Source organism: Streptomyces sp. NPDC016459, from assembly GCF_040632845.1.
Lineage (GTDB): Bacteria > Actinomycetota > Actinomycetes > Streptomycetales > Streptomycetaceae > Streptomyces.
Genome location: NZ_JBEYCR010000004.1, coordinates 170,523 through 285,865, shown reverse-complemented (window position 1 = coordinate 285,865; position 115,343 = coordinate 170,523). Strand labels below are relative to the sequence as shown.

The 115,343-nt window shown below is 70.2% G+C and carries 93 protein-coding genes, 2 tRNA genes, 1 pseudogene and 1 riboswitch (2 of these 97 cut by a window edge); of the genes and pseudogenes, 46 read left to right on the top strand and 50 right to left on the bottom strand.

Annotation, left to right across the window (positions count from 1 at the left end; all coding sequences use genetic code 11):
• From ABZ567_RS13730 to pknB, 5 genes are all read left to right on the top strand, one after another.
• Nucleotides 1–392: the 3' portion of an FHA domain-containing protein gene (locus ABZ567_RS13730; RefSeq protein WP_360788277.1), read on the top strand. It extends 130 nt beyond the left edge of the window; only the last 392 of its 522 coding nucleotides appear in the window; the start codon falls outside the window, past its left edge; it ends in the stop codon at nucleotides 390–392.
• Nucleotides 393–571: 179 nt separating this feature from the next.
• Nucleotides 572–2,065 carry a Stp1/IreP family PP2C-type Ser/Thr phosphatase gene (locus ABZ567_RS13725; RefSeq protein ID WP_360788275.1) on the top strand — a complete coding sequence of 498 codons (1,494 nt, stop codon included), beginning with the start codon at nucleotides 572–574 and terminating at the stop codon, nucleotides 2,063–2,065.
• Between the two features lie 26 nt (nucleotides 2,066–2,091).
• Entirely contained in the window at nucleotides 2,092–3,531 is a 1,440-nt protein-coding gene (locus tag ABZ567_RS13720) for an FtsW/RodA/SpoVE family cell cycle protein (RefSeq protein WP_360788272.1), read from the top strand.
• On the top strand, nucleotides 3,528–4,994 hold the full coding sequence (locus ABZ567_RS13715; protein ID WP_360788269.1) for a penicillin-binding transpeptidase domain-containing protein: 1,467 nt from the start codon (nucleotides 3,528–3,530) through the stop codon (nucleotides 4,992–4,994). The genes ABZ567_RS13720 and ABZ567_RS13715 overlap by 4 nt, the downstream gene beginning before the upstream one ends.
• Before the next feature lie 155 nt (nucleotides 4,995–5,149).
• A complete protein-coding gene (pknB, locus tag ABZ567_RS13710; RefSeq protein WP_360788266.1) occupies nucleotides 5,150–7,183 on the top strand; it encodes a Stk1 family PASTA domain-containing Ser/Thr kinase in 2,034 nt (677 codons plus the stop codon).
• 118 nt (nucleotides 7,184–7,301) lie between these two features.
• On the opposite strand, the gene ABZ567_RS13705 is transcribed toward pknB, so the two are convergent.
• From ABZ567_RS13705 to ABZ567_RS13685, 5 genes are all read right to left on the bottom strand, one after another.
• Nucleotides 7,302–7,976 (bottom strand): class E sortase, encoded by a 675-nt coding sequence (locus ABZ567_RS13705; protein ID WP_360788263.1) that lies wholly within the window; start codon nucleotides 7,974–7,976, stop codon nucleotides 7,302–7,304.
• A 37-nt stretch (nucleotides 7,977–8,013) separates the two neighbouring features.
• Nucleotides 8,014–9,231, bottom strand: coding sequence for a class E sortase (locus ABZ567_RS13700; protein WP_360788260.1), 1,218 nt, complete (start codon nucleotides 9,229–9,231; stop codon nucleotides 8,014–8,016).
• Nucleotides 9,228–9,866: an aminodeoxychorismate/anthranilate synthase component II gene (locus tag ABZ567_RS13695; RefSeq protein WP_360788257.1), complete on the bottom strand. Its 639-nt coding sequence runs from the start codon at nucleotides 9,864–9,866 to the stop codon at nucleotides 9,228–9,230. Before ABZ567_RS13695 ends, ABZ567_RS13700 begins: the two co-directional genes overlap by 4 nt.
• Nucleotides 9,863–10,024, bottom strand: a complete 162-nt coding sequence (locus tag ABZ567_RS13690) for a hypothetical protein (RefSeq protein WP_024760376.1) — start codon at nucleotides 10,022–10,024, stop codon at nucleotides 9,863–9,865. The genes ABZ567_RS13695 and ABZ567_RS13690 overlap by 4 nt, the downstream gene beginning before the upstream one ends.
• A gap of 166 nt (nucleotides 10,025–10,190) precedes the next feature.
• A complete protein-coding gene (locus ABZ567_RS13685; protein WP_360788253.1) occupies nucleotides 10,191–10,958 on the bottom strand; it encodes a DUF881 domain-containing protein in 768 nt (255 codons plus the stop codon).
• Between the two features lie 140 nt (nucleotides 10,959–11,098).
• Here ABZ567_RS13685 and crgA point away from each other — a divergent pair, with 140 nt between their 5' ends.
• Nucleotides 11,099–11,353 (top strand): cell division protein CrgA, encoded by a 255-nt coding sequence (crgA, locus tag ABZ567_RS13680; protein WP_360788250.1) that lies wholly within the window; start codon nucleotides 11,099–11,101, stop codon nucleotides 11,351–11,353.
• Nucleotides 11,354–11,657: 304 nt separating this feature from the next.
• Here crgA and ABZ567_RS13675 read toward each other — a convergent pair whose 3' ends face one another.
• Together ABZ567_RS13675 and ABZ567_RS13670 are read right to left on the bottom strand one after the other, a co-directional pair.
• A complete protein-coding gene (locus tag ABZ567_RS13675; RefSeq protein ID WP_360788247.1) occupies nucleotides 11,658–12,542 on the bottom strand; it encodes a rhomboid family intramembrane serine protease in 885 nt (294 codons plus the stop codon).
• Between the two features lie 22 nt (nucleotides 12,543–12,564).
• The gene (locus tag ABZ567_RS13670) at nucleotides 12,565–13,092 is read right to left on the bottom strand and encodes a peptidylprolyl isomerase (RefSeq protein ID WP_360788244.1); all 528 of its coding nucleotides are present in this window, start codon (nucleotides 13,090–13,092) and stop codon (nucleotides 12,565–12,567) included.
• Nucleotides 13,093–13,254: 162 nt separating this feature from the next.
• Here ABZ567_RS13670 and ABZ567_RS13665 point away from each other — a divergent pair, with 162 nt between their 5' ends.
• The gene (locus tag ABZ567_RS13665) at nucleotides 13,255–13,965 is read left to right on the top strand and encodes a DUF5324 family protein (RefSeq protein WP_360788241.1); all 711 of its coding nucleotides are present in this window, start codon (nucleotides 13,255–13,257) and stop codon (nucleotides 13,963–13,965) included.
• A gap of 208 nt (nucleotides 13,966–14,173) precedes the next feature.
• Here ABZ567_RS13665 and ABZ567_RS13660 read toward each other — a convergent pair whose 3' ends face one another.
• Both ABZ567_RS13660 and ABZ567_RS13655 read right to left on the bottom strand, forming a co-directional pair.
• Nucleotides 14,174–14,554, bottom strand: a complete 381-nt coding sequence (locus ABZ567_RS13660) for a DUF6344 domain-containing protein (RefSeq protein WP_360788238.1) — start codon at nucleotides 14,552–14,554, stop codon at nucleotides 14,174–14,176.
• A 339-nt stretch (nucleotides 14,555–14,893) separates the two neighbouring features.
• Nucleotides 14,894–14,966 (bottom strand) — tRNA-Ala (locus tag ABZ567_RS13655).
• A 129-nt stretch (nucleotides 14,967–15,095) separates the two neighbouring features.
• Between ABZ567_RS13655 and ABZ567_RS13650 the strand changes: the two genes are divergently transcribed.
• Both ABZ567_RS13650 and ABZ567_RS13645 read left to right on the top strand, forming a co-directional pair.
• The gene (locus ABZ567_RS13650) at nucleotides 15,096–15,644 is read left to right on the top strand and encodes a DNA-binding protein (protein ID WP_360788235.1); all 549 of its coding nucleotides are present in this window, start codon (nucleotides 15,096–15,098) and stop codon (nucleotides 15,642–15,644) included.
• A gap of 60 nt (nucleotides 15,645–15,704) precedes the next feature.
• On the top strand, nucleotides 15,705–17,102 hold the full coding sequence (locus ABZ567_RS13645) for a protein kinase (protein ID WP_360788232.1): 1,398 nt from the start codon (nucleotides 15,705–15,707) through the stop codon (nucleotides 17,100–17,102).
• Nucleotides 17,103–17,211: 109 nt separating this feature from the next.
• Here ABZ567_RS13645 and ABZ567_RS13640 read toward each other — a convergent pair whose 3' ends face one another.
• The 11 genes from ABZ567_RS13640 to dnaA all read right to left on the bottom strand — a co-directional run bounded on the left by ABZ567_RS13640 (nucleotide 17,212) and on the right by dnaA (nucleotide 31,449).
• A complete protein-coding gene (locus ABZ567_RS13640) occupies nucleotides 17,212–18,567 on the bottom strand; it encodes a hypothetical protein (RefSeq protein WP_360788229.1) in 1,356 nt (451 codons plus the stop codon).
• 104 nt (nucleotides 18,568–18,671) lie between these two features.
• Nucleotides 18,672–18,806, bottom strand: a complete 135-nt coding sequence (locus tag ABZ567_RS13635; RefSeq protein WP_003958712.1) for a DLW-39 family protein — start codon at nucleotides 18,804–18,806, stop codon at nucleotides 18,672–18,674.
• Between the two features lie 190 nt (nucleotides 18,807–18,996).
• A tRNA-Ile gene (locus ABZ567_RS13630) sits at nucleotides 18,997–19,070 on the bottom strand.
• A gap of 98 nt (nucleotides 19,071–19,168) precedes the next feature.
• A complete protein-coding gene (locus ABZ567_RS13625) occupies nucleotides 19,169–19,729 on the bottom strand; it encodes a DUF3566 domain-containing protein (RefSeq protein ID WP_360788226.1) in 561 nt (186 codons plus the stop codon).
• A gap of 106 nt (nucleotides 19,730–19,835) precedes the next feature.
• Complete coding sequence (gyrA, locus tag ABZ567_RS13620) at nucleotides 19,836–22,463, bottom strand: DNA gyrase subunit A (RefSeq protein ID WP_360788223.1); 2,628 nt, start codon at nucleotides 22,461–22,463, stop codon at nucleotides 19,836–19,838.
• A gap of 41 nt (nucleotides 22,464–22,504) precedes the next feature.
• Nucleotides 22,505–24,532 (bottom strand): DNA topoisomerase (ATP-hydrolyzing) subunit B, encoded by a 2,028-nt coding sequence (gyrB, locus tag ABZ567_RS13615; protein WP_360788220.1) that lies wholly within the window; start codon nucleotides 24,530–24,532, stop codon nucleotides 22,505–22,507.
• Between the two features lie 425 nt (nucleotides 24,533–24,957).
• Nucleotides 24,958–25,527: a DciA family protein gene (locus tag ABZ567_RS13610; protein ID WP_360788217.1), complete on the bottom strand. Its 570-nt coding sequence runs from the start codon at nucleotides 25,525–25,527 to the stop codon at nucleotides 24,958–24,960.
• The gene (gene recF / locus ABZ567_RS13605; protein WP_360788214.1) at nucleotides 25,524–26,645 is read right to left on the bottom strand and encodes a DNA replication/repair protein RecF; all 1,122 of its coding nucleotides are present in this window, start codon (nucleotides 26,643–26,645) and stop codon (nucleotides 25,524–25,526) included. The genes ABZ567_RS13610 and recF overlap by 4 nt, the downstream gene beginning before the upstream one ends.
• A gap of 60 nt (nucleotides 26,646–26,705) precedes the next feature.
• Nucleotides 26,706–27,584: a phosphogluconate dehydrogenase (NAD(+)-dependent, decarboxylating) gene (gene gnd, locus ABZ567_RS13600; RefSeq protein ID WP_360788211.1), complete on the bottom strand. Its 879-nt coding sequence runs from the start codon at nucleotides 27,582–27,584 to the stop codon at nucleotides 26,706–26,708.
• Nucleotides 27,585–27,692: 108 nt separating this feature from the next.
• On the bottom strand, nucleotides 27,693–28,823 hold the full coding sequence (dnaN, locus tag ABZ567_RS13595; RefSeq protein WP_360788208.1) for a DNA polymerase III subunit beta: 1,131 nt from the start codon (nucleotides 28,821–28,823) through the stop codon (nucleotides 27,693–27,695).
• Between the two features lie 871 nt (nucleotides 28,824–29,694).
• Nucleotides 29,695–31,449 carry a chromosomal replication initiator protein DnaA gene (gene dnaA / locus ABZ567_RS13590; RefSeq protein WP_360788206.1) on the bottom strand — a complete coding sequence of 585 codons (1,755 nt, stop codon included), beginning with the start codon at nucleotides 31,447–31,449 and terminating at the stop codon, nucleotides 29,695–29,697.
• A 397-nt stretch (nucleotides 31,450–31,846) separates the two neighbouring features.
• On the opposite strand from dnaA, the gene rpmH reads away from it, so the two are divergent.
• The 9 genes from rpmH to ABZ567_RS13545 all read left to right on the top strand — a co-directional run bounded on the left by rpmH (nucleotide 31,847) and on the right by ABZ567_RS13545 (nucleotide 38,592).
• Nucleotides 31,847–31,984 (top strand): 50S ribosomal protein L34, encoded by a 138-nt coding sequence (rpmH, locus tag ABZ567_RS13585; protein WP_060891143.1) that lies wholly within the window; start codon nucleotides 31,847–31,849, stop codon nucleotides 31,982–31,984.
• 21 nt (nucleotides 31,985–32,005) lie between these two features.
• Entirely contained in the window at nucleotides 32,006–32,377 is a 372-nt protein-coding gene (gene rnpA / locus ABZ567_RS13580) for a ribonuclease P protein component (protein WP_360788201.1), read from the top strand.
• A complete protein-coding gene (gene yidD, locus ABZ567_RS13575) occupies nucleotides 32,374–32,700 on the top strand; it encodes a membrane protein insertion efficiency factor YidD (RefSeq protein ID WP_015034858.1) in 327 nt (108 codons plus the stop codon). The genes rnpA and yidD overlap by 4 nt, the downstream gene beginning before the upstream one ends.
• 3 nt (nucleotides 32,701–32,703) lie before the next feature.
• Nucleotides 32,704–34,023, top strand: coding sequence for a membrane protein insertase YidC (yidC, locus tag ABZ567_RS13570; RefSeq protein ID WP_360788198.1), 1,320 nt, complete (start codon nucleotides 32,704–32,706; stop codon nucleotides 34,021–34,023).
• A 29-nt stretch (nucleotides 34,024–34,052) separates the two neighbouring features.
• Entirely contained in the window at nucleotides 34,053–34,565 is a 513-nt protein-coding gene (locus tag ABZ567_RS13565; RefSeq protein ID WP_360788195.1) for a R3H domain-containing nucleic acid-binding protein, read from the top strand.
• Nucleotides 34,566–34,682: 117 nt separating this feature from the next.
• Nucleotides 34,683–35,399 (top strand): 16S rRNA (guanine(527)-N(7))-methyltransferase RsmG, encoded by a 717-nt coding sequence (rsmG, locus tag ABZ567_RS13560; RefSeq protein WP_360788193.1) that lies wholly within the window; start codon nucleotides 34,683–34,685, stop codon nucleotides 35,397–35,399.
• A gap of 238 nt (nucleotides 35,400–35,637) precedes the next feature.
• Nucleotides 35,638–36,714, top strand: coding sequence for a ParA family protein (locus ABZ567_RS13555; protein ID WP_360788190.1), 1,077 nt, complete (start codon nucleotides 35,638–35,640; stop codon nucleotides 36,712–36,714).
• The gene (locus tag ABZ567_RS13550; protein WP_360788188.1) at nucleotides 36,711–37,811 is read left to right on the top strand and encodes a ParB/RepB/Spo0J family partition protein; all 1,101 of its coding nucleotides are present in this window, start codon (nucleotides 36,711–36,713) and stop codon (nucleotides 37,809–37,811) included. Before ABZ567_RS13555 ends, ABZ567_RS13550 begins: the two co-directional genes overlap by 4 nt.
• 163 nt (nucleotides 37,812–37,974) lie before the next feature.
• Nucleotides 37,975–38,592 (top strand): GNAT family N-acetyltransferase, encoded by a 618-nt coding sequence (locus ABZ567_RS13545; RefSeq protein ID WP_360788185.1) that lies wholly within the window; start codon nucleotides 37,975–37,977, stop codon nucleotides 38,590–38,592.
• A 98-nt stretch (nucleotides 38,593–38,690) separates the two neighbouring features.
• Here ABZ567_RS13545 and trxA read toward each other — a convergent pair whose 3' ends face one another.
• From trxA to ABZ567_RS13510, 7 genes are all read right to left on the bottom strand, one after another.
• Entirely contained in the window at nucleotides 38,691–39,020 is a 330-nt protein-coding gene (gene trxA, locus ABZ567_RS13540) for a thioredoxin (RefSeq protein ID WP_360788182.1), read from the bottom strand.
• A 44-nt stretch (nucleotides 39,021–39,064) separates the two neighbouring features.
• Nucleotides 39,065–40,030, bottom strand: a complete 966-nt coding sequence (trxB, locus tag ABZ567_RS13535; protein ID WP_360788179.1) for a thioredoxin-disulfide reductase — start codon at nucleotides 40,028–40,030, stop codon at nucleotides 39,065–39,067.
• Between the two features lie 138 nt (nucleotides 40,031–40,168).
• Nucleotides 40,169–41,104 carry a hypothetical protein gene (locus ABZ567_RS13530; protein ID WP_360788176.1) on the bottom strand — a complete coding sequence of 312 codons (936 nt, stop codon included), beginning with the start codon at nucleotides 41,102–41,104 and terminating at the stop codon, nucleotides 40,169–40,171.
• A complete protein-coding gene (sigM, locus tag ABZ567_RS13525) occupies nucleotides 41,101–41,805 on the bottom strand; it encodes an RNA polymerase sigma factor SigM (RefSeq protein ID WP_360788173.1) in 705 nt (234 codons plus the stop codon). The genes ABZ567_RS13530 and sigM overlap by 4 nt, the downstream gene beginning before the upstream one ends.
• Nucleotides 41,806–41,830: 25 nt before the next feature.
• The gene (locus ABZ567_RS13520; RefSeq protein WP_360788170.1) at nucleotides 41,831–43,516 is read right to left on the bottom strand and encodes a protein kinase family protein; all 1,686 of its coding nucleotides are present in this window, start codon (nucleotides 43,514–43,516) and stop codon (nucleotides 41,831–41,833) included.
• A 118-nt stretch (nucleotides 43,517–43,634) separates the two neighbouring features.
• Nucleotides 43,635–45,884, bottom strand: coding sequence for a murein biosynthesis integral membrane protein MurJ (gene murJ / locus ABZ567_RS13515; protein WP_360788167.1), 2,250 nt, complete (start codon nucleotides 45,882–45,884; stop codon nucleotides 43,635–43,637).
• A gap of 45 nt (nucleotides 45,885–45,929) precedes the next feature.
• The gene (locus ABZ567_RS13510; RefSeq protein WP_360788164.1) at nucleotides 45,930–48,305 is read right to left on the bottom strand and encodes a DUF6049 family protein; all 2,376 of its coding nucleotides are present in this window, start codon (nucleotides 48,303–48,305) and stop codon (nucleotides 45,930–45,932) included.
• A 235-nt stretch (nucleotides 48,306–48,540) separates the two neighbouring features.
• On the opposite strand from ABZ567_RS13510, the gene ABZ567_RS13505 reads away from it, so the two are divergent.
• The gene (locus tag ABZ567_RS13505) at nucleotides 48,541–50,007 is read left to right on the top strand and encodes a CCA tRNA nucleotidyltransferase (RefSeq protein WP_360788161.1); all 1,467 of its coding nucleotides are present in this window, start codon (nucleotides 48,541–48,543) and stop codon (nucleotides 50,005–50,007) included.
• 87 nt (nucleotides 50,008–50,094) lie between these two features.
• Here ABZ567_RS13505 and ABZ567_RS13500 read toward each other — a convergent pair whose 3' ends face one another.
• The 3 genes from ABZ567_RS13500 to ABZ567_RS13490 form a co-directional block, all read right to left on the bottom strand.
• Nucleotides 50,095–51,354 carry an MFS transporter gene (locus ABZ567_RS13500; protein WP_360788158.1) on the bottom strand — a complete coding sequence of 420 codons (1,260 nt, stop codon included), beginning with the start codon at nucleotides 51,352–51,354 and terminating at the stop codon, nucleotides 50,095–50,097.
• Between the two features lie 76 nt (nucleotides 51,355–51,430).
• Nucleotides 51,431–52,513 (bottom strand): inositol-3-phosphate synthase, encoded by a 1,083-nt coding sequence (locus ABZ567_RS13495; protein ID WP_360788155.1) that lies wholly within the window; start codon nucleotides 52,511–52,513, stop codon nucleotides 51,431–51,433.
• A gap of 49 nt (nucleotides 52,514–52,562) precedes the next feature.
• Entirely contained in the window at nucleotides 52,563–53,243 is a 681-nt protein-coding gene (locus tag ABZ567_RS13490; protein ID WP_360788152.1) for a helix-turn-helix transcriptional regulator, read from the bottom strand.
• 372 nt (nucleotides 53,244–53,615) lie between these two features.
• Between ABZ567_RS13490 and ABZ567_RS13485 the strand changes: the two genes are divergently transcribed.
• Nucleotides 53,616–56,378 (top strand): transglycosylase domain-containing protein, encoded by a 2,763-nt coding sequence (locus ABZ567_RS13485; RefSeq protein WP_360788149.1) that lies wholly within the window; start codon nucleotides 53,616–53,618, stop codon nucleotides 56,376–56,378.
• A gap of 115 nt (nucleotides 56,379–56,493) precedes the next feature.
• The gene (locus ABZ567_RS13480) at nucleotides 56,494–58,008 is read left to right on the top strand and encodes a glycosyltransferase 87 family protein (RefSeq protein ID WP_360788146.1); all 1,515 of its coding nucleotides are present in this window, start codon (nucleotides 56,494–56,496) and stop codon (nucleotides 58,006–58,008) included.
• Nucleotides 58,009–58,024: 16 nt separating this feature from the next.
• On the opposite strand, the gene ABZ567_RS13475 is transcribed toward ABZ567_RS13480, so the two are convergent.
• From ABZ567_RS13475 to ABZ567_RS13465, 3 genes are all read right to left on the bottom strand, one after another.
• A complete protein-coding gene (locus ABZ567_RS13475) occupies nucleotides 58,025–59,056 on the bottom strand; it encodes an alanine racemase (protein WP_360788143.1) in 1,032 nt (343 codons plus the stop codon).
• Nucleotides 59,057–59,138: 82 nt separating this feature from the next.
• Complete coding sequence (locus ABZ567_RS13470) at nucleotides 59,139–60,257, bottom strand: peptidoglycan bridge formation glycyltransferase FemA/FemB family protein (RefSeq protein ID WP_360788140.1); 1,119 nt, start codon at nucleotides 60,255–60,257, stop codon at nucleotides 59,139–59,141.
• A gap of 114 nt (nucleotides 60,258–60,371) precedes the next feature.
• Nucleotides 60,372–60,686, bottom strand: coding sequence for a hypothetical protein (locus ABZ567_RS13465; RefSeq protein WP_360788138.1), 315 nt, complete (start codon nucleotides 60,684–60,686; stop codon nucleotides 60,372–60,374).
• 282 nt (nucleotides 60,687–60,968) lie between these two features.
• Between ABZ567_RS13465 and rpsF the strand changes: the two genes are divergently transcribed.
• The 4 genes from rpsF to rplI all read left to right on the top strand — a co-directional run bounded on the left by rpsF (nucleotide 60,969) and on the right by rplI (nucleotide 62,685).
• Nucleotides 60,969–61,259 carry a 30S ribosomal protein S6 gene (rpsF, locus tag ABZ567_RS13460; protein ID WP_015034882.1) on the top strand — a complete coding sequence of 97 codons (291 nt, stop codon included), beginning with the start codon at nucleotides 60,969–60,971 and terminating at the stop codon, nucleotides 61,257–61,259.
• A 74-nt stretch (nucleotides 61,260–61,333) separates the two neighbouring features.
• Nucleotides 61,334–61,927, top strand: a complete 594-nt coding sequence (locus tag ABZ567_RS13455; protein ID WP_360788135.1) for a single-stranded DNA-binding protein — start codon at nucleotides 61,334–61,336, stop codon at nucleotides 61,925–61,927.
• A 56-nt stretch (nucleotides 61,928–61,983) separates the two neighbouring features.
• Nucleotides 61,984–62,220, top strand: a complete 237-nt coding sequence (gene rpsR / locus ABZ567_RS13450; RefSeq protein ID WP_005315025.1) for a 30S ribosomal protein S18 — start codon at nucleotides 61,984–61,986, stop codon at nucleotides 62,218–62,220.
• Nucleotides 62,221–62,238: 18 nt separating this feature from the next.
• On the top strand, nucleotides 62,239–62,685 hold the full coding sequence (gene rplI, locus ABZ567_RS13445) for a 50S ribosomal protein L9 (RefSeq protein WP_073811712.1): 447 nt from the start codon (nucleotides 62,239–62,241) through the stop codon (nucleotides 62,683–62,685).
• 142 nt (nucleotides 62,686–62,827) lie between these two features.
• Here the strand turns inward: rplI and ABZ567_RS13440 are convergent, their stop codons facing one another.
• Nucleotides 62,828–64,165: an MATE family efflux transporter gene (locus ABZ567_RS13440; protein ID WP_360788132.1), complete on the bottom strand. Its 1,338-nt coding sequence runs from the start codon at nucleotides 64,163–64,165 to the stop codon at nucleotides 62,828–62,830.
• 424 nt (nucleotides 64,166–64,589) lie between these two features.
• Here ABZ567_RS13440 and dnaB point away from each other — a divergent pair, with 424 nt between their 5' ends.
• Both dnaB and ABZ567_RS13430 read left to right on the top strand, forming a co-directional pair.
• Nucleotides 64,590–66,071 (top strand): replicative DNA helicase, encoded by a 1,482-nt coding sequence (gene dnaB / locus ABZ567_RS13435; RefSeq protein WP_360788129.1) that lies wholly within the window; start codon nucleotides 64,590–64,592, stop codon nucleotides 66,069–66,071.
• Between the two features lie 62 nt (nucleotides 66,072–66,133).
• Nucleotides 66,134–67,516 carry a serine hydrolase domain-containing protein gene (locus ABZ567_RS13430; RefSeq protein WP_360788127.1) on the top strand — a complete coding sequence of 461 codons (1,383 nt, stop codon included), beginning with the start codon at nucleotides 66,134–66,136 and terminating at the stop codon, nucleotides 67,514–67,516.
• Nucleotides 67,517–67,585: 69 nt separating this feature from the next.
• Here the strand turns inward: ABZ567_RS13430 and ABZ567_RS13425 are convergent, their stop codons facing one another.
• The 3 genes from ABZ567_RS13425 to ABZ567_RS13415 all read right to left on the bottom strand — a co-directional run bounded on the left by ABZ567_RS13425 (nucleotide 67,586) and on the right by ABZ567_RS13415 (nucleotide 69,549).
• Nucleotides 67,586–68,038, bottom strand: a complete 453-nt coding sequence (locus tag ABZ567_RS13425; protein ID WP_360788124.1) for a GNAT family N-acetyltransferase — start codon at nucleotides 68,036–68,038, stop codon at nucleotides 67,586–67,588.
• A 68-nt stretch (nucleotides 68,039–68,106) separates the two neighbouring features.
• Nucleotides 68,107–68,565 (bottom strand): MarR family transcriptional regulator, encoded by a 459-nt coding sequence (locus ABZ567_RS13420; RefSeq protein WP_360788121.1) that lies wholly within the window; start codon nucleotides 68,563–68,565, stop codon nucleotides 68,107–68,109.
• 120 nt (nucleotides 68,566–68,685) lie between these two features.
• Nucleotides 68,686–69,549, bottom strand: coding sequence for a GNAT family N-acetyltransferase (locus ABZ567_RS13415; protein ID WP_360788119.1), 864 nt, complete (start codon nucleotides 69,547–69,549; stop codon nucleotides 68,686–68,688).
• Between the two features lie 100 nt (nucleotides 69,550–69,649).
• On the opposite strand from ABZ567_RS13415, the gene ABZ567_RS13410 reads away from it, so the two are divergent.
• Entirely contained in the window at nucleotides 69,650–70,303 is a 654-nt protein-coding gene (locus ABZ567_RS13410; RefSeq protein ID WP_360788817.1) for an HAD-IB family phosphatase, read from the top strand.
• 108 nt (nucleotides 70,304–70,411) lie between these two features.
• Complete coding sequence (locus ABZ567_RS13405; protein ID WP_360788814.1) at nucleotides 70,412–71,644, top strand: globin domain-containing protein; 1,233 nt, start codon at nucleotides 70,412–70,414, stop codon at nucleotides 71,642–71,644.
• Here the strand turns inward: ABZ567_RS13405 and ABZ567_RS13400 are convergent.
• The 5 genes and pseudogenes from ABZ567_RS13400 to ABZ567_RS13380 form a co-directional block, all read right to left on the bottom strand.
• Entirely contained in the window at nucleotides 71,587–72,066 is a 480-nt protein-coding gene (locus ABZ567_RS13400; protein ID WP_360788116.1) for an NUDIX hydrolase, read from the bottom strand. The genes ABZ567_RS13405 and ABZ567_RS13400 overlap by 58 nt on opposite strands.
• Before the next feature lie 35 nt (nucleotides 72,067–72,101).
• Complete coding sequence (locus ABZ567_RS13395) at nucleotides 72,102–72,998, bottom strand: LysR family transcriptional regulator (protein ID WP_360788114.1); 897 nt, start codon at nucleotides 72,996–72,998, stop codon at nucleotides 72,102–72,104.
• 234 nt (nucleotides 72,999–73,232) lie between these two features.
• Entirely contained in the window at nucleotides 73,233–74,372 is a 1,140-nt protein-coding gene (locus tag ABZ567_RS13390; protein WP_360788111.1) for a cystathionine gamma-lyase, read from the bottom strand.
• Nucleotides 74,369–74,467: pseudogene (locus tag ABZ567_RS13385) on the bottom strand (low molecular weight phosphotyrosine protein phosphatase); the annotation flags it as partial. The gene ABZ567_RS13390 and the pseudogene ABZ567_RS13385, both read right to left, overlap by 4 nt.
• Before the next feature lie 36 nt (nucleotides 74,468–74,503).
• Nucleotides 74,504–74,881: a phage holin family protein gene (locus ABZ567_RS13380; protein ID WP_360788108.1), complete on the bottom strand. Its 378-nt coding sequence runs from the start codon at nucleotides 74,879–74,881 to the stop codon at nucleotides 74,504–74,506.
• A gap of 51 nt (nucleotides 74,882–74,932) precedes the next feature.
• On the opposite strand from ABZ567_RS13380, the gene ABZ567_RS13375 reads away from it, so the two are divergent.
• From ABZ567_RS13375 to ABZ567_RS13360, 4 genes are all read left to right on the top strand, one after another.
• Nucleotides 74,933–75,250: a cupin domain-containing protein gene (locus ABZ567_RS13375; protein WP_360788105.1), complete on the top strand. Its 318-nt coding sequence runs from the start codon at nucleotides 74,933–74,935 to the stop codon at nucleotides 75,248–75,250.
• A 142-nt stretch (nucleotides 75,251–75,392) separates the two neighbouring features.
• The gene (locus ABZ567_RS13370) at nucleotides 75,393–75,611 is read left to right on the top strand and encodes a DUF5326 family protein (protein ID WP_360788102.1); all 219 of its coding nucleotides are present in this window, start codon (nucleotides 75,393–75,395) and stop codon (nucleotides 75,609–75,611) included.
• Between the two features lie 237 nt (nucleotides 75,612–75,848).
• On the top strand, nucleotides 75,849–76,619 hold the full coding sequence (locus tag ABZ567_RS13365) for a helix-turn-helix domain-containing protein (RefSeq protein WP_360788099.1): 771 nt from the start codon (nucleotides 75,849–75,851) through the stop codon (nucleotides 76,617–76,619).
• A 137-nt stretch (nucleotides 76,620–76,756) separates the two neighbouring features.
• Entirely contained in the window at nucleotides 76,757–77,200 is a 444-nt protein-coding gene (locus ABZ567_RS13360) for an SsgA family sporulation/cell division regulator (protein ID WP_360788096.1), read from the top strand.
• Nucleotides 77,201–77,299: 99 nt separating this feature from the next.
• Here the strand turns inward: ABZ567_RS13360 and ABZ567_RS13355 are convergent, their stop codons facing one another.
• The gene (locus ABZ567_RS13355) at nucleotides 77,300–78,658 is read right to left on the bottom strand and encodes a YibE/F family protein (RefSeq protein WP_360788093.1); all 1,359 of its coding nucleotides are present in this window, start codon (nucleotides 78,656–78,658) and stop codon (nucleotides 77,300–77,302) included.
• Between the two features lie 71 nt (nucleotides 78,659–78,729).
• Nucleotides 78,730–78,864: riboswitch (TPP riboswitch) on the top strand.
• Between ABZ567_RS13355 and thiC the strand changes: the two genes are divergently transcribed.
• Nucleotides 78,858–80,645 carry a phosphomethylpyrimidine synthase ThiC gene (gene thiC / locus ABZ567_RS13350; RefSeq protein WP_360788090.1) on the top strand — a complete coding sequence of 596 codons (1,788 nt, stop codon included), beginning with the start codon at nucleotides 78,858–78,860 and terminating at the stop codon, nucleotides 80,643–80,645. Its footprint overlaps the riboswitch before it by 7 nt.
• 94 nt (nucleotides 80,646–80,739) lie before the next feature.
• On the opposite strand, the gene ABZ567_RS13345 is transcribed toward thiC, so the two are convergent.
• From ABZ567_RS13345 to ABZ567_RS13335, 3 genes are all read right to left on the bottom strand, one after another.
• Nucleotides 80,740–81,396, bottom strand: a complete 657-nt coding sequence (locus ABZ567_RS13345; RefSeq protein WP_360788087.1) for a hypothetical protein — start codon at nucleotides 81,394–81,396, stop codon at nucleotides 80,740–80,742.
• Nucleotides 81,397–81,562: 166 nt separating this feature from the next.
• Nucleotides 81,563–83,011 (bottom strand): metallophosphoesterase, encoded by a 1,449-nt coding sequence (locus tag ABZ567_RS13340; RefSeq protein ID WP_360788811.1) that lies wholly within the window; start codon nucleotides 83,009–83,011, stop codon nucleotides 81,563–81,565.
• Nucleotides 83,012–83,260: 249 nt separating this feature from the next.
• On the bottom strand, nucleotides 83,261–84,367 hold the full coding sequence (locus ABZ567_RS13335; protein ID WP_360788084.1) for a LacI family DNA-binding transcriptional regulator: 1,107 nt from the start codon (nucleotides 84,365–84,367) through the stop codon (nucleotides 83,261–83,263).
• 392 nt (nucleotides 84,368–84,759) lie between these two features.
• Between ABZ567_RS13335 and hisC the strand changes: the two genes are divergently transcribed.
• The 5 genes from hisC to ABZ567_RS13310 all read left to right on the top strand — a co-directional run bounded on the left by hisC (nucleotide 84,760) and on the right by ABZ567_RS13310 (nucleotide 94,022).
• Nucleotides 84,760–85,854, top strand: coding sequence for a histidinol-phosphate transaminase (hisC, locus tag ABZ567_RS13330; protein WP_360788081.1), 1,095 nt, complete (start codon nucleotides 84,760–84,762; stop codon nucleotides 85,852–85,854).
• Nucleotides 85,855–86,066: 212 nt separating this feature from the next.
• The gene (locus ABZ567_RS13325; RefSeq protein ID WP_360788078.1) at nucleotides 86,067–87,575 is read left to right on the top strand and encodes a cytochrome ubiquinol oxidase subunit I; all 1,509 of its coding nucleotides are present in this window, start codon (nucleotides 86,067–86,069) and stop codon (nucleotides 87,573–87,575) included.
• Between the two features lie 18 nt (nucleotides 87,576–87,593).
• Nucleotides 87,594–88,598, top strand: coding sequence for a cytochrome d ubiquinol oxidase subunit II (gene cydB / locus ABZ567_RS13320; RefSeq protein WP_360788075.1), 1,005 nt, complete (start codon nucleotides 87,594–87,596; stop codon nucleotides 88,596–88,598).
• A gap of 77 nt (nucleotides 88,599–88,675) precedes the next feature.
• On the top strand, nucleotides 88,676–92,290 hold the full coding sequence (gene cydD / locus ABZ567_RS13315; RefSeq protein WP_360788072.1) for a thiol reductant ABC exporter subunit CydD: 3,615 nt from the start codon (nucleotides 88,676–88,678) through the stop codon (nucleotides 92,288–92,290).
• Between the two features lie 19 nt (nucleotides 92,291–92,309).
• Complete coding sequence (locus ABZ567_RS13310; RefSeq protein WP_360788068.1) at nucleotides 92,310–94,022, top strand: GAF domain-containing protein; 1,713 nt, start codon at nucleotides 92,310–92,312, stop codon at nucleotides 94,020–94,022.
• Between the two features lie 55 nt (nucleotides 94,023–94,077).
• Here the strand turns inward: ABZ567_RS13310 and ABZ567_RS13305 are convergent, their stop codons facing one another.
• Nucleotides 94,078–94,941 (bottom strand): Cof-type HAD-IIB family hydrolase, encoded by an 864-nt coding sequence (locus ABZ567_RS13305; protein ID WP_360788065.1) that lies wholly within the window; start codon nucleotides 94,939–94,941, stop codon nucleotides 94,078–94,080.
• A gap of 328 nt (nucleotides 94,942–95,269) precedes the next feature.
• Between ABZ567_RS13305 and ABZ567_RS13300 the strand changes: the two genes are divergently transcribed.
• The gene (locus tag ABZ567_RS13300) at nucleotides 95,270–95,800 is read left to right on the top strand and encodes a DUF6083 domain-containing protein (protein WP_360788062.1); all 531 of its coding nucleotides are present in this window, start codon (nucleotides 95,270–95,272) and stop codon (nucleotides 95,798–95,800) included.
• A gap of 105 nt (nucleotides 95,801–95,905) precedes the next feature.
• Here ABZ567_RS13300 and ABZ567_RS13295 read toward each other — a convergent pair whose 3' ends face one another.
• The gene (locus ABZ567_RS13295; RefSeq protein WP_360788059.1) at nucleotides 95,906–96,052 is read right to left on the bottom strand and encodes a hypothetical protein; all 147 of its coding nucleotides are present in this window, start codon (nucleotides 96,050–96,052) and stop codon (nucleotides 95,906–95,908) included.
• A 131-nt stretch (nucleotides 96,053–96,183) separates the two neighbouring features.
• Complete coding sequence (locus tag ABZ567_RS13290) at nucleotides 96,184–96,465, bottom strand: hypothetical protein (protein ID WP_360788056.1); 282 nt, start codon at nucleotides 96,463–96,465, stop codon at nucleotides 96,184–96,186.
• 199 nt (nucleotides 96,466–96,664) lie between these two features.
• On the opposite strand from ABZ567_RS13290, the gene ABZ567_RS13285 reads away from it, so the two are divergent.
• From ABZ567_RS13285 to ABZ567_RS13275, 3 genes are all read left to right on the top strand, one after another.
• Nucleotides 96,665–97,660: a helix-turn-helix domain-containing protein gene (locus ABZ567_RS13285; RefSeq protein WP_360788053.1), complete on the top strand. Its 996-nt coding sequence runs from the start codon at nucleotides 96,665–96,667 to the stop codon at nucleotides 97,658–97,660.
• Nucleotides 97,661–97,962: 302 nt separating this feature from the next.
• Nucleotides 97,963–98,691 carry a helix-turn-helix transcriptional regulator gene (locus ABZ567_RS13280; RefSeq protein ID WP_360788050.1) on the top strand — a complete coding sequence of 243 codons (729 nt, stop codon included), beginning with the start codon at nucleotides 97,963–97,965 and terminating at the stop codon, nucleotides 98,689–98,691.
• The gene (locus ABZ567_RS13275; protein WP_360788047.1) at nucleotides 98,688–98,900 is read left to right on the top strand and encodes an MbtH family protein; all 213 of its coding nucleotides are present in this window, start codon (nucleotides 98,688–98,690) and stop codon (nucleotides 98,898–98,900) included. Before ABZ567_RS13280 ends, ABZ567_RS13275 begins: the two co-directional genes overlap by 4 nt.
• On the opposite strand, the gene ABZ567_RS13270 is transcribed toward ABZ567_RS13275, so the two are convergent.
• Nucleotides 98,860–99,633 carry a 4'-phosphopantetheinyl transferase superfamily protein gene (locus tag ABZ567_RS13270; RefSeq protein ID WP_360788044.1) on the bottom strand — a complete coding sequence of 258 codons (774 nt, stop codon included), beginning with the start codon at nucleotides 99,631–99,633 and terminating at the stop codon, nucleotides 98,860–98,862. The two genes, ABZ567_RS13275 and ABZ567_RS13270, sit on opposite strands and share 41 nt — an antisense overlap.
• Before the next feature lie 328 nt (nucleotides 99,634–99,961).
• Between ABZ567_RS13270 and ABZ567_RS13265 the strand changes: the two genes are divergently transcribed.
• From ABZ567_RS13265 to ABZ567_RS13255, 3 genes are all read left to right on the top strand, one after another.
• The gene (locus ABZ567_RS13265; protein WP_360788041.1) at nucleotides 99,962–100,783 is read left to right on the top strand and encodes a TauD/TfdA family dioxygenase; all 822 of its coding nucleotides are present in this window, start codon (nucleotides 99,962–99,964) and stop codon (nucleotides 100,781–100,783) included.
• Nucleotides 100,784–100,858: 75 nt separating this feature from the next.
• Nucleotides 100,859–102,226, top strand: a complete 1,368-nt coding sequence (gene glyA / locus ABZ567_RS13260; RefSeq protein ID WP_360788038.1) for a serine hydroxymethyltransferase — start codon at nucleotides 100,859–100,861, stop codon at nucleotides 102,224–102,226.
• 108 nt (nucleotides 102,227–102,334) lie between these two features.
• Nucleotides 102,335–115,343, top strand: the 5' portion of a protein-coding gene (locus tag ABZ567_RS13255; RefSeq protein WP_360788035.1) for an amino acid adenylation domain-containing protein. The gene runs 1,901 nt beyond the window's last position; 13,009 of the gene's 14,910 nt are visible here — the first part of the coding sequence; it begins with the start codon at nucleotides 102,335–102,337; its stop codon lies beyond the right edge, outside the window.

The window sequence follows — 115,343 nt, the reverse complement described above, 5'->3', positions numbered from 1 at the left end:
GCCAGGAGGCGCGACCCCAGCAGCAGGCGCGGCAGGCCGCCGCGCCTCCGCAGCAGCGCGGCCAGCAGAGCACGGGCGGTGGGCGGCAGCGCCGCGGCGCCCCGACCAAACTGGTCGTCTCCGAGGGCACCCTCACCGGCACGACCGTCGCCCTCCAGGGCCAGACGATCACGCTGGGCAGGGCGCACGATTCGACGATCGTGCTGGACGACGACTACGCGTCCAGCAGGCACGCCAGGATCTACCCGGACCGGGACGGCCAGTGGATCGTCGAGGATCTCGGGTCCACCAACGGCACGTATCTCGACCGGACCCGCCTCACCACCGCCACACCGATTCCGCTGGGCGCGCCGATCCGCATCGGCAAGACCGTCATCGAGCTGCGGAAGTAGTGCGACATCATGAATAGGCGCGAGCGGAGCGAGCGAGACGGGACGGTCCCCGCCACAGGCCGTGCCGCGCTCCCGACCGGAGCGAGCGAGGCGACCGGCGTGACCGGAGCGACCGGAGGGTGGGCAGTGTGGGTCGAGACCGGCTGTACCCCGATGCAGCGGCGACAGGGCAGGTGCACATGAGTCTGTCCCTGCGATTCGCCGCGGGCTCGCACAAGGGCATGATCCGCGAGGGCAACGAGGACTCGGGCTACGCCGGTCCCCGGCTGCTCGCCATCGCCGACGGCATGGGCGGACAGGCGGCCGGCGAGGTCGCCTCCTCGGAGGTGATCTCCACCCTCGTCACGCTCGACGACGACGTCCCTGGCTCCGACATCCTCACCTCGCTCGGTACGGCGGTGCAGCGCGCCAACGACCAGCTCAGGATGATGGTCGAGGAGGACCCGCAGCTGGAGGGCATGGGCACCACGCTCACCGCCCTCCTGTGGACCGGCCAGCGGCTCGGTCTCGTGCACGTCGGTGACTCGCGCGCCTATCTGCTCCGCGACGGCGTCCTCACCCAGATCACCCAGGACCACACCTGGGTCCAGCGGCTCGTCGACGAGGGCCGGATCACCGAGGAAGAAGCCACCACCCACCCGCAGCGCTCGCTCCTCATGCGTGCGCTCGGCAGCGGCGACCACGTCGAACCCGATCTCTCCATCCGTGAGGTCCGGGCCGGCGACCGCTATCTGATCTGCTCCGACGGCCTGTCCGGCGTGGTCTCGCACCAGACGCTCGAGGACACCCTCGCCAGCTACCAGGGCCCGCAGGAGACCGTGCAGGAGCTGATCCAGCTCGCCCTGCGCGGCGGCGGCCCCGACAACATCACAGTGATCGTCGCCGACGTCCTCGACGTCGACGGCGGCGACACCCTCGCCGGTCACCTCAGCGACACCCCGGTCATCGTGGGCGCGGTCGCCGAGAACCAGGCCGCCCAGCTGAACGACGGCGGGGCGATGCAGACCCCGGCCGGCCGCGCCTCCGGTCTCGGCCGCACCACCGCGCACCAGCAGCCGCCCGCCGGCGGCTTCGGACCTCCCGGCAGCGGCGACGACCACGGCTACGGAGGCATGCCCCCGCAGGGCTCCTTCGAGTCGTACACGGACGACGACTTCGTGAAGCCGCGCACCGGCCGCAAGTGGCTCAAGCGATCCTTCCTCCTCGTCCTCGCCCTGGCGGTCGTCGGCGGCGGGCTCTACGGCGGCTGGCGCTGGACGCAGACGCAGTACTTCGTCGGCTCCAAGGACCAGCACGTCGCGCTGTACCAGGGCATCAGCCAGGACCTGGCCTGGGTCTCGCTCTCGAAGGTCGAGAAGGACCACCCCGAGATCGAACTCAAGTACCTTCCCGCCTACCAGCGGAAGCAGGTCGAGGACACCATCGCGGGCGGCAGCCTCGGCAAGGCCCGGACGAAGATCGCCGAGCTGGCGGCGCAGGCCACGGCCTGCAAGAAGTCCGAGCAGCGCCGCGAGGCCGCCGAGAAGGCCGCCGACCAGGCGAGCAAGCCGCCGACCGAGAAGCCCGGCGACGCCGCCACCCCTGACCCCAAGCCCACCACAGCCGCTCCGTCCCCGGGTCCCACCCTCACCGCGGAGGAGCAGAAGCTGGCCTCGAACTGCGGCAAGCAGTAAGCACCCGTAGGGGGCCTTTCACCACCATGAGCGTTGTCACCAACACGACCACCATCGGCGCGATCGAGGCGCCGAGCCGCCGCAACACCGAGCTGGCGCTGCTCGCCTTCGCCGTCGTCATCCCGGTGTTCGCGTACCTCAACGTGGGCCTGGCCATCGACGGCAAGGTCCCTGCCGGCATGCTCGGGTACGGGCTCGGGCTCGCACTGCTCGCGGGCGTCGCCCACCTCGTGGTGCGCAAGTGGGCCCCGTACTCGGACCCGCTGCTGCTGCCCCTCGCCACCCTGCTGAACGGCATGGGCCTGGTGCTGATCTGGCGGCTGGACCAGTCGCCGCGGCTGATCGCGACGTCGATGGCCCGGTTCAAGAGCTTCAGCCCCGACGCACCGAGCCAGATGATGTACTCGGCGATCGGCATCGCCATGTTCGTGGGTGTCCTGCTGCTGCTGAAGGACCACCGCGTCCTCCAGCGCTACACGTACATCTCCATGGTGGTGTCCCTCATCCTGCTGCTCCTGCCGCTGGTCCCCGGCCTGGGCGCGGATGTCTTCGGCGCCAAGATCTGGATCCGTATCGGCGGCTTCTCGATCCAGCCCGGTGAGTTCGCCAAACTGGTCCTGGCGGTGTTCTTCTCCGGCTACCTGATGGTCAAGCGGGACGCCCTGGCCCTGGCCAGCCGCCGCTTCATGGGGCTCTACCTGCCCCGCGGCCGCGACCTCGGACCGATCCTGATGATCTGGGCGGTCAGCCTCCTCATCCTGGTCTTCGAGAACGACCTCGGTACCTCTCTGCTGTTCTTCGGCATGTTCGTGATCATGCTGTACGTGGCGACCGAGCGGACGAGCTGGATCGTCATGGGTCTGCTGATGGCCGCCGGCGGCGCCGTGGTGGTCAGCTCCTTCGCCAGCCACGTCCAGTCCCGTGTGGCGGCCTGGCTCGACCCCTTCGAGTGCCTGAAGACGGCCACCGACCCGAACATGCTCAATGCCTGTGACCAGATGACCCAGGTGCTGATGTCCTTCGGCTCGGGCGGAATCCTCGGCACCGGCCTCGGCCAGGGCAACTCCGATCTCATCAGCTTCGCCGCCAACTCCGACTTCATCTTCGCCACCGTCGGCGAGGAACTCGGGCTGACCGGTGTGATGGTCTTCCTGCTCCTCTACGGGCTGATCATCGAGCGCGGTGTCCGCACCGCCCTCGCCGCCCGTGACCCCTTCGGCAAGCTGCTCGCGATGGGCCTCTCCGGCGCCTTCGCGCTTCAGATCTTCGTCGTCGCCGGCGGCGTGATGGGCCTCATCCCGCTGACCGGTATGACGATGCCGTTCCTCGCGTACGGCGGATCCTCCGTGATCGCCAACTGGGCTCTGATCGGCATCCTCATCAGGATCAGCGACACCGCGCGCCGTCCGGCGCCCGCGCCCGCCCCGAACCCCGACGCCGAGATGACCCAGGTGGTCCGTCCGTGAACAAGCCGCTGCGCCGGGTCGCGATCTTCTGCGGCCTGCTCATCCTCGCCCTGCTCGTGCGCGACAACTGGCTCCAGTACGTCCGTGCCGACGAGCTCAACACCCACCCCAAGAACACTCGTGTCCGTATCGAGCGGTACGCGAACGAGCGCGGCAACATCATCGTCGACGCCAAGCCGATCACCGGCTCCGTCGACTCCCAGGACCCGTACTACAAGTACAAGCGCACCTACGTCGACGGCCCCATGTGGGCCCCGGTCACCGGCTATGCCTCGCAGGCCTACGACGCCAACCAGATCGAGAAGATCGAGGACGGCATCCTCACCGGCAACGACGACCGGCTGTTCTTCGACCGCACGCTCGCCATGTTCACCGGCGAGAAGAAGAAGGGCGGCGACGTCGTCACCACCCTCAGCGGTGCCGCCCAGAAGGCCGCCTTCGAGGGCCTCGGGAGCAAGACCGGCGCCGTCGTCGCCATCGAGCCGAAGACCGGCAAGATCCTGGCGATGGCGTCCACACCCTCCTACGACCCCGCCTCCTTCGCCGGCTACTCCTCCAAGGACGAGAAGGCCTGGGTGGCGCTGGAGAAGAACAAGAACAAGCCGAAGCTCAACCGGGCGATCCGCGAGATCTACCCGCCCGGTTCCGTCTTCAAGGTCGTCACCGCCGCCGCGGCGCTGGAGAACGGCAAGGTCACCGACATCAACGCGGCGACCGACACCCCCGACGGCTGGAAGATCCCGCTCTCCACCAAGGAGATGGTCAACCACGCCAAGGGCTGTGCCAACGCCAGCCTGAAGCGTGCCCTGGAAATCTCCTGCAACTCGGTCTTCGCGAAGCTCGGCGACGACGTCGGCCGGGACAAGATGGTCGAGATGGCCGAGAAGTTCGGATTCAACGCCGAGCAGTTCACCCCGGTCCGCTCCTCCGCCTCCGTCTACGACAAGAAGGCCGACCGCGGCGGCAACGCGCTCTCCTCCATCGGTCAGTTCAACACCGCGACGACCCCGCTCCAGATGGCGATGGTCACGGCGGCGATCGCCAACGACGGCAAGCTGATGAAGCCGTACATGATCGACCAGCTGCGCGCTCCGAACCTCGACATCCTCAAGCAGAACGAGCCGGAGGAGATGAGCCAGCCGGTCTCGCCGCAGAACGCCCAGCTGCTCCAGCAGATGATGGAGAGCGTCGTCACCGACGGCACCGGCGGCAAGGCCGACCTGAACATGGCCGGTGTGAAGGTCGGCGGCAAGACGGGTACGGCCCAGCACGGCGACAAGAACGCCAAGCGTCCGTACGCCTGGTTCATCTCGTACGCGAAGACCGCCGAGGGCTCCCCGGTCGCGGTCGCCGTCATCGTCGAGGACTCCGCGGGCACCGACCGCGAGGACATCAGCGGTGGCGGTCTGGCCGCCCCCATCGCGAAGGCCGTCATGAAGGCGGTCGTGAAGAGCCGCGGCTGACGTCTCGGCCCCGTACGTGCCAGGTACCGGTCAGGTATCAGCTACCGGCCCCGGGCGGAAGGTCTCCGCGGGGCCGGTAGCGTATGCGCGAACAGCACACACCGCCGGACCACCCATGGGTGCGGTCGGGACAGACGGAGAGGGCTGGATTAGCTATGGAAGAGCCGCGTCGCCTCGGCGGCCGGTACGAGCTGGGCTCGGTGCTCGGCCGTGGTGGCATGGCCGAGGTGTACATCGCCCAGGACACCCGGCTCGGCCGCACCGTCGCTGTGAAGACGCTGCGCGCCGACCTGGCCCGCGACCCGTCCTTCCAGGCCCGGTTCCGCCGTGAGGCACAGTCCGCCGCCTCGCTGAACCACCCGGCGATCGTCGCGGTCTACGACACCGGCGAGGACTACGTCGACGGGGTCTCCATCCCGTACATCGTGATGGAGTACGTCGACGGATCGACCCTGCGTGAGCTGCTGCACTCCGGACGCAAGCTTCTGCCCGAGCGCACCCTCGAGATGACGGTCGGCATCCTCCAGGCGCTGGAGTACTCGCACCGCGCCGGGATCGTGCACCGTGACATCAAGCCGGCGAACGTCATGCTGACGCGCACCGGCCAGGTCAAGGTCATGGACTTCGGCATCGCGCGCGCCATGGGCGACGCGGGCATGACGATGACGCAGACCGCCGCGGTGATCGGCACGGCCCAGTACCTCTCCCCGGAGCAGGCCAAGGGCGAGCAGGTCGACGCCCGCTCCGACCTGTACTCCGCGGGCTGCCTCCTCTACGAGCTCCTCACCGTACGGCCTCCCTTCATCGGTGACTCCCCGGTCGCCGTCGCGTACCAGCACGTCCGCGAGGAGCCGCAGGCGCCGAGCAACTTCGACGCCGAGATCACGCCCGAGATGGACGCCATCGTCCTCAAGGCCCTGGTCAAGGACCCCGACTACCGCTACCAGTCCGCCGACGAGATGCGCGCGGACATCGAGGCCTGCCTCGACGGGCAGCCGGTCGCGGCCGCCGCGGCGATGGGCATGGGGATGGGCATGGGCGCCCCCTCGTACGGCGGGGGCTACGGCTACCCGCCGGAGGACCAGCCGACCACGGCGCTGCGCCAGGCGGATCCGGCCGGCCAGACCTCGATGATGCCCCCGGTCAACGCGGACGACGGCGGCTACGGCTACGACGACCGCCCGGACCGCAGACGCGGCAGCCAGAAGAAGTCGAACACCTCGACGATCCTGCTGGTCCTCGCGGGCATCCTGGTGCTCGTCGGCGCGATCTTCATCGGTGTCTCGCTGCTCGACAAGGAGGACGGCCCCCGCCAGGTCACCGTTCCGCAGCTGGTCGGTCAGACCGTGCAGGCGGCGACGGGTCTCGCGGCCAACGCCGGGGTGAAGATGCAACAGGCGGGCACCGAGCGCTGCGACCAGCCCAAGGACTCCATCTGCCGCCAGACCCCGGTGGCGGACGGCTCCACGCAGATGGAGACCGACGGCACGATCCAGGTGTACGTCTCCGAGGGCGCCCCCCTCATCGAGGTCCCGGACGTGGTCGAGCAGTCGCAGGAGCGCGCCGAGCAGACCCTGAAGGACAAGGGTTTCAAGGTCAAGGTCGAGCAGGAGGAGTCCGACGAGGACCCCGGCACGGTCATTCGCACGAACCCGCAGAACGGCACCAAGGCGGAGACGAACTCCGAGGTGACGATCACCGTCGCCAAGCAGAAGCTGAAGACCGTTCCCCCGGTCGTCGGCAACCAGTTCCCCCAGGCCGAGCAGCAGTTGAAGGCGCTCGGGTTCGTCGTGGTCACCGAGTACGTGGACTCCGAGAAGCCCAAGGACGAGGTCCTCGAGCAGACCCCGAACGGCAACGCGTCCGCGGCGGAGGGCGCCGAGGTCAAGCTGCGTATCTCCAAGGGCCCGCAGCAGCCGGCCCAGGTCCAGATCCCGGCCGACATCGCCACCAAGCCGTTCAAGGACGTCAAGGCGCAGCTGGAGGGCCTGGGCCTGGTGGTCCAGCAGCAGGGCTCCGACAAGGAGGACGCCATGGTGGTCGGTTCGAACCCGCAGGCGGGCTCGATGGTCAACGCCGGCGAGACGGTCACCCTCTACACGGTCGGCGGCGGGGGCGACCCGGGCGGAAACGGCAACAACGGGGACAACGGCGGGGACAACGACGGCGGCGGCGGCCTCTTCGGCTGAGCCGCACGACCTAGCCCCGCACGCCTGAGCCCCGCACGACGGAGCACGCGTACCGACGCGGGGAGAGCCCCGGCATCCAGAGGATGCCGGGGCTCTCCCCGTATCGCCTCGCCTCAGTTCAGTTCAGCTCCGCCGGCGGCGTCCGGTCGCGGTCGACCTTCTCCGTACGCTCCAGCTCACCCCAGACGATGTACCGGTAGTCGGAGGTGTACATGGGGGTGCAGGTGGTCAGGGTGATGAAGCGGCCGGGCTTGGTCCTGCCGGATTCCCTCGGCACGGGCTGGAGGACGTCCACGTTGTACTTCGTGGTCTCCGGCAGGGACTTGTAGACCTTGTAGACGTACCAGGTGTCCTTCGACTCGAAGACGATCGTGTCCCCGGTCTTCAACTTGTGGATGTTGTGGAACTTGGCCCCGTGCCCGTCCCGGTGGGCGGCGAGCGTGAAGTTGCCCTGCTTGTCCTGCGGGAGCGCGGACTTGATCGGGTCGGTGTAGTAACCGGCGACACCGTTGTTGAGGATGTCGCTTCCGGTGCCCCGCTTGACCAGGATCTCGTCGTCGCCCATGGCCGGGACGTGCAGGAAGCCGATGCCGTCCCTCGTGTCGAGCGCCCCCGGGCCGCCGGCCCAGCGGTCACGGACCTGGGCGCCGTCCTGGTCGGCGGCGCGGTCGGCGAGGACGTTGGTCCACCACAGGGAGTAGACGACGAAGAGGCCGAGCACCACGCCCGCCGTGATGAGGAGTTCACCGAAGAGGCTGATGATCCCGGCGATCCGATTACGCACGCGTGCCACTAGGTCGTCCCGTCGTCCCGTCCGGAGGTGTGGGGGCTCAGCCTACGAGCGCTTCGGGCTTTCCCTTGCTGCGCGGTCGTTCCTCGACCAGCTTGCCCCACACGATCATCCGGTACGTGCTGGTGAACTCGGGCGTGCAGGTGGTCAGCGTGATGTACCGGCCGGGCTCGGTGAAGCCCGAGCCCTTCGGCACCGGGTCGATCACGGCGACGTTCGAGGGCGCGGTCTGCGGCAGGATGCTCGCCATCTCGTAGGTGTAGTAGGCGTCCTGGGTCTCGACGACGATCGGGTCCCCGGGGTTGAGCCGGTTGACGTACCGGAACGGTTCGCCGTGTGTGTTGCGGTGGCCGGCGACCGCGAAGTTGCCCTGCTTGTCGGACGGCATGGCCGTCTTGAGCGTGCCCTCGGCGTAGTGGCCGACCATGCCCTTGTCGAGGACCTTGGTCTTGTCGATGCCCTCGGCGACGGGGACGACGACATCGAGCTTGGGGATGTACATGATGGCGAAGCCCTCGCCCGGCTCGAAGGCCTCCGGCTTGCTCTCGCCCTTGGCCCAGGTGTCCTCGATCTGCTCCTTGGCCTGGTCGGTCTCCTGTCCCGCCAGGACGTTCGTCCACCAGAGCTGGTAGGTGACGAAGAGCAGCATCACGACGCCGAAGGTGATGAAGAGCTCCCCGACGGCCCGGCTCGCGATGACGCCGAAGCTGTCCTTGGCGGCGCGGGCGGCGCGCCGGGCCTCGACGCGGGAGAGCGGGGCCGGAGGCCGGGCGGCGGGGGAGGTGCCCGGCGGGCCACCACGCCCCTTGCCCCGGCCACCGCCCTTGGCGGCGCGGCGGCGTTCGGCCCGGCCGGGGCCGGGAAGGGGCTCCACGGCCCGTAGGGGCCTCGTCTCGTCGGGAGAGGCCTGCGGGGGCCTCTCCACCTCCTGCGGCTCGTACGGGGCCACGTAGGGGTCCGCCTGCCCGTAAGGCGTGGCGGCCCGCCCGTGGGCCGGTTCCTCCCCGTAAGGGGCGGGATCCTGTCCGTACGGGGCTGCGGGCTGCCCGTACGCGACGGTGGGCTGTCCGTACGCCGGGTCCTGCCCGTACGGGGCGGGGTCCTGCCCGTACACCTCGGTGCCCTGCGCGTACGCCGGGTCCTGCCCGTATGGGGCGGCTTCCCCGAACGGCGGCGGCGACGGGATCCCGTACGGGTCCGCAGGTATCGGCTCGGGTCCCGGCTCGTCCTGCCGGGGCCATGGGGAGCCCGCCGTCACGCGACGGCCTTGCCCACCACCGGCGCGAGCCCCGCCGACCGTCCGACCGCCCCCTTGTCGCCGCACTGCTCCAGCCAGTTGGCGAGCATCAGGTGGCCGTGCTCGGTGAGGACCGACTCGGGGTGGAACTGGACGCCCTCGACGGGCAGGTCGCGGTGGCGCAGGCCCATGATGATGCCGTCCTCGGTCCGCGCGGTGACCTCGAGCTCGGCCGGCAGGGCGGTGGGCTCGGCGGCCAGCGAGTGGTAGCGGGTCGCGGTGAACGGCGAGGGCAGACCGGCGAAGACGCCCCGGCCCTCGTGTGTGACGGGGGAGGTCTTGCCGTGCAGCAGCTCGGGGGCGCGGTTGACGACGCCGCCGTACGCCACGGCCATCGACTGCATGCCGAGGCAGACGCCGAAGACGGGCACGCCGGTGGCCGCGCAGTGGCGGACCATCTCGATGCAAACCCCGGCCTCCTCGGGCGTGCCCGGCCCGGGGGAGAGCAGGACGCCGTCGAAGCCGTCCTGGGCGTGGCTCAGCTCGACCTCGTCGTTGCGGAGGACTTCGCACTCGGCGCCGAGCTGGTAGAGGTACTGAACGAGATTGAAGACGAAGCTGTCGTAGTTGTCGACGACGAGAATTCGCGCGCTCACTGGCCGTCCACCGTCACATCGTTGAACGGAAGCAGAGGCTCCGCCCAGGGGAACACGTACTGGAAGAGGGCGTAGACGACCGCGAGGACCAGCACGATCGAGATCAGCGCCCGCACCCACGCGTTGCCCGGCAGATGCCGCCAGATCCAGCCGTACATGACGTCGACCGCCCCTTCCGTTCGTTACGGGGACCAGAGTACGGGGCGAGGGGCCCGCGGGGGGTCAGCCGGCCAAAGCCTGTGGACGACCGTCGGCGACCGGCCGGGTGGCGTCGAGGCGCGCCCGGACACGAGTCGCAGCCCTCCCCGAGCCGCCCTCCCGCTGTCAGCTCACCGGCTTCGCGTGGTGGAGGTCGACTGTGCCCGAGTAGCCGGGAAGGGTCACCGCCCTGTGGTCGTCGACTTTCCAGCCGAGCCCGTACGCCTTCACGTACAGCTGGTAGTTCTGGATAGCCGGGGACCCGGCGAGCGCCCTGCTCAGCTTTCCCCGGTCACCGACGGCCGTGATCTTGTACGGGGGCGAGTAGACGCGGCCCTGGAGGATCAGGGTGTTGCCGACGCAGCGCACGGCGCTGGTGGAGATCAGCCGCTGGTCCATGACCCGGATGCCTTCGGCGCCTCCCTGCCACAGGGCGTTGACGACGGCTTGGAGGTCCTGCTGGTGGATGACGAGGTCGTTGGCCTGCGGCTCGGGGTAGCCGGGGGCGGCCTGGGCGTTCGGCGGGGCGTCGTCGAGGGTGACGGTGAGTCCTGAGCCGGAGACCTCGGTGGTGCCCGCCGACGCCTCCAGCGCGTCGAGTCGCTCGTCCTCCTCACGGGTGGATCCGTCGTCGCGGGCTGCGAGAGAATCGACCTGGGAGCGGAGGGCGGCGGTGGACTCGTCGAGGCCGGCGTTCTTGTGGCTGCGCTCCTCGATCAGGTCGGACAGCCGCAGAAGGGAGGCGTCCGTGCGGATGTTGGTGCCCTTGGCGGTGTTGAAGCTCGTGACGAAGATCAGTCCGGCGAGGGCGAAAACGGCGAGGGTGAGCACCCGGACGGGGCGCCACCTCGCGGTGCGGCCCGCACGTTCGGGAGTGCCGGCGGAATTGCTCAACGTACCCTGATCCCCTTCGGTGCCGCGGAACCACTACGCTAACGGACGCCCGGGGGACGCAGTCGTCCTCCTTCGTCACATCCCGGCGCCAGCCACAGTTCCCTGCGCGGTCACGCAGCGCATCGACAGGAGAGTCCCTCGTGCCGAAGTCACGGATCCGCAAGAAGGCCGACTTCACGCCTCCGCCCGCCAAGCAGGCCACCAGTATCAAGCTGACCAACCGCAGCTGGGTGGCGCCTGTGATGCTGGCACTGTTCGCCATCGGTCTGGTGTGGATCGTGGTCTTCTACGTCACCGACGGCTCGATGCCGCTCGAGTCGATCCGGAACTGGAACATCGTGGTGGGCTTCGGCTTCATCGCGGCCGGCTTCGGTGTCTCCACGCAGTGGAAGTAGCGGGGCCCATGCCTGGGCGGAGGGCGCTCGTCAAGCTCTGCCCTGAACTTATCCACAGCGTTGTGCACAGCACTGGATAACTTACGAAGATCTGTGGATAACTCGCACGAGGTTGACGCCGGTATGATCGGAATCACCCTCGCGAAAGCCTGGAGCGCCCCTCGCCTCCCTGGAGAAACACCAGGTCAGAGGCGAGGGGTGCGGCCTTTCCCCACACAGTGCCCAGGAGTGGCCACGGACTGTGGATAACTCTGGGGAAAGCTCTCAGAAGCTCACCTCAGTGCTCGTCCACAGCTCTGTTCGCTCAGGTGAGCGCGGTCGAGCGGGCGAGCACGATCCCCAGGTCGATCAGGAGCACCAGTCCGCAGGCGCCGTACTGCACCAGGTCCCGACGGACCCGAGGCGCGTGCACGAGTGCGTACGTCACCAGGGCTCCCGCGACCAGACCACCGACGTGGGCCTCCCAGGAGATCCCCGGACGGGTGAACGTCATGAGCAGCGACAGGGCCACGAAGAGGACCACCGGCCTCATGTCGTGACGGCGCCGACGGGCCAGCACCACCCAGGCGCCGATCAGTCCGTAGACCACGCCGGAGGCGCCGAGCGACGGCTGGTTCGGTTCCGCGACGAGATAGGCGAGCGCGGAGCCGGAGAGACCGGAGAGCAGACACAGGGCCGCGTACCGGATCCGGCCCAGCTCGGGTTCGACGATCCCGCCGATCACCCACAGGCCCAGCACGTTGAAGAGGATGTGCCAGACCTCCTGGTGGAGGACGGTCGAGGTCAGCAGCCGGTAGTACTCGCCGTCCGCGACCCCGACGACCTCGCCGAGCCCCGGGCTGAAGGCGTAGCCGATGAGCACGAGCTCGTCGACGAGCCGGTCGCCGAAGACCAGGACCGCGAGGTAGACCGCGAGGTTGATCCCGATGAGGACCTTGGTGACGAGACGGTCGTCGGCCGCCACCTTGCCGCCCGCGAGCGTCCTCGGCTGGTTGGCGTCGGCGGCGTGTCCGGTCCCCGAGCCGTCACGTACGCAGTCGGGGCACTGGAAACCGACGGAGGCGGAGACCATGCACCGGGTGCAGATCGGCTTGTCGCAACGGGTGCAGCGGATGCCGGTCTCGGCCTCCGGGTGGCGGTAGCAGCGCGGCGGGCCGGCGGGCGGGTCCGTGGAAGGTCGCGGGTCCATGGAGGTTGCGTCCCTTCCCTTCTCAGCGCTTCTCGATCACCACGGACTCGATGACCACATCCTGAAGCGGTCGCTCGGTGTGCGGATCGGTCGCGGTGGTCGCGATCGCGTCCACGACCTTCCTGCTCTCCTTGTCCACTACCTCGCCGAAGATCGTGTGCTTGCGGTTCAGCCAGGTCGCGGGGGCGACGGTGACGAAGAACTGCGAGCCGTTGGTGCCCGGCCCGGCGTTGGCCATGGCCAGCAGATAGGGGCGGTCGAAGAGGAGCTCCGGATGGAACTCGTCGGCGAAGGCGTAGCCCGGGTCGCCGGTGCCGTCCCCGAGCGGGTCGCCGCCCTGGATCATGAAGTCCTTGATGACCCGGTGGAAGACCGTGCCGTCGTAGAGCGGGTCCGAGGAGACCGTGCCTGTCGCGGGGTGCGTCCACTCGCGCTCGCCCGAGGCGAGTTCGACGAAGTTCCGGACCGTCTTGGGGGCGTGGAACGGCATCAGCCGCACCTCGATGTCACCCAGGCTGGTCTTGAGGATCGCGTACAGCTGCTCGGCCACGGTCGCCTTCCGTCCACGTCGTGTCACGTCTGTTCTTGGCGCCTTCGATCCTCGCATGCCCCCGTATGCGCGCCCCACATGCCGGACCTGGCCCCGACGGGCATGATTCGAAAAAGGATGGAAAGGCGAATTACGACATCGCCACCGAGGAGGAGGAATCCTGTGACCCGCATGGACAGCGTGCGCGCCGCGACAGGTTCGGCGAAGGAGAGCGTCGTGCACGCCGCGGAAGTGGTGGCGCCGTACGCCGACACGGCGAGGGACCAGGCCGCGCACTACGCGCACGAGGCGCGCGTGCTGCTCGCGCCGAAGGTCTCGAAGGCCGCTCGAAAGGCCCGAGCGCAGGCCCGTGCGCAGTACGACTCGTACGTCGCACCGCATGTCCCGCCGCAGGTCGACGCGGCCGCACATCGTGCGGCGGTCAAGACCCGCAGGGCCGCCCGCCAGGCGGCCGACTACACCGTTCCGCGCGTCGAGTACGCGGTCGCCGCGACCGGTCCCGTCATCGAGGAGGCCGGGTCACGTTCCACTGCTGCCTGGGCCGCGCTGCGTGGCCAGGTGACGCCGAGGGAAATCCAGAAGATCGTGAGGAAGCACGAGCGCCGGGCCAGGGCCGGTCGCCTCGCCAAGGGCCTGGTGGTCCTGGGCGTTGTCGCCGGCGGCGCGTACGCCGCCTGGAAGTGGTGGGACAAGCAGGCCAATCCCGACTGGCTGGTCGAACCGCCCGCTCCCACCGAGGTGGACGAGGACGCCGTACTGGCGTCGGTCGACGGCAGTGAGGCTTCCCTCGACCCGGAGGTGGAGGCCAAGGAGACCGAAGCGGAAGCCGCGGCCGCGGCCGAGAAGGCCGCCGAAAGGGACAAGCACAGCTGATCTGACCGGGGTCCTGCCGAGTCCAGCTGAGGTCTGGCGGGTCTGCCGGGGTCCAGCTGAGGTCCGGCGGGTCCTGCTCAGTCCTGCTGGGGTGGCGGGGTTGCTGCAGGGTCCTGCCGAAGTCTGGTGGTGTGCAGCTGAGTCCTGTGGGACAACGCCGGTTCCTGCGAGGATGTGCGGGGAGTACGGGTGATCGTCTCCCCGCGCCCTACACCGCAGAGGTGAGCGCCGGCTCCGTCAGCGCGGCCGGCTCGTCGCGCTCGGCCGGGGTGGTCGAGGAACGGTGCCGCGAGGACGGAGACGATCCGTGCGCCTCGGCGGCGATGCGCTGCTTGATGGTGGGCGGCAGGGAGCGGTCCCCGGCGACCGGCCGGCGGTGGGCGCGTGGTGCGGGTACGGACGCGAGCGCGGCTCGCTCCCGGGCGACGGGCACGGTGGCGGAGGAAGCGGGGGCGGCCGGCTCCTCGGGCTGCTGGACGGCGGGCTGCTGCGCCGCGGCGGCGGTGCCCGCCAGGCCGACGGAGGCGAGCAGGGCGAAGAGGACGGAGATGAAGGCGGTCCAGAACTGCTTGACCTTGGCGGTGGCCATGACCCCTCACTTTCGTGACGTTCCCGGATGGTTCATTTCGGTTTGCGCGCTTTACGTACTTTCCTCATGATGTGGATGCGCTTCCGAATTCCGTGGAACGTCGCCGCCGTCGCGCAGTTCTTCCGATGAACACCACCCGTCCGGACCAGTACGGGGCCTCTGAGCTGCTCGTGCTTGAGCGGATCCACCGCATGCGCCGGTGCGCACCCGCTACCGGTGAGCGGGCAGAAGCGGAGCGCTGAGCAGAGCGTCCGGGAGACCTGGCGACCTGGCGGGACCACCACGCACGACAGCCCCCCGTTCCCACGTTCCCGTGGGTCAGGAGGGCTGTGCGAGGAGTGGAGCCTAGGGGAGTCGAACCCCTGACATCTGCCATGCAAAGACAGCGCTCTACCAACTGAGCTAAGGCCCCGGAACGAGAACAGCGTACCGGGTCATCCCCCATGTCCTGCAAAAAGATGGGGACTCCCGGTCCGCGACCACTCTCCGTAAGATGCTGCCCGAGGTTCGCAGTGGCGAACCGCAGGGATGGGGAGACGTAATGGACGCAGCGCAGCAGGAAGCCACGGCCAGAGCCAGAGAGCTTCAGCGCAGTTGGTACGGAGAGCCGTTGGGGGCGCTCTTCCGTCGGCTGATCGACGATCTCGGGCTCAACCAGGCCAGGCTGGCGGCCGTGCTCGGGCTCTCCGCGCCCATGCTGTCCCAGCTGATGAGCGGCCAGCGCGCGAAGATCGGCAACCCGGCCGTCGTCCAGCGTGTCCAGGCCCTCCAGGAACTCGCCGTGCAGGTCGCCGACGGCAGTGTCAGCGCCGCCGAGGCCACCGACCGGATGGACGAGGTCAAGAAGTCGCAGGGCGGCTCCGTCCTCACCAGCACGGGCCAGCCCAGCACCGGCCCCGGCGCTCCGACCGTGCGCCGGGTGGTCCGCGAGATCCAGTCCCTTCTGCGCTCCGTAGCGGCGGCGGGCGACATCATCGACGCCGCGGACTCCCTCGCCCCCGCCCACCCGGAACTGGCAGAGTTCCTCCGGGTGTACGGGGCCGGGCGCACCGCGGACGCGGTCGCCCACTACGAGTCGCACCAGAACTGACGCGGGCGGCAGCCGGCCGGCATCGCCGAGAGACGACCAACGGGGAGCGGACGCAGCACGATGGGTGAGGTCTTCGCTGGCCGGTATGAGCTGGTCGACCCGATCGGGCGGGGCGGGGCGGGCGCGGTGTGGCGTGCCTGGGACCACCGTCGCCGCCGGTATGTGGCGGCCAAGGTGCTTCTGCAGAGCGACGCGCACACCTTGCTCCGCTTCGTCCGCGAGCAGGCGCTGCGGATCGATCATCCGCACGTCCTCGCTCCGGCCAGCTGGGCCGCCGACGACGACAAGGTCCTGTTCACCATGGACCTGGTCGCCGGCGGCTCCCTGGCCCACGTCATCGGCGACTACGGCCCGCTCCCGCCCCGGTTCGTCTGCATCCTGCTCGACCAGCTGCTCTCCGGCCTGGCCACGGTGCACGCCGAGGGGGTCGTCCACCGGGACATCAAGCCCGCCAACATCCTGATGGACGTCACCGGCACCGGTCGGCCCCATCTGCGACTCTCCGACTTCGGCATCTCCATGCGCAAGGGCGAGCCGCGCCTCACCGAGACCGACTACGTCGTGGGCACGCCCGGATACTTCGCCCCCGAGCAGCTCCTCGGCGCCGAGCCGGACTTCACCGCGGACCTCTTCGCCGTCGGCCTGGTCGCCCTCTATCTGCTCCAGGGCCGCAGGCCGGACTCGCAGGCTCTGGTCGCGCACTTCCTCACGCACGGCACTCCCAGCGCCCCCCAGGGCATCCCGGAGCCCCTGTGGCAGGTGCTCGCCGGGCTGCTCCAGCCCGATCCGCAGGTCCGCTTCCGGACGGCCACGGGGGCGCGCAAGGCGCTGTCCGCCGCCGTCGAGATGCTTCCCGAGCCGCCCACGGACGAGCAGCCGGTCGAGATCTTCGACCAGCTCGGCCCCCTGCCGTCCGGCTTCGGCCCTCAGGGGCCCACGAGCCCCGAAGGTCGCACCGGGCCCAAGGCCGCCGTCGGCGCCCCCGTCACACCCCCGCGGGCCGCCGAGGACGCCTCCGCCGCCCCCGAGGCCGTACAGGCGCTGGTTCCCACCCCCGTACCGCCCCAGCAGCAGCCCCCACAGCCGCAGTACCAGCCCCCACACCTCGTCGCACCTCACCCCGCCGCGCCCCCCGCGACCGCGCCGCTGCCCGGTCCCTCCGAGACGGGCAGCTTCCACCTGACCCCGCCGGTCGTCCATCCGGCCCCCTCCTTCGCACAGGCCCCCCTGGCCGCGGCGCCGTACGGACCGGCCCCTACTCATCCATACACCGCTCGCCCCGATCAGGTTCCCGGGCAGCACCTGGCACCGGCGTACACCGCACCCGCCCCGGGCGCGGGGCACGCCTCCCCCGCGCCCGTACGACGACCGGGACCGCCCCTGAAGGTGGCGATCCCGGTCCTCCTGCTCGCGCTCGCGTGCTTCGCGGTCGGCTTCTGGGCACTCGCCCAGACCTGAGCCCTCACCCAGACCTGGGCCGTCTCCATACCCGCGCCCTCACCCAGGCCCTGGGCCGTCCCCCAACCCGAGCCCTCGTCCAGACCTGAGCCACCCCCGCGCCCGAGCCCTACGCGGCCCGCCGTCGCGCCAGCACGGTCCACGCGCCGAGGCCGAGCAGCAGCACCGTCCCGCTGCCGATGCCGGCCGCCGCGACGACGCGCATCGAGCCGTCCCGCTCCGCCGCCCGCGCCCCGCCGATGCCGTTCGCGGCGGCCTCCCTGTCGTCGGCGGTCACCGTGAACGGTCCGGGGTCACCGTCGTACCCCGGTCCGGGCTTCGCACTGCCCCGCAGGGAGACCCGCAGCGTCAGCGGCACCGGTCCGGACCCGTACTCCTCCGCGATCTCCGGGCTGAGCGTGGCCGACAGGTAGTACCAGCCGGCGAACCGCATGCCGCTGGTCGCGTCCTGGTACGAGACGCGGTTCTCGTGGGCCACCGGCCGCAGCGCGTCGAGCGCCAGGGTCGAGGGCTTCCCGACGTAGCTCGCGGTGTTCTCGTCGACGTGCCCGAGCGCAGGGTTCTCCAGGGAGAGGACGAGGGCGTTGCCGATGTACTCGTCGCCTGCGGCGCTGCTGCCGAGTTCGGCGCTGACGAAGAGCTGCTGCCCCCAGTCGACGGGGACCCGGTAGAAGAGCGTCTGCCCCGGCCGGATGTCGGACCGCCACTCGCCCTGCTCCAGCGACGTGGCGTCGTGGACGCCCGCGCCGCCCTGGCGCTTCCTCGGACCACCCGCGGGGGGCGCGGGGGTGCCGGAGGCCCAGACCTCGGGAAGCTCCGTCGGCCCGGCCTTCCTGAGGGGTGGCTCGGCGGCGTACCTGATCTCGAGTTCCCAGTCGTCCGGGCTCGAGGTCGGCTTGGACTCCCGCTCGACCAGCACGTAGTAGGCGCCCGGTCGCCGGCAGATGGAGCTGTCCGCGTCGACGATCCGTCGGGCGTACGCGGCGAGGGGGCGGGGGTACTCGGCCGACGAGAAGTCGACCTGCTGGTAGCCGCAGTCGATGCCGGAGCTGTCCTGCATGCTGATCTTGACGCCGTCCCCGTGGTCGACCTTGCCGCCGGGCGTCGGGACGGCGACCACGGACACGTACGCGTTCCGCCTGTCGTCGAGGTCGACCCGGTAGTAGACCTTGCCGTTCTTCCTGAGCGTGTCGCGGTAGGTCTGCCCGGTCCGCAGCTGCGCCGCGTCCGCGCTCGAAGCCGCTCCCTCGACCTGCTGGGCCGTGCTGTTGAACGTGTACGGCGGAAGCCCGCCCCCGACGCCGCCGGCGCCCTCGGCCTCAACCGCCTGGCCGGGCAGCGCCGTAGCACCCCGACCGGGCGTCGCCGCGAACGCCTGACCGGGGAGCGCCGCCACCGCGCCGATCGCCGCGACCGCCGTGATCAGAACCCCCGCCCTCCGGCCGATGCCGACCCGCGTCCTCACCCGCTTCTCCTCTTCACTCAAGCAAGTCGCCGCTTCGCTCAGGCAAAGCGAAGCCCCGGCCCGCTCACGCGCGGCCGGGGCTTCACCCACAGACGGTCTTCGTCTCACACACCCGAACCTGCGGGCACGGAGTCGGTCGCCTCCGTCCACAGGTCCTGCTCGGCGCGATCCGCCTGGATCTGGCGGTACACGAGGAGCCCGCCGATGGCGGCCAGTGCGACCAGGAGCAGCTTCTTCACCGCGCGACCTCGTCTTTCGTTGACGTAGGAGACTTCTGACGCCCACTCTACACATCGACCGATACCAATCGGTGATCTGTACGAGCTTCAGATCCTCCCGCGTTCAAACCCCTCCCGCGTTCAAACCCTCCCCGCCCCCCGGAAAACAGATCGACCCGGACGGAGGAACCGTCCGGGTCGATCGATGCTGTGGGGCTAACAGGATTTGAACCTGTGGCCTCATCCTTATCAGGGATGCGCTCTAACCAACTGAGCTATAGCCCCGCCGCGCTGTGCGGTGTGTGTCCCGCGCGCTGACTCCTGAAGATTAGCGCACGTGGGGGCCAGTCCCAAAATCCGTTGTCGGACCGGCCCCGCGCGTCCTACTCGTCCTCGGCGAGCGTCAGCTCGACACCGCCCACGAAGCCGGCCGACAGGTTGTAGATGAACGCGCCCAGGGTCGCCAGGGCGGTCATCAGGACCACGTCGATCACGGCGATCACCGAGGTGAACATCAGCACCCGCGGCAGCGACAGGAACGACTGCAGGTCGAAACCGTTGGACTCGTTCGAGCCCGTGGCCTCGCTGATCGTGCCGCCGACCGTGGAGAAGACGCCCATGGCGTCCATGACCATCCACAGCACGGCCGCCGCGACGACCGTGCAGATGCCCAGTGCGATGGAGAGCAGGAAGCTCACCTTCATCACCGACCACGGATCGGCCTTGGCCACCCGCAGCCGTGCCTTGCGCGTCCGGGGCGTCGTGCGCGCACCCGTCCGCGGTCGGCGCACGGCCGCGGTACCCGCCTGGCCGCCCGGCGCCGGAGCACCGTACGCCTGCGGCGGGTGGTACGGCCCGCCCGGCTGCTGCGCTCCCGCGCGCTCGCCGGGCAGCGGCCCGTTGTAGGTCTCGTACGAGGGCTGCTGCCCCCGATTGTCCGTCACCGCAACCCCCTGGGAGTCCGTGGCGGAGCCACGGGCGCCGTTCGCTCCAGCACTGGCAGAAGCTCCGGCGGCCGCCGATCCGGCGCCCGTGGCTCCACTCACGCTCTTACTCCTCGTGCTCCCCGGCCGAGGGCTCCGTGCCCTCGGCTGCTGCCTCGGTCTCGACCACCGCGGCCTCGGACGCCTCCACGGCGCCCTCGGCGTCGATGGCGTCGTCCACGTCCTCGACGTCCTCGTCGCTGCCGGCCTCGGCGTTCCGTGCGATGCCGACGACGGCATCGCGCTTGCCCAGGTTGATCAGCTGGACGCCCATCGTGTCACGGCCGGTCTCCCTGACTTCGTTGACTCGCGTACGAATCACACCGCCGGACAGCGTGATGGCGAGGATCTCGTCCGTCTCCTCGACCACCAGCGCGCCCACGAGCGAGCCGCGGTCCTCCACGATCTTGGCGGCCTTGATACCGAGGCCGCCACGGCCCTGGACGCGGTACTCGTCGACGGGGGTGCGCTTCGCGTACCCGCCGTCGGTCGCGGTGAAGACGAACGTACCGGGCCGGACGACATTCATCGAGAGCAGCTCGTCGTCCGCGCGGAAACTCATCCCCTTGACGCCCGAAGTGGCGCGTCCCATCGGACGCAGCGCGTCGTCCGTGGCGGTGAAGCGGATCGACTGCGCCTTCTTGCTGATGAGCAGCAGATCGTCCTCGGCCGAGACCAGCTCGGCCCCGATCAGCTCGTCGTCGCTGCCGTCCGCCGTCTCCCGGAGGTTGATCGCGATGACACCGCCGGCGCGCGGCGAGTCGTAGTCCTTCAGGGCGGTCTTCTTGACCAGACCGCCCTTGGTGGCGAGCACCAGGTACGGCGTGGCCTCGTAGTCGCGGATCGCCAGGATCTGGGCGATCTGCTCGTCCGGCTGGAAGGCGAGCAGGTTGGCCACGTGCTGGCCGCGCGCGTCCCGGCCGGCGTCGGGCAGTTCGTACGCCTTGGCCCGGTAGACCCGGCCCTTGTTGGTGAAGAAAAGCAGCCAGTGGTGGGTCGTGGAGACGAAGAAGTGGTCGACGATGTCGTCCTGCTTCAGCTTCGTGCCGCGCACGCCCTTGCCGCCGCGCTTCTGCGAGCGGTAGTCCTCGGTCTTCGTCCGCTTCACGTAGCCACCGCGCGAGATGGTGACGACGATGTCCTCCTCGGCGATCAGGTCCTCGATGGACATGTCACCGTCGAAGGGCACGAGCTTGGAGCGCCGGTCGTCGCCGAACTTCTCGACGAGCGCGGCGAGCTCCTCGCTGACGATCGAACGCTGACGCTCCGGCGAGGCCAGGATCGCGTTGTACTCGTTGATCTTCGCCTGGAGTTCGTCGTGCTCGGCGACGATCTTCTGGCGCTCCAGGGCGGCGAGCCGGCGGAGCTGCATCTCCAGGATCGCGTTGGCCTGGATCTCGTCGATCTGGAGGAGGTCCATCAGGCCCCCGCGCGCGACCTCGACGGTGTCACTGCGCCGGATGAGCGCGATGACCTCGTCGATCGCGTCGAGCGCCTTGAGCAGACCGCGCAGGATGTGGGCGCGCTCCTCGGCCTTGCGCAGCCGGAACTTCGTCCGGCGGACGATGACCTCGATCTGGTGCGTCACCCAGTGGCGGATGAACGCGTCGAGCGAGAGGGTGCGCGGCACGCCGTCGACGAGCGCCAGCATGTTCGCGCCGAAGTTCGTCTGGAGGTCGGTGTGCTTGTACAGGTTGTTGAGGACGACCTTGGCGACGGCGTCGCGCTTGAGCACGATGACCAGGCGCTGGCCGGTCCGGGACGAGGTCTCGTCGCGGACGTCGGCGATGCCGCCGATCTTGCCGTCCTTCACCAGGTCGGCGATCTTCTGCGCGAGGTTGTCCGGGTTGGTCTGGTACGGCAGCTCCGTGACCACCAGGCACTGGCGGTTCTGGATCTCCTCGACCTCGACGACCGCGCGCATCGTGATCGAGCCACGGCCGGTGCGGTACGCCTCCTCGATGCCCTTGCGGCCGACGACGAGCGCGCCGGTGGGGAAGTCCGGGCCCTTGATCCGCTCGATCAGGGCGTCGAGGAGCTCCTCGTGGGTGGCATCGGGGTGCTCGAGCGCCCACTGGGCGCCGGCCGCGACCTCGCGCAGGTTGTGCGGCGGGATGTTGGTGGCCATGCCGACCGCGATGCCGGCACTGCCGTTGATCAGCAGGTTCGGGAAGCGGGCCGGCAGGACCGTCGGCTCCTGGTTGCGGCCGTCGTAGTTGTCCTGGAAGTCGACGGTCTCCTCGTCGATGTCCCGGAGCATCTCCATCGACAGCGTCATGAGCTTGCACTCGGTGTACCGCATGGCGGCGGCCGGGTCGTTGCCCGGGGAACCGAAGTTGCCGTTGGAGTCGACGAGCGGCATCCGCATCGACCAGGGCTGGGCGAGGCGGACGAGCGCGTCGTAGATCGAGGAGTCGCCGTGCGGGTGGTACGTACCCATGACGTCGCCGACGACGCGGGCGCACTTGTAGAAGCCCTTCTCGGGCCGGTAGCCGCCGTCGTACATCGCGTACAGCACACGACGGTGGACGGGCTTGAGGCCGTCCCGGACGTCGGGCAGCGCGCGGGACACGATGACGGACATCGCGTAGTCGAGGTACGAGCGCTGCATCTCGGTCTCGAGCCCGACGGGCTCGATCCGCAGCACGGGCTCCTGCTCTTCGGTGGTGCCGGTCGGCGTGGTTTCGTCGGCCATTGCTGGTCGTCAGTCCTTTCGTACGGTCAGCTGAGACCGACTCAGATGTCGAGGAAGCGAACGTCCTTGGCGTTGCGCTGGATGAACGAGCGGCGTGCCTCGACGTCCTCGCCCATCAGCACCGAGAACAGGTCGTCGGCCTGCGCGGCGTCGTCCAGGGTGACCTGGCCGAGCACGCGGTGGTCGACGTCCATGGTGGTGATGCGCAGCTCCTCGGCGTTCATCTCGCCGAGACCCTTGAAGCGCTGGATCGAGTCTTCCCTGATCCGCTTGCCGCTCCGCTTGCCGAGCTCGACGAGCGCGTCCCGCTCGCGGTCCGAGTACGCGTACTCGAAGTCGTCCCGGCCCCACTTGATCTTGTAGAGCGGCGGGCGGGAGAGGTAGACGTGACCGGCCTCGACCAGCGGCCGCATGAAGCGGAAGAGGAAGGTCAGCAGGAGGGTGTTGATGTGCTGGCCGTCGACGTCGGCGTCCGCCATCAGGATGATCTTGTGATAGCGGAGCTTCTCGATGTCGAAGTCCTCGTGGACCCCGGTGCCGAAGGCCGAGATCAACGCCTGGACCTCGGTGTTCTGCAGGATCTTGTCGATCCTGGCCTTCTCGACGTTCAGGATCTTGCCGCGGATCGGCAGGATGGCCTGGTACATCGGGTTCCGGCCGGACTTGGCCGAACCGCCGGCGGAGTCACCCTCGACGATGAAGATCTCGCACTTGGCCGGGTCGTTCGACTGGCAGTCGGAGAGCTTGCCCGGCAGCGACGCCGACTCCAGGAGACCCTTACGACGGGTCAGGTCGCGCGCCTTGCGGGCGGCCACGCGCGCGGTGGCGGCCTGGATGGACTTGCGGACGATGTCCGCGGCCTCGACGGGATTGCGGTCCAGCCAGTCGTTGAGGTGCTCGTAGACGGCCTTCTGGACGAAGGTCTTCGCCTCCGTGTTGCCCAGCTTGGTCTTGGTCTGGCCCTCGAACTGCGGCTCGCTCAGCTTGACCGAGATGATCGCGGTCAGACCCTCGCGGATGTCGTCGCCCGTGAGGTTGTCGTCCTTCTCACGGAGGTGCTTCTTGTCACGCGCGTACTTGTTGATCAGCGAGGTCAGCGCCGCACGGAAGCCCTCCTCGTGCGTGCCGCCCTCGTGGGTGTGGATGATGTTGGCGAAGGAGTACACGCCCTCGGTGTAGCCGCTGTTCCACTGCATCGCGACCTCGAGGGACAGGGCCTTGTCCTTGTCCTCCGCCTCCAGGTCGATCACGGTGGGGTGGATCAGCTCGCCCTTGCGCGAGTTGAGGTACTTCACGAAGTCGACGATGCCGCCCTCGTAGTGGTACTTCACCGTGCGCGCGGTGGGCTCGGCGGCCTCCGCCTCGGGGTCGTCCGCACCGACCGTGGCCTTCGCCGACTCGCGCTCGTCCGTGAGCGTCAGGGTGAGGCCCTTGTTGAGGAAGGCCATCTCCTGGAAGCGGCGCGCGAGCGTCTCGAAGGAGTACTCGGTGGTCTCGAAGATGTCCGGGTCGGCCCAGAAGGTGACCGACGTGCCGGTCTCCTCGGTCGCCTCGTGCTGGACCAGCGGGGCCGTCGGGACGCCCATCTTGTAGTCCTGCGTCCAGCGGTGGCCGTCCGTCCTGATCTCGACGGAGACCTTGGTGGACAGGGCGTTCACGACCGACACACCGACACCGTGCAGACCGCCGGAGACGGCGTAGCCGCCGCCGCCGAACTTGCCGCCCGCGTGCAGCACGGTCAGCACGACCTCGACGGCCGGCTTGCCCTCGGAGGCCACGATGCCCACCGGGATGCCACGACCGTTGTCGATGACGCGGACGCCGCCGTCGGGCAGGATCGTCACGTCGATGGTGTCGGCGTGGCCGGCCAGGGCTTCGTCGACCGAGTTGTCGACGACCTCCTGCACCATGTGGTGCAGACCGCGCTCGCCGGTCGAGCCGATGTACATGCCAGGGCGCTTACGCACGGCATCCAGGCCTTCGAGAACCTGGATGTTGTTGGCGGTGTACTGGTTGTTCTCGTTGGGGTTGCCGGAATCGGCCACGAAGCGCCCTTTCTGGCACAGCACAGGCCGTTCTCCGGGCATACGGGAGCGGCTGCGTCGTTCGACATGTTCCGCAGGGTGGCGGGATTGTCTTCCAGTCTACCGGTAGCGCTGACACTCATGGGGGTTTGCCGGTCCCTGAGTCCGCATGTGCCGCCCTGAGCGGGAGCGAGACGACTCCCCATATCCGGACAGGGGCTCCAGAGCCCTCTGACGGCCACCCAGCGCTTCTGGCTGTGACGGCGAGTGTCACCCGCTGAGAGCATCGGACCGGCCGCGGGGCGGGCGCCTTGCGGCGGGCGTCGCGGGCGTCCGCGCCGCCTCGTTGCGGGCACCCGCACCACCGCGTTGTGGGCATACGTTCCGGGGCGGAACAGGTGGGCACGACGCCCCACGCGCGGCGGCCTTCCACACCTGGACCCGCGCCTGGAGGACCCGCGCGCCCGCTGCTACCCGTACGTGTCCCCGGGCCCCACCGACCCCGGCGCCCTGAGCGGCCCGTACCCCCGCCGCGGCGCCCCCGGCCCCAGCACCTTGATCACCCGCACCGTCCCATGACCGAGGTCCTCGTTGAGACGGGCCACGAGCCGGGGCGCCAGCAGCCGCAGCTGCGTCGCCCAGGCCGTCGAGTCGCACTGCACGGTGAGCACACGCGCGTCCGGCTCGTCGTCGAACTTCAGCGGTACGCAGTGCTTCGCCAGGTCCTCGCCGACGATCTGCGGCCAGCGGCCCATCACCCCGCCGACGGCCGCCGGCGTCTCCCACCCGCGTTCGGTGATCAGCCGGTTGATCGCCGCACCGAGCGCCATGGGGTCGCGCCCGTCGGCGCGCGCGCCGGAGCGCAGTCCGCCTCCGCGTCGGGCCTGCTTCTTCTGCTGGGCGGCCGCGCCCTTGGCCTTCGCCTGCTCCTTGGCCGCGCGCAGCGCGACCCGGGCGAGGTCGACGCCCGAGGCTTCGGGCACCGAAGGCGTCGTCGGCAAAGGTGTGTCCACAGGCTGTGGACGGTTTTCGTCGCTCATACCCGTTCCACCGTCCCGCCGCCCACCTCGTACCGGGTCCCCGCCAGGACCGCCGGCACGTCGTCGTCCACCGCCGCCGTCACGAGCACCTGCTCGCCGCCCGCCACCAGCTCCGCGAGCCGCTCGCGGCGCCGCGCGTCCAGCTCGGCGAAGACGTCGTCGAGGACGAGGACCGGCTCGTTGCCCTCGGACCGCAGCAGGTCGTACGAGGCGAGCCGCAGCGCCAGCGCGTACGACCAGGACTCGCCATGACTGGCGTATCCCTTCGCCGGCAACTCGCCGAGCTTGAGCAGCAGCTCGTCCCGGTGCGGCCCGACCAGCGTGACGCCCCGCTCGATCTCCTGCTTGCGTACCTCGGCGAGCGCGGCGATCAGCTGTTCGTACAGCTCCTCGCGGGTGTGCCCGGTGCCGGGCGCGGAGGGTCGGTACTCCAGCAGAATCGGTCCGCCGGCGGGCGCCAGCTGGTCGTACGCCTTGTCCGCGAGCGGCTGCAGTACGGCGATCAGATCCAGCCGCTGGGCGAGCAGCTCGGCTCCGACCCGCGCCAGGTGCTGGTCCCAGACGTCCAGGGTGGAGAGGTCCATGCCGCGGCCGCCGTGCCGTCGGGCCATCGCGGCGGACTTCAGGAGCGTGTTGCGCTGCTTGAGCACGCGGTCGTAGTCGGAGCGCACGCCGGCCATGCGCGGCGTGCGCGCCGTGATCAGCTCGTCGAGGAAGCGCCGGCGCTCGCCGGGGTCGCCCTTCACCAGGGCGAGGTCCTCGGGCGCGAACAGCACGGTCCGTACGATGCCGAGCACGTCACGCGGTCTGACCTGCGAGGACCTGTTGATACGGGCACGGTTGGCCCGACCGGGGTTGAGTTCGAGTTCGATCAGCTGGGAGCGCTCGCCCTGGGTGACGGCGGCTCGGATGACCGCACGCTCCGCCCCCATCCGGACGAGCGGGGCGTCGGAGGCGACGCGGTGGCTGGAGAGGGTCGCGAGATAACCGACGGCCTCGACCAGATTGGTCTTGCCCTGGCCGTTGGCACCCACGAAAGCGGTGACGCCCGGGTCGAGCGGGACCTCGACCCGGGCGTAGGAGCGGAAGTCGGCCAGCGACAGATGCGTGACGTGCATGGTTGGGCGCCGACCTTCTTCCCCCGGCGGCTGTGCACCGCGGGGCGCACAGCCTGTGGATTACTTCTTGGACTCGACCGCGTGGCCGCCGAACTGGTTGCGCAGCGCGGCGATCATCTTCATCTGCGGGGAGTCGTCCTGCCGCGAGGCGAACCGCGCGAAGAGCGACGCGGTGATCGCCGGCAGCGGTACGGCGTTGTCGATGGCGGCCTCGACGGTCCACCGGCCCTCGCCGGAGTCCTGGGCGAAGCCGCGCAGCTGCTCCAGGTGCTCGTCCTCGTCCAGGGCGTTCACCGCGAGGTCGAGCAGCCAGGAACGGATGACCGTGCCCTCCTGCCAGGAGCGGAAGACCTCACGCACGTCGGTGACGGAGTCGACCTTCTCCAGGAGCTCCCAGCCCTCGGCGTAAGCCTGCATCATCGCGTACTCGATGCCGTTGTGGACCATCTTCGCGAAGTGGCCGGCGCCGACCTTGCCCGCGTGGACCGAGCCGAACTCGCCCTCGGGCTTGAGCGCGTCGAAGATCGGCTGGACCCTCGCCACGTTCTCGGCGTCGCCGCCGTACATCAGCGCGTAGCCGTTCTCCAGGCCCCAGACGCCGCCGGAGACACCGCAGTCGACGAAGCCGATGCCCTTGGCCGCCAGCTCCCCGGCGTGCTTCTCGTCGTCCGTCCAGCGCGAGTTCCCGCCGTCCACGACGATGTCGCCGGGAGAGAGCAGGGCGGCCAGCTCGTCGATGGTGGACTGGGTCGCGGCACCGGCCGGAACCATGACCCACACGACGCGGGGCCCCTTGAGCTTGCCCACAAGCTCTTCGAGGCTGTGGACATCGGCGAGGTCCGGGTTGCGGTCGTATCCGATGACGGTGTGGCCTGCGCGGCGGATGCGCTCACGCATGTTGCCGCCCATCTTGCCGAGACCGACGAGACCGAGCTCCATCAGAGATTCCTTAAGCGTCGTGTGCGGTTTACCCGGGTCCGAGCCTACGCCGGGACCCGGGTGCACACCTGTGGGGTCAGCCGCTCAGTCGACGGCCGCCCCGGAGGGTCATCCGGAGAGTCGCACCGGCATGATCAGGTACTTGTAGGCCTCGTCCGCCTCGGCGTCCAGGGCGGGCTTCCCGCTCAGCAGCGCCGGCTTCGTGGAGGTCGTGAAGGAGAGCTGGGCAACCGGGGAGTCGATCGCGCTGAGGCCGTCCAGGAGGAAGGTCGGGTTGAAGGCGATCGAGATGTCGTCGCCCTCGAGCTGCGCGTCGACCCGCTCCACAGCCTGTGCGTCGTCACTGGAGCCCGCCTCCAGGATCAGCACGCCCTGCTCGAAGCTCAGCCGGACCGGGGTGTTGCGCTCGGCCACCAGAGCCACACGCTTGACGGCCTCGACGAAGGGGGCGGTCTCGATCACCGCGACCGAGTTGAACTCGGTGGGGAAGAGCGTCCGGTACTTCGGCAGGTCGCCTTCGAGCAGCCGGGTGGTGGTGCGGCGGCCCGCGCCCTCGAAGCCGATGAGGCCCTCGCCCTTGCCGGAGCCGGAGAGAGCGAGGGTCACGGTGTCCCCGCTGGTGAGCGCCTTGGCGGTGTCCAGGAGGGTCTTCGCGGGCACCAGGGCGACCGCGGAGGCGTCGGGGGACTCGGGCTTCCACATGAACTCGCGGACCGCGAAGCGGTAGCGGTCGGTGGAGGCCAGGGTGACCGTGTCGCCCTCGATCTCGATGCGCACACCGGTGAGCACGGGCAGGGTGTCGTCACGGCCGGCGGCGATGGCCACCTGCGCGGCGGCGGAGGCGAAGACCTCACCGGGGACGGTGCCGGTCGCGGTGGGCATCTCCGGCAGCGCCGGGTACTCCTCCACAGGCAGCGTGTGGAGGGTGAAGCGGGAGGAGCCGCAGACCACCGTCGCCCGTACACCGTCTGTGGAGATCTCCACGGGACGGTTGGGGAGGGCGCGGCAGATGTCGGCGAGCAGTCGGCCGGAGACCAGGACGGTGCCGTCCTCCTCGACCTCCGCCTCGACGGAGACGCGGGCCGAGACCTCGTAGTCGAAGCTCGAGAAGCTCAGTGCGCCGTCCTCGGCCTTCAGCAGAAGGCCCGCGAGCACGGGCGCCGGCGGACGGGCCGGGAGGCTGCGGGCCACCCAGGCCACCGCCTCCGCGAGTACATCGCGCTCCACCCGGATCTTCACCGGAACCGCCTCCTGCTGTTGCTGGCTCTTCGTCGACTGCGAGAACCAGTCTGACGTACGCCGCCGACACTCGGTGCTGCTCGGGGTCAAGTCGGGACGAGGGCGCGTCGGAGCTCCGGCGCCGAGTTGTGCACAGGCCCCACTTCGAAGCGGATTCCGGGCTAACTCTATGTGGGAGTAGTAGTAGGGCCTGTGGAAACGGTGGATAACCCCGTTTTTGCAGGTCAGACCCAATTTTTTGTCCACCGAGCCTGTGGGTGAAGCCGGTGGACAACTGGGGTTCTCTGTGGACACCCGAAAGTTCTGCACACCCCGTACACAGGCCACGGGGAGTTCTCCCCAGCGCTGTCCCCAGCTTTACCCCGGTTCCCCACAGCCCAACCGTCCTCCTTGGTGTGACCGCTTTCACTCGACGCGGTGAGAGGGGGCGATTCGTTGCCGAACAGTGGACAGGGGTGTGGAGAAGCTGTGGGCAACGGACCACAGCCTGTGGGCGGCCGGTGGACAACCCTTCGGCCACCCTGTGGACGAAAGATTCATCCACAGCCTGTGGAGATCTTTTACCAACAATTCCACAAGGGTCTGACCTGGGGTGATGATCTGTCACCAGGCCTGCCTGTGGACACGATCGGGATAACTCGACAGTCCCCACCCTGTGGACGGGAGATCATCCCCCAATCTGTGGAGAACCCGCCACCGGAACGGAGTAATCGAACAGCCGGGTCGCCGCCCGACGTCGGGCCCAGCTGTGCACAGCCCCCCGGAAGGGCTCCGGAGACGCCGAAGGGCGCCCCGGGAGGGCTCCGGAGACGCCGAAGGGCGCCCCGGGAGGTGTCCCGGGGCGCCCTTCGAGAGGCCGCTGAGGCGAGCGTCAGCCGTTCTTGATGCGGTTGGTGAGCTCGGTGACCTGGTTGTAGATGGAGCGCCGCTCGGCCATCAGCGCGCGGATCTTCCGGTCCGCGTGCATCACCGTCGTATGGTCGCGGCCACCGAACTGCGCGCCGATCTTCGGCAGCGACAGGTCCGTCAGCTCGCGGCACAGGTACATGGCGATCTGCCGGGCCGTCACCAGGACACGGCTGCGCGAGGATCCGCAGAGGTCCTCCACCGTCAGACCGAAGTAGTCCGCCGTGGCCGCCATGATCGCCGGGGCAGTGATCTCCGGCGACGAGTCCTCGCCACCCGGGATGAGGTCCTTGAGGACGATCTCGGTCAGACCCAGGTCCACCGGCTGCCGGTTGAGACTCGCGAAGGCCGTCACCCGGATCAGCGCGCCCTCCAGCTCACGGATGTTCCGCGAGATCCGCGACGCGATGAACTCCAGCACCTCCGGCGGGGCGTTGAGCTGCTCCTGCACCGCCTTCTTCCGGAGGATCGCGATACGCGTCTCCAGCTCGGGCGGCTGCACGTCGGTGGTCAGACCCCACTCGAAGCGGTTGCGGAGCCGGTCCTCCAGGGTCACCAGCTGTCGGGGCGGCCGGTCCGAGGAGAGCACGATCTGTTTGTTCGCGTTGTGCAGGGTGTTGAAGGTGTGGAAGAACTCCTCCTGCGTCGACTCCTTGCTCGCGAGGAACTGGATGTCGTCGACGAGCAGGATGTCCACATCGCGGTAGCGCTTGCGGAAGGCGTCGCCCTTGCCGTCGCGGATCGAGTTGATGAACTCGTTCGTGAACTCCTCGGAGCTCACGTACCGCACGCGCGTGCCGGGGTAGAGGCTCCGCGCGTAGTGTCCGATCGCGTGCAGCAGATGGGTCTTGCCGAGGCCCGACTCGCCGTAGATGAAGAGCGGGTTGTACGCCTTCGCCGGTGCCTCGGCCACCGCGACGGCGGCCGCGTGCGCGAAGCGGTTCGAGGAACCGATGACGAAGGTGTCGAAGAGGTACCGGGGGTTCAGCCGCGCGTGCTGCTCGCCGGGAGCGCCGGAACCCTGCGCGGAGGACGAGGAGCCGTGGCCCCCGCCCGGCCCGCCCCCGGGACCGCTAGGCCGGGGACCGGGACGGCCCCCGTGGTTCTGCGGGTCGGGCAGCTCGGCGCGCTCGGGCCGCTGCGACTCGTAACCGCGGGGCGCCTCGTCGTAACGCGACTGCCTGGGCTGCTCGGGACCGGTGTACGGCGCCCGCTCCTGGTAGCCGCCCATCCGGGGCTGCTGCCAGAGGTCCTCCTGGGTTCGGGGCCAGGCGCCGAGGTCGGGCCGCTGCTGCGAGTAGTCCGGGTAGGCGGGGCGTGCGGTGGGCAGCCCGTCGTCGGGCATCGGCCGGTGGCCGTATCCCTCGTACTTGTCGTACGGCTCCGGCTGGGCGCGCTCGTCGTAGCGGGACTGCTGCACGGGGGGCGCCGGCGGGGTCGGCTCGCCGACGGAGTCGTCGACGGTGATCGCGATCCGGATCGTGCGGCCGCACTCACGGCTCAGGGTCTCGCTGATCAGCGGAGCGAGCCGGCCTTCGAGGACGCGCTTGCCCCACTCGTTGGGCACGGCGAGGAGCGCGGTGTCCGCGACCAGGGCCAGCGGCTGGCAGCGCTCGATCCACTGCTTGTCCTTGGGCTCGATTCCCTGCTGGCCCTCGGCGAGGAGGTGCTCGAGGACGCGTGGCCACACTGCGGCAAGATCGGCAGGTACGTCAGCCACAGGGCACGCTTTCTCGCGGGTCCCCCGATGGTGTGGTTCTCGGGGGGACGGTGGGTCGATGTCCGTGAGGACGGGTCCAGGAGGACAGGTGAGGACAGAACGGAAAAGAGGTCGGAGTCCATCCACGGTAGTCGCGGCGGCTGACGTGGTTCAAGTTGTTGTCCACAGCCTGTGCACAATGGAGGGCGGCAACAGGTCGGTTTGACCGGATGGCGTAGCCGCGCGTACCGTAACCAGGTCGAGTTGTCGATGGCTGCTGCCGCCTGCCTCCGATGGGCAAAGATCACGGTCTGTGATCGTGAAGCGGTGCACTCGGGCGTATTGCGAGCTACTCGTGGGCGCACGGTGACAGCCAGGCGATGTCCCGCCATCTACGAATCATTTCTGGAGCCCCCGAGTGAGCAAGCGCACCTTCCAGCCGAACAACCGTCGTCGCGCCAAGACCCACGGCTTCCGCCTGCGGATGCGTACGCGTGCCGGTCGCGCCATCCTGGCGAACCGCCGTTCCAAGGGTCGCTCGAGCCTGTCCGCCTGAGCCACTTAAACAGGTCATGACGTGCTGCCTACCGAGAATCGGCTGAGGCGGCGCGAGGACTTCGCAACCGCGGTACGCCGAGGTCGCCGGGCCGGTCGCCCGCTCCTCGTCGTCCACCTACGCAGCGGTGCAACGAGCCCGCACGCGCCTGGGGAGAGCGCTCCCCCGACGCGTGCGGGTTTCGTCGTGAGCAAAGCCGTGGGCGGGGCGGTCGTACGCAACCAGGTGAAGCGTCGTCTGCGCCATCTCGTCCGCGACCGGCTCACCGAGCTGCCCCCCGGTAGCCTGGTGGTCGTACGGGCGTTGCCCGGAGCCGGCGACGCCGATCACGCACAGCTGGCCCGAGACCTGGACGCCGCTTTCCAGCGGCTGCTGGGAGGGGGCACGCGATGAAGTACCCGCTGCTGGCTCTCATCAAGCTGTACCAGTGGACGATCAGCCCGCTCCTGGGCCCCGTCTGCCGGTACTACCCGTCGTGTTCCCACTATGGATTCACGGCCATCGACCGGCATGGCGCGATCAAGGGCACGGCCCTGACCGCCTGGCGCATCCTGCGGTGCAATCCGTGGTCGCCCGGCGGTGTGGACCACGTCCCCCCGCGTAAGCGCCCCCGCTGGCACGAGATGCTGAGGAACGCGCTGCGCGGCGACAAGGGCGGGTCCACCGCCGAGACGAGCCCGGCCGCAGAGACCTCGCCCAATGCTCAAGGAGCCTGATTAGTGGACACGATTGCCAGTTTTTTCAGCTTCATCACCACACCTGTCTCATGGGTGATCGTCCAGTTCCACAAGTTGTTCGGGGCGATCTTCGGCCCTGACACGGGCTGGGCCTGGGGCCTGTCGATCGTGTGCCTGGTGGTGCTGATCCGTATCTGTCTGATTCCGCTGTTCGTCAAGCAGATCAAGTCGACGCGGAACATGCAGGCGCTCCAGCCGAAGATGAAGGCGATCCAGGAGCGCTACAAGAGCGACAAGCAGCGTCAGTCCGAAGAGATGATGAAGCTGTACAAGGAGACGGGTACCAACCCGCTCTCCTCGTGCCTTCCCATCCTGGCGCAGTCGCCGTTCTTCTTCGCCCTGTACCACGTGCTGTCCAACATCGCCGAGGGCGACACGGTCGGCGTCATCAACCAGTCGCTGCTCGACAGCGCCCGGCAGGCGCACATCTTCGGCGCTCCGCTGGCCTCGAAGTTCACGGACAGTGCCGCCGACGTCGCCGCTCTGGACGCTTCGATCATCTCGGTCCGGATCGTCACCGCGATCATGATCATCATGATGTCGGCCTCGCAGTTCTTCACCCAGCGCCAGCTGATGATGAAGAACGTCGACCTCTCGGTGAAGACCCCGTACATGCAGCAGCAGAAGATGCTCATGTACATCTTCCCCGTGATCTTCGCCGTCATGGGCATCAACTTCCCCGTCGGCGTCCTCGTCTACTGGCTGACCACCAACGTGTGGACCATGGGCCAGCAGATGTACGTGATCAACCAGAACCCGACGCCGGGCAGCAAGGCGCAGGACTCCTACCTCCAGCGCCTGCTGAAGAGCATCACCACGCACGGCGAGGTCCGCGGTCGCCGCCGGAAGACCATCGTCAAGATGATCGTCGCCAAGAGCAGCAGCGACCGCAACGAGAACGAGCGCCGCTTCTTCTCGGGTCTGACCAAGGCGGGCTTCGCCGCTCAGGCCGACGGCAGCGTGATCAAGAGCGACACGATCGAGACCGAGGCCGAGGGCGGTGCCGCCGCCAGGCGCCAGCAGCCCAAGCGTCAGACCAAGGCCCAGCGCCAGGCCGCCGCGGCCCAGGCCATGGCCAAGGACACCGAGGGAGTCTCCGAGCCGGCCGCCGGAGAGGCGACCACCTCGCTCGAGAAGAAGCCTCAGGGTCCGGCCGCGACCGACGCCAAGGGCGACTCGAAGGACGAGGCAGGCGACAAGCCCGCGCGTCCGAGCCGTGCCAACTCCGGAGGCTCCCGCCAGGGCAAGTCCGGTCAGCGCAAGGGCCAGCAGCGGCCCAAGCACCCGTCCTCCAAGAAGTAAGCCTCGCCGAAGCAAGAAGGAGTCCATCCGTGACGGAAGGCACCACCTCCGCCGCCGCCGAGGGTGGCGACACCCTGACCCGCCTCGAGCAGGAGGGTGAGATCGCGGCCGACTACCTCGAAGGTCTGCTCGACATCGCCGACCTCGACGGCGACATCGACATGGACGTCGAGGCGGACCGGGCCGCGGTCTCGATCATCAGCGACTCCAGCAGCCGTGAGCTGCAGAAGCTCGTGGGCCGCGACGGTGAGGTCCTGGAGGCCCTCCAGGAGCTGACCCGCCTCGCCGTGCACCGGGAGACGGGTGACCGCAGCCGTCTGATGCTCGACATCGCCGGCTTCCGTGCCCAGAAGCGCACCGAGCTCGCCGAGCTGGGTGCCAAGGCCGCATCCGAGGTGAAGTCCACCGGGCAGCCGGTCAAGCTGGACCCGATGACGCCGTTCGAGCGCAAGGTCGTGCACGACGCGATCGCCGTTGCCGGTCTTCGCAGCGAGTCCGAGGGCGAGGAGCCGCAGCGCTTCGTCGTTGTGCTCCCGGCCTGAACCCTCACGTAGTGTCGGCCCCGTCTGTTCACAGGCGGGGCCGATCTTTGTCAGCCCGATAGTCAGCCACCACAGTGCGCTCGCACGCGAAGCGTGCGGTACGGAAGGACGGTTCCCGTGACGGAGGCAGCGGAGCTCCCCGAGGCTCCGGAGCAGGCACGGACAGTCTTCGGCCAGTACTTCCCGGAGGCGGTGCGGTATGCCGAGCTCCTCGCGGACGCGGGTGTGAAGCGGGGTCTGATCGGCCCCCGCGAGGTCCCGCGACTGTGGGAACGCCACCTGTTGAACTGTGCTGTCCTCTCGGAGGTTGTCCCCGAAGGCGTCACCGTCTGCGACGTGGGCTCGGGCGCCGGTCTTCCCGGCATCCCCCTGGCGCTGGTCCGGCCCGACCTGAAGATCACGCTTCTGGAGCCGCTGCTCCGCCGGACGAACTTCCTCCAGGAGGTCGTCGAGCTGCTCGGCCTCGACCACGTCACCGTGGCCAGGGGGCGGGCGGAGGAGATGCTCGGCAAGATCACGCCCGTTCATGTGGTGACCGCTCGCGCGGTGGCGCCGCTGGACCGCCTCGCCGGCTGGGGGGTTCCCCTGCTGCGCCCGTACGGAGAGATGCTGGCGCTCAAGGGCGACACCGCGGAGGAGGAGATCAGCGGTGCCCGCGCGGCGCTCTCGCGGCTCGGCGTGGTGGCGACCTCGGTGCTGCACGTGGGTGAGGGGATCGTCGATCCGCTGTCCACGGTGGTCCGGGTGGAAGTCGGCGAGAGCCCGGGTGGGGTCCGGTTCGCGGCGAAGCGGGCCAAGGCGGCCCGGACGAGCAAAACCCGCCGACGCCGCTGACTGTCCCATACGTACCATTTCGGAGTGTCGACCGGCCCCGGACCCGAACGGCACGGGCATGGTGTTTCACGTGAAACGTCGCTCACTGCTGCAGGGGATCATCAGCCGCGGCCGCGCGGCCGCCACGCCCCGGGACCGCCGACTCCGTGTGAAGCCACCCGTGAGGGTTACGAAGATGTCCACAGAGGTGGATTCACCCACAGAACCACCGGCCTCGCTGGTTCATGACCCCGAAAGCATGGCAGGCTCTCCCCATCGCGAGCCTGAAGCCGAGGAGAGTGAATCCTTGCGGTCCGACGCCAACATCGCGGGACCGATGACCGATCCGGTCCCCGGTCCCCGAACCGAATCGGTGGGGGAGGATGTTTCACGTGAAACACCGCCCCCGATGGACGACACCCCCATTGGTCGTGCTGCCCAGCTGGCAGTAGAAGCCTTGGGTCGTGCCGGTGAGGGACTTCCCCGCCCGGCGCAGACTCGCGTGATGGTGGTCGCCAATCAGAAGGGCGGCGTGGGCAAGACGACCACGACGGTCAACCTTGCCGCGTCCCTGGCTCTGCACGGTGCCCGGGTCCTCGTCATCGACCTGGACCCGCAGGGCAACGCCTCCACGGCGCTCGGCATCGACCACCACGCCGAGGTCCCCTCGATCTACGACGTCCTTGTGGACAGCAGGCCGCTCTCCGATGTGGTGCAGCCGGTCATGGACGTCGAGGGCCTCTTCTGTGCCCCCGCCACCATCGATCTCGCCGGCGCGGAGATCGAGCTGGTGTCCCTGGTGGCGCGCGAGAGCCGCCTCCAGCGGGCGATCCAGGCCTATGAGCAGCCGCTGGACTACATCCTCATCGACTGCCCGCCCTCGCTCGGTCTGCTCACGGTCAACGCCATGGTGGCCGGAGCCGAGGTGCTGATCCCCATCCAGTGCGAGTACTACGCGCTTGAAGGGCTCGGCCAGCTCCTGAGGAACGTCGACCTGGTGCGGGGACACCTCAACCCCGCCCTCCACGTCTCCACGATCCTGCTCACCATGTACGACGGCCGGACGAGGCTCGCCTCCCAGGTTGCCGACGAAGTGCGCACCCACTTCGCCGACGAGGTGCTGCGGACCAGCATCCCGAGGTCCGTCCGTATCTCGGAAGCACCGAGCTACGGGCAGACGGTCCTCACCTACGACCCGGGTTCGAGTGGCGCCCTGTCGTACCTCGAAGCGGCCCGTGAGATCGCTCTGCGGGGGGCCACCGTGCACTATGACCCGCAGCACGCCCATGTCGGCCACCAGAACAACCAGCGCAGCATGTCGGAGGGGATCCAGTGAGTGAGCGACGTAGGGGATTGGGGCGTGGGCTCGGTGCTCTGATTCCCGCTGCTCCCCAGGAACGACAGACGTCGGCAACCGGTGTCGGGACGGGTGTCACCTCCCCCGGTGCGGTTCCCGCCATGCCTGCGGATCGAGGGGTGGCGGCGGCGAAGCTGGCGACGCTCCCGCAGAGCGCGCGGTCGCCGGAGTCCACGTCGTCGTGGAACGAAGCGGAGTCGCTGTTCCGGCCGGAGCCGCCGGCCGGGGCCTACTTCACCGAGCTTCCGCTCGAAGCCATCGTCCCCAATCGGCACCAGCCGCGTGAGATCTTTGACGAGGACGCCCTGGCGGAGCTCGTCATCTCCATCAAGGAGGTCGGCCTCCTCCAGCCCGTGGTCGTGCGCAAGGTCGATGACGAGCGCTACGAGCTCGTCATGGGTGAGCGTCGCCTGAGGGCGTCGAAGGCGGCAGGTCTTGAGCGGATTCCGGCGATCGTCCGGGACACCGACGACGAGAAGATGCTCCTGGACGCCCTCCTGGAGAACCTCCACCGTGCTCAGCTGAACGCTATCGAAGAGGCTCACGCCTACGAGCAGCTGCTGAAGGACTTCGGCTGCACCCATGACCAGCTCGCGGAGCGGATCGGCCGGTCCCGCCCGCAGATCTCCAACACACTGCGCCTCCTGCGGCTCTCGCCGCCGGTACAGCGGAGGGTTGCCGCCGGAGTGCTGTCCGCCGGCCACGCGCGGGCCCTGCTCGGTGTGGAGGACCCGGAGTCCCAGGACAAGCTGGCCTACCGGATCGTGTCCGAGGGCCTCTCGGTGCGCAGTGTCGAGGAGATCGTCAGCCTCATGGGCTCCGAGGAGCCCGTCGGCGTGGTCAAGCCGAAGGGCCCGCGCGCAGGCGGCCGGGTCTCACCCGCGCTGACGGACCTCGCCTCCCGGCTCTCGGACCGGTTCGAGACCCGGGTGAAGGTCGACCTGGGGCAGAAGAAGGGCAAGATCGTCGTCGAGTTCGCCTCGATGGAGGATCTGGAACGGATCCTCTCGACGCTCGCTCCCGGCGAGGGCCGGGTGCTGGACCAGAAGAACGCTGCTCCGGGAGCGGAGGGCTGAGCTCTCCCGCCGCCTTGTGAGGTCGCCCAGGGTGGGCCGGGATCCGGACTTCGCCGGAACCCGGCCCGCCCTTTGTCTGTGAGCGCTGTCCCCCCGATCGACTGATCGATACGATTCTCAGAGGCGTATCCGTACTCGATGGCGAGGGAAGTGAGGAACAGCCGTGGGGCGTCGGCTCGTACCGCTCACGCTGGACAACCTTCCGGACCTGCCCCAACGGTGTCGCTCCTGTGTCTTCTGGGAGCTGGACCCGGTCAGCGGGGAGGCTGCGGTGAAGGCCGGGCATCCGGAGTTGGAGAAGGAAGCCTGGATCTCCGGCGTCCTGCTGGAGTGGGGATCGTGCGGTCGCGTGGTCTATGTCGACGAGGTGCCGGTCGGCTACGTCCTCTACGCTCCCCCGGCCTATGTGCCGCGCTCGACGGCCTTTCCGACGAGCCCGGTGGCCGCCGACGCCGCACAGCTGATGACCGCCTGGATCATGCCCGACTACCAGGGGCAGGGGCTGGGCCGGGTGATGCTGCAGACCGTGGCCAAGGACCTTCTGCGGAGGGGGTTCAAGGCCATCGAGGCATTCGGAGACGCTCGGTGGAAGGAACCCGCCTGTGTGCTGCCGGTGGATCATCTTCTGGCGGTGGGCTTCAAGACGGTGCGACCGCATCCGGCTTTCCCCAGGCTGAGGTTGGAGCTCCGGACGACGCTCTCCTGGAAGGAGGACGTCGAGATGGCCCTGGACCGACTTCTCGGTGCCGTGCAGAAGGAGCCGGTCCTGCGGCCGCTCTAGCATCGGGGACACGAGAACGGCCCGCCCCAGGAGGGGCGGGCCGTTCTGTGTTTCACGTGAAACAGCGCTCCTGTTTCACGTGAAACAACGAGGGAGCATCAGGCCGTGGGCTCGACGAAACCTTCAAGATCGCGCAGGATGGCGGCCTTCGGCTTGGCGCCGACGATCGTCTTCACGACCTCGCCGCCCTGGTACACGTTCAGCGTCGGGATGGACATGACGCCGTACTTGGCGGCCGTGGCCGGGTTCTCGTCGATGTTGAGCTTCACGACCTCGATCTCGCCGTGCTCGGCGGCGATGGCCTCCAGCGACGGGGCGATCTGGCGGCAGGGGCCGCACCAGGCCGCCCAGAAGTCCACCAGGACGGGCTTGTCGCTCTTGAGGACGTCGTCTTCGAAGGAAGCGTCGGTCACAGTCTTCAGGGCCACAGCGGCCTCCTTGATCTCGCGGGGTGGGGTGAGGAGAGACGGGGTCAGACCGCGGGGGTCTCGGCCAGCTTCTCGCTGTCGGCGAGGGCGGCCAGGAAACGCTCGGCGTCCAGCGCGGCGGAGCAGCCGGTGCCGGCGGCCGTGATGGCCTGGCGGTAGGTGTGGTCGACGACGTCGCCGGCGCCGAAGACACCGGTGAGGTTCGTGCGGGTCGACGGGGCCTCCACCTTGAGGTAGCCCTCCTCGTCGAGGTCCAGCTGACCCTTGAAGAGCTCGGTCCGCGGGTCGTGGCCGACCGCGATGAAGAGGCCGGTGACGGGGAGCTGGCGGGTCTCACCGGTCTTCGTGTCACGCAGGGTCAGACCGCTGAGCTTCTGCTCGCCGTGGATCTCGGTGACCTCGCTGTCCCAGGCGAACGAGATCTTCGGGTCGGCGAAGGCGCGCTCCTGCATGGCCTTGGAGGCGCGGAGGGTGTCCCGACGGTGGACGATCGTGACGGACTTGGCGAAGCGGGAGAGGAAGGTGGCTTCCTCGATCGCCGTGTCGCCACCGCCGACGACGGCGATGTCCTGGTCCTTGAAGAAGAACCCGTCGCAGGTGGCGCACCAGGAGACACCGCGGCCGGAGAGCGCGTCCTCGTTCGGCAGGCCGAGCTTGCGGTGCTGGGAGCCCGTGGTGACGATGACGGCCTTGGCGCGGTGCACGGTACCGGCGGTGTCGGTGACCGTCTTGATCTCGCCGGTCAGGTCGACGGCGATGACGTCGTCGGGGATCAGCTCGGCACCGAAGCGCTCTGCCTGGGCCCGCATGTTGTCCATCAGGTCCGGGCCCATGATGCCGTCACGGAAGCCGGGGAAGTTCTCGACCTCGGTCGTGTTCATCAGTGCGCCACCGGCGGTGACGGCACCTTCGAAGACCAGGGGGTTCAGCGACGCTCGGGCGGTGTAGAGCGCAGCGGTGTAACCCGCGGGCCCGGAGCCGATAATGATCACGTTACGGACGTCGCTCACGGATTTCTTCCTCGTCTCTGCAGACTGCCACTGCCTACGGGGGCGTTGTCTCGGTCACTCTCACCCCACCCAACGGATCCTAAGGGGCGTACATTCCCGAGCCCGCCGCGCGGCACCGTGACCGGTCGAGGCGCGAGGTCAGGAGCGGGGATACGTCTGGCTGAACAGAAGGTCGGCGGCCGGGCTTCCGCTCGCCGTGGTCCGGTCGGCGCAGGAGGCGTCGAGGACGTAGGCCTGGATCCGGCTGCTGTCCACGGGATCCGGCAGGACCAGCAGATAGGCGGGCGACCCCTGGTACTCGCCCCGCTCGTGCCCGAGCACGGCGTCGGTGCGGCCGGTGCCGGCCAGCACACAGCCGGGGACGGCGGTGTCTCTGTTCCGCTGGGGAGGGGTGGTGCCCGTCTCGGCGGACATCGACTCGGGTCCGATTCCTCGGGGCGTCCTGGCCATGCCCTCCTCGGCCAGGAGCGCGTGGACGCGGTCTTCGACCGGCGCCCCCGAGAAGGGGATGAGGGGCGCAGCGGCGGTCGTGTCGGCCTTCTTGGTGTCCGCCGCGTCTCCTCCGGCGTTCATGGTGCCCACCTGGCTGAGGTAGAGGCTCGTTCCCAGGACCATGGCACTGCAGGCGGCACCGAGTGTGGCGAGCAGCGCGATCCGGCGGCGGGGCCTCCTGGTCCGGCCGGGGCCGGTGGCGGCGCCGGGGCGTCCGGCAGGGCGGTCCGTGGCGGGCAACCGGGAGGGGGAGCCAGCCGTCTCCGACGCGGTACGCGATGTTTCACGTGAAACAGAGGCGTCGCTCTCGGGCGTCGTGGCAGCGAGGAGGGCTTCGGCGGCGAGCGCGGCATCGATACGGCCGACGATCTCGGCAGGCATACGGGGCGGCCCGGGCAGGGTGCCCAGGAGCCCACGGATCTCCTCCAGAGAGGTCCGTACATCGGCGCATAGCGGACAGACGGCCAGATGGCGGCGGACGACGGCGGAGCGGTTCGGTGAGAGCAGTCCTTCGGTCAGTTCGGAGATCTCCGAGACGTCCGGGTGCTGTGTCGTGTCGGCCTTGCCGGTCGTGGAAGTCACGCGCGCCCACCTCCGCCCTTCACAGCAGCTGGATCAGTCGGTCCGGTGTCCGTCGGCCCCGGCACCGGTGGGACGGATGTCCCCGGCGTCCGGTTCCTTCCCCCATCGGCGGCTTCGTTACCCACGGTGTCGGCGCGCAGATGAGTGACCATCGGAAGCAGTCGTGCCCGCCCGCGCGCGCAGCGGCTCTTCACGGTGCCGGTGGGAACGCCGAGGATACGGGCCGCCTCCGCCACTGGGTATCCCTGCATGTCGACCAGAACGAGGGCGGCACGCTGGTCGGCGGGGATCGCGGCGAGCGCGTCGAGGACTTGGCGGTGGACATCCTGTCGTTCCACGGGCGCCTCGGCCGACTCGTGGGGTTCGAGGAGCTGCTCGAAGCGGCCGGAGTCGTCGACCGGTGAGGTTCTGCGGGAGGCCGCCTTGCGCGCGCGGTCGAGGCAGGCGTTCACCGTGATGCGGTGGAGCCAGGTCGTGACGGCTGACTGGCCGCGGAAGGTGTGGGCGGCCCGGAAGGCGGAGATCAGGGCGTCCTGGACGGCGTCAGCGGCCTCCTCGCGGTCGCCCAGGGTCCGCAGTGCGACCGCCCACAGTCGATCGCGATGCCGCCGCACGAGCTCACCGAAGGCATCCGGGTCCCCGGCGACATGGAGGGCCAAGAGCTCCTGGTCGCCTGTGGCCTTGTCTATCGGATCGTCCAACGGTGAGCCCCTCCTTGTGCGGCGGTCAGCCCATGATCTTGATCTCGGTCAGCCTGCCGCGGAACCCGCCGTCATTGTTGGGCAGCTTCGTCAGCCAGACCAGAACGTAGCGGGTCGTGACGGGCTTGGTGGGTTTGAGCGTGACGTCGGTGCCGTCGTCGGACGCCTGGGTCGTGAAGTCGTCGAGCGTGTAAGGCGCCGAGGAGGCGTCGGAGGCCGCGGTGCGCAGCTCTACCGAGGTGTCACCCGTGAACGCCAGCTCGACCGAGCTGATCTCCTGAGCCTTGCCCAGGTCGAGCACGAGCCCTACGCCGGCTTTCAGGTAGCCGAACTCGGCGTTGGCGTAGCTCACGGTGTGCCAGGAGGTGCTGGGGTCGCCGTCGTAGGCGTTCTCTATGGCCTGGCCGTTCTCCACACCGTTGCCCAGCGGGTCGAAGTCCTCGGCGGAGGTGATGGCGATCGGCTTGGGCGGTGGCGGCTTCTCGTCGGCGGTGGGCGTCGTCACCGGCACCTTGGGGGCGGCCTCGGGGCCGAGGAGCCGGTCCGCGATCTGCCAGCTGCCCAGGCCGAGGGCGGCGATGAGAAGGGCGGAGACGGCCCACTTCAGCGCCGTGCCGGCGCGGCTCTGGAGCGGCGGAGGCGGAACGATCACCGGCTGGGTGGGCGCCGGGCGCTGCTGGGGGCGGCCGTAGGTGCCCTGCTGGTACGTCGTGCGCTGGTACTCGGGCGGTGCGGCGAACTCGGGCTCCGGCGGCTTCACACGGGGCATCGCGGCCACGGCCTTGGCCAGCTCGTCCGGAGTGGTGCAGGGCGGTTCCTGGCGCGAGGCGGTGGCCCCGTCGTTGACCAGGGCGCGCATGGCGATCTCGGAGAGGCCCCGATGGACGCCGGCGCGGACCTGGTCGGGCGCGAGGAGGCCGACGCCCTTGGGAAGGCCGGAGAGCCCGTACGCGTCACTGTCGTACGGCCAGCGCTGGGTGAGCGCGGCGTACAGGAGGGCGCCGATCGCCTCGGTGTCGGTGCGCTGGGGCCGCTCGGCGGTGATGCCGCGCAGGGCGGCGTTCACGGCCAGGCCGCGGATCCGGTACTGGCCGGTGGAGCTGCGCAGGACGGCGCTGGGGGTGAGCCGGAGGTGGGCGAGGCCTTCGCGATGGGCGGCGGCCATGGCCTGGGAGACCTGGCTGACGAGCTGGTAGGCGTCGTGGGGCTCCAGCGGGCCGAGCGCGAGCAGCGCGGTCAGCTCGGTGGAGTCGGGCAGCCACTCGTGCACGACGTACACGAGGTCGTTCTCCTCGACGGCGTCGAGGACCTGGACGAAACGAGGGTCGCCGAGGAGGGCCGAGGAGCGGGCCGCGGCCAGGACCGATCGTGCCCGGGGGTGGTCCGCGGGCAGCAGGTGGACCCCTACGGCACGCCGCAGTTTCTCGTCGACGGCACGCCAGCTGCTGAAGCCGTCCAGACGGGTGACGCACTCCTCCAGCCGGTAGCGTCTGGCCAACTTGTGGCCGCTGTGCAGTTCGGGAGCCGTCGGGGAGGGCTGTTCACCGCTCTGTGGTTCGACCGCCTTCTTCTCCGTGGCCTCGGCGCTCTGCTCCGCCGTCTTCTGCTCTTCCGCCACTCCGTCGGTCGCGGCCGTGCCCGCCTTGGCGGTCAGCGGGTCGTCACCGCTGTTGTCGGCCACGTCGACGGCAGCCGTGCTACGTTCCGCCACCGTCGTTCCTGCCTCCCCATCCGTTGCGCCACATCCAACAGCCAAGCCAATTGTGCCCACAGTCGGACGCTATGCACGACACGCGGTTCCCCTCGATGGTTGTGCGGGATCCGCCGGTTCAGCGTCCGAGGCGTCCGCGCACCATACCGACCAGGGTGTTCAGCTCCGCGATCCGCATCCGCTTGGCGGCGACGAAGAAGACTCCGAGGAGCACCGTTCCGCCGACGAGCAGGGCCACGAGTGAGCCCAACGCGCCTTCGCCGAGGACCTTCAGCAGACCGAATCCGACAGCGCCGGAGACGATCGCGGCGGGGACGGAGGCCATGCAGAGGCGCGCGTAGGTCCGCATGACCTGGGTGCCGTCCAGGTCGCCTCCCAGCCGCTTGCGGAGGCGGCGCCACGCGATGCCGACACCGACGGCGTAGGCGAGTCCGTAGGAGGCGGCCATACCGACGACGGCCCATCGGGCGGGCAGGACGACGTAACAGATCGCGGAGGCGGCCGCGTTGACCGCGGCGACGATGACCGTGTTGTAGAAGGGCGTCCGGGTGTCCTCGTAGGCGTAGAAGCCGCGGAGCACGACGTACTGGACGGAGTAGGGGATCAGGCCGAGGCCGAAGGCCATCAGGATGAAGCCCATGCTCCGGGCTGCCTCGAAACCGCTGGAGGCGTACAGCAGGGTGCACATCGGGACGCCGAGCGCGAGGAAGGCGAAGGAGACGGGGACGATCGCTACGGCCGAGTTGCGCAGGCCCTGCGAGATGTCGTCCCGGACGGCACCGGGGTCGTCGTCGTGGGCGGCGCGGGAGATACGCGGCAGCAGCGCGGCCATGACGGAGACGGTGATGATGGCCTGAGGCATGCCCCAGATCAGCTGGGCGTTCGAGTACGCGAGGAAGCCGGCGCCGTTCTGTCCGGACTCCGCACCGGCGGCCGTGGCCAGCTGGGTGACGACCAGGACGCCCGCCTGGTTGGCGAGGACGAAGAGGACGGTCCACTTGGCGAGCTTGACCGTCTTGCCGAGCCCGTGGCCCTTCCAGTCGAAGCGGGGCCGGAAACGGAAGCCCGTCTCACGGAGGTACGGGATCATCGCCAGCGCCTGGACGACGAGTCCGAGGAGGGTGCCGATGCCGAGCAGGCGGATGCCGTCGTCCGGGATGGTCTGCACACCCATCTGGGACTCGGCGGAGGTGCCGTAGACCCAGATGAACAGGCCGAAGGTGACGATCATGACGATGTTGTTGAGGACCGGGGTCCACATCATCGCGCCGAACTTGCCGCGGGCGTTGAGGATCTGACCCATCACCACGTGCACACCCATGAAGAAGATCGTGGGCAGGCAGTAGCGGGCGAAGGTCACGGCCACGCTGTTGGCCGCCGCGTCGTCGGCGATGGTGTTCGACATCAGCCGGATGAGCAGCGGGGCGGCGAAGACGGCAAGGGCCACGATGGCGCCGAGCGCCACCATGACCAGAGTGAGCAGACGGTTGGCGTAGGCCTCGCCGCCGTCCTCGTCGTTCTTCATCGAGCGGACGAGCTGCGGGACGAAGACCGAGTTGAGGCCGCCGCCGACGGTGAGGATGTAGATCATCGTCGGCAGGGTGTAGGCGATGGTGAAGGTGTCACCGAGCAGGGCCGCGCCGAGTGCGCCGGTGATCACCAGGCTGCGGACGAAACCGGTGAGCCGGGACACCAGGGTGCCGGCCGCCATGAGCGCGCTCGACTTCAGCAGCCCGGAGGCGCGGCCGGACTTCTTGGGGACGGGCGCGGGCATGGGGTCCGGCTCCGGGGCCGGCGGGGGCACCTGGCCCGGCGTCTGCTGGTCGCGGTAGAGGTGCGCGAAGGCGTCCGGCTCGGGCATCTCCTCGCCGGCCCGGGTGACCAGGTCGTCGACGCCGGTGAACTGGACCGTGCGCGCGTCGTCCCCGTACGGCAGGTGGCGCGAGGGGCCTTCCGGCTCCGGCGCCGGGGTCTGCGCCCACACCCGGGGGTCGGGAGCGTGCGGGGGCGCGGCCGGCTGCTGGTAGAGGGGCTGAGGCTCCTGGTAGGTGCCGGGCGGGGGCGGCGGGTGCGCGGCGCGGTCGTAGAGCGCCTCGGTCACCGGGTCCTGCGCGGAGAGGTCCTGGGCGCGGTACGGGTCGTGGGTGTACGCGTCCTGGACGTAGGGATCCTGGGCGTACGGGTGCTGCGGATGGACGCCCTGTCCGTAGGGGTCCGGCTCCGGAGGGTTCTGTGGGTGCTGCGGGTGGGCGCCCTGTGGGGGCGGCACCGGCGGGTAGCCGGAACCGGGTGGTGCCGGGGGCGTCCCACCGGACGGCGCGGTGCCGCCCGGGCCCTGGCCGCGGTCACCGTCGTACGGCGCGTTCATGGTTACCCCACCTCATCGTCCCCGGCCGACCGGCCACGACATCGCTCAACGGTCCACTTTCTCACCCGCGCCCGACGGGTCGGCGCTTTCGGGCCCGGTGTCCGGTGTCGGGTCACTCGGCTGCACGGGTTCGTCGTCCCCGTCGTCCCCGTCGGTCTCCGCCGGCCGTGTCTCCGTCTCCGGGTCCGTCTGCTCCTTCTCCGGCTCCGTGTCCGCCTCCGTCGCTTCGGCTTCCGCTTCGGCGTTACGGGCGGCCCGCCGCTTGCGCTGGCTGTACATGCGTACGCCCGCCAGGACGAGGAGGAGGACTCCACCGGCGATCACGAGCATGACCGTGGCGGTGATCTCGGAGACCTTCACGTTGAAGGTCATCGGCTGTCCGTACGGAGTGCCGTCGTCGGTGTAGAGCTGGGCCGTCATCGCCACCTGGCCGTTGACGTTCGCCGATACCGGGAACTTCACCGACTGGCTGTGCCCGCCGTTGATCTTCACGGGCAGCTCGGCGAGCCCGTCGTCGCCGTTCAGCTTCAGCCGGTTCTTGTTGCCTGAGGTGAGCCGGAGCACCAGATGGGCGTCCTGCAGCAGCTGGTTCTGAACGGTCACGGGGATCGTCGCGCTGCGGCCGGACAGGGTGAGGTCCGACTTGTCCACCAGTTGGACGCCCTTGGTGAGGGTCTGCAGATACTCCAGGACGTTGCCCCGGTAGATCGCGGCCGACCTCGCCTGACCACGCCACGAGGTCGACATCTCGCGGTTGATCGCGTTGCCGAAGGGGGTCACGACGCGGTACGGCAGGGTCAGGACGACCTTGAAGTCGTCCAGCTCGTCGCGGGTGGTCTTCATGTCCCGGAAGGCCTGGACCGGCAGCTCGCGGTCGCGCAGCTTCTTCGGGTACCGGGAGCTGCCGGGCACCGCGGTGGAGGCGCCGGGGTCGGGCTTGGCCGCCGCTGCCACCAGGAGGTCGACCGGCTCGCTCCAGCGCCGGCCGGAGAGCCCGTGAAGGGCGGTCGCCATGGTCTGCGCCTGGGCGACGGACGGCATCCGCTGCGGGGCGACCACGATGCTGCGCCGGACCTCCGGCTGCTCCAGGGTGATCGCGAGGGACTGGGCGAGGAACTCCTGGACCGCGAGCGTGGACTTCTCCGCCCGGACCATGTCCCCCTCGAACGCGGTCGACAGGAGCGCGTCGCTCACCACGGCCGTCGTACTGCCGTTGCCGAGGGGGCGGGCGGCCGTGGGCGTGTACGAGAGGTCGTCGCGGACGCTGTCGCTGCGGGCGATCACCTTGTCGGCACCGGCCGAGGTCGCCACCGCCACGATCGAGGGGTCGACGGCCCCGTCGGCGGGCCAGGCGAAATCCGTGGCGGGCTGTACGTGGAGGATCGTCTCGACCGTCCCCCTGGCGAGGGCGGTCGCCGACTGGAGGTGCCCCAGCGAGCCGGGGACGTCCTTGCCCCGGTGGGCCAGGGAGGCGAGGTCGGGGTCCGCGAAGGGAAGGGCGACGACCTTGCGGCCCTCGATCGCCTTCTCCAGCGCGTTCAGCCACCGCTCGGCGGCGGTCTGGTTCGGGCCGGGGACGTGCAGAGTGCCGTCCTTGACGCGGTAACCGTTCGCCATGGCGTCGACGGAGGCCAGCAGATCCGGGTCGACCACCCAGGTGACCGGGAGGTCCTTGCCCAGCGAGACCAACTGGTCGAGCCGTCCGCCCGGCTTCAGCTCGGCCGCCAGGGCGTCGTCCTCGAAGACCGGGGTCTGCTGATCGTCCGTGGCCGTCTCCGCCGAGACATGAGCCGAGGAGATCAGCGGCCACAGATAGGTGAGCTGGGTCTTCTTCTCCGTGGCCTCGGGCTGGTAGGGCACGAAGGTCCGCTCGATGCCGAGCACCCGGTCGTAGCGCTGGTCCGGGGTCTGCCCGGTGAGGGAGACGCCCAGCTGGTAGACGCCCGCCTCGTCGAGTCCGAGCTTGGAGACCGGTACGGAGAGGGAGAACTCCGCACTCAGGCCGGCGCCCAGCCGAGGGATGGCGATGGTGGGGGCGTCATCGAGGGCGGCAGGGTCGCTGTCGTGCCGGAAGCCCGTACGTCCTGCCACCTGATCGATCTGGCTGCGGCTCGTCATCCGCGGCCCGACGTGCAGGTCCACGGTCGCGTCGGTGACGGCCTTCCTGCTCCGGTTGGTGACCGTCCCGGTGACCCTGACGGTGTCCCCCTCGACCGGTGCACTCGGAGTCAGCGTGTCGAGGGACACATCGACGGTCTTCGAGCCGGTTGCGTCCTCGGCGGCGGCTGCCGGAGAGGTCACCGCCGGGGCCTGCAGCAGTCCGGCGAGGAGCGGCGCCCCGAAGGCGACGGTGATCGTGCGCCGCAGCCATCGGCGGGCAGGTGAGGGACCGGTTCCCTGGATGTCTGCCGCCTCGGCCACGCGTTCGCCCGTCCTCGTCGTTGTCTGTGGTGCCTGTGGTGTAGGTGGTTCCCGGTTGCTGTGTCCAGGCATGGTAACGAGGCACGCTGGGAGCAAGTGCCGGGGACTGCTCCAGCCGGTCTCCGGTCGATCTCCCTCCGACCTCCGGACGGGCCTCCGGCCGGCGCGTCACGAGCCCCGGAGCTCCGGAAAACAGGGGCGTCGCCGCGAGCCGGGGCACGTACCCTTTTCTGTTGTGCCGAACGCCAACGAAGACACCCCGACTGCACTGAGCCAGGTGCAACGCCGCGCGGTCAGCGAACTGCTGCGTGTGTCCCCTGCCGCCGACGACCTCGCCCGCCTTTTCCGGGAGGCCGGGTTCCGCCTCGCGCTGGTCGGAGGCTCGGTACGGGACGCCCTGCTCGGCCGGCTCGGCAACGACCTGGACTTCACCACCGACGCCCGCCCCGAGGACGTACTGAAGATCGTCCGGCCCTGGGCCGACGCCGTATGGGAGGTAGGCATCGCCTTCGGGACGGTCGGCTGCCAGAAGGACGCCCGCGTCGGAGACGCTGTCCAGCGCTTTGAGATCGAAGTCACCACGTACCGCTCGGAGGCGTACGACCGGACGTCGCGCAAGCCCGAGGTCTCCTACGGCGACTCCATCGACGACGACCTCGTCCGACGTGACTTCACCGTCAACGCGATGGCTGTGGCTCTGCCGGAGAAGGAGTTCATCGACCCGTACGGCGGCCTCGAGGATCTCGCCGCCCGGGTGCTGCGCACCCCCGGTACACCGGAGGAGTCGTTCTCCGACGACCCCTTGCGCATGATGCGGGCCGCGCGGTTCGCCGCCCAGCTGGACTTCGAGGTCGCCCCCGAGGTCGTCACGGCGATGACGGAGATGTCCGGCCGGATCGAGATCGTCTCCGCCGAGCGCGTCCGTGACGAGCTCAACAAGCTGCTGCTCTCCGCCCACCCCCGGAAGGGCCTCGGGCTCCTCGTGGACACCGGGCTCGCCGATCATGTGCTCCCCGAGCTGCCCGCGCTGCGTCTGGAGAGCGACGAGCACCATCGGCACAAGGACGTCTACGAGCACTCCCTGACCGTGCTCGACCAGGCGATCGACCTGGAGGAGAACGGCCCGGACCTGGTGCTGCGCCTTGCGGCCCTGCTTCATGACATCGGCAAGCCGCGTACCCGTCGCTTCGAGAAGGACGGCCGAGTCTCCTTCCACCACCACGAGGTGGTCGGCGCGAAGATGACCAAGAAGCGCATGACCGCGCTCAAGTACTCCAACGAGATGATCAAGGACGTCTCGCAGCTGGTGGAGCTGCACCTTCGCTTCCACGGTTACGGGACCGGCGAGTGGACCGACTCGGCCGTCCGCCGCTACGTCCGTGACGCGGGGCCGATGCTCTCGCGTCTGCACAAACTGACCCGCTCGGACTGCACGACCCGCAACAAGCGCAAGGCGACCGCGCTCTCCCGCGCCTACGACGGCCTGGAGGAGCGCATCGCCCAGCTCCAGGAGCAGGAGGAACTGGACGCGATCCGCCCCGACCTCGACGGCAACCAGATCCAGGAGATCCTGGGCATCGGCCCCGGACCCGCCATCGGCCAGGCGTACAAGTTCCTGCTGGAGCTGCGCCTGGAGAACGGACCGATGGAGCACGAGCGGGCGGTCGGCGCGCTCAAGGAGTGGTGGGCCACGCAGAGCTGAGTCGTGCCGCGTCGGAGTGCGGCGATGTTTCACGTGAAACGCCGCCGACCCGTGGCAGTGGTGAGGGGTGGTGTTTCACGTGAAACATCACCTCTCCGTGCGTTCCCGCCACAAGGCCAGAGCGATCGCCGCGTAGATCACGGCCACGAGCACGACCAGCAGAGTGGAACGGCCGTCGGGCGGCAGCATCAGCGCCGCGACCCCCGCCGCAGCCACGAAGGCGACGTTGAACAGCACGTCGTACAGCGCGAAGACCCGGCCGCGGTAGGAGTCGTCCACGGCGGTCTGCACAACCGTGTCCGTCGCGATCTTGGACCCCTGGGTGATGAGCCCCAGGAGGAAGGCGGCGGCGAGGAAGGGGACCGGGGCGAAGGTCAGGGCAAGCGCCGGTTCGAGCACGGCGGCTGCCGCCGCGCACACCGTCATCCAGCCGAACGGGCCCAGCCGCCCCACCGCCCAGGGGGAGACGACGGCGGCCACGAAGAATCCCGCTCCCGAGACACCGACGGCGAGTCCGAGCAGCGCGAGCCCTTCGGACTCCGTGGCACCCCATGCGTAGCGGCAGAGCATGAGCACGGTGACCAGCAGGGCGCCGTAACAGAAGCGCATGAGGCCCACCGCGGTGAGAGCGCGGGCAGCCGGCCGTCGCTCGGCGAGGTGACGCAGCCCCGCGGCCAGGCCTCGGGCCGTCGAGGTCAGTGCCGAGCTGAGGCGCTGCGGTACGAGGTCCGGATCGGGGCCGAGAAGCTCTCGGGACATCCGCAGGGAGGCGAGGGCGGCGCAGAGGTAGAGGGCCGCACCGAAGCCCACCACGACCGCGTCGGACCGGGAGGCGATCAGCTGGATGCCGAACGCGAGTCCGCCGCCCACGGTCGCGGCGAGGGTGCCGGCGGTGGGGGAGAGCGAGTTCGCCACGACCAGCCGCTCGGCGTCGACGACACGCGGGAGCGAGGCAGAGAGACCGGCGAGGACGAAGCGGTTGACGGCTGTGACGGAGAGTGCGGAGACGTAGAAGAGCCAGTCGGGAACGGAGGCGAGGACGAGCAGGGCGGTGCCGCCGGCGAGCAGGGCGCGCAGCAGGTTGCCGTACAGGAACACCTGGCGCCGCTGCCAGCGGTCCAGGAGCACGCCGGCGAAGGGGCCGACGAGCGAGTACGGGAGCAGCAGGATCGCCATCGCGGAGGCGATCGCCGTGGGGGAGGTCTGTTTCTCGGGGGAGAAGACGACGTACGTGGCCAGGGCCACCTGGTAGACACCGTCGGCGCACTGGGAGAGCAGCCGGACGGTGAGCAGGCGGCGGAAGTTCGTCAGGCGCAGGAGTACGCGCAGATCACGTACGACGGACATGGCAGCAAGACTCACATACGAAGAGGGCCCCCGGGCAGGTGCCTCGGGGACCCTCTGTCGACCAGCGGGGCGGAGCTTAGCGCTCGACCTCGCCCTTGATGAACTTCTCGACGTTGGCGAAGGCCTCGTCGTCGAAGTACTGCACCGGCGGGGACTTCATGAAGTACGACGACGCGGAGAGGATCGGGCCGCCGATGCCGCGGTCCTTGGCGATCTTCGCAGCGCGCAGGGCGTCGATGATGACACCCGCCGAGTTCGGGGAGTCCCACACCTCGAGCTTGTACTCCAGGTTGAGCGGGACGTCACCGAAGGCGCGGCCCTCAAGACGCACGTACGCCCACTTGCGGTCGTCCAGCCACGCCACGTAGTCCGACGGACCGATGTGGACGTTCTTCTCGCCCATCTCGCGGTCGGGGATCTGCGAGGTGACGGCCTGGGTCTTGGAGATCTTCTTCGACTCCAGACGGTCCCGCTCCAGCATGTTCTTGAAGTCCATGTTGCCGCCGACGTTGAGCTGCATCGTGCGCTCAAGACGGACACCACGGTCCTCGAACAGCTTCGCCATCACGCGGTGCGTGATGGTCGCGCCGACCTGCGACTTGATGTCGTCGCCGACGATCGGGACGCCCGCCTCGGTGAACTTGTCCGCCCACTCCTTGGTGCCGGCGATGAAGACCGGAAGGGCGTTGACGAAGGCGACCTTGGCGTCGATGGCGCACTGGGCGTAGAACTTCGCGGCTTCCTCGGAACCCACCGGCAGGTAGCAGATGAGAACGTCGACCTCGCGGTCCTTGAGGATCTGGACGATGTCGACCGGCTCCTCGGCGGACTCCTCGATGGTCAGGCGGTAGTACTTGCCGAGACCGTCGAGCGTGTGACCGCGCTGGACCGTGACGCCCCTGTTCGGGACGTCGCAGATCTTGATGGTGTTGTTCTCGCTGGCGCCGATGGCGTCCGAGAGGTCGAGGCCGACCTTCTTCGCGTCGACGTCGAAGGCGGCGACGAACTCGACGTCACCGACGTGGTAGTCGCCGAACTGGACGTGCATCAGGCCGGGCACCTTGGCCGCCGGGTCGGCGTCCTTGTAGTACTCGACGCCCTGAACCAGCGAGGCGGCGCAGTTGCCCACGCCGACGATGGCTACGCGAACCGAACCCATTCCGATTGCTCCCTGTTGTGATCGTGGAATCCCTGCTGTGCGCAGGGATTCACTTGGCGGTGTCGTCGGACGGATCCGGCCGGGTACTGCCCCCGTGCCGGGGCAGGCCGCCCGTTTCTCCAGAATCGTTGTCGTGCAGAGCGGGGGCGTCGGAACCGGATCGCTGATCCCGTCCTGCCCGCTCGCTCTCGATGAGCTCGTTCAGCCAGCGCACTTCGCGCTCCACGGACTCCATACCGTGGCGCTGCAGCTCAAGTGTGTAGTCGTCGAGGCGCTCGCGGGTCCGGGCCAGGGAGGCGCGCATCTTCTCCAGGCGCTCCTCCAGCCGGCTGCGGCGCCCTTCGAGGACGCGCATCCGCACCTCGCGCTCGGTCTGCCCGAAGAAGGCGAAGCGTGCGGCGAAGTGCTCGTCCTCCCAGGCGTCCGGGCCGGTGTGGGAAAGGAGCTCCTCGAAGTGTTCCTTGCCCTCGGGGGTCAACCGGTAGACGATCTTGGCTCGGCGTCCCGCGAGTGAAGCGGCGAGGGCCTCTTCGGGAGCGCTGCCCGGCTCCTCGATCAACCAGCCGTTGGTGACCAGCGTCTTGAGGCAGGGGTACAGCGTTCCGTAGCTGAAGGCCCGGAAGACGCCCAGCGAGGTGTTGAGGCGCTTCCGCAGCTCGTACCCGTGCATCGGGGCCTCGCGGAGCAGGCCGAGGACGGCGAACTCGAGGATGCCGGAGCGTCTGCTCATTCGTCGCCTCCTCTTCCGCCTTCGGGGCCCTTATGCCGTGCTGATGTATCGGCTCGATACATCAGCACGATAGAACGGCCTCCGTGTCACGACAAGCGGGACCGCCGTGACCGGCGTCACATCCTCGATTCACAGCGTTCGACTTGCCTGATTTGGGGTGAAGTCCGGTGCCAGGTGGGTTTTGGCCGTGCGTAGTCTGTGCGGCATGCAGAACACCGGGAACCGAGCATCGCCGTGGGGCGTCAGTGCTCCGGGTGACCGGCTGCGGTACGGGGGGACCTCCGATGGGGTTCCGGCCGTGCGCATTTCGGGGGGACCGGAACTCAACTGCCGCTTCCAGGCGTATGTGCCTGCCCGAGGAGTAGTCGTTCGATGAGCGAGCATCGTCGCAAAATGCCGCAGCAGCCGCCGACGGGCGGTCGCGCGGCGGCACGGCGCGCTGCCCAGCAGCCGGTGGGCCGCAGGCCGGCCCCGGTCCAGGAGTTCGGTACGGGGGCCCCTTCGGCCTCGTACGGGCCTGCTTCCTCCCATGGAGAGGAGCAGCGTCCCTACGGGGGCCGCGCGGAGGCCCGTAGGGCCGCGCAGCGCGGCAGCCGTCGGAAGGGGGCCGACACCGGCCCCGGAGGCCCGGGTGGCTCCGGTGGCGGACGGCGTGGCGGCGGTGGCGGCCGTGGCAGTGGCCCGGGGCGTGGCCCCGGCGGCACTCCGCCGGGCAAGAAGCGGATCATCGACTACCCCCGTCACGGAAAGTACGGGTGGCGTCGCTGGATGCCGTCCTGGAAGCTCGTGACGGGTACGTTCCTGTTCTTCATGGCGAGTCTGATGGGCGCGGCCGCCCTCGCGTACTCGCGGGTGGAGGTGCCCGACGAGGCCCTGACCGCGACCTCGCAGAACAACATCTACTACTGGGCCGACAAGAGCCGCATGGTCGCGACGGGCAGCGGCACGAACCGCCAGATGGTCCCGTTCGAGAAGATCCCGAAGTCCATGCAGAACGCGGTGATCTCGGCGGAGAACAAGACCTTCTGGACCGACTCCGGTGTCGACCCCATGGGCATCGGTCGCGCCGTGTGGAACATGGCCAAGGGCGGCGAGACCCAGGGTGGTTCGACCATCACCCAGCAGTACGTGAAGAACAACCGGCTCGACGACCAGTCCCAGACCCTCAGCCGGAAGGTGAAGGAACTCTTCATCTCCATGAAGGTCGGCGACACGGTCACCAAAGAAAAGATCATGGCCGGTTACCTGAACACCGCGTACTACGGACGCGGCGCGTACGGCGTGCAGGCGGCGGCCCGTGCCTACTTCAACAAGGACGCGGCGGACCTCGACCCCAGCCAGTCGGCGCTCCTCGCCGCGGTGCTGAAGGGCGCGACGTACTACGACCCCGCCGGCTACCCCGAGATCGACACCGAGGCCACTCGCGAGAAGAACACCGAGCGGGCCACCAAGCGGTGGAAGTGGATTCTCGACGAGATGGAGAAGGACGGGCACCTCCCGGCCGCGGAGCGCGCGAAGTACCAGACCTTCCCCAAGGTGGAGAAGCCGAAGAAGAGCGCCAACCTGAGCGGGCAGATCGGTTACCTGGTCAGCACCGCCAAGGCGAACATCAAGGCCCAGTTCGGCATCACCGAGCAGGACCTGGAGCGCGGCGGCTACGAGATCTACACCACCTTCGAGAAGAAGAAGGTGGATGCGCTCGAGGCCTCGGTCTCGAAGATCCTGAAGGAGTACATCGACCCGGAGAAGCGCCCCAAGACGGACACGAACGTCCAGTTCGGCGGCGCGTCCGTCGACACGGCGACCGGGAAGATCGTCGCGATCTACGGTGGCGTCGACGCGACCAAGCACTTCAACAGCAACGCCGACAACACCGGCGCCCAGGTCGGATCGACGTTCAAGCCCTTCGTGCTCGCCGCCGCGATGAAGGACGGTGTCCGGGACAGGGACCTGGATCCGGTACAGGACGCGTCCACCCGCACCATCGTGGACCCGGACAAGAGCCGCTACTCCGGCAAGAACGGCCTGACGGTCCGGAAGTACGACGGCGAGGTCTGGCACGACGAGAACGGCGAGGAGTGGCGCCAGACCAATGACGACGACGCCAGCTACGGCAACATGACCCTGCGCGAGGCCATGATCCGTTCGGCCAACTCGCCGTACGTGCAGCTCGGCATGGACGTCGGCATCGACAAGGTCCGCGAGGCCGCCGTGAAGGCGGGCCTGCGCCCCGAGTCGCTCGTCCAGGGAGAGGTGCCCTCCTTCTCGCTCGGTATCTCCAGCCCGAGCGCCATCCGCATGGCCGGTGCCTACGCGACCTTCGCCAACAAGGGGCAGCAGAACGACCCCTACTCGGTGGAGACCGTGAAGAAGGACGGCCTCGTCATCAAGCAGCACGAGGCGAAGGCCGAGCAGGCCTTCAGCCCGGCCATCGCGAGCAACGTCACCGATGTCCTCCGGGACGTCGTGGAGGATCCGAAGGGCACCGGCCGGAAGGCCGCGATCCCGGGCCGTCACGTGGCGGGCAAGACGGGTACGACCGACGGCAACAAGTCGGCCTGGTTCGTGGGATACACCGCGCAGCTGTCGACCGCGATCGACATGTACCGCTTCAGCGACGACGAGACGCAGAAGAAGCGCGAGTTCCAGGAGATGTACGGCACGGGTGACCAGCCGCAGATCCACGGCTCGTCGTTCCCCTCGCGGATCTGGAACGACTACATGACCGAGGCCGTCGCCGACGATCCGAAGGTCAGCTTCCCCAAGCCGGAGAAGCTGGAGAACGCCGAGCCCGTCTTCGGCGGCGGCGCCGCCAGCCCGACGCCGACACCGACGCCCACGCCGACACCGACCGAGACGACGCCGAGTCCGACTCCGACGACGACTCCCCCGACCACGCCGTCGACGACTCCCCCGCCGACCACCAAGACGCCGAAGCCGGGCAAGACGACCTGTGACGTCTGGGGCTGGAACTGCGACAACACCCAGGAACCGGGCGACCCCGGCGGCAACACCGGGCAGCCCTCCACCACGCCGCCCACCACCGGCACACCGACGCCGACCGGCACACCGACGGACGACGACGGCAACGGCAACGGGAACGGCAAACCCGAGGACGGGACCTGGATCCCCTGATCCCTCCCGCCGGGGCACTCCCCGAGGGCCGCCGCGACCGCTCCGTACCTTCCCGTACGGGCCGGGCGCGGCGGCCCTCGCCGTTTTCCCGGAGACGTACGGCAGGATGTCCCCCATGCCGAGCCTCCAGAAGACGAGCGCGCCGAAGAACCGGTCGCAGGGCCGCTCGCCGACGGTCATCCCCACCCACCGGGACAAGGTGGCCGCCGCGGGCAGCGAGCTGATCGGTGGCCCCTACGGCCGTCGGGCGGCGACCGGCACCGGACAGCTGACGCCGGTGCGGGTGATCGCCCTCGTGGCCATCGGCATGTTCGCGCTCGGCATGGTGCAGAAACTGCCCTGCTACAACTGGGCCTGGTTCCGCGGCACGACCTCCCAGTACACCCACGCCTGCTACTCGGACATTCCGCACCTCTTCTCGGGACGCGGCTTCGCGGACGGTCTGGTCCCATATTTCGACCGGCTGGGCGGCGACATACCGTTCCTTGAGTACCCGGTCCTGACGGGTCTTTTCATGGAGGTCGCGGCCTGGCTGACGCCCGGCGGCGGCGACACGATGCAGCAGGAGCGGGCGTACTGGCTGGCCAACGCCGGTCTGCTGATGGTCTGCGCGGCCGTCCTCGCGGTCTGTGTGGCACGGACGCACCGCCTGCGCCCCTGGGACGGTCTCCTCGTCGCCCTGGCGCCCTCGATCGCCCTCACCGCCACGATCAACTGGGACATACTGGCCGTCGCGCTGACCGCCGCCGCGGTCCTCATGTGGTCGCGCGGGCGGCCGCTTGCCTTCGGCATCCTGCTCGGCCTGGCCACCGCGTCCAAGCTCTACCCGATCCTGCTGCTCTGCCCGCTGCTGCTGCTCTGCTGGCGGGCCGGGAAGTGGCGTGAGTACGGGGCAGTGGTGCTCGGCGCGGGTGGCGCATGGCTGGTGGTGAACCTGCCGGTGATGCTGCTGGCGCCCGAGGGCTGGAAGCAGTTCTACGTCTTCAGCCGCCAGCGGAACGTCGACTTCGGTTCCGTCTGGCTGCTGGTCGGTCAGCGGACGGGCGTCTCGATCCCGCCCGACCGGGCCAACCTGTACGCGCTGCTGCTGATGCTGGCGGCGGTGGCCGGTCTCGCCTACCTGGCGTTCACGGCCCCGCGCAGGCCCCGCTTCGTCCAGCTGGCCTTCCTGATCGTCGCCGCGTTCGTGCTGACCAACAAGGTCTACTCGCCGCAGTACGTCCTGTGGCTTGTCCCGCTGGCGGCCCTCGCCCGCCCGCGCTGGCGCGACTTCCTGATCTGGCAGGCGTGCGAGGTCATGTACTTCGCGGCCGTCTGGATGTACCTGGCGTTCACGACCAGCGGCAACAAGCAGGGACTGCCGGTCGACGGCTACCAGTTCGCGATCGTCCTGCACCTGGCCGGCACGCTCTACCTGTGCGTGATGGTCGTACGCGACATCCTGAGGCCCGAGAAGGACCCCGTCCGGCAGGACGGCGCCGACGACCCCTCGGGCGGCGTCCTGGACGGCGCGGAGGACGTCGTCGTGGCGGGCAGGACGGCGCATCCGGCCCGGCACGCGGCCCAGACCATGGAGGTCGGGCCGCGGGTGGAGTGGGGAACCCCCGGGGAGCAGGGCTCCCGGGGGTGAAACGGGACCGGCCGGGTCAGCGCTCCACGATCCGGTCGAACTGGGTCGTGGTGTGGCGCAGATGCGCCACGAGCTCGTCGCCGACCCGGGGCTCCTGCGCGTCGGCGGGCACGAACAGGATCGACACCTGCATGTGCGGCGGCTCGGCGAACCAGCGCTGCTTCCCGGCCCAGACGAAGGGCGACAGGTTGCGGTTGACGGTGGCGAGGCCGGCGCGGGCGACACCCTTGGCGCGCGGCATGACGCCGTGCATCGCCTTGGGGGCCTCCAGACCGACGCCGTGCGAGGTGCCGCCGGCGACGACGACGAGCCAGCCGTCCGACGCGGCTTTCTGCTGGCGGTAGCCGAAGCGGTCGCCCTTGGCGACCCGGGTCACGTCGAGGACCGCGCCCCGGTACTCCGTGGCCTCGTGGTCGCCCAGCCACAGCCGGGTGCCGATCCGGGCGCGGAAGCGGGTCTGGGGGAACTGCTGCTGGAGCCGGGCCTGCTCCTCGGCCCGCAGGTGGCTGACGAACATGGTGTGCAGCGGCAGCCGGGCGGCCCGCAGCCGGTCCATCCAGCCGATGACCTCCTCCACGGCGTCGGTGCCGTCGGGGCGGTCCAGGGGCAGGTGCAGCGCGAAGCCTTCCAGGCGTACGTCCTCGATGGCGGCGTGGAGCTGCTGGAGCTCCTCCTCGCGGACGCCGTGCCGCTTCATCGAGCTCATGCACTCGATGACGACCCGGGCCCCCACCAGGGCGTGGACGCCGTCCACGGAGGACACGGAGCGGACGACCCGGTCGGGCAGCGGAACCGGTTCCTCACCCCGGCGGAAGGGGGTGAGGACCAGCAGGTCGCCGCTGAACCAGTCCTTGATCCTCGCGGCCTCGTACGTGGTGCCCACGGCGAGCATGTCGGCCCCGAACCGGGCCGCCTCGTCGGCGAGGCGCTCGTGTCCGAAGCCGTATCCGTTGCCCTTGCAGACCGGGATGACACCGGGGAACTGGTCGATGACGTTCTTCTGGTGCGCGCGCCAGCGAGCGGTGTCGACGTAGAGGGAGAGCGCCATGGCCGGCCCGGAACCTTTCTGATGGCAGCGGTGTATCAAAGGTATGTACGAGACTACGGAAAGGTCAGCGACGCCACACGGGTCAGCGGCGCGACATGTAGATGTCGAGCGCCTTGTGCAGCAGCTTGTTCAGCGGGAAGTCCCACTCGCCGACGTACTCGACGGCCTCGCCGCCCGTGCCCACCTTGAACTGGATGAGCCCGAAGAGGTGGTCGGTCTCGTCGAGCGAGTCGGAGATGCCGCGCAGGTCGTAGACGGTCGCGCCCATCGCGTAGGCGTCGCGCAGCATCCGCCACTGCATCGCGTTCGAGGGCCGGACCTCACGGCCGATGTTGTCGGAGGCGCCGTAGGAGTACCAGACGTGCCCCCCGACGACGAGCATCGTGGCCGCGGAGAGGTTCACACCGTCATGGCGCGCGAAGTAGAGCCGCATGCGGTTGGGGTCCTCGTTGTTGAGGACGGTCCACATGCGCTGGAAGTACGAGAGCGGGCGCGGCCGGAAGTGGTCACGGACGGCCGTGATCTCGTACAGCCGCTGCCACTCGGCCAGGTCCTCGTAGCCGCCCTGGACGACCTCGACGCCGGCCTTCTCGGCCTTCTTGATGTTGCGGCGCCACAGCTGGTTGAAGCCCTTGAGGACGTCGTCGAGCGAGCGGTTCGCGAGCGGGACCTGGAAGACGTAGCGGGGCTGCACGTCGCCGAAGCCGGCGCCGCCGTCCTCACCCTGCTGCCAGCCCATCTTCCGCAGCCGGTCAGCGACTTCGAAGGCACGCGGCTCGACATGCGTGGCCTGGACGTCCTTGAGCCGCTTCACGTCCGGGTCCTGGATGCCGGACTTGATGGCGGCCGAGTCCCAGCGGCGGATGACGACCGGCGGGCCCATCTTCACCGAGAAGGCACCCTGCTGCTTCAGATGCGCCAGCATCGGCTGCAGCCAGTCGTCCAGGTTGGGCGCGTACCAGTTGATGACCGGGCCCTCGGGCAGATAGGCGAGGTAGCGCTTGATCTTCGGCAGCTGGCGGTACAGCACCAGGCCGGCGCCGACGAGCTGGCCGTCCTTGTCGAACCAACCGAGGTTCTCCGAGCGCCATTCGGTCTTCACATCAGCCCATGCGGGGACCTGGCAGTGGCTTGCCGAGGGCTGGCTCTGGATGAATGCCAGATGCTGCTCACGGCTGATGGTCCTCAGGGTCAGGCTCATGCGGGGCGCTCCTCGCAGGTGTGTCCCCATCGGTCAGGGGCTCCGGCTCTCGCGCCGAAGCCTACTGTGACCGGGGAGCGCCCCGTATGGGCACGTGTGCCCTGACGTGCCGGGCTAGCCGGCGATGCCTCCGAAGAGGCCGCCGTGGGCCATGCCGAGAAAGAAGCCCACCGCTGCCGCGCCGAGTCCCACGATCAGGGCGAACCGCTCGCGCGTCGTCACCGAGATGAACTGTCCGTAGGCGCCGGTGAGGATGCCGATCAGGCCCGACCAGGAACTCAGCAGGTGCAGGTTGTGGAACTGTGCGGTGACGAAGGCGAGGACGCCCAGCACCAGTGTCACCGCGACCAGGGTGTCCTGGAGCGGATGGGGTTTGCCGTCGGTCGCGAAGAGGGAGTGGCCCGGGTCGGGTCGCATTGTCTGTGCCATGGAGCACCTCCTGGCGTGTCTGCCGGAAGGCGGCGCATCGTAGCGCCGCCGACATCCGATGTGTCCAGATTGCGTCCCCTCACCAGTGAATTTCAACCGGAGGGGGTTGTCCGGGTACGCTGTACGGTCTGCACCGGTGTCTGCCCAGGTCCGTCATGGATCCGACGGTGTCCCTCGCTCGCGAGGGGACTGTCAGTGGTGGCGGATACCGTTGTCTACGCATCACGACCCTCCTGCCACGGAACGACCGTGGCCGCTGAGTCCAAAGGAGGTGGGTTCCACATGCGTCACTACGAAGTGATGGTCATCCTCGACCCCGATCTCGAGGAGCGCGCTGTCTCCCCGCTGATCGAGAACTTCCTTTCTGTCGTCCGTGAGGGCAACGGAAAGGTCGAGAAGGTCGACACCTGGGGCCGTCGTCGTCTGGCCTACGAGATCAAGAAGAAGCCCGAGGGCATCTACTCGGTCATCGACCTGCAGGCCGAGCCTGCGGTCGTCAAGGAGCTCGACCGACAGCTCAACCTGAACGAGTCGGTCCTCCGGACCAAGGTCCTCCGTCCCGAGACCCACTGAGCTTCTAGCTCAGTGGTCATCGGGTCCGAGTAGCAGCAAAGCAGCCAGAAGCAATCCCGCCGAGAGGTTCCCCCATGGCAGGCGAGACCGTCATCACGGTCGTCGGCAATCTTGTCGACGACCCCGAGCTGCGCTTCACCCCGTCCGGTGCGGCGGTCGCGAAGTTCCGTATCGCGTCCACCCCCCGCACCTTCGACCGTCAGACCAACGAGTGGAAGGACGGCGACAGCCTGTTCCTCACTTGCTCGGTCTGGCGTCAGGCGGCGGAGAACGTCGCCGAGTCGCTTCAGCGAGGCATGCGCGTCGTCGTGCAGGGCCGGCTGAAGCAGCGGTCGTATGAGGACCGTGAGGGCGTCAAGCGCACGGTCTACGAGCTGGATGTCGAGGAAGTCGGCCCCAGCCTCAAGAACGCCACGGCCAAGGTCACCAAGACCGCCGGTCGTAGCGGCCAGGGTGGGTTCGGCGGCGGTGGCGCCCCGCAGGGCGGCGGAGGCAGCTGGGGTGGAAACTCCGGCGGTGGCCAGCAGGGCGGTGGCGGTGCTCCCGCCGACGACCCGTGGGCGACCGGCGGTCCTTCCTCTTCCGGCTCTTCCGGCGGACAGCAGGGCGGCGGAGGCAGCTGGGGTGGAAACTCCGGCGGCGGCTACTCGGACGAGCCTCCCTTCTAGGGCACGCCCTGGAAGCAGCTCGTACCCCCACTTCTTGATCACACAGGAGAAACACCATGGCGAAGCCGCCTGTGCGCAAGCCTAAGAAGAAGGTCTGCGCGTTCTGCAAGGACAAGACCGCGTACGTGGACTACAAGGACACGAACATGCTGCGGAAGTTCATTTCCGACCGTGGCAAGATCCGTGCCCGCCGCGTGACCGGCAACTGCACGCAGCACCAGCGTGACGTCGCCACGGCCGTCAAGAACAGCCGTGAGATGGCGCTGCTGCCCTACACGTCCACCGCGCGATAAGGGAAGGGTGACCGGAAAATGAAGATCATCCTCACCCACGAGGTCTCTGGCCTCGGTGCCGCTGGCGACGTCGTCGACGTCAAGGACGGCTACGCTCGCAACTACCTGGTCCCGCGCGGTTTCGCGATCCGCTGGACCAAGGGTGGCGAGAAGGACGTGGCGCAGATCCGCCGCGCCCGCAAGATCCACGAGATCGCGACCATCGAGCAGGCCAACGAGATCAAGGCCAAGCTCGAGGGTACGAAGGTGCGCCTGGCCGTTCGCTCCGGCGACGCCGGCCGTCTCTTCGGCTCCGTGACCCCGGCCGACATCGCCTCGGCGATCAAGTCCGCGGGTGGCCCCGACGTCGACAAGCGTCGCGTCGAGCTCGGCTCGCCGATCAAGACCCTGGGCTCGCACCAGGTGTCCGTGCGTCTGCACCCCGAGGTTGCCGCGAAGCTCGGCGTCGAGGTCGTCGCCGCGTAACGCTGCCCTTGGCAGTCTGCGCTCAGCAGTGAGGAAGGGCCGCACCCCTCGGGGTGCGGCCCTTTCGCCCTCTCGGTGAGCGGGGCGAGCGGAGGAAGCACGGCGTTTCACGTGAAACACCGTGTTTCACGTGAAACGTGCCTCACCGGGTGGCGCCGGTGACGATCCAGCGCCCGGAGCGTGAACGCAGCCAGAGCGTCGACATCCGGACCGTCATCATCAGCGTCATCGCCCCCCAGAGCGCTGTCAGCCCGCCGCCGAGCGTCGGGATCGCCAGGGCGACCGGGGCGAAGACGGCGAGGGTCAGCAGCATGGCCCAGGCCAGATAAGGTCCGTCCCCCGCGCCCATCAGGACTCCGTCGAGAACGAAGACGACACCGGAGATCGGCTGGGAGAGCGCGACCACGAGCAAAGCCGGAAGCAAGGTGTCCTGGACTGCGGTGTCGCCGGTGAAGAGGGGGATGAACAGAGGGCGGGATGCAATGATCAGAACACCCAGCACCACGCCGGAGATCACGCCCCACTGGACCATGCGGCGGCAGACCTGACGGGCGCCCTCGGCATCGTCCGCGCCGAGATAGCGACCGATGATGGCCTGGCCCGCGATGGCGATCGCGTCGAGGGCGAAGGCCGTCAGGCTCCACAGCGCCAGGATGATCTGATGTGCGGCGACCTCCGCGTCACCGAGGCGGGCGGCGACGGCCGTGGCGATCAGCAGGACCGCGCGAAGCGAGAGCGTACGGACGAGGAGCGGGGCGCCGGCCTGGGCGGAGGCTCGGATGCCGGCCGCATCGGGGCGGAGGGAGGCTCCGTGGCGGCGGGCACCGCAGACGACCACGACGAGGTAGGCGGCGGCCATGCCGCACTGGGCGATGACCGTGCCCCAGGCGGAGCCCGCGATGCCGAGGTCGGCACCGTAGACCAGGCCGACGTTGAGCGCGGCGTTCGCCGTGAAGCCGGCGATGGCCACGTAAAGCGGTGTACGGGTGTCCTGGAGGCCGCGCAGGACGCCGGTGGCGGCCAGGACCACCAGCATCGCGGGGATCCCGAGGCTGGAGATCCGGAGGTAGGTGACGGCGTAGGGGCCCGCGGTCTCGGAGGCGCCGAAGACGTCGACGAGCCAAGGGGCGCCGGGCAGGGTCAGGGCGACGACGGCGGCGCCGAGGAGCAGGGCGAGCCAGATGCCGTCCATGCCCTGCCGGATGGCGGCTTGGAGGTCTCCGGCCCCGACCCGGCGGGCGACGGCGGCTGTGGTGGCATAGGCGAGGAAGACGAAGACGCTGACGGCGGTGGACAGCAGTGCCGCGGCGATCGCGAGGCCCGCGAGTTGCGGGGTTCCGAGATGGCCGACGACGGCGCTGTCGACCATGAGGAACAGTGGTTCGGCGACCAGAGCACCGAAGGCCGGCAGGGCGAGGGAGACGATCTCGCGGTCGTGCTGGCGGCGGATGGCCTTGGAGGTCGCGGGGGCCTGGGTCATGAGGTCAATCTAATCTTCCACAGGTAAGCGATGCAATGGGGATGTAGTCCTTACGTACGGAGGCTGGGGGGCTTCGCAAGTGGGTCGTTTGTTCTGATCTTGGTCCGGTGGGAAAACTTTTTCTCCCCCACAGCCCGTGGATCGAAAAGGGCCAGGTCAGACGCGTGGAACGGGGAGTCCTATGAGTTTGTCCACATGGCTGTCCCCCGCTGCGTGCACAGGTTCCGGCGAGTTCTCCACAGCATCTGGCCCTTCACCCACAGGGCCTGTGGATAACCAGATTGGCTGACGCCCCTCGCGGGCCTACCGTGGACCGGCGCCCGACGCGCAAGAAGCGGTCGCGAAGCCACTCTTTGATCAAGGCCGTGGCGTAGGAAAGAGTGGCATGGCGAGGTCCGCGGAGCGGACGGGAGGAGGTGGCTTGGTGAGCGTTACCGAGCCCTTGGACGACCCCTGGGCCGACAGCGGACCCGGCGACCGGCTGCCCGCCCGTTCCCGCGGCGAAGGGCGTGGCCGCGGCAGAGGGCGTGACGACCAGCACGAGCGGGGCGGAGACGGCCCGTGGGACGGCGGGCTGTCCGGGTTCGAGCGGGTTCCCCCGCAGGACCTCGACGCCGAGCAGTCCGTCCTGGGCGGCATGCTGCTCTCCAAGGACGCCATCGCGGACGTCGTGGAGATCATCAAGGGCAACGACTTCTACAAACCCGCCCACGAGACCGTCTACGTCGCGATTCTCGACCTCTACGCCAAGGGTGAGCCGGCCGACCCCATCACCGTAGGCGCCGAGCTCACCAAGCGCGGCGAGATCACCCGTGTCGGCGGCGCCTCCTACCTCCACACCCTGGTCCAGTCCGTACCGACCGCGGCCAACGCCTCGTACTACGCGGAGATCGTCCACGAGCGGGCCGTCCTGCGCCGCCTCGTGGAGGCGGGCACCAAGATCACGCAGATGGGATACGCGGCCGACGGGGACGTCGACGAGATCGTGAACTCGGCCCAGGCCGAGATCTACGCGGTCACCGAGCAGCGCACCACCGAGGACTATCTGCCGCTCGGCGACATCATGGAGGGGGCGCTCGACGAGATCGAGGCGATCGGCTCCCGCAGTGGCGAGATGACCGGTGTGCCCACCGGCTTCAGCGACCTCGACTCGCTCACGAACGGCCTGCACCCCGGTCAGATGATCATCATCGCCGCGCGTCCCGCCATGGGTAAGTCGACCCTCGCCCTGGACTTCGCCCGGGCCGCGTCCATCAAGCACAACCTGCCCAGTGTCATCTTCTCGCTCGAAATGGGCCGCAACGAGATCGCGATGCGTCTGCTCTCGGCCGAGGCCCGGGTCGCGCTGCACCACATGCGCTCCGGCACGATGACCGACGAGGACTGGACCCGCCTCGCCCGTCGGATGCCGGACGTCTCGCAGGCGCCGCTCTACATCGACGACTCCCCGAACCTGTCGATGATGGAGATCAGGGCGAAGTGCCGCCGGCTCAAGCAGCGCAACGGCCTCAAGCTCGTCATCATCGACTATCTGCAGCTCATGCAGTCGGGCGGATCGAAGCGGCAGGAGAGCCGACAGCAAGAGGTCTCCGACATGTCGCGAAACCTGAAGCTTCTCGCCAAGGAGCTGGAACTGCCCGTGATCGCGCTTTCGCAGCTGAACCGTGGCCCCGAGCAGCGCACCGACAAGAAGCCGATGGTCTCCGACCTCCGCGAGTCCGGCTCCATCGAGCAGGACGCCGACATGGTGATCCTGCTCCACCGCGAGGACGCCTACGAGAAGGAGTCCCCCCGCGCGGGCGAGGCGGACATCATCGTGGGCAAGCACCGTAACGGCCCGACGGCCACGATCACGGTGGCCTTCCAGGGCCACTACTCCCGCTTCGTGGACATGGCCCAGACCTGACCTCCCGCGTCCGCCGACAAACCGGGGGGCTTTACGGAGGGGCGTCGCGTTGGATGGGTCCCATGACGACATCTTTCGAAGCCTTGTTGCCCGGTACCGAGCGGGCTCTGCTGCAGCGGGTCGCCGTCGCTCAGGCCGAGGGGCGGGCACCGTCCTTCGTCGGGGCGGTGGTGCGGGACGGGGCGCTGGTCTGGAGCGGGGCGCGCAGCTGTGTGGACGGGCACGCGCCGGACAGTGACACGCAGTTCAGGATCGGCTCCCTCACCAAGGTGTTCACCGCTGCGCTGGTGATGCGGCTGCGGGACGAAGGGCTCCTCGGTCTTGACGACCCGCTGGAGCGGCACCTCAAGGGCACGGGCGTGGGGGAGGTGACGATCGCTCAACTCCTCGGCCACAGTGGTGGACTCGCGGCCGAGACCCCCGGGCCGTGGTGGGAGCGTTCGTCCGCCGCGCTGCGGCCGGAGCTCTCGGACGTCCTGGGGGAGCAGCCGTTCCTCTCGACGCCGGGGCGGCGGCACCACTACTCCAACCCCGGCTACACGCTGCTCGGTTCGCTGGTCGAGGCGGTGCGGGGGGTGCCCTGGGAGGAGGCGCTGCGGCGCGAGATCCTGGAGCCGCTGGAGATGGGCCGTACGACCGTCGATCCCGTCGCCCCGCACGCGGGCGGTTGGGCGGTGCATCCCTGGGCCGATGTGATGCTGCCGGAGCCGGCCGAATCCCTGGGGTTGATGGCGCCGGCGGGGGTGCTCTGGTCGACGGCGGCGGACCTCGCCCGGTTCGCCGCGTTCCTCGCGGCGGGTGACGAGCGGGTACTCGCGGCAGCTTCCGTGGAGGAGATGAGGGCGCCTGCCTCCCCGGCCGGTGAGGGGGACTGGGAGGGAGGCTATGGGCTCGGCCTCCAGCTGCTGCGCAAGGACGGCCGGACCCTGATCGGTCACACCGGATCTCTCCCCGGTTTCGTCGCCGCCCTGTGGGTGAGCGTGGAGGACGGGCTTGCGGCGGTCGCCCTCGCCAATGCCACCTCAGGGCCGCTGACGGCAGCTGTGGCCGCCGATCTGGTGCGGATCGTGGCCGAGGCGGAGCCGAGGTTCCCGGAGCCGTGGCGCCCGCTTCCGGAGGCCGAGGTCGACGATGAGCTCCTCGCCCTCACGGGGCCCTGGTACTGGGGCACGTACGCCTACGGCCTGCGGCTCGGTCCCGAGCGGGGAGTGGTGCTCGAACCCCTGCGAGGAGCCGGGCGGCGTGCCCGCTTCCGGGCGCTGCCCGAGGGGGGCTGGATCGGGCTGAACGGCTACTACGCGGGGGAGAGGCTCCGGGCGGTCAGGCGAGCCGACGGCAGCGTCAGCCACCTCGACCTCGGCTCGTTCGTCTTCACACGGAAGCCGTACGCGCCAGCGGACGCCGTGCCGGGCGGGGTGGACGAGGCAGGGTGGCGCGGTCTCTGAGCGTCCTGCGGTGTTTCACGTGAAACGGCGGGCCGGGACCTGCGTCCCGGCCCGCTCGCGCGCTCCGTCTCAGAGGTTCTTCTTGAAGCCCACGTGCGAGGCTTTGAAGCCCAGACGCTTGTAGAAGCGGTGGGCGTCGGTGCGCGTGGCGTCCGAGGTCAGCTGGACGAGCTGACAGCCCTGGCGTCGGGACTCCTCGACGGCCCACTCCATGAGCTGGGTTCCCAGGCCGCCGCCCCGCTCGTCGGCGTGGACGCGGACGGCTTCGATGAGGGAGCGCATGGCGCCCCGGCGGGAGAGCCCGGGGATGATCGTCAACTGGAGGGTGCCGACGACCTTGTCCGCGCGGACCGCCACGACGAGGTGCTGGTGGGGGTCGTCCGCCAGACGCTCGAAGGCGGCGAGGTACGGGCCGAGGTCGTCCGGCGACTCGCGCTGGGCGCCCAGGGAGTCGTCCACGAGCATCGCGACGATGGCTTCGACGTCCGCCGCCACAGCGGGGCGTATCTCAAGATCGCTCATGGCCCGCAGCGTACGTCGGTCCGTTGTCGATGCCGCTCATGCCCTTGTTCCTGCCTGCCGGCTTCGTTTCAGGCAGGAACGCCCACGCCCTCCACGACCTGGACCAGTGGGGCCAGTTCCGGGTTCTTCGCCGCCTCGTCCAAGGCCTCGCGGAGCGCGCTGGCGTTGGTGGGGCGGGCCTCTTCCAGGAGATTCAGACCGGCTTCGGTGACATCGGTGTAGATGCCGCGCCGGTCGGTGGCACAGAGGTACCGGGTGAGCAGTCCGCGGTCTTCGAGCCGGGTGACGAGCCGTGTGGTGGCGCTCTGGCTGAGCACGACCGCGTCGGCGACCTGCTTCATCTGGAGATGACCACCGGGGCCGCTGTGCTGGCGGCTGAGCACGTCGAGCAGCGAGTACTCCCGCACGCTCAGACCGTGCCGGGTCTCCAGGGCGCGCTCGATGTGGGACTCGATCCTGCCGTGCAGCAGGGAGAGCGCGCACCAGCGCTGGGAGAGGGCGGTGAGGGCGGGATCCGTCGCGGTCATGGTCTCTCCTCGGTCTCGCCTCGGCACCGGAGTGGCTCTTGACCCAGGGTAGACGACGGAACGCAATAATGCGCGTGTGCAAGTAAATGTCACCTGCCCCCGCAAAGGCCGCGGGGAGGGCTACCCGGCGGCGACGGTCAGAGGAGCGAAGCGGCGGCGCCAGTCACCGGGAAGGTCGGGAAGGGAACGGACCATCACCGCGTTCGAGGCGATCGAGTCGACGCCGTTCTCTTTCACCCAGCGCAGCAGGGCCGTGTGGCGGACGTCGATGTCCGTGCGCAGCGGCCGGTCGGTGGCGGCCGCCAGTGAGGCGATCAGGGCCTTGGCCGTCTCGGAGTCCCGGGCGATGAGTGGCCCGACGACATGGGTGTCCATATTGGGCCAGGCCGCGGCGAAGCCCGTGATCTCGCCGTCCTGCTCCGCGACCCGGAGGTGGTCGGCGAAAGCGGGGAGCCTGGTGATCATGTGGGTGCGGTCGAGGCCGAAGACCTCGTGGTCCAGACGCAGGATCGCCCGGAGGTCCTCCGCCGTCGCCGGGCGCACCGGGACGTCCGGGGCGGGCGTGGTGAAGGTGAACCGTCCGAGCACCATCTCCGCCCGGCTCGTCTCGGTGAAGCCCATCTGTTCGTAGAGGGGCTGGCCGTTCGCGGTGGCATGGAGGGTGAGGGGCGTTGTCCCGGCTTCCGCGACGACGTGTTCCATGAGCCGGCGTCCCACCCCTCGGCGGGCGTACCGCTCGGCGACGAGCACCATGCCGATCGCGGCGAGCTCCGGGCCGTACGGCGTGACCACCGAACAGGCGATCAGCCCGGCTCCGGAGGGGTCGTCGATGCCGTAACCGGTACCGGCGGTGAGCAACAGTCCCCATTTGTGTTCCTCACGATGCCAACCCCGGTTCTCGGCGAGGTCGGCGCAGGCGGAGAGGTCGCCCGAGGTGAGGTGCCGGATGGGGAGCTGCGCGAGGGCGGAGGGGGAGATCGGCATGTCGTCAGGCTGTCCGACCCGGTGATCTTCCGTCCACCTCTTTACTGGATCTGGCCGATACCCGAGAAGGCGTTGATTTCCACCCCGCGACATGAGGACGATGTTTCACGTGAAACCGCGTAGACAGCGACTGCACCTCTTCGACCTCGACGGCACCCTGATCCGGGGGTCGGCCGCAGCGGTGGAGATCTCCCGGCAACTGGGGGTGGGCGAAGAGATCGCCGCGCTGGAAGAGGGCTTCCTGCGGGGCCTGACACCGGACGAGTTCGCCGTCAGAGCCCGTGAGCTGTGGGCCGCACTCACCGAGGACCAGGTCGCGGCCGCGTTCGAAGAGGCGCCCTGGCTGGTGGGCATCCGTGACGTCTGGTCCGACATCCGGGATCGGGGCGACCGCTGTGCGGTCATCTCCCTCTCCCCCGACTTCTTCGTCGAGCGGCTCCTCGACTGGGGTGCCGACGCGGCGCACGGCTCGCGCTGGCCGACCATCCCCTTCGCCGAGCCGATCCACCGGCCGAGCATCCTCGACGCGAGGGCCAAGGTGCGGATCGCGGGCCGACTCTGTGAGGAGTTCGGGGTGGACCCGTTTGACTGCGTCGCTTATGGAGATTCGATGTCCGACGCGGAACTCTTCGCGATCGTGCCGGAGACCGTGGCCGTGAACGCGGATCACCATCTCGCAGGACTGTCCCGCCACAGCTACGACGGCGGCGATCTGCGCGAGGCCTACGCTCTGGTTCAGAACAGCGCAGCCTAGCCAGAAACCAGGCCCTTTGGACCCAGAACACCGCTTTCCGTCCGACAGGCCGGAGGGAACGGGCATGCTGCGATCACGGAAGCCGTCCAGCGCGAGGCGAGGCACATGATGGATGCTCCGACCACCACGAAGGCAACGGAGGAGACGGACGAACCCCGAATATCCGGCGAGCCCTCCGCTGACGCGGTACTCGTACGGCGCACCCTGGCGGAGATCGCCCCGGTCGCCGACCGGGTGACCTCGTACTTCTACGCCCTGCTCTTCACCAGGAACCCCGAGCTGCGCGAGATGTTCCCCGTGGCCATGGACACCCAACGGGACCGGCTCCTGAAGGCTCTCCTCACCGCGGCGGAGCACATGGACGACGTCCCCGCGCTCACGGCATACCTGGAGAACCTCGGCCGAGGGCACCGCAAGTACGGCACCCGGTCCATCCACTACCCGGCCGTGGGCGAGGCGCTCATCGGGGCGCTCGTCCGGTACGCGACGACGAGCTGGGACGGGGAGACCGAGGCGGCCTGGGTCCGTACGTATACGACGATCTCCCAGATCATGATCGACGCGGCCGCGGAGGACGAGGTGGCGGCGCCCGCCTGGTGGCATGCCGAGGTGGTCTCCCATGAGCTGCGGACCCCGGACGTCGCTGTCGTCACGCTCCGGCCCGACCAGCCGTACCCCTTCCTCGCGGGGCAGTACACGACGCTGGAGACCCCGTGGTGGCCCCGGATCTGGCGCCACTACTCCTTCGCGTCGGCACCCCGGCCCGACGGACTGCTCTCCCTCCATGTCAAAGCGGTCCCGGCCGGCTGGGTGTCCAACGCCCTGGTCCACCGGGCACGCCCCGGGGACGTGCTGCGTCTGGGCCCGCCGGCCGGCTCCATGACGGTCGACCACGCCACCGACACCGGCCTGCTCTGTGTGGGCGGGGGCACCGGGATCGCGCCGATCAAGGCCCTGGTGGAGGACGTGGCGGAGCACGGGGACCGGCGGCCGGTCGACGTCTTCTACGGGGCGCGCAGCGGTCACGACCTGTACGACATCGACACGATGATGCGGCTCCAGAAGGCTTTTCCCTGGCTCTCCGTCCACCCGGTCACGGAGGAGCAGGGGCGGCTTCCGGAGGCCGTCTGCCGCTACGGCCCCTGGAGCGGGCGCGACGCCTATCTCTCGGGTCCGCTCGGCATGGTCCGTCGCGGAGTGGACGCGCTCCGGGGAGCGGGGATTCCCGTGGAGCGCATCCGGCATGACTTCCTCGCGGAACTCGCCCCGGCGGAGGGTTCCGGTCAGCCGAGGTCGGGGGCGTGCATCGCGCGGACTCCCTCGATGTTGCCGTCGAGGTAGTGGCGCAGGGAGAGCGGCACGAGGTGCACGGCGGCGATGCCGACCCGGCTGAAGGGCACCCGGACGATCTCGTACTCGCCGACCGGTTCCTCCATCTCGGGGCCGTGGCGCAGCGAGGGGTCCATGGAGTCGAGCCGGCAGACGAAGAAGTGCTGGACCTTCACCCCGGAGACCCCGCCGTCGACGATGTGCTCGACGGTGTCGACGAAGCAGGGCACCACGTCGGTGATCTTGGCGCCCAGTTCCTCGTGGACCTCGCGGTGCAGGGCTTCGACGACGGTGGTGTCGGAGGGTTCCACGCCGCCACCGGGCGTGAGCCAGTAGGGATCCATCCCCGGCTTGGTGCGCTTGATGAGGATGAGGTCGTCCCCGTCGAGCAGGATGGCGCGTGCGGTGCGCTTGGTCACGGGCCGTTCGTTCATGGGAAGAAAATGGCCCGTCCCGGGTGTCCTGAAACTCACCAGCCCGCTGCGGCTCGCAGCAGTTCCTCGTGAGCCCGGGCGATCGGCGACAGCGCGAGCGTCCCCGTACGCACGACCAGGAAGTAGGTCCGCAGCGGAGGGACCGGTGGGTCGAGCAGTGCCACGAGCAGGCCCTGCTCCAGCGCCTCCTCGCAGAGGTAGCGAGGCAGGACGGCGAGCCCGGCACCCGAGGCGGCGGAGTCCCGCACCGCCCGCAGATCGGGGGCGATCACGGTGGCGGCGACCGTCGGCTCGGACTCGAAGACGCCGGTCCAGTAGCGGGAGACGAACGGCAGTGACTCGTGCACCTCGACCACGGGGAGCTGTTCGAGGACCGTCGGGCCCTCGCGGAGGAGCGCGTCGGGGGACAGCCGGGCCGCCCAGCGGGGCGCCGCGACCAGGACGTACTCCTCGTCGCAGAGGGGGGTGGAGACGAGCAGGCCACCCCGGGGGCGGGCGGTGGCGACGGCCAGGTCATGGTGGCCCGCGGCGAGGCCGTCCAGGATCTCCTCCGTGTTCGCGAGGAACGACGCCCGTACGGCGAGGCCCTGGCCGACGAGGGGAGTGAGGGCGGGCAGCACACGGAACGCGGTGAACTCCGGGAGCCCTGCGACATGGAGGGTGCGGACGCCGCTCTCCTCGTCGAGGCCGGTCCCGGCGATCTCGACGAGGGCGTCCAGATGCGGAGCGGCCCGGTACGCGAGTTCGTCGCCGATGGTGGTCGGGGTGACTCCGCGGGCCCGCCGGAGGAAGAGCGGGCGCCCGAGTTGTCGTTCGAGGGTGCGGATCTGGCTGGTGACGGCCGGCTGGGAGAGGCCGAGGAGCGCGGCCGCGCGGGTGAACGAGCCGGCCCGGTGCACCGTGACGAACGTGCGCAGCAGGGCCAGGTCCATGTCCGTCCCCTCCCGGCCGGGCGGCCGTTCGACTCAGGCGGTCGGCTGACTGCACCTCAGGAACGTCCAACTATAAATAAGTCGATAGGTCTCTGTCGCTACCGTGATTGGACACTGACGCTCGGTCAACTAGCCTTGCACAGGCGGTCTCCGCGCGTGGAGCGCGGCGTTCCGAGCCACGAGGGGGGAGGCTCGGAGCGCCCCGCTCCGCGTATGCGCGGCCGGGCTCCGGACTCAGCCGGCGGCTCCGGTCTCGTCGAGGGCCCGCAGCACGTCGGCGATCAGGTCCTCCGGGTCCTCGGCGCCGACCGAGAACCGGATGAAGCCCTCAGCGACCGCGTCCCCGCCCCAGCGCCCGCGCCGCTCCGCCGTGGAGCGCACCCCGCCGAAGCTGGTGGCATCGTCCACGAGCCGCAGCTCTTCGAGGAACCGATCGGCCCGCTTCCGGTCCGCGAGCTCGAAGGAGACGACGGACCCGAATCGCCGCATCTGCCCGGCGGCGACCGCGTGCGAGGGGTCGCCGGGCAGTCCGGGGTACCGCAGCCCGGTCACGTCCGCGCGCTCGGCGAGCGTCCGGGCGAGCGCGAGGGCCGTGGAGCACTGGCGGTCGATCCGCAGGTGGAGCGTGGCGAGCGAACGGTGGGCGAGCCAGGCTTCCATGGGACCGGGAATGGCCCCGACGACCTTGCGCCAGCGCCGCACCTCCGCCGCCCGCTCGGGGTCGCGGCAGCTGACGTGGCCGAGCAGGATGTCGCCGTGTCCGGTCATGCCCTTGGTGTCGCTGGCGACGGAGAAGTCCGCGCCCAGCACCAGGGGGCGCTGCCCGAGTGGGGTGGCGAGGGTGTTGTCGACGGCCACGAGTGCCCCCGCCGCATGGGCCTCGCGCACCAGGCGGCGGATGTCGCAGACATCGAGGCCGGGGTTGGACGGGGTCTCGATCCAGAGGAGCCGGGCCCCGTCGAGCACGGCGAGCTGGCCGTCGCCATCGGTCGGCGCGGTGCGGATCTCGATGCCGTACGCCCTCAGCTGCTCGTGCAGCAGGGGCAGGGCCTGATAGCCGTCGGTGGGCAGCACCACCGCGTCGCCCGCCTTCAGCTGCGAGAGGAGGACGGCGGAGATCGCGGCCATGCCCGAGGCGAAGACCAGCGTCTCGATGCCCTCCTCCCCCGGCGCCTCCAGCTCGCCGATGGCCCGCTCCAGATGGGTCCAGGTGGGGTTCTCGTCGCGGCCGTAGGTGTACGGGCCCGTCGGTTCGCCCGGCAGGTGGAAGTGCGCGGCGAAGACCGGCCCCGGCAGCGTCGGCTCGTACTTGACGGGTTCGGGAAGCCCCGCCCGCACGGCACGCGTGCCGTCGCCGTAGTCCTTGTCGGTCACGGTGTCCGCTCCTCGATCTCAAGGCGTACGGCGGCGAGCAGTCCCTCGCTCGCGGCCTCCGCCGTCTCCCCACACTCCTCGAAACCCTCGCGCCCCATGGAGGAGGCCGCGAGGTAGGTCATGGCCCCCACTCAGTCACCGTCGGGGAGGACGACGTTCAGTGCCCACGAGACGACGGAGATGATCAGGCCGCCCAGGACGGCGGTCCAGAAGCCCTCGACGTGGAAGCTGAGGTCGAACTGCTCGGCGAGCCAGGACGTGAGGAGCAGCATCAGGGCGTTGACCACGAGGGTGATCAGGCCGAGCGTCAGGACGAAGAGGGGGAGCGTCAGCAACTTGACGAGCGGCTTGACCAAGAAGTTCACGAGCCCGAAGACCAGGGCGACGAGAATGAGGGTCAGGGCCTTCTTGCCGGTGCTCTCACCGGTCAGGGTGATGTCCTGGAGCAGCCAGATGGCGACTCCCAGGGCGCCCGCGTTGGCGAGCGTCTTGACTACGAAATTCATCATGTGTCTGATCGTGGCAGACACGATCGGGCCGAGGTCAGGGGCGTACGGGCGATGAAGGCATTCCGACTGGACGAACTGGAGGCGGAGCGTGCCGCGAACAAGGGCGCGTACCTCCAGTTCCTGCGGGAGCGGAACATGTCGGTGGGCCTGTACGCGCTCGACGCCGGGGAGCTCGACCCCCAGCAGCCGCACCGTCAGGACGAGGTGTACTTCGTCGTGAGCGGCCGGGCGGCGATCACGGTCGGGACGGAGACGACCCAGGTGGCGCGCGGCAGCGTGGTCTATGTGCCCGCCGGGGTGGAGCACAGGTTCCACCACATCAGCGAGGACCTGCGAGTGATGGTGGTCTTCTCCCCGCCGGAGAGCTGAGGGTCGGGGAGCCCGAACCCCCTAGGGGGCGGATCAGGGGAGAGCGGGGGCCACGACGCCCCCATGGGCCTCTTCCGGCCCCTAGCCTTGAGGTTGTTCGGCGCGGAGTGCGCGGAACGGACTTCGAGAGCGAGGTAGGACGATGGCCGTACAGGAGATTCTCGCGGGGATGCCCTGGTGGGTGAAGTGGGTCGCCATACCGGCGCTCGCCCTGCTCGTCTTCGGCGGGCTGATCACCAGCGTCCTGGCCTTCGTGGTCGGACTGCTGTTCAAGGTGCTGCTCTTCGTGGCCCTCGTCGCCGGACTGATCTACGTCGTAAGGAAGTTCAGCGCCTCCGGCCGCTCGCGTGAGGAGTGGTAGCACAAGCTACTGATCGGTATGGAGGCGACGGAGGGTATTAGCCCGGCCGGGGGAACGCACCGGTCGAAACAGGGCAGGGGCCCAGGGGCTGCCCTTAGAGTGGGATCTCTCCGCCGCTTTGGGGACTACAGGTGTAGATCTCCCTACTGACCAGCGGTTTCCCAGGCCCGGCGGGCGCGCGGGGGCGGCCCCCGCGGGCGGGTGCGATGCATCCGTCGTCACGCCTGGGGGTGACCTTTGGCCACGGCTACGCATACGGCTGCGCCTACCCTGATCGGCTCGGTTCAGCGCGCGCTGAGACTTCTGGAGGCCGTGGCCTCCCATGAGGGCGGCGCGCCGGCCAAGCAGCTCGCCCGTGAGACGGGCCTCCCGCTGCCCACCACGTACCACCTGCTCCGCACCCTGACGCACGAGGGCTATCTGCGCCGTGAGAAGGGTGTGTTCGTGCTGGGGGAGGCCGCCGTCCGGCTGGCCGGCGGCGAAGCCGTGCAGAATCGTCGCATCAAGATCGAAGACTCCCTTGCCCGCTGGCGGGACGAGATCGGTGTGCCGGTGTACTTCGCCCTCTATCGAGAGGGGGAGATCGAGCTCGTCGCCGTCGCCGACACTCCGGCCGCCCCCGCCGTGGAGGAATGGGCCGATTTCCGGCAGACCGCCCACGCCCATGCGATCGGTCAGTGTCTGCTGAGCCAACTCGATGTGAAATCTCGTCAAGACCACCTCGACCGGCATCCGGTGGAAGCCATCACCCCGTTCACTGTGCGTAACCGCCGCATGCTTGTGGAACGTTTGGATGGTTTGGGGCGAATGGAGCCCCTGGTGGAGCGTCAGGAATATGCACTCGGCACGGTCTGTGCCGCGATCCCCATCACCGCGGGCTCCGCGGCGGCCGCAATGGCCATTTCCCTCCCTCTTCACCAGGAAGAACAGTTGCTCCCCGCAGTCGAACGACTACGCACGGAGATCGGACGGCTCTTCAACTCCCTCGCTTTCTCTATCAGTATCTGAAAAATCACTCCTTGTGATCTGCTAGCGCGTACAGCACGATTGCGTCAAGAGGGCACGGGGGATCATTCCTGGCCGTTTCGGTCACAGCTTTCAGCAGCTGTGTTTACACAACTGCTCCATCTACTGCGGGGTACACGATGCGAGAGTCCGTTCAGGCGGAAGTCCTGATGAGCTTCCTCGTCTCCGAGGAGCTCTCCTTCAGGATCCCGGTCGAACTGCGATATGAGACCCGGGATCCCTACGCGGTGCGGATGACCTTCCACCTTCCCGGGGACGCTCCTGTGACCTGGGCGTTCGGCCGGGAACTGCTGCTCGACGGCATCGCCCGGCCGAGCGGGGACGGCGATGTGCACATCGCCCCGACGGAGCCCGAAGGCCTCTCGGACGTCTCCATCCGGCTTCAGGTCGGCGGCGACCGTGCCCTGTTCCGGGCCAGCGCGCCGCCGCTCGTCGCCTTCCTCGACCGTACGGACAAGCTCGTCCCGCTCGGTCAGGAACGGAGCCTCGGCGACTTCGAGGACAACCTGGAGGCCGCTCTCGGCCGGATCCTGGCCGAGGAGAGCGCGGGACCCGCCGCCTGAACCGGCGCCCACCCCCTCGTCCGTCTGCCACCACGCGGCTCGTACGTCGCCCACCACCTCGGGCTCGTACGTCACCCACCATGACGTGGCTCCTACGCCTCACTTGGCGCGGCGGCGCCGTCCGCCCCGTGCCGTCGCGGGCCGGGTCCCCCCGGAAGCCGGTCGGTCGGCGGAGACCACCAGGGCCGCGAGCGCCGTGGTGACCGGCACGGAGGCGACCAGGCCGATCGACCCCACCAGGGTCCGCACGATCTCCTCGGCGACCAGCTCGCTGTTGGCCACCGTCCCCATGCTGCTCTGCGCGATCGAGAAGAGCAGCAGCAGCGGGAGGGCGGCGCCGGCGTAGGCGAGCACAAGCGTGTTCACGACCGAGGCGATGTGGTCGCGTCCGATCCGGATGGCGGCCCGGTACAGGGCGCGCGGCCCCATGCCCGGGTCGGCCTGGTGCAGTTCCCAGACGGCCGAGGTCTGGGTGACCGTCACGTCGTCGAGCACACCGAGCGAACCGATGATGATTCCGGCCAGGAGCAGGCCGGACATGTCGATGCCCGGGTACAGGCCGTGGATCAGACCGGTGTTGTCGTCGGTGTTGCCGCTGAGCGAGGCCCAGCCGATGAAGAGCGAGCCGAGCAGACCGATCAGAAGCAGCGAGATCAGCGTCCCGAGCACCGCGACCGAGGTGCGGGCCGAGAGGCCGTGGCACATGTAGAGGGCGATCAACATGATTGCGCTCGACCCGACCACCGCCACCACCAGCGGATTCGATCCCTCCAGGATCGCCGGCAGGATGAAGAACGTCAGCACCAGGAAGCTCGCGACGAGCGCGATGAGCGCCATTACGCCGCGCATCCGGCCGACGAGCACGACGACGAGGGCGAAGATCCCGGCCAGTACCGCCAACGGCACCTTGCGGTTCACGTCGGTCACCGAATACTGCAGGTCACGCGGGGCGTCGGGAGCGTACGCCACCACCACCCCCTGGCCCCGGTCCAGTTGGCGGGGCGCGTCCGGCTGCACGATCTCGGTGAACCTGCGTCCCTTCTCCGGGCCGCTGACCAGTTCGACGGTCGCCTTCTCGCACTGGCCCTGCTGGGACTCGACGGCCTCGCGCCCCTCCGGGGTGGAGGTGTCACCGGTCGGCGGGACCTGCGCGGCGTTCACGTCCTTGCAGTCGACCTGCTCGACGGCGACGACCCTGCCCTGCTCGGTCTGCCGGTCGAAGCCGACCCCGGTGCGGTCGTGCGCCGGGGCGCCGCCCGGCCACAGCACCGCGAGGCCGACCACGACGGCGGTGGCGAAGGGGATCAGGACGGCGGCGATGACCTTGCGCAGGTGCCGGGACACCGGGGCGGCGGGGCCGTGGCTGTGGCTGTGGCCGTGCCCCTGGCCGTGCCCGTGGGAGGGGCCGGGACCGGGGTCGTGGCCGTGCGGCTCGGGAGTCTGCTCGGGGGAAGTCACCGACCGATCATCGCAAGAACGGCGGGGGCCCACTGTTCAGCACGCCAGGGATGACGCTAGCGTGGTGGCACCTTTGCACACGCGGGAGCTCGGAGCACCGGGCTGAGAGGGCGCTGATCACCGTACGCGCGTACGGGAAGAGGCTGCGCCGACCGCCGAACCTGTTACCGGGTAATGCCGGCGTAGGGAGATCGGTCTCATGACCATTCAGGACGCACGCACGCCTGCCTCCGACCAGGACGGCACCTCTGTCGACGGCGAGCGCACGCCGGGCTGGCACAAGGGGTACGTCCAGGGCTCGCGCCCCGACCTCAGGGTGCCGGTCCGTCAGGTACACCTCACCAACGGCAAGGACGTCACGCTGTACGACACCTCCGGCCCGTACACCGACCCCACCGTCGACACCGACGTACGACGGGGCCTCCCGCCGCTGCGCGAGAACTGGATCATCGGCCGCGGCGACACCGAGGAGTACGCGGGCCGCCCGGCCCGCCCCGAGGACGACGGCATCAAGCACACCTCACCGCGCGGCGGCGGGCTCAAGAACCTCGACGCCGTCTTCCCCGGCCGCCCGCGCCTGCCGCGCCGGGGCCGTGACGGCCGGGCGGTGACGCAGCTCGCGTACGCCCGCCGGGGCGAGATCAGCCCGGAGATGGAATACGTGGCGATCCGGGAGAACGTCTCCCCCGAGGTCGTACGGGACGAGATCGCCGCGGGTCGCGCGGTGCTCCCGGCGAACGTCAACCACCCCGAGATCGAGCCGATGATCATCGGCAAGCGGTTCCTGGTGAAGGTCAACGCCAACATCGGCAACTCCGCCGTCACCTCCTCCATCGAGGAGGAGGTGGAGAAGATGACCTGGGCGACCAAGTGGGGCGCCGACACGGTCATGGACCTGTCCACCGGCCGCAACATCCACACCACCCGCGAATGGGTCCTGCGCAACTCCCCCGTCCCCATCGGCACCGTGCCGCTCTACCAGGCCCTGGAGAAGGTCGACGGCCGGGCCGAGGAGCTGACCTGGGAGATCTACAAGGACACGGTCATCGAGCAGGCCGAGCAGGGCGTGGACTACATGACCGTGCACGCCGGCGTACTCCTGCCGTACGTGCCGCTCACCGCGCGCCGCAAGACCGGCATCGTCTCGCGCGGCGGCTCGATCATGGCCGCCTGGTGTCTCGCGCACCACAAGGAGAACTTCCTCTACACGAACTTCGAGGAGCTCTGCGAGATCCTGGCGGCGTACGACGTCACGTACTCACTCGGCGACGGGCTGCGCCCCGGTTCGATCGCGGACGCCAACGACGAGGCGCAGTTCGCGGAGCTGCGTACGCTCGGCGAGCTGAACACGATCGCCAAGCGCCACAACGTGCAGACGATGATCGAGGGCCCCGGGCACGTCCCGATGCACAAGATCAAGGAGAACATCGACCTCCAGCAGGAGATCTGCGAGGAGGCGCCGTTCTACACGCTCGGCCCGCTGACGACGGATGTGGCGCCCGCGTACGACCACATCACCTCCGGCATCGGCGCGGCGATGATCGCCTGGTGGGGGACGGCGATGCTCTGCTACGTCACGCCCAAGGAGCACCTGGGCCTGCCGAACAGGGACGACGTGAAGACGGGTGTCATCACGTACAAGATCGCGGCTCACGCGGCGGACCTCGCGAAGGGGCACCCGGGCGCGCAGGAGTGGGACGACGCGCTCTCGGACGCGCGGTTCGAGTTCCGCTGGGAGGACCAGTTCAACTTGGCGCTCGACCCGGACACCGCGCGGGAGTTCCACGACGAGACGCTGCCGGCGGAGCCCGCGAAGACCGCGCACTTCTGCTCGATGTGCGGTCCGAAGTTCTGTTCCATGAAGATCTCGCATGACATCCGTCGTGAGCACGGCGGTACGCAGCAGGAGATCGAGGCCGGCATGGCGGAGAAGTCCAAGGAGTTCGCCGCGAGTGGTAATCGCGTCTACCTGCCGCTGGCGGACTGACGCCTTCCGGGTCCTGTCCTGACCCTTCCGGCGCATGATCCGGCCCGCGACCCCGGGGGAGTCGCGGGCCGGTGGCGTGCCGGGGAGGGGTGGCCTACTGGTTGACGGGCGGGCCGGGGGACGGGCCTGTGGGCGGGGCGGTGGCGGCGAGGACGTCGCGGAGGAAGGGGAGGATGCCGCGCTCGAGAAGGGCGCGGCGCCAGGCCTCCCGGGCGCGGGACAGCTCGTCGTCCGGCGCGGCGCCCGTGCTGACCTCGGCCGGACTGTTGCGCAGGGCCGTGACGAGGAGCCCGGCGGCCGCGCAGAGCAGTCCGGCCGCGGCCACGGCGCCGAAGACCAGGCCGGCGGTCAGCAGCGTCGCCCCGAACACCAGCGAGGGGGCGAGGGCCCGCAGGACCGCGCCGACCAGCAGGAGTATGACGGCGGCCGCCCCGGCGAGGACGGGCACCAGGACGGTGAAGATCGCGACGACGCCCGCGCCGGGGCCGGGACGGTCGGAAGGGACCGGTGGCCGGGCCCCGAGCGCGGCGCGGTTCTGCTCGCGGACCTTCACGAAGTGGTCGTACTCGCTCGCCGCCGCGCTGGTGACCAGCGACGTCGCGTTCAGCGTCAGGGCGCGCAGTTGCGCGAGCGTGAGCCTGGTCCCGGCCCCGGCGAGGTCCGGGCGTGCGTGGGCGGTGCTGAGTGCGTCGTCGAGGATCCGCTCGTACTCGGCGCGGTCCTCGGTCAGCAGGTGCGGAGCCACGTTCATGTGCGTCCCCCGATGCTCCGTCGGCCCGGATCAGCCGTGGAACACGGTGGGTCGGGCGGAAACGGAGGAGAGCCTGCTACGGATGCACCTGATGGTAGGACGGGGGTGCCACACGCTGACAGGGTGTTTCCGGAATTCGCCTTTCGCGGATGCGCAGGGTGATGCCTCAGCGGTCCAGGGGGAGCTGGACGACCAGGAGCTTTCCGGCCATGGTCACTCCGCCGTCCATGGCGATCGCCAGACCGCCCGCGTACACGTGCGGACCGTCGACGACCGGGCCGGCGCTGCCCTCGCCGTCCTCCGTGCCGACCTGGCCGAGGAGGTACGGGATCGGGCTGTGGCCGTGGACGATCCGGCGACCGCCGTAGGTGGAGAGCAGTTCCTGGACGGCCTGCGGGCCGCCTTCGTCGCGGAAGGCGAAGCGCTTGGTGAACTTGCGGAAGACGTCCCAGACCTCGTCGGCGTCGTTGCGGTTGAGGATCTCGTGGACCGTGTCGTTGACGTCCTCGATGGTCTCGCCGTATTCGAGGTACGCGGTGGTGTCGGAGTGCAGCAGGAGGTGGTCGTCCTCGCGCACGACGGCGTCGAGCCGGGACATCCACTGGAGGTGGACGTCCTGGAGCCGGTCCATGTCGTGCTTCTGGCCGCCGTTGAGCAGCCAGGCGGCCTGGAAGGTCGCGGTGCCGGCGCCGGAGTTCACTGGCGTGTCGCCGAAGCGCTTGGCGCCGATGAGCAGCAGCTCGTGGTTGCCCATGAGGGCCTTGCAGTAGCCGCCGGCGGCGGCGGCCTCGGCGGAGAGCCGCATGACGAGGTCGATGACGCCGATGCCGTCGGGGCCGCGGTCGGTGAAGTCGCCGAGGAACCAGAGCCGGGCGTTGCCCGCGGCCCAGCCGCCGTTCTCGTCGATGAGGCCCTGGGCGTGCAGGGCGGCGACGAGCTCGTCGAGATAGCCGTGGACGTCACCGACGACGAAGAGCGGGCCGGGTCCCTCGCCGCCCGCGGGGGCGGGCTCGCCGGCGGGGGCGGACTCGGGGGGGACCGGGACCTGGACGGTGTCGCCGCGGTTGATGACCGGGAGGTCGCGCTCGGTCGGCGTGTAGCCCTCGGGCATCGCCTCGTCGGGGAAGGCGTTGCCGGGGTGGCCGGTGGCGACGGAGACGATGGAGGAACCGGCCGCGGTGGCGTACGCGGGGGCGGCACGGCGTCCCAGATGGAGGGTCGGCTCGGCGGGCATGGGCGCGGTGGGCGCGGGTGCGGGCGGTGCCTGCGGAGGCGCGGGCGCGGCGGCGGGTGCGGGTGCCGGCGCGGTCGGCGGTGAGGCGGGATCGGGCCCTGGCGGCGCGGGCTGCGGCGCGGGGGCCGTCCCCGCTGCGGTGGCCGGGCGCGTGGCCTCGGCCGGCGCGGGCGCGTGGGGGCTCCCGGACGGCGGGGGCGGTGCGGGCGCGGCGGGGCTCCCGGCCGGCGCGGGTGCCGGCTGGGCGTCCGTCGCTGTCGGTTCGGTGGCATGGCCCTGTACGGGCACCCGGGCGTACGGCGGTACGCGGAAGTCACGCAATGTCGCCGTGCGCACCACGGGCTCCTGCCCGGCCCCCTGAGTCATGGACCCCTCCACCACCGTCGCGATGCCCTGCACATCGCGGACCGACCTGGTCGGGGAGGTCCGCGGTGTCGTGCGCCCATCATAGGAATGAGGTTCCTCCTGTGTGACGCACCAGGGGTGGTGAATCCGGGTCCACTCCGGGTTCATCGGTTGTTTCGCCCGAATTGAGAAGGTCCAGTCCAGGGTTGAGGCCGGTTCGGTGGCCGGTTTCGCCGTCCCCGCCCACGGGCAGGGACGGGGACGGCGGAATCGGAGGGGCGGGATTCAGTCTTTCGCCGGTGAGCGCGGAGGACTGACCGTGGTGCGGGGCGGACGGCGCTGCGAGGAGGTGCGGACGATGAGTTCGGTCGGTATCACCTGCTCGACCGGGCCGTCGGCGTCGGTCCCCTCGATGGCGTCGATGAGGAGTTGCACGACGGCCGTGCCGATCCGGCGGGGCTTGAGCGAGAGGGTCGTGATGGGCGGTTCGGTGGTGGCGTAGACGGTCGACTCGCTGCAGCAGACCAGCAGCAGGTCGTCCGGGACGCGCAGTCCGTAGCGGCGTGCGGCCGCGAGGAGATCGGTTCCGTTGGGGTCGAAGAGGCCGTAGACGGCGTCGGGCCGGTCGGGTCGGGCGAGCAGCCGGTCGGCCGCGACGGCGCCCGCGCACGGATCGTGCGCCGGGTAGGCCTCGTAGACGGGGTCCTGGCCCACGCGCTCGCACCAGTTGAGGTAGGCGGTGGTGGACAGGCGGGTGTAGGTGTCGGTGGTGGTTCCGGTGAGGAGTCCGATGCGGCGGGCGCCGGCGTCGGCGAGATGGTCGAGGAGGTCGAGGACGGCGGCTTCGTGGTCGTTGTCGACCCAGGCGGTCACCGGGAGGGTGCCGGCGGGGCGTCCGTCCGAGACGACGGGCAGGCCCTGGCGGACCAGTTCGGTGACGACCGGGTCGTGGTCGGAGGGGTCGATGACGACGGTGCCGTCGAGGGCGACGTTCGACCAGACGTCATGGCGGGAGGTGGCGGGGAGGATGACCAGGGCGTAGCCCCGGGCGAGCGCCGCCGATGTGGCTGCTCTGGCCATCTCCGCGAAGTACGCGAATTCGGTGAAGGTGAAAGGTTCATCCCCGTACGTGGTCACGGTCAGGCCGATGAGTCCCGACTTCCCGGTGCGGAGCGTGCGGGCCGCCGCGGACGGGCGGTAGCCCAGCCGGTCGGCGACCTCGCGCACGTGCCGGCGGGTGGCGTCGGGGAGTCGGCCCTTGCCGTTGAGCGCGTCGGAGACTGTCGTGATGGAGACCCCGGCGGCGGCGGCCACGTCCCGGATGCCCGCCCGGCCCTGCCGGCTTCCCCGGGTCTGTGCCCGGCTCACCTGGTGCTTCCCTGCTGCTGTCATGGCGAGCCGATAGTAGGGCGATGAGGGGCGGTTGAGGCGGCCGCATATGCACGCGTTGACAGTCACGTTTCTGCATGATCGAAAGAGGTCAATCGGCAGGGAATCCAAGGCAGTTGTGGTTCTTCGCATGGGACCTGTGGTTGCCGAACGGCGTAGGCCTGGCGTGGGGGCGAGGTCTCGAAGAGGTCTCAACTCACCTCTACGGGGGATGCGCGCCACGGCGCTCGCCACCCGCGCGCGCCACCCCGATGCGCGCTCCCCCCTCTTCGGGCCGCTCGGGGCGGCCGTGTCCGCAGCGTGTCCGTCCTGTTGTCCGCAGCCCATTCGCAGCGGGGGTGAATCCTCTTAAGGTGAGGAGCATTGGCGGTACGGACGGTCGAGGAGGCCACACAGTGAGCGAGACCAGCGGGACGAGTACGGGCGGCCCCAAGCTGCGCGCCGAGCTGGACGGCGTCCCCACCTACAAGCCGGGCAGGCCGGCGGCGGGCGGCACCGTGGCCTTCAAGCTGTCCTCCAACGAGAATCCGTACCCGCCGCTGCCGGGGGTCATGGAGAGCACGCTGGCCGCCGCCGCGAACTTCAACCGCTACCCCGACATGGCCTGCACGGGTCTGATGGAAGAGCTGGCCGACCGCTTCGGCGTGCCGGTCTCGCACCTGGCCACGGGCACCGGCTCGGTCGGCGTCGCCCAGTCGCTGCTCCAGGCGACCTCGGGCCCCGGCGACGAGGTCATCTACGCCTGGCGTTCCTTCGAGGCGTACCCGATCATCACGCAGATCAGCGGGGCCACCTCGGTGCAGGTGCCGCTGACCGACGGCGAGGTGCACGACCTCGACGCGATGGCCGAGGCGATCACCGACCGGACCCGGCTGATCTTCGTCTGCAACCCCAACAACCCCACGGGCACCGCGGTGCGCCGGGCCGAGCTCGAGCGCTTCCTCGACCGGGTGCCCTCCGACGTCCTGGTGGTGATCGACGAGGCGTACCGCGAGTTCGTCCGTGATGCCGAGATCCCCGACGGCATCGAGCTGTACCGCGACCGTCCGAACGTCGCCGTGCTGCGGACCTTCTCCAAGGCGTACGGCCTGGCGGGGCTGCGGGTCGGCTTCGCGGTCGCCCACGAGCCGGTGGCGGCCGCGCTGCGCAAGACGGCGGTGCCGTTCGGAGTGAGCCAGCTGGCGCAGGACGCGGCGGTGGCCTCGCTGCGGGCCGAGGACGAGCTGCTCGGCCGGGTCGGCTCGCTGGTGGCCGAGCGCGAGCGGGTCCGCGCGGGGCTCGTGGCCCAGGGCTGGACCGTGCCGGACACCCAGGCCAACTTCGTCTGGCTGCGGCTCGGCGAGCGGACGGTGGACTTCGCGGCGGAGTGCGAGCGGCACGGTGTGACGGTCCGGCCGTTCGCCGGCGAGGGCGTGCGCGTCACGATCGGTGAGACCGAGGCGAACGACCTGTTCCTCAAGGCGGCGGAGGGCTTCCGCGAGGAGAGCTGACCGGCCCCCTGTCGTCGTGCCCGATCCCCGCGAGCGCTCTGCTTGTGGGGATCGTCTCTTTGTGGGACCCCGGGACACCATACGGATTTCGTATGAGCCATAATAGCTTGTGAATGTGAACGCGTTCACAAGCGCTCTGCTTTCTCCCCTTATGGGTGGGATCAACGGGGCGAACTGCCGATGTGACCGCGGCGATGTAAGGAGAGAACGACGTGGACCTCGCTCTGGCGCCAGAGACGTTGGCGCGCTGGCAGTTCGGCATCACCACCGTCTACCACTTCCTCTTCGTCCCCCTGACGATCTCCCTCGCCGCGCTCACCGCCGGGCTCCAGACGGCCTGGGTGCGGACGGAGGACGAGAAGTACCTCAAGGCGACGAAGTTCTGGGGCAAGCTCTTCCTGATCAACATCGCCATGGGTGTCGTCACGGGCATCGTGCAGGAGTTCCAGTTCGGTATGAACTGGTCCGACTACTCCCGGTTCGTCGGTGACATCTTCGGCGCACCGCTCGCCTTCGAGGCGCTCATCGCCTTCTTCTTCGAGTCGACCTTCATCGGTCTGTGGATCTTCGGCTGGGACAAGCTGCCGAAGCGCATCCATCTCGCCTGCATATGGATGGTGTCGATCGGCACCATCCTCTCCGCGTACTTCATCCTCGCGGCCAACTCCTGGATGCAGCACCCGGTGGGCTACCGCATCAACGAGGAACGCGGCCGGGCGGAGCTCACCGACTTCTGGCAGGTGCTCACGCAGAACACCGCCCTCACCCAGTTCTTCCACACCATGACGGCGGCCTTCCTGGTCGGCGGCGCGTTCATGGTCGGCATCTCCGCCTTCCACCTGGCCCGCAAGAAGCACATCCCGGTGATGCGGACCTCGCTGCGGCTCGGCCTGATCACCCTGATCATCGCCGGCCTCTCCACCGCCATCAGCGGTGACATGCTCGGCAAGGTCATGTTCAAGCAGCAGCCGATGAAGATGGCCGCCGCCGAGGCACTCTGGGACGGCGAGGCACCCGCGCCGTTCTCGATCTTCGCCTACGGCGACGTCGAGAAGGGCCACAACAAGGTCGCCATCGAGGTCCCCGGCATCCTGTCCTACCTCGCCAACGGCGACTTCGACTCGCACGTCCCCGGCATCAACGACATCAACAAGGCCGAACAGGAGAGGTTCGGGCCCGGCGACTACCGGCCCAACATCCCCGTCGCCTACTGGGGCTTCCGCTGGATGATCGGCTTCGGCATGGCCTCCCTGACCCTCGGGATGCTCGGCCTGTGGCTGACCCGGAAGAAGTTCCTGCTGGCCCCTGGCCTGAGGACCGGTGAGGACGAGGTGCCGAACCTGGTCCTGTTCAAGCGGAAGGCGCTCAGCCCCCGCCTGGGCAAGTGGTACTGGATCATCGCCCTCTGGACCATGGCGTTCCCGCTCATCGCCAACTCCTGGGGCTGGATCTTCACCGAGATGGGCCGTCAGCCCTGGGTCGTCTACGGCGTACTGCGCACCCGGGACGCGGTCTCGCCCGGCACCACGACGGCCGAGGTGCTCACCTCGATGATCGTCTTCACCGCGCTCTACGCGGTCCTCGCCGTCATCGAGGTCAAGCTCCTCGTGAAGTACGTCAAGGCGGGACCGCCCGAGCTCACCGAGGACGACCTCAACCCGCCCACCAAGATCGGCGGGGACTCTCGGGACCCCGACCGCCCCATGGCCTTCTCGTACTGAGGCTGAGGAGATCGAGGCATGGAACTCCACGACGTCTGGTTCGTACTCATCGCCGTCCTCTGGATCGGCTACTTCTTCCTCGAGGGCTTCGACTTCGGGGTCGGCGTCCTGACCAAGCTGCTCGCCCGCGACCGGGCCGAGAAGCGGGTCCTCATCAACACCATCGGACCCGTCTGGGACGGCAACGAGGTGTGGCTGCTCACCGCGGGCGGCGCGACCTTCGCCGCGTTCCCCGAGTGGTACGCGACCCTCTTCTCCGGCTTCTACCTGCCGCTGCTGATCATCCTGGTCTGTCTGATCATCCGGGGTGTCGCCTTCGAGTACCGGGTGAAGCGACCCGAGGAGAACTGGCAGCGCAACTGGGAACAGGCGATCTTCTGGACCTCCCTGATCCCCGCGTTCCTCTGGGGTGTGGCCTTCGGCAACATCGTCCGGGGCGTGAAGATCGACGCGGACATGGAGTACGTGGGCGGTTTCTGGGAGTTGCTCAACCCGTACGCGCTCCTCGGCGGCCTGGTCACCCTGACCCTCTTCACCTTCCACGGCGCGGTCTTCGCCTCGCTCAAGACGGTCGGTGACATCCGGGTCAGGGCACGGGCGCTCGCGCTCAAGCTCGGTGTGGTCACGGCGGTGTTCGCGCTGGGCTTCCTGATCTGGACCCAGGTCCATACCGGGGACAGTTGGAGCCTCGGGGCGATGCTGGTCGCCGTGGCGGCCCTGGTCGGTGCGATCGGCGCGATCAAGGCGGGCCGCGAGGGCTGGTCGTTCGCGCTCTCGGGCGTGACCATCGCCGCCGCCGTGGCGATGCTCTTCCTCGCGCTCTTCCCGGACGTCATGCCGTCGTCGCTCGACCCCGCGTGGAGCCTCACCGTGACGAACGCGTCGTCGAGCCCGTACACGCTCAAGATCATGACCTGGTGCGCGGCCATCGCGACCCCGCTGGTGCTGCTCTACCAGAGCTGGACCTACTGGGTTTTCCGCAAGCGGATCGGGACGCAGCACATCGCTGCCGACGCCCACTAGTCGTCGCCCACCAGTCGTCCCGCCACCACGTAGTCGTCCCACCAGTCGCGCCGGCGAGTCGGCCCTTCCAGGGGAGCATGTTTCACGTGAAACCGATCGATCCGCGTCTGCTCCGGTACGCCAGGGCCACCCGAGTCTTCCTGATCGCGGTGGTGCTCCTCGGCCTCGTCGGGGCGGCGCTGGTCATCGCCCAGGCGATGCTCATCGCCGAGATCGTGGTGGGGGCCTTCCAGAAGGGCCAGTCGGTCTCCGACCTGACCACCGCCCTGCTGCTGCTCGTGGGCGTCGCGGTGGCGCGGGCCCTGGTCTCCTGGCTGACCGAACTCGCCGCCCACCGGGCGAGCGCGGCGGTCAAGTCCGAACTCCGCGGCCGGCTCCTCGACCGGGCGGCCGCGCTCGGTCCGGGCTGGTTGAGCGGGCAGAAGGCCGGTTCGCTCATCGCTCTCGCGACGCGGGGCGTGGACGCCCTCGACGACTACTTCGCCCGCTATCTGCCCCAGCTCGGCCTGGCGGTGGTCGTGCCGGTGGCGGTCCTGGCCCGGATCGTCACCGAGGACTGGGTCTCGGCGGCGATCATCGTCGTCACCCTGCCGCTCATCCCGGTCTTCATGATCCTCATCGGCTGGTACACCCAGGCCCGGATGGACCGGCAGTGGAAGCTGCTCTCCCGGCTCTCCGGTCATTTCCTGGACGTGGTGGCCGGGCTTCCCACCCTCAAGATCTTCGGCCGGGCCAAGGCGCAGGCCGAGTCGATCCGCGAGATCACCTCGGAGTACCGGCGGGCGACGATGCGCACGCTGCGGATCGCCTTCCTCTCGTCCTTCGCCCTGGAGCTCCTCGCGACCCTGTCGGTCGCGCTCGTCGCCGTGACCATCGGCATGCGGCTCGTCCACGGCGAACTCGATCTGTACGTCGGGCTCGTCATCCTCATCCTGGCCCCCGAGGCGTATCTGCCGCTGCGGCAGGTGGGGGCGCAGTTCCACGCGGCGGCGGAAGGGCTTGCCGCGGCGGAGGAGATCTTCGAGGTCCTGGAGCAGCCGGTGGCGGGGGGTGCGGGTGCGGGTGTCGCCGTACCGCAGTCCGTTCGGCTGGAGCTCGACCGGGTGACGGTACGTCACGCCGGGCGGGCCGAGCCCTCGCTCGACGCGGCGACGCTGACGGTCGAGCCGGGTGAGACGGTTGCCCTGGTGGGGCCGAGCGGGGTCGGGAAGTCGACGCTGCTCGATGTCGTGCTCGGGTTCGCCGTGCCGGAGGAGGGCGGATCGGTGCGGGTCGGGGGCGTCGACCTGGGGTCGCTCGACCTGGAGGAGTGGCGGTCCCGGATCGCCTGGGTGCCGCAACGGCCGTACCTCTTCGCCGGGACGATCGCCGAGAACGTCCGCCTGGCCCGCCCGGACGCCTCCGACGAGGCGGTACGGGAGGCTCTGCGGGACGCCGGTGCGGACGGGTTCGTCGCGGGGCTCCCACAAGGGCTCGACACGGTGCTCGGCGAGGACGGGGCCGGGCTCTCGGCGGGGCAGCGGCAGCGGCTCGCGCTGGCCCGGGCGTTTCTCGCGGACCGGCCGTTGTTGCTGCTCGACGAGCCGACGGCGGCGTTGGACGGGGAGACCGAGGCGGGGGTCGTGGACGCGGTCCGTCGGCTCGCCGTCGGCCGTACCGTCCTGTTGGTCGTGCATCGGCCGGCGCTGCTCGCTGTCGCGGACCGGGTGGTGACCCTGCCGGGGGCCGGGGCCGGGGCCGGGGCCGGGGCCGTGCGGGGCGCGGGCGCTGTCCTTGCGGAGGCGCGGGGGGTGGGCCGAGGCGCGGGGGGCGTCGGGTCCGACGCGGGTGCGGCGTTGTGCCCACCCGTTCCGCCCCATGCGGAACAGATGCCCACAACACGTGCGGGTGCGCGCACCGCGCCGGGGGCCGTGCTTCGGCGGGTTCGGGACATGGCGGGGGAGCTCAAGGGGCGGATGGGGCTCGCGTTGCTGCTCGCGAGTCTCGCCCTCGGGTCGGCCGTGGGGCTCATGGCGGTGTCCGGGTGGCTCATCTCCCGGGCCTCCGAGCAGCCGCCCGTGCTGCATCTGATGGTGGCCGTCACCGCCACGCGTGCCTTCGGTATCGGGCGGGCCGTGTTCCGGTACGCCGAGCGGCTCGTCTCGCACGACGCCGTGCTCCGGATGCTCGCCGAACTCCGGGTCTCCGTCTACCGGCGCCTGGAGCGGATCGCCCCGGCCGGGCTGCGCCGCACCCGCCGCGGGGACCTGCTCTCCCGGCTCGTCCAGGACGTCGACGCGCTCCAGGACTACTGGCTCCGCTGGCTGCTCCCCGCCGGCGCGGCGCTCGTCGTCGGGGTCGCGTCCGTCGGGTTCACCGCCTGGCTGCTGCCCGAGGCCGGTGCCGTCCTCGCGGTGGGCCTCCTCGTCGCGGGCGTCCTCGTCCCCGCGGCCGGCGGGGCGCTGGCCCGCCGGGCCGAACGGCGGCTCGCCCCCGCGCGCGGCGCTCTCGCGACCGCCGTGGCCGACCTGCTGCGCGGCTGCGCCGAGCTGACGGTGGCCGGGGCCCTGCGAAGCCGTATCGAACGGGCGCGGGTCGCCGACCGCACCCTCACCGGGATCGCCTCCCGGCAGGCCGCCGCCACGGCGCTCGGGTCCGGGCTCTCCGCCCTGGTGTGCGGGCTCACGGTCGTGGCCGCCGGGTTCGTCGGTGTCCAGGCCGTACGGGACGGACGCCTCGACGGAGTGGCCCTCGCCGTGGTCGTGCTCACCCCGCTCGCCGCCTTCGAGGCCGTCACCGGACTGCCGCTCGCCGTGCGGTACCGCCAGCGCGTCCGGCACAGTGCCGAGCGGGTCTTCGAGGTGCTCGACGCCCCCGTCCCCGTACACGAGCCGGCTCAGCCGCACAGCCCCCCGACGGGTCCGTTCCCGCTGGAACTGGCCGGGCTGTCCGCCCGGTACGCGGGGCAGGAGCGGGCCGCGCTCTCCGACTTCCGGCTCACCCTGGAGGCCGGACGCAGGGTCGCCGTCGTCGGCACCTCCGGCTCCGGCAAGACCACGCTCGCCCAGGTGCTGCTGCGGTTCCTGGACGCGGAGCAGGGCATGTACCGGCTCGGCGGGGTGCCCGCGCGGGAGCTCGAAGGCGACGCGGTCCGGCGGCTCGTCGGCCTCTGCGCCCAGGACGCGCACCTCTTCGACAGCTCCGTCCGGGAGAACCTGCGGCTCGCCCGCACCGGGGCGAGCGACGAGGAACTGCACGAGGCACTGCGCAGGGCGCGGCTCCTCGACTGGGTGGACGGACTCCCGGACGGGCTCGACACCCTGGTGGGCGAGCACGGCTCCCGGCTCTCCGGCGGCCAGCGGCAGCGCCTTGCCCTCGCCCGCGCCCTGCTCGCCGACTTCCCCGTCCTCGTCCTCGACGAGCCGGCCGAACACCTGGACCTGGCCACGGCCGACGCGCTCACCGACGACCTGCTCCGGGCCACCGAGGGCCGGACGACCGTCCTCATCACCCACCGGCTGCACGGCCTCGACGCGGTCGACGAGGTCCTCGTCCTGGACGAGGGCCGGACCGTGCAGCGCGGCCCGTACGCGGAACTCGCGGAGACGGACGGCCCGCTGCGCCGGATGCTGGCCCAGGAGCGGGCGACCGACCTGCTCGCCGTCGGCGCGGGAGCGGGCGAGGAGGACCGGCCGACTTTTCTCGCCAAATAGGACTTACTAGGCTCAAGCCATGACCGCCGCAGCGTCCGACGCCTCGGACCCCCTGGAAGCCGCCACACAGGCCACCCGCAGCCTCCAGGGGCTGTCCACCGAGCTCACCGCCCGCGTGCCGCAGCTCCTCGAGGCGATGCGCTCGGTCGGCACCGGGCTGGAACTCCACTCCACCCTCGACCGCATCTGCGAGACCGCCGCCGAACTCGCCGACGCCCGCTACGCCGCGATCGGCGTCGTCGACGAGGAGGGCAGGGGCCTCTCCGACTTCGTCACCTTCGGCGTCGGCGAGGACGTGGCCCGCCGGATCGGGCGGCGTCCCGACGGTCACGCGGGGCTGCTGGGCGCGCTGATCCGCGAGCCCCGGACGATCCGCCTCGCCGACCTGGCCACCGATCCGCGCTCGGCGGGCTTCCCGGCCGGGCATCCCCCGATGGCGAGCTTCCTCGGCGTTCCCATCCGGGTCCAGGGCGAGATCTTCGGCAATCTGTACCTCGCGGAGAAGCGCGGGGACGGCGAGTTCAACGACTACGACGTGCACATGGTCCGGGTCCTGGCCACCGAGGCCGGCATCGCCATCGGCAACGCCCGGCTGTACGAGGCCGCCCGGCAGCGCGAGCGGTGGATCGACGGCTCGGTCGCCGTGACGACCGCGCTGCTCTCCGGCGGTGACGCGGACGACGCCCTCACGGTCGTCGCCGAGCAGGCCCGCAGGCTCGCCGACGCGGACGCCGGGATCGTGCTGCTGCCCGCCGAGGACGGCGGTCTCGAGATCGTCGCCGTCTCCTCGCCCCGGTCCACGAAATCCCTCGGCGTGGTGATCCCGCCCGAGAGCGCGGTGGTGCGGCGGCTCCTGGACGGCGAGGCGGTCTTCGTGGCGGACGCGTCGACGGACCCGCTCATGATCAGCCGGCTGACCTCCTCGTACGGGCCGAGCATGATGCTGCCGCTGCAGAGCGGCGGGCGGGTGCTCGGCGCGCTCGCCACGCCCCGGGTGCGGGGGGCCCGCCCGTTCACGGAGGCGGAACGGACGCTCGCCACCCAGTTCGCCTCGCAGGCGGCGCTCGCCCTGATGATGGCCGAGGCGCAGCGCGACCGGGAACGCCTCGCCGTGTACGAGGACCGGGACCGGATCGCCCGCGACCTGCACGACCTGGTGATCCAGCGGCTGTTCGCCACCGGCATGATGCTGGAGAGCGCCCAGCGCAGGTCGATCGTGCCGGCCGTGCGGGACGGTGTCGGCAAGGCGGTGGACGAACTCGACGTCACGATCCAGGAGATCCGTACGGCGATCTTCGCGCTCCAGCAGGGACCCGCCGAGGCTCCGTCGGGGCTGCGCACCCGCGTTCTGCGGGAGATCAACATGGCCGCCGTGCCGCTCGGCTTCAAGCCCGCCCACCGCTTCCTCGGCGCGATCGACTCGACGGTCGGCGAACTCACCGGCAAGAACCTCATCGCCGCCCTGCGCGAGGCGCTCTCCAACGCGTTCCGGCACGCGGAGGCGAACAGGATCGAGGTGGTCGTCGACGCGGGTGTCACCCTGCCCGACGGCTCCGCGGGGGTACGGCTCTCGGTCGCGGACGACGGCATCGGCCTCCCCGCGGGCGGCCGCCGCAGCGGCCTGCGCAACCTGGCGCGGCGGGCCGAGGCGCTGGGCGGCGCGAGCTGGTGCGGACCGGGGGTCGGGGAGGACGGCGGCGGTACGACGGTGGTGTGGGAGGCCCCGCTCTGACGCCGGTGGGCCCCGTTCTGACGCCGGTGACGACGGTGGCGCGGTCGGCCCCGCTCTAACGCCGGTCCTGCCGCGCCTCGGTGATCAGCTGTTCGATGACGACGGCCACGCCGTCCTCGTTGTTGCCGACCGTACGGCCGGAGGCGGCGCCGAACACATCGGGGTGGGCGTTGCCCATCGCGTACGAGCGGCCGGCCCAGCTCAGCATCTCGATGTCGTTCGGCATGTCGCCGAAGGCGACCACCTCGTCGGCCGTGATGCCGCGCTCGGCGCAGCACAGGGCCAGGGTGGAGGCCTTGGAGACACCGAGCGCGCTGATCTCGATGAGGGCGGTGGGACTCGACCGGGTGAACGAGGCCCGCTCCCCCGCGGCCGCCCTGGCCGTCGCGAGGAACACGTCGGGGTCGAGCTCCGGGTGCTGGGCGAGCAGCTTGAGCACCGGGGCCGCGGCGCCGGGCGTCTCCTCGTAGAGGAGCTTCTCCGCGGTGGCGACGGTCGCTCCGGGGTCGAGGAAGAACGGCGGGTACTGCGGCTCGTAGTGGATGCCGGTGGTGAGCTCGACCGCGAAGGACGTCCCGGGGGCGGCGGCGCGCAGGGCCCGGACGACGTCGAGGGCGATCGCCCGCTCCAGCGGGTGCACGTCGAGGAAGGTGCCCCCCGCGTGGAGGTCGACGACGGCGGCGCCGTTGGCGCAGATCGCGAGGCCGTGGCCGTGGACGTGGGCGCTGACGACGTCCATCCAGCGGGCCGGGCGGCCGGTGACGAAGAAGACCTCGATCCCGGCCTGCTCGGCCGCGGCGAGGGCGGCGACCGTGCGCTCGGAGACGGACTTGTCGTCGTGCAACAGCGTGCCGTCGAGGTCGGTGGCGATCAGCCGGGGCGCCGGGGCGGGAGTGCGCGGGGCACGGGGAGAGGTCACCGCGCCATTCTTCCGCACCGGGCGCACGGGCGTGCGGGGAGCCGCACATATGAGTGCCTTGGGGGCGGGTCGGCCCCCGGGGCCCGGGTCGTGCCGGCTCGGGGGTGTCGGGCCGGGGGTGTCGGGGCGGGGACGGGGGCGCCCGGCCCGCGCGGCCGACGGGTACGGGCCGACATGGCCGTAAACATCCGTTCGTTCTGGGTGCTGAGGGGGAATGTCCCTGACAGCTGATGGCGTCTCAGGGGGGCGGGACATGGGCTCGGAGCGGCGGAGTGACGCGTGCGACTCCTGCGGTGCGCCGTACGGGACGTGGGTCCAGAGCCCCGGCATGGCGCTCTGCCCGGGGTGCGACGGGGCCAGGGCGGCGGCTGCCACGCGGGACCCGGTCCTCGTGGGTGACGTCCTGGCCGGTCTGATCGACGCCGCCGCGTTCGCGGTCCGCCCCGGCCACGCCGTACCGGAAGCCCGCTCCGGCGCGTTCGCGCCCCGGTCCCGGCCCCTGGGGCACGTGCCGGAACCGCGTTCCGAGGGGCTCGGGCCGGACACGGCCGGTGCCGCCCTCGGGGAGTGCGCCTGGTGCGGGGCCCGAGTCGAATGGCGCCCTACGGCCCTGGGGCACTGGCTCATGATCGAGCCGGGGGCGCTGAGGGCCGGGGTCGTCCCCGAGGACAGCCGCCGACGCGTCGCCGACGACGGGACCGTGGGCGATCCGGGTGCCGTCCTGCCGTCCGACACCTGCCGGGTCGCTCATGCCGACGTCTGCGGGGCGCACCCGGAGCCCGTCGGCTTCCCCGTCCTGTCGGCCCTGTGGCGGGGCCACGTCCGGCGATCGGCCGTGGGCGCCGACCGTCACGCCTGAAAAGCCGAGACGGCATCGAAGACCCGTGTCCTCGATGCCGTGCTCATCCTGGAAGGGCGGTCAGGGCGCCCTCGTCCCGCGTCTCAGGTGACGCCGCGGCGGATGTCAGCCCCAGATCATGTCGTCCGGCGCGGGTGCGCCGACGACGACGGACTCCGTGGTCTCGCCGGTCAGGGCGAACGTCGGGGTCAGGAGGGCGAAGGCCGTCAGGAGAACCGCAGCCCAGCGGTGGGCGGGACGAAAACGCAGCAAGGGATGAATCCCTTCCGAAGTCGGTGAGTTGTTCCTTCTGTGCGACAAAGCTTCGCGAAGCAGAAAGACCTTCGGAAGAGGAATCCGGTGGACGGAACGGGCCCTGGACCGAAGCGGTCAGCGGCCGGCGGTCAGGGTTCAGGGCTCAGCCACAGGTCGTCGAGCCCGTACGGCGCAAGCAGCGGTGCCTCGGAGCGCCCGACCCGCCAGCCCGGCAGCGGACCGATCGCGTCCACCGCGCGTCCGCACAGTCTCGCCGCCGTCTCCTCCGCGTCCCGGAGGCGTTCGGTCAGAAGGTAGACGCCCACGGTCACGCCGTGCCCGGGGCGGGGGTGGATGACCACATGTTCCACCCTGTCGTCGGGGTGCGCCAGGGCGCGAAGGAGATCCGCGAGGTTCTGAGGGATACACAAGTCCACCTTCCTGTTCAGGAGTTCGGTGTGAACGAGATACACACGCGCATTTTCCCAAAAGGGCGAACACGGGAGAAGAGCACCAGAAGTCCCATTCCGGCAATGGCCGGTACAGTCCACACCGCCATCTGTAGAAATCCGGCCACACGTGTGATGATGGAGCGTCTATACAGCGAGACCTCCGGGGGGAGATGTTTCCGTGCTCACGTCGCTCGGCCTCGATGCCGTTGCCGAGGCCGTCTACCGGGGCCTCCTCGCACAGCCGCAGGACGGCGTGAAAGACCTCGCCGAGCGACTGGGACTCACCACCGACCAGGTGCGCCACGCCCTCGACACCCTGAGCGAACTGGCACTGCTGAGACCCTCCTACGACCGTGAGGGCGAGCTGTGGCCCGTATCGCCCGAGGTCGGCCTGCAACTGCTCATGACACGTCAGCAGGAGCAACTCGCCGCACACCAGAGACAGCTGGAGGACTCGCGGGCGGCCGCGGCCCGGCTGATCGCGGAGTTCGCGGAGGCACGGCCGGCCGACACCCGCTCCCACAGTGAGCGCCTGACCGGGATCGACCAGATCCGCGACCGGCTCGCGGCCCTCACCCGGGACACCCGGGAGGAGGTCATGACCTTCGCCCCCGACGGGCCCCAGCAGCCGGAGCACATCGAGGCCGCGAAACCGCTCAACCGGGAACTGCTGGAGCGCGGGGTCCGGATGCGGACGGTCTACCTCAACAGCGCGAGCAACAGTCCGCACACCCTTCAGTACGTGAGCTGGCTCTCCCAACTGGGCGGCGAGGTGCGCACCGTGCCGACGCTGCCGACCCGGATGATCGTCGTCGACCGCAAGGCCGCCGTCATCCCCGTGAACAGCGACAACAGCTCCGAGGGCGCCCTCGTCCTCACCGGCCACGGCACGCTGACCGCGCTGTGCGCGCTGTTCGACAGCGTCTGGACCGGTGCCCGGCCGCTGAGCGAGGAGAGCAGGGCCGACGACCAGGGGCTCACCGACCAGCAGGCCATGGTCGTGATCCTGCTGGCCGAGGGCCACACGGACGAGACGATCGCCAAGCGGCTCGGCGTGTCGCCGCGTACCGCGCGGCGGCTGGCCTCCGAGCTGATGACCCGGCTCGGGGCGCGCAGCCGGTTCGAGGCGGGCGTCCGCGCCGTGCAGAACGGCTGGATCTCGGAGCAGCGCTGACCGTCGCACGCGTCGCACGCGTCGCACGCGTCCCGCGCGTCCGCGTTTCGTCGTCCTCCCGGGCCGTCCCGTAGCGGGGCGGCTCTTTCGTTGTGGCTCCCGTGGCTCCCGTGGCTCGCGCCCCCCCCGTGACCCCCGTGACCCGCACCCTCCCTGATCCCCCCGTGCCCCGCGTCCCGGTGGCCCTTTCTGGCCAGGACCCGAACGGGCCACCGGAGATGTCTTCCCCGGCGTCCGCCGATCGAGAAGATTTGGCCCCGACAGCCGGGACACCCCGGAACCGGCGCAGACGGGGAGTCGACATGGTGCGTGCCGGGATCTTCGTCCGGAACCAGCTCGCCCTGCTGGGCATCCGCCATCTGCTCGACGCCGAGGACGACATCCAGGTCGCCTTCGCGACCGGCACGCCCTTCGCGGTGGCGGCCGGCACGGTCGACTGCCTGGTCCTCGACCTGGGCCTGCTCGACGAACTGCCCGACCCTCCGCACGGCACGACCGGTGTGCCCGCCGCCCGTACGGTCCTGCTGACGGCCGACGGGACGGTCCACAGAACGGCCGGCGGAACGGCTGATGGGACGGTCGACCGGTCGGCCGATGGCACGGCCGGCGGATCGGCCGGCGGATCGGCCGGTGGAACGGTCGGCGGGCGGGGCACCGTCCCCGACCGGGTGGGCGAGACGCATCCCCTCGACGACGCCCCGCTGCTGCTCGTGGACGCCGTCCGGCGGGTGGCGGGTCCCGGTCCCGGTCCGGGTCCGGCCGGTGCCGGGGCCGTCGCCCGGCAGGGGGTCGCCACGCTCTCCCCGCGGGAGCGAGAGGTGCTCAGGCATCTCGTCGAGGGCTGCACCCACGACCAGGCGGCCCGGCGGATCGGGATCAGCCAGCACACGGTCGACACGTACGTGAAGCGCATCCGTTCCAAGCTCGGCGCGCACAACAAGGCGCAGCTGGTCCGCGCCGCCCTGACCGCCCCGCGCGCCCCGTACGCGCACATCGAACCCCGACAACGACAACAGGTGGAGACGACATGACGTCCGAGGACAGCGGCACCCATCTCGTGGTCCGCAATCACGAACTGCGGTACTCGCTCTGGCCCGCCGACCGTGAGCTGCCGGCCGGCTGGGAGCCGGACGGGTTCCGCGGCGACCGGCAGCAGTGCCTCGACCACATCGAGGAGGTGTGGACGGACATGAGGCCGCTCAGCGCACGGGCGCCGGAGCCCGTGGCGGCCCCGCGCTGAAGGCGGCGGCCGAGGGGTGGCTCCGGGAGTAGGCGGTGAAGGTCAGCGGTCCGCCGCCGATCACGGCGACCGCGGCCGCGCAGCCCGCGCCCGGCTCCAGGTCGGCCAGGACGAAGTCCTCGGCGGGCCGCGCGGCCGGACCGCCCAGGAACAGCACCCTCGGGTCCTCCTCCGGGGCCGACACGCCGATCTCGGACAGCGGCACCCGCAGGCCCAGACCCGTCGCCTTGAGCACGGCCTCCTTGCGGGTCCACATCCGGTGGAAGCCGCTCGCGGTGGCGTGGGCGGGGGTGCGTGGCTCCGCGGGCCCGATGACATGGGGGAGCAGTTCCGTGGGCGACACGGACGCGCTGATCTCCTCCACGTCGATGCCGACCGGGCCGGCCCGGGTGACGGCCACCGCCACCCGGTCGCCCGAGTGCGAGACCGACACCTGGAGTCCGGTGCCCGGCAGTTCGGGTTTGCCGTGGTTCCGGTCGCAGTCGGGGCAGTGGGCGACCACCTCGACACGTCGGGGCGGGCGTCCGAGATAGCCGGCCGCGGCGGTCCGCAGCAGGGCCCGTCCCGCGATGAACCGTCTGCGGTCCTCCGCTCTGCGCAGGAGGGGGATCCGCTCCTGCTCGGCCCTGTCGAGCAGGGTCAGGCAGTCGTCGGTGACCGTGGCCGGATCGGTCCACCAGATGTGGCAGTCGGCCGGACCGAGCACCGGGACGGCCGGGGTATCGCCTTCCACCGCTTCGCCTTCCACATCGCCTTCCACTGCCGGGACGGAGAGGTACCGCGTGTACCGACCGGCCTCTCATGGTCGCGGCAGGACGGCGTGGACGCACGCCCCCGAAAGCCGTGACACCTGTTTGGGGGACATGGCCTTGTCCGCACCTTGGACGGAATTCCACGCCCCCTTCATTGACCGGATCCGTCCAGGGTTCCGATATTGCCCACGCTCTTGGCGCCCCTCTAATGTCACCGTCGTGATCGATTGACAGGGCCTCTCCCCACTAGGAATTCTCATGGTCATAACCCCCTTCAAAACCGTTCCCCTTTCCGATCACCACGGTCTGGTGATCGAGAGCGCTGATCTCCCGCTCGCCGAACTTCCGCACTCCGAGATAGCCGAACTCTTCAAGGAGCACGGCACTCTGATGTTCCGCGGGTTCGGGGCCACCGCCGACGATTTCCGTGAACTCGTCCAGAAGTTCTCGTCGAAGCTCTTCTTCCACCAGAACCCGAACCGCGAGACGATTTCCGACGACGGCGCCGTGCTGCTCGTCGACGCGCACCGGAATCCCATTCCGGCGCACTCCGAGATGAGCTACTGCCCGCTGCACCCGGGCCTCCAGTGGTTCTACTGCGTGCGGCCGGCCGACGAGGACGGTGAGACGACGGTCTACGACGGCGTCGAGGCGTACAAGCGGCTCGCCCCGGAGACCCGCGACCTGTTCGACAGGCTCCGGCTGACCTGGCGCCTGCCGTTCCCGACCGCCCCCGAGCACCAGGAGCGCGTGTTCGGCACGGCCGACCGCACCGAGCTCGAGGCGCTGTTCGCCACCTTCGACGATTTCGCGTACGACTTCGACGACGCCGGCAACCTCAACTGGAAGTGGACCGTCTCCGCGGTCCCGCAGGCGCCCTACGTGGACGCGCCCACGCTGTGCAACAGCTACCTGGGCTCGGGCGCGATCGTGTCGTTCGAGGACGGCTCGACCATTCCGCAGCACGTCCGCTGGGACGCCCTCGACGCCACCGAGCAGGTGCGGGTCGACCTCCAGTGGCAGGCCGGCGACATCGTCATGATCGACAACAAGCGCGTGATGCACGGCCGGCGCGGCTTCGAGGACCCCGACCGCAAGGTCGCGGCGATGCTCTCGACGCCGAACTTCTGACCAGCCCCTCACCCCGTCTGTCGCCCGTCGACCGCCGCTCGTCGACCGCCGCCCTCACAGTTTGGATGCGACTCCATGACCCACGCCGTCGGTCTGCCCACGCTCACCCCGCCGACCGCTCCGCTGTCGTCCTTCTACGAGAACGCCCTGCACGCCATGGAGCTCGGTGACCCGGCCCTGTACGGGCTCATGGACGACGAGCTCCGCCGGCAGCACGAGACCCTCGCCCTGGTCGCCTCGTGCAGCCCGGTGACGCCCGCGGCGCTGCTCGCCGAGGGCAGCTTCTTCGCCAACGTCACGGCCGAGGGGTACCCGGGCCGCAGGTTCCACGCCGGCTGTGTGAACGTCGACAAGGTCGAGCGGCTCGCGGTCGAACGCGCCAAGCAGGCCTTCGGCGCCCGCTACGCGAACGTCCAGCCCCACTCGGCGAGCACCGCCAACCAGGTGGTCATGAACGCCCTGCTGAAGCCTGGCGACCCGATCCTGGGCCTCGACCTGGACGCGGGCGGCCACCTCAGCCACGGCGCCTCGGTCAACATCTCGGGCCGGATCTTCGACGCCCACAGCTACGGCCTCGGGCCCGACGGCCTCATCGACTACGCGGAGGTCCGGGCCCAGGCCCTGCGGCACCGGCCGCGCCTGATCGTGGCGGGCACCACCGCCTACCCCCGTACGCTCGACTGGGCCGCGTTCCGCGCCATCGCCGACGAGGTGGGGGCGTACCTGCTCGCCGACATCACCCACATCGCGGGGCTCGTGGTGGCCGGGCTGCACCCGTCGCCGCTCGCGCACGCCCATGTCGTGACCACCTGCACGCACAAGCAGCTCTACGGTCCGCGCGGCGGTCTGATCCTGCTCGGCGACTCCGCCGACATGGTGCTCCCTACCGGCCGCACGCTCCGGCAGACCCTGCAGAGCGGCCTGTTCCCGCTGATCCAGGGCGCGCCGGTGGTGAACAGCATCGCCGCCAAGGCCTACGCCCTGGGGGCGGCGACCACACCGGAGTTCACCGCCCGCATCCACCGGGTGCAGGGCCTCGCGGCCGCGCTCGCCGAGCAGCTCATGGGCCGCGGTGTACGGGTCATCTCCGGCGGCACCGACAACCACATCGTCGTGGCCGACGTCCTCACGTCGTACGGCGTCACGGGCGTCAACGCCGAGAAGGCGCTGGAGCAGTGCGGCATCCTCGTCAACAAGAACCGGATCGTCGGCGACACCCACTCCGCCATGGTGACGTCCGGCGTGCGTTTCGGCAGCAACAGCATGGCGGCGCGCGGTCTCGACCTCGCCGACGTCGCGGAGGTCGCGGACCTCGTCCACGAGGTGCTGACCGCCACGGAGAACACGGCGAACACCACGTACGCGCTCGACCCCGCGCTGCAGGCACGTGTCCAGGAGCGGATCCGCTCCCTCTGCCACCGTCGGCCCGTCGCCGGCTACTGACCGCCGCGGCCTCCCCGCGGGCCGGCGCCCCCATGACGCCGGCCCGCCCCCGCGGTGCGCCCTCACCCGTCCGGGCTCCAGAACTCCACGCCGATGCGAGAACGGTCTATGTACGCACACACCTCTGTCGTTGATGTCATCCGCCGCAATGTCTCCGAGCACGGTGCCACCGCACGCTACGAATTCCTCGCCGACGCCGGTGGCGTCGACACCGAGCTCAGCATGCTCGAGATCGACAGGCGTGCGCGGGCCATAGCCGTCTCGCTCCTGGAGCGCGCCAAGCCGGGTGCGCGGGTCATGCTGCTGTATCCGCCGGGCGAGCACTTCGTGGTGGGCTTCGTGGCCACGCTGTACGCCGGCATGGTCGCGGTCCCCGTGTACCCGCCGGACCCGATGCGGATCGCCCGTACGCTGCCCCGGCTGCGCGCGGTCGTGCAGAGCTCCCGTGCCGAGCTCGTCCTCTCGGACAGCCTCGTGCTGGCCTTCACCCACGAGCTGTTCGAGCAGCAGGCGCCCGAGGTGGCGCGGCTGCCGTGGGTGGTCACCGAGGACGCGATGCTGGAGGGCGCGGACGACTGGCGCCGCCCGGAGCTGACGCCCGACTCGATCGCCCTGCTCCAGTACACGTCCGGTTCCACCGGCACCCCGCGCGGTGTCGTGGTGACCCACGGGAACCTGCTGTCCAACGGCTCCGCGATCGCCGCCGGCTTCGGCATCACCGAGGGCGACGTCGTCGCCTCGTGGCTGCCCTTCTACCACGACATGGGTCTGCTGGGCGGTGTCCTCCAGCCGATGCTGTCCGGTCTCTCCAACGTCCTGATGTCCCCGCTGGAGTTCATGCGCCGGCCCATGCGCTGGCTGGAGGCCGTCTCCTCCCGTGGCGCGACCGTCAGCGGCGGCCCGAACTTCGCCTTCGACCTCTGCGTCAACAAGAGCACCCCCGCCGAGCGGGAGGCCCTCGACCTGTCGTCCTGGCGGGTCGCGTTCTGCGGCGCCGAGCCGGTGCGGCACCGCACCCTGGAGCGCTTCGCCGAGGCGTTCGCCCCCAGCGGCTTCGACAGGTCCGCGCTGCTGCCCTGCTACGGCCTCGCCGAAGCCACCCTGTTCGTCGCCGGCAGCGGCCGCGGCAACGGCGCCCACACCACCCGTATCGACCGCGCCGCCCTGGAGCGGGGCCACGCCGAGCAGCGCGCCGACGGTGACCGTCTCGTCTCCTCCGGTGTCGTCGCGGAGAACCACGAACTCGCCGTCGTCGACCCGGAGACCGGCGCCCGCGTCGCCCCCGGCGCCGTGGGCGAGCTGTGGGTGCGCGGCACCTCCGTCGCCTCCGGCTACTGGGAGGACGAGGCCGCGACCGAGGCCGCCTTCGGCGCCCGGCTCGCCGACGACCCGCTGCCCTATCTGCGCACCGGCGACCTCGGGTTCGTCCTGGACGGCCAGATCCACGTCACCGGCCGCCTCAAGGAGATGATGGTCGTCCGCGGCCGGAACCTCTACGCGCACGACCTGGAGGAGACCGCCGTCGCGGCGTCCTCGTGGGCCCGCCCCGGCTGCGGCGCGGCGTTCTCGGTGGAGACCGGGGACGGCGAGGAGTGCGTCGTCCTCCACGAGGTCGCCGTCGGCACCCCCGAGGAGGAACTCCCCCGGATCGCCGACGCGATCGCCGCCGCCGTCCAGCACGAGCACGGCATCGCCCTGCTCGACGTGATCCTGCTCGCCGCCCGCAGCCTCGCCAAGACCTCCAGCGGCAAGATCCAGCGCCTGGCCGGCCGGACGGCGTACACCTCCGGGCAGGTCGAGGGCGAGCTGCACCGCCGCTCCGCGTCCACCCCGGCCCACGGCGGGAAGCGACAGCTCACCCTCCCCGCCCGCGCCGAACTCCTGGCGCTCCCCCGCGAGCAGCGCGTCGACACCATCGAGCGCGCCCTGAGCCTGGTCGGCCGGGGTGAGGGCGACGCGCCCGCCACCATGGTCGCCGAGCTGGACCTCGACTCCCTCGCCGCGGTCGACCTGGCCTTCCGGATCGAGGAGCAGCTCGGTGTCGTCACCGACCCGGGCCTGCTGCTCCAGCCGACGAGCCTGCGCGAGGTGGCCACGGCGATCGAGGAGCGCGCGCACACCGCGCCCGACGCGCCGGTGCGGCAGGAGCCCGGCCGGCGCGGCGGGGCCGTACCGCTGTCGGCCGGTCAGCAGTCGCTGCTGTTCATGCGCGACCTCGAAGGCCCGGACTGCCTGCAGAACGTCTCGGTGGCCGTCCGGCTGCACGAGCCGGTCGACACGGGCGTGCTGTCCGCCGCCGTACGCCACATCGGCGCCCGCCACCCCGTCCTGACCGCCCGCTTCGGCACCGACGGCAGCCGTCGGACGCAGCTGATCGACCCCGCCGTCCCGTTCGTGCTCGACGTCGTCGACCTGACGGGCGAGGCGGAGCCGGTGCTCAGGGCCCGGGTCGACGCGTGCGCCCTCGACCCCTTCGACATCGAGGGAGGCGACGTCGCCCGCGCCAGGCTGTTCACCGGCTGCGGCGCACCGGTCCTGGTCCTCGCGCAGCACCACGCCATCACGGACTTCTGGTCGGTGGTGACCCTGCTCGACGAGCTGACGACCGTCTACGGCGACCTCCTGCACGAGCGCACCCCCGACCTCCCGGCGGCCGTCGGCTACGAGGAGTTCGTCCGCTGGCAGCAGGACTACGAGCGCTCCCCGCAGTGGGGGGACGACGAGCGCTACTGGCTCGACCTGCTGGCCGGTGACGTCCAGGCACCGACGCTTCCGGTACGGGAGCGTCCGCGGCCGGAGAAGGGTGTCGCGAGCCACCGGGTGACCGTGGACGCCGCGCTGCTCGCCGACCTGGAGCGCGTCGCGGGCGACAGCGGCACGACGGTGTTCTCGGTCCTGATGGCGGCCTTCGAGGTCCTCGTCGCCGCGCACAGCGGCACCCGGGACTTCATCGTCGGCGCCACCACGGCCGGCCGGCCGCAGGCACGTTTCCGCAACACGCTCGGCTACTTCGTCAACACCATTCCCGTACGCGCCGAGCCCGGCGCCCACGCCAGCGTCACCGAGCTGATCCGCAGCACCGGACAGCAGCTGCGGGAATCCCTCGGCCACCAGCACTTCCCGGTCAGCCGACTGGTCGAGCTGCTGCGCGCCAGGGGCAACACCTCGGCCGCGATCAACACGGCGGTCGTCTTCGAGCGGCCGCACAACGCGATCGCCGACGACGTCACCTCCGTCCTCTTCGGCGCCGGTAGCGACAGCGCGGTCCTCGGCGACCTCACCCTCGAACCGTTCCCGGCCGGCGAACTGGCCACCCAGTTCGACATCACCCTGCACGCCGTACCCGCCGACGGCGGCCTCCTCGCGCACATGCTGGTCCGCGCGGACCGCTTCGACGAGGGCCTCGCCGCCTCGCTGGGCGGGCAGTTCCTCGAACTGCTCGGCCAGATCGTCACCCACGGCGACTCACCGGTCTCGGCGCTGCGCCTCACCGGCGCGACCGAGTCCCTCACCCGCGCCGACGTCCCCGCCCGCACCCTGCCCGGCGTCACCTCCGTGCACGAGCTGTTCGAGGCGACGGCCGACCGCACCCCCGACGCGGTCGCCCTCACGGCCGGCGCGGCGGAGCTGACGTACGCCCAGGTGGAACGCGCGGCAAACCGGCTCGCGCACCGCCTCCGCCAGGACGGCCTCGGACCCGAGGACACCGTCGGCCTCTGCCTGGAGCGCTCCTCCGAGCTGATCGTCGCGATGCTCGCCGTCATGAAGTCCGGGGCGGCCTTCGTGCCCCTGGACCCGACGCTGCCGCAGAGCCGTCTCGCCGACATGGTCGGCGACGCGCGCTGCGCCCGGATCCTCTGCCACGGCGCGACCGCGGACCTCGCGGGCTCCCTGGGCACCGCGACCCGCATCGACGAGGAGTCCGGCGCGGACCTCCCCGAGGACCGTCCCGCGCTCACCGTCACCGGCGACAGCCTGGCGTACGTCATCTTCACCTCCGGCTCGACCGGACGCCCCAAGGGCGTGCAGATCGAACACCGGTCGCTGGTGAGCTACCTGCTGTCCTTCCTCGACGCCTTCGACGTCGAGGAGGGCGACCGGGTGCTGCAGTTCGCGCCGCTCACCTTCGACCCCTGCCTGGAGGAGATCTTCTCCGCCTGGACCCGGGGCGCGACCCTCGTGCTCCGCGACGAGTCGGTGCTCGGCTCGCCGGAACGCTTCTGGGCCTGGTGCGCGGACCAGCGGCTCACCCTGGTCGACATCCCCACCGCCTTCTTCCACGTGCTCGTCACCGCCCTCGAAGCGGGTGTGCGGGTGCCGCCTGCGCTGCGCTCGATCCTCATCGGCGGCGAGGCCGCGCACCCCGACAAGCTCGCGCAGTGGTTCGCCGCCGACCGCGGCCACGTCGAGCTGTACAACCGCTGGGGCACCACCGAGACCACGGTGTGCTCGACCGTCGCCCACCTCGGCCCGGAGTCGGGCCGGGTCTCTCGCGCCCGCGACGTGTCCATCGGCGCCGACATGACCGACGCGGTGATCCACGTCCTCGACGCCGAGCTGCGGCCCGTCGCCGACGGCGTCGTGGGGGAGGCGTACATCGGCGGCGTGGGTGTCGGACGCGGCTACGCGTCGGCGCCCCGCAAGACCGCCGAACGGTTCGTCCCCGACCCGTTCGCGACCGGGCCGGGCCGGCGTCTGTACGCCACGGGTGACCTGGTGCGCCGGTCCGCCGACGGCGAGCTGCGCTATGTCGGCCGCGCCGACCAGCAGGTGAAGGTACGCGGCTACCGCATCGAGCTCGGTGAGGTCGACGTGGCGCTGCGGCGGCACCCCGACGTCGCCGAGGCGGCCGTGGTCGCCTCGCGCGGCACCGGCGAGACGGAACTGATCGCCGCCGTCACCGGCGAGGGCGTCGGCGTGGACGGGCTGCGCGACTGGCTGAACCGCGAGCTGCCCAGCTACATGGTCCCCAGCCGGCTGCTGGTCCTGGACGCGATCCCCCTGACCTCGAACGGCAAGGTGGACGCGCACGCCCTGCGCGAGCTGGCCCTCGACGCGTCCCGCTCGGCCGGCGCGGCGGACATGTCGCCCCTGGAGAACAGGCTCGCCGCGGTCTGGTGCCAGGTCCTCGAAGTCGCCGGGGTCGGTCCCGACGAGGACTTCTTCGCCCTCGGCGGGCACTCGCTGCGCGCGGCGGACCTCAACACCCGGGTACGCCGGGAGTTCGGCGTCCAGCCGCCGCTGCGGATGTTCTTCGAGTCGGTGACCGTACGCGCCCAGGCGGCGCGGATCGCCGAACTCGCCGCCGCGGAGACCGTCTCCACCGGGACGGACGCCGCGGAGACCGCTTCCATCGGGACGGCTCTGCCGGAGACGGCCGCCTCCGCGTCCGCCGCCGTCGAACCCGCCCTGTCGCTCGGCCAGCGCCGGCTGTGGTTCCTGGAGAAGTTCGCCCCCGGCTCCCGCGCCTACGTCGTGCCCGGCGTGCTGCGGCTGTACGGGGAGCTCGACCCGGCCGTCCTGCGCGGCGCCCTCGACGCGATCGTCGAGAGGCACCCCGCGCTGCGCACCGGCTTCACGGACGAGGGCGGCCGGCCCGTGCCCTTCGTGCACACCGCTCTTCCCTGCCCCTTCGAGGTCATCGACCGGACCGCGGTCACGCCCGCACAGCGCGAGGCGGAGCTCGCCGGACTCGTCGGCGACCACGTCCGGGAGCTCTTCCGGCTGGACGCGCCGCCGCTGATGCGCGCCGCCCTGGTGTCGTTCGGACCCGACGAGCACGCCCTGCTCCTGGCCTTCCACCACATCGTCTCCGACGGCCGCTCCATGGAGATCATCGCCGGGGAGCTGGCCGAGCTGTACGCGCACGGCTCCGGCGCCGGTCACGGCGAACCGCCCGCGGTCGTCCACGAGTACGCCCGGTGGGCGGTCGACGAGACCGCCCGCCTGGAGTCGGCCGAGGGCCGGCGCGGTCTGGAGTTCTGGACCGGGCACCTCGCCGGTGCGCCGCTCGCCCTCGACCTGCCCTTCGACCGGCCCCGGCCGGCCGTGCAGACCTTCGACGGCGCGCGGGTGCCGCTGACACTGAGCCAGGCCGACTCCGACCTGCTGCGCTCCCTCGCCAGGGACCAGCGGGCCACCGTCTTCATGACGCTGGCCGCGTGCGTGTCCTCCACCCTGTCCCGGCTGACCGGGCAGGAGCGGGTGGTCGTCGGTGTGCCCGACGCCAACCGCACGGGTGACGGCGCGTACGACGACGTCGTCGGCTTCTTCGTGAACACCGTCCCGCTCTGCTTCGAGGTGCCGGGCGCCGCCACCGGCCGTGACCTCGTCGACCGCGCCAGGGCCACCGCCCTGGAGACGATGCCGTACCAGTGGGTCCCGTTCTCCGCGATCGTGGAGGCGACCGGCCAGGACCGCGATCCGAGCCGCAGCCCGCTCTTCCAGGCGATCCTCGACGTCCGCAACGGCGCGCTGCCGACGCCGGCCCTGCCCGGTCTGCGGGTCGAGACGGCGCCGCTGTACACCGGCACCGCCAAGACCGACCTGACCTTCGAGATCACCGACGACGGCGGCCCGCTGACGGGCTGGCTGGAGTTCAACTCGGACCTGTTCCTGCCCGGGACCGCCCAGCTCGTCGCCCGGCTGTTCGGCGAGACGGCCCGCGCGATGGCGCAGCGGCCGGACGAGCGCGTCGAGACCCCGTCGGCGGCGGCGACCCTCACCCGCTGGCCGTCGGAGCCGTCCGAACCGGCGGGGTCGTCGGAGCCGTCGGAGGGGTCCGGGCCGTCCGCTCCCGACACCTTCTGGGCGCAGTTCGAGCGGGTCGCGGACAGCCGCGCCGACGCGGTCGCCGTCGAAGGACCCGACAGCGCGCTGACCTACGGCGAGCTGCGCACCCGGGTGGACCGGGTCGCCGGGGTGATCGCGCGGCGGTTCGCCGTGCGCCCCGGGGACGTCGTCGCCGTGTCGGTCGAGCCGTCCGTCGAGGCCGTCGTCGCCGTCCTGGCGGCGCAGCGCTGCGGAGCCGCGTACCTGCCGATCGACCCCGCCTACCCGGACGAGCGCAAGGAGTTCATGCTCGCCGACTCGGGGGCGCGCGGTCTGGTGACCCGCGACCTCGTCGAGGAGGCGCTGCGGGAGGCCGTGGACCCGGCAGAGGTCGTGGCCCTGCCGTCGGCCGACGCCCCCGCGTACCTCCTGTACACCTCGGGCTCCACAGGTCGCCCCAAGGGCGTGCTCGTCTCCCACCGCGCGCTCGCCAACCTCACGGCGTACCAGGCGGGGGTCTTCGGGATCGACGCCGACGCCCGCATGCTCCAGTTCGCGAGCCTGAGCTTCGACGCCTCCGTCTGGGAGATCTTCTCCACGCTCGCGGCGGGCGGCACCCTGGTCGTCGTCGGCCGTGAGCACGCCCTCGTCGGCGAGGCGCTCGCCGACGTCCTCGCCGAGCGTGCGGTCAGCGTGTGCCTGCTGCCGCCGTCGGTGATCGCGTCCCTGCCCGCCCGTGAACTGCCGCGGCTCACGACCCTGGTGTCGGGCGGCGAGGCCTGCCGTGCCGAGCTGGTCGAGCGGTGGCAGCCGGGCCGGCGCTTCGTCAACGCGTACGGTCCCACCGAGTGCACCGTCGTCATCACGGCCGCCGTGTGCGAGCCGGGTCGCCCCGCCTCGCTGGGCGCGGTGCTGCCGGGAGGCACGGCGTACGTCCTGGACGCGGAGCTGCGGCCGGTGGTCGCCGGCGCGGTCGGCGAACTGTTCGTCGGCGGCGCGGGCCTGGCCCTCGGCTACCACGGCCGGCCCGCACTGACCGCCGGGCACTTCCTGCCCGATCCGTTCTCCACCGTTCCCGGTGCCCGGATGTACCGCACGGGCGACCTCGTCCGGCTGCGCGCCGACGGGACCCTGGACTACTGCGGCCGTCGCGACAGCCAGATCAAGCTGCGCGGCTACCGGATCGAGCCGGCCGAGATCGAGTCGGTGCTGGTGGCCCTCCCCGGGGTGACGCGGGCCGTGGTCCAGGGCGTCGACGGGGCCCTCGTCGCCCATGTCGAGTCGTCCGACACGGAGTCGACCCCGCAGGCGCTGGCGAAGCTGTGCGTGGCCGAACTGCCGCCGCACATGGTCCCGGCCGCCTTCGTGGTCCGCGAGGAGCTGCCGCGGCTGCCCGGCGGCAAGATCGACCCGAACCGCCTCGGGCGTCCCGGCCGCGCCGACTTCGCGCTGGCGGAGTTCGCGGCCCTGGAGACGGAGACCGAGCGGACCGTCGGCCGTGTCTGGGCCCAGGTCCTGGACGTCGACGTGGTCGGCGCGGGTGACGACTTCTTCACCATCGGCGGCCACTCCCTGCTCGCCACCGTGATCACCTCGCAGGTGAGCGAGGAGCTGGGCCGCGCGGTCCCGCTGAGGGCCCTGTTCGAGGCGCCCGTGCTCCGGGACTACGCCGCGCTGTGCGACGCCGCCTCCGCCCGGGACACCTCCGGCGGGATCGCCGCCCACGCCACCGGCGGGAGCGACGCTCCGCTGTCGGTGATGCAGGAGCGGCTGTGGCTGCTGGAGGAGATCGAGAACGGCTCCGGCGAGAACACGTCCACCGGGCGCTACCACCTGGCCGGCGCGATCCGGCTCACCGGCGACCTCGACGAGGCCGCCCTCCAGCGGGCCGTCACCCGCCTGGTGGACCGGCACACCACGCTCCGCACGGTCGTCACCCACCGGGAGGGCGAGCTGACGCAGACCGTCCTGGACGGCGCCGACGTCACCCTGACGCGCACCGAACTGACCGGCGCGACCGCCGAGGAGCGCGCCTCCGAGGCCCGTGCCCTGGTGGCCCGCGAGGCGGCGCAGCCGATGGACCTGGCCGGCGGCCCGCTGCTGCGGGTCCGGCTGCTCAGGATCGGCCACGACGACGCGGTCCTCGTCCTGACCCTGCACCACATCGTGGGCGACGGCTGGTCGATGGAGATCCTCAAGCGGGATCTGACCCACTTCTACGCCGAGGAGACCGGCCACGAGCCGGCCTCGCCGCTGCCCCCGCTGAAGGCCACCTACGAGCAGTTCTCCCGCTGGCAGCGCCACCAGCTCGACTCCGGCGCACTCGACGCCTCCGTCGCGTACTGGTGCGAGCAGCTCGACGCGCTGCCCTCGCTCAGCCTGCCCGTCTCGCGCGGCACGTCCGACGCCGACGCCGACGCCGAGGCAACGGCCGACCAGGGCCACCGGGCCAGGGCGACCGTCACGCCGGAGCTGCGCCAGGCGATGGAGCGGCTCGCCGCCGAGTCCGGGGCGACGCTGTTCATGGTGCTCGCGGCGACCCTCCAGCTCACCCTGGGCCGCCTCGCGGGCCAGCGTGACTTCGCGATCGGCGTGCCCATCGCGGGCCGCCGGCACCGCGAGGTGGAGGACCTCATCGGCTTCTTCATCAACTCGCTCGTGCTGCGCGCCGACCTCTCCGGCGATCCGACCTTCGACGAACTCCTCCAGCGGGTCCGCGCCACCACGCTCGACGCGTACGAGCACCAGGACGTGCCGTTCGAGACGCTGGTCGGCAGGCTCGCCCCCGAGCGCGACCTGAACACCACCCCGCTGTTCCAGGTCTATCTGAATCTGCTCAACATCCCGCCGCGCCAGGGCGACCTGCCGGGTCTCACCGTCGACACCTTCGCCGTCCCCGACCTGGGCGCCAAGTTCGACCTGACCTTCTACGTCGACCCCGGGCAGGCGGGTCTGACGCTCGACCTGATGTACGCCGCCGACCGCTTCGACCGGACGACGGTGGACGAGCTGCTCGCCCAGTGGATCAGGGTCATCGAGCAGGCGGTCACCGACAGCGGCAGCCCCGTCGACTCGCTGCGGCTCGACACCCCGCTGGCGCGCCGCGCGCTGCCCGACCCGGCCGCCCCCCTGGACACCACCTGGTACGGGTCGGTGGTCGAGCAGTTCGAACGCAGGGCCGCCCGGGAACCGCACCGGATCGCGATCACCGAGCCGGGCCAGGAGCTGACCTACGGCGACCTGGCCTGGGCGACCGCCGCCATGTCGGGCCTGCTCAACCAGCAGGGTGTCGCCAAGGGCGACGTGGTCGCCATCTACGGCGAGCGCAGTGCCTCGCTGGTCTGGGCGATCCTGTCCGTGATGCGCGCCGGAGCGTCGTTCGCCATCCTCGACCCGAGCTATCCGGCGGACCGCATCGCCGACTGCCTCGCGGTGGCCCGCCCGACCGCCTTCCTCCAGCTGGAGGGCGCGGGGGCCGTGCCGCTCGCCGTGGACACCGCGCTCCAGGAGGCGTCGCTGCGCTGTCGCTTCGAGCTGCCGTCGAAGCTGTCGGACGCCCGGCACCTGGTGCCGCAGGGCGCGGAACCGGCCGGTGCCGTCGAGGTGGGGCCCCGGGACTGCGCGTACATCGCGTTCACCTCGGGTTCCACCGGCAAGCCGAAGGGCATCCGGGGCGCGCACGGCTCCCTCACCCACTTCGTGCCCTGGATGGTGGAGACCTTCGGTCTCCGTGAGACCGACCGCTACAGCCTGCTCTCCGGCATCAGCCACGACCCGCTGCACCGCGAGGTGTTCACGCCGCTGGTCACGGGCGCCACGATCTGCGTGCCCGACCGGCTCGATGTCGAGACCCCGGGCCGGCTCGCGCAGTGGTTCCGCACCGCGCAGGTCTCGGTCAGCCACATGACGCCTCCGATGGCGAGGCTGTTCGACCAGCTGTCGGTCGCTCCCGGCACCCTGCCGCTCCTGGAGCGGGTCTTCTTCCTCGGTGACACGCTGACCAGCCGTGACGTGCGGGCCATCACCCGCATGGCGGGCTCGGCGACCTGCGTCAACCTGTACGGCTCGACCGAGACGCAGCGCGCCGTCGGCTACCACGTGGTGCCCGCGGCCCACGGTGTCGCCGACACCGACCCGGGTGTCACGTACCCGCTCGGCCGGGGCATGAAGGACGTCCAGCTCCTCGTCCTCAACGAGGCGGGGCAGCAGGCCGGAGTCGGAGAGCCGGGCGAGATCGTCATCCGCTCCCCGCACCTCTCGCTCGGCTACGCCCATGACGAGGTGCTCACCGCCGCCAGGTTCGTGCGCAGCCCGTTCGGGGACACCGAGGGCGACCGCATGTACCGCACCGGCGACCTCGGCCGGCACCTGCCCGACGGCTCCGTCACCCCGCTCGGCCGCGCCGACACCCAGGTCAAGATCCGCGGCTACCGCGTGGAGACGGACGAGGTGCAGCACGTGATCTGCGCCGCGCCGGACGTCCAGGACGCCCTCGTCATGGCGCGTACGGACGCCGCCGGGGAGAACGCGCTGGTCGCGTACGTGGTGTCGAGGCCCGGCACCAGGGCCGTCGGCAACGAGGTGAGGGCCTTCGTCCGCAAGCGGCTGCCGGACTACATGGTCCCGGCGTTCGTCGTCGCCCTCGACGCCTTCCCGCTGACCCCGAACCGCAAGATCGACCGTGCCGCGCTGCCCGAGCCGTCCTCGGTGACCGGCGGCCACGAGGACGGCCCGCGCACCCCGCTGACCCCCACCGAGGAACTGGTCGCCGGCCTGTGGCAGGACGTGCTCGGCGCGCCCGCGGTGGGCCCCGAGGACAACTTCTTCAACCTCGGCGGGCACTCCCTCATGGCCACCCAGGTCGTGTCCCGGATCCGCCGGGTGTTCGGTTGCGAGATCGCGCTGCGCACGCTGTTCGAGAAGCAGACCGTACGGGACCTCGCGGCGCACATCGACGGCGTCGCCGGCGGCGGGAGCACCACCGCACCGGTCGTCGCCCTGCCCCGCACCGGCCCGCTTCCCGCCTCCTACGGCCAGGAACGCCTCTGGTTCCTCGACCAGCTGGAGGGCGACACCGGCGCCTACAACAGCGCCACGGTCGTGCGCATGCGCGGCCCGCTGGACACCGGTGCCCTGTCGGCGACGCTCGACGAGCTGGTCGCCCGGCACGAGGTGCTCCGCACCCGTCTGGTCATGGACGACGGCCGGGTGAGCCAGATCGTCGAGCCGGCCGGATCGGTCACCATGCCGCTCACGGTCGTCGACCTGAGCGGCGAGCCCGAGGAGACCGCCGAGCAGCGCTGGCCGCAGCTCGTCGACGACGCCGCGCGGCACCGCTTCGACCTGGCGGAAGCTCCGCTCGAACAGGCGACCCTGATCCGGATCTCCGACGAGGACCACGTCTTCGTCCTCGCCGTGCACCACGTCGTCGCCGACGGCTGGGGCCTGCAGATCGTGGTCCGCGACTTCGCGGCCCTGTACCAGGCGCACCGCCAGGGCACGGCCTCCCCGCTGCCCGAGCTCGACGTGCAGTACGCCGACTGGTCGAGCTGGCAGCGCGAGCGGGTCGAGGGCGGCGACCACCAGGCGCAGCTCGACTTCTGGTGCGAGACGCTGGCGAAGCCGGCGCCGCTCCTGGAGTTCCCCGCGCAGCGGCCCAGGCCGGCGGCGATGACCAACCGGGGCCTGACGATCCGCCGGGTGCTCGACGCCGAACTGGTCGGCGGGGTACGGCAGGTGGGCCGCGAGCACAACGCGACCCTGTTCATGACGCTGCTCGCGGCGTTCAACTGCCAGCTGCACCGCTACAGCGGAGCCGCGGACATCGCGGTCGCCACCCCGGTCGGGACCCGCTCGGTCGAGATCGAGGACGTGGTCGGGTTCTTCGTGAACACGATCGTCTTCCGCAACACGCTCTCCGCCGAGGAGTCCTTCAGCGAACTGCTCGAACGCGTCCGCTCCACGACGCTCTCCGCCTACGCCAACCAGGACGTCCCCTTCGACCGTGTGGTGGACGCGCTCCAGCCGAGCCGGGACCTGAGCACCAGCCCGCTGTTCCAGGTCATGTTCACCCTGCACAACACGCCCTACTCGGAGATCGACCTCGGCGACCTCAGGCTGGAGCGGCTGCACGCCCCGGTCGGCACCGCCAAGTTCGACCTCAGCCTGGACCTGGCCGAGGAGAAGGACGGCCTGCGCGCCACCCTCGAACTGAACGCCGACCTCTTCGACGAGGAGACCGGCCAGACGCTCCTGGACCACTTCGAGGCCCTGCTCGGCAGCATCGCCGCCGCCCCCAAGCGGCCCGTCGCCGAACTGGAACTGCGCCCGGCCGCCGAGGCCGCCG

Bases quoted from the DNA above. Each gene is read 5' to 3' on its own strand.
- cydB (WP_360788075.1), top strand. From the start codon at position 87,594: ATGGAACTCCACGACGTCTGGTTCGTACTCATCGCCGTCCTCTGGATC.
- rpsR (WP_005315025.1), top strand. From the start codon at position 61,984: ATGGCGAAGCCGCCTGTGCGCAAGCCTAAGAAGAAGGTCTGCGCGTTC.
- gyrA (WP_360788223.1), bottom strand. From the start codon at position 22,463: ATGGCCGACGAAACCACGCCGACCGGCACCACCGAAGAGCAGGAGCCC.
- thiC (WP_360788090.1), top strand. From the start codon at position 78,858: ATGACCATTCAGGACGCACGCACGCCTGCCTCCGACCAGGACGGCACC.
- pknB (WP_360788266.1), top strand. From the start codon at position 5,150: ATGGAAGAGCCGCGTCGCCTCGGCGGCCGGTACGAGCTGGGCTCGGTG.
- ABZ567_RS13275 (WP_360788047.1), top strand. From the start codon at position 98,688: ATGACGTCCGAGGACAGCGGCACCCATCTCGTGGTCCGCAATCACGAA.
- ABZ567_RS13280 (WP_360788050.1), top strand. From the start codon at position 97,963: ATGGTGCGTGCCGGGATCTTCGTCCGGAACCAGCTCGCCCTGCTGGGC.
- ABZ567_RS13645 (WP_360788232.1), top strand. From the start codon at position 15,705: ATGGGTGAGGTCTTCGCTGGCCGGTATGAGCTGGTCGACCCGATCGGG.
- ABZ567_RS13500 (WP_360788158.1), bottom strand. From the start codon at position 51,354: ATGTCCGTCGTACGTGATCTGCGCGTACTCCTGCGCCTGACGAACTTC.
- ABZ567_RS13405 (WP_360788814.1), top strand. From the start codon at position 70,412: ATGGATGCTCCGACCACCACGAAGGCAACGGAGGAGACGGACGAACCC.
- ABZ567_RS13480 (WP_360788146.1), top strand. From the start codon at position 56,494: ATGCCGAGCCTCCAGAAGACGAGCGCGCCGAAGAACCGGTCGCAGGGC.
- ABZ567_RS13555 (WP_360788190.1), top strand. From the start codon at position 35,638: ATGGCAGGCTCTCCCCATCGCGAGCCTGAAGCCGAGGAGAGTGAATCC.
- ABZ567_RS13610 (WP_360788217.1), bottom strand. From the start codon at position 25,527: ATGAGCGACGAAAACCGTCCACAGCCTGTGGACACACCTTTGCCGACG.
- ABZ567_RS13300 (WP_360788062.1), top strand. From the start codon at position 95,270: ATGGCGCTCTGCCCGGGGTGCGACGGGGCCAGGGCGGCGGCTGCCACG.
- glyA (WP_360788038.1), top strand. From the start codon at position 100,859: ATGACCCACGCCGTCGGTCTGCCCACGCTCACCCCGCCGACCGCTCCG.
- ABZ567_RS13430 (WP_360788127.1), top strand. From the start codon at position 66,134: ATGACGACATCTTTCGAAGCCTTGTTGCCCGGTACCGAGCGGGCTCTG.
- ABZ567_RS13375 (WP_360788105.1), top strand. From the start codon at position 74,933: ATGAAGGCATTCCGACTGGACGAACTGGAGGCGGAGCGTGCCGCGAAC.
- ABZ567_RS13470 (WP_360788140.1), bottom strand. From the start codon at position 60,257: ATGAGCCTGACCCTGAGGACCATCAGCCGTGAGCAGCATCTGGCATTC.
- ABZ567_RS13455 (WP_360788135.1), top strand. From the start codon at position 61,334: ATGGCAGGCGAGACCGTCATCACGGTCGTCGGCAATCTTGTCGACGAC.
- ABZ567_RS13660 (WP_360788238.1), bottom strand. From the start codon at position 14,554: ATGGCCACCGCCAAGGTCAAGCAGTTCTGGACCGCCTTCATCTCCGTC.
- ABZ567_RS13440 (WP_360788132.1), bottom strand. From the start codon at position 64,165: ATGACCCAGGCCCCCGCGACCTCCAAGGCCATCCGCCGCCAGCACGAC.
- murJ (WP_360788167.1), bottom strand. From the start codon at position 45,884: ATGAACGCGCCGTACGACGGTGACCGCGGCCAGGGCCCGGGCGGCACC.
- ABZ567_RS13495 (WP_360788155.1), bottom strand. From the start codon at position 52,513: ATGGGTTCGGTTCGCGTAGCCATCGTCGGCGTGGGCAACTGCGCCGCC.
- ABZ567_RS13465 (WP_360788138.1), bottom strand. From the start codon at position 60,686: ATGGCACAGACAATGCGACCCGACCCGGGCCACTCCCTCTTCGCGACC.
- ABZ567_RS13345 (WP_360788087.1), bottom strand. From the start codon at position 81,396: ATGAACGTGGCTCCGCACCTGCTGACCGAGGACCGCGCCGAGTACGAG.
- ABZ567_RS13420 (WP_360788121.1), bottom strand. From the start codon at position 68,565: ATGACCGCGACGGATCCCGCCCTCACCGCCCTCTCCCAGCGCTGGTGC.
- cydD (WP_360788072.1), top strand. From the start codon at position 88,676: ATGTTTCACGTGAAACCGATCGATCCGCGTCTGCTCCGGTACGCCAGG.
- ABZ567_RS13380 (WP_360788108.1), bottom strand. From the start codon at position 74,881: ATGATGAATTTCGTAGTCAAGACGCTCGCCAACGCGGGCGCCCTGGGA.
- ABZ567_RS13370 (WP_360788102.1), top strand. From the start codon at position 75,393: ATGGCCGTACAGGAGATTCTCGCGGGGATGCCCTGGTGGGTGAAGTGG.
- ABZ567_RS13725 (WP_360788275.1), top strand. From the start codon at position 572: ATGAGTCTGTCCCTGCGATTCGCCGCGGGCTCGCACAAGGGCATGATC.
- ABZ567_RS13675 (WP_360788247.1), bottom strand. From the start codon at position 12,542: ATGGACCCGCGACCTTCCACGGACCCGCCCGCCGGCCCGCCGCGCTGC.
- ABZ567_RS13485 (WP_360788149.1), top strand. From the start codon at position 53,616: ATGAGCGAGCATCGTCGCAAAATGCCGCAGCAGCCGCCGACGGGCGGT.
- ABZ567_RS13410 (WP_360788817.1), top strand. From the start codon at position 69,650: ATGTTTCACGTGAAACCGCGTAGACAGCGACTGCACCTCTTCGACCTC.
- ABZ567_RS13650 (WP_360788235.1), top strand. From the start codon at position 15,096: ATGGACGCAGCGCAGCAGGAAGCCACGGCCAGAGCCAGAGAGCTTCAG.
- ABZ567_RS13395 (WP_360788114.1), bottom strand. From the start codon at position 72,998: ATGGACCTGGCCCTGCTGCGCACGTTCGTCACGGTGCACCGGGCCGGC.
- ABZ567_RS13475 (WP_360788143.1), bottom strand. From the start codon at position 59,056: ATGGCGCTCTCCCTCTACGTCGACACCGCTCGCTGGCGCGCGCACCAG.
- rplI (WP_073811712.1), top strand. From the start codon at position 62,239: ATGAAGATCATCCTCACCCACGAGGTCTCTGGCCTCGGTGCCGCTGGC.
- ABZ567_RS13335 (WP_360788084.1), bottom strand. From the start codon at position 84,367: ATGACAGCAGCAGGGAAGCACCAGGTGAGCCGGGCACAGACCCGGGGA.
- ABZ567_RS13415 (WP_360788119.1), bottom strand. From the start codon at position 69,549: ATGCCGATCTCCCCCTCCGCCCTCGCGCAGCTCCCCATCCGGCACCTC.
- ABZ567_RS13490 (WP_360788152.1), bottom strand. From the start codon at position 53,243: ATGAGCAGACGCTCCGGCATCCTCGAGTTCGCCGTCCTCGGCCTGCTC.
- yidD (WP_015034858.1), top strand. From the start codon at position 32,374: ATGAAGTACCCGCTGCTGGCTCTCATCAAGCTGTACCAGTGGACGATC.
- ABZ567_RS13310 (WP_360788068.1), top strand. From the start codon at position 92,310: ATGACCGCCGCAGCGTCCGACGCCTCGGACCCCCTGGAAGCCGCCACA.
- ABZ567_RS13400 (WP_360788116.1), bottom strand. From the start codon at position 72,066: ATGAACGAACGGCCCGTGACCAAGCGCACCGCACGCGCCATCCTGCTC.
- rpsF (WP_015034882.1), top strand. From the start codon at position 60,969: ATGCGTCACTACGAAGTGATGGTCATCCTCGACCCCGATCTCGAGGAG.
- ABZ567_RS13360 (WP_360788096.1), top strand. From the start codon at position 76,757: ATGCGAGAGTCCGTTCAGGCGGAAGTCCTGATGAGCTTCCTCGTCTCC.
- ABZ567_RS13720 (WP_360788272.1), top strand. From the start codon at position 2,092: ATGAGCGTTGTCACCAACACGACCACCATCGGCGCGATCGAGGCGCCG.
- ABZ567_RS13690 (WP_024760376.1), bottom strand. From the start codon at position 10,024: ATGTACGGCTGGATCTGGCGGCATCTGCCGGGCAACGCGTGGGTGCGG.
- gnd (WP_360788211.1), bottom strand. From the start codon at position 27,584: ATGGAGCTCGGTCTCGTCGGTCTCGGCAAGATGGGCGGCAACATGCGT.
- ABZ567_RS13425 (WP_360788124.1), bottom strand. From the start codon at position 68,038: ATGAGCGATCTTGAGATACGCCCCGCTGTGGCGGCGGACGTCGAAGCC.
- recF (WP_360788214.1), bottom strand. From the start codon at position 26,645: ATGCACGTCACGCATCTGTCGCTGGCCGACTTCCGCTCCTACGCCCGG.